97 protein-coding genes (2 of these 97 running past the window's edge) are annotated in these 115343 nt (G+C 65.3%); 40 read left to right on the top strand and 57 right to left on the bottom strand.

The features are described from left to right. From AC1RUR_RS04865 to AC1RUR_RS04840, 6 genes are all read right to left on the bottom strand, one after another. A protein-coding gene (locus AC1RUR_RS04865; RefSeq protein WP_492841887.1) for a phosphorylase crosses the window boundary here: on the bottom strand, window positions 1–321 show its start. The gene continues 429 nt to the left of window position 1, outside the view; the window shows 321 of its 750 coding nt (coding positions 1–321); it begins with the start codon at window positions 319–321; its stop codon lies off the left edge, out of view. Further along, the gene (gene shc, locus AC1RUR_RS04860; RefSeq protein ID WP_492841885.1) at window positions 318–2285 is read right to left on the bottom strand and encodes a squalene--hopene cyclase; all 1968 of its coding nucleotides are present in this window, start codon (window positions 2283–2285) and stop codon (window positions 318–320) included. Before shc ends, AC1RUR_RS04865 begins: the two co-directional genes overlap by 4 nt. 51 nt (window positions 2286–2336) lie before the next feature. Then, window positions 2337–3605 (bottom strand): hydroxysqualene dehydroxylase HpnE, encoded by a 1269-nt coding sequence (gene hpnE, locus AC1RUR_RS04855; RefSeq protein ID WP_492841883.1) that lies wholly within the window; start codon window positions 3603–3605, stop codon window positions 2337–2339. Beyond that, complete coding sequence (hpnD, locus tag AC1RUR_RS04850; protein WP_492841881.1) at window positions 3605–4444, bottom strand: presqualene diphosphate synthase HpnD; 840 nt, start codon at window positions 4442–4444, stop codon at window positions 3605–3607. The genes hpnE and hpnD overlap by 1 nt, the downstream gene beginning before the upstream one ends. After that, window positions 4434–5318: a squalene synthase HpnC gene (hpnC, locus tag AC1RUR_RS04845; RefSeq protein ID WP_492841879.1), complete on the bottom strand. Its 885-nt coding sequence runs from the start codon at window positions 5316–5318 to the stop codon at window positions 4434–4436. The genes hpnD and hpnC overlap by 11 nt, the downstream gene beginning before the upstream one ends. A 192-nt stretch (window positions 5319–5510) precedes the next feature. Then, on the bottom strand, window positions 5511–5744 hold the full coding sequence (locus tag AC1RUR_RS04840) for a hypothetical protein (RefSeq protein ID WP_492841877.1): 234 nt from the start codon (window positions 5742–5744) through the stop codon (window positions 5511–5513). 458 nt (window positions 5745–6202) lie between these two features. Between AC1RUR_RS04840 and AC1RUR_RS04835 the strand changes: the two genes are divergently transcribed. Both AC1RUR_RS04835 and AC1RUR_RS04830 read left to right on the top strand, forming a co-directional pair. Beyond that, window positions 6203–6700 (top strand): hypothetical protein, encoded by a 498-nt coding sequence (locus AC1RUR_RS04835; protein ID WP_492841875.1) that lies wholly within the window; start codon window positions 6203–6205, stop codon window positions 6698–6700. A 140-nt stretch (window positions 6701–6840) separates the two neighbouring features. Further along, window positions 6841–7170, top strand: a complete 330-nt coding sequence (locus AC1RUR_RS04830) for a hypothetical protein (RefSeq protein ID WP_492841873.1) — start codon at window positions 6841–6843, stop codon at window positions 7168–7170. A gap of 28 nt (window positions 7171–7198) precedes the next feature. On the opposite strand, the gene AC1RUR_RS04825 is transcribed toward AC1RUR_RS04830, so the two are convergent. The 4 genes from AC1RUR_RS04825 to AC1RUR_RS04810 form a co-directional block, all read right to left on the bottom strand. After that, window positions 7199–9562: an efflux RND transporter permease subunit gene (locus tag AC1RUR_RS04825; protein ID WP_492841871.1), complete on the bottom strand. Its 2364-nt coding sequence runs from the start codon at window positions 9560–9562 to the stop codon at window positions 7199–7201. A 205-nt stretch (window positions 9563–9767) separates the two neighbouring features. After that, window positions 9768–10553, bottom strand: coding sequence for an ethanolamine ammonia-lyase subunit EutC (gene eutC / locus AC1RUR_RS04820; RefSeq protein ID WP_492841869.1), 786 nt, complete (start codon window positions 10551–10553; stop codon window positions 9768–9770). 6 nt (window positions 10554–10559) lie between these two features. Beyond that, complete coding sequence (locus AC1RUR_RS04815) at window positions 10560–12146, bottom strand: B12-binding domain-containing radical SAM protein (RefSeq protein ID WP_492841867.1); 1587 nt, start codon at window positions 12144–12146, stop codon at window positions 10560–10562. A 152-nt stretch (window positions 12147–12298) separates the two neighbouring features. Next, the gene (locus AC1RUR_RS04810) at window positions 12299–13681 is read right to left on the bottom strand and encodes an ethanolamine ammonia-lyase subunit EutB (RefSeq protein ID WP_492841865.1); all 1383 of its coding nucleotides are present in this window, start codon (window positions 13679–13681) and stop codon (window positions 12299–12301) included. 326 nt (window positions 13682–14007) lie between these two features. Between AC1RUR_RS04810 and AC1RUR_RS04805 the strand changes: the two genes are divergently transcribed. Together AC1RUR_RS04805 and AC1RUR_RS04800 are read left to right on the top strand one after the other, a co-directional pair. Continuing rightward, window positions 14008–15738: a methyl-accepting chemotaxis protein gene (locus AC1RUR_RS04805; RefSeq protein WP_492841863.1), complete on the top strand. Its 1731-nt coding sequence runs from the start codon at window positions 14008–14010 to the stop codon at window positions 15736–15738. A 309-nt stretch (window positions 15739–16047) separates the two neighbouring features. Further along, complete coding sequence (locus AC1RUR_RS04800; protein WP_492841861.1) at window positions 16048–16563, top strand: GNAT family N-acetyltransferase; 516 nt, start codon at window positions 16048–16050, stop codon at window positions 16561–16563. A gap of 35 nt (window positions 16564–16598) precedes the next feature. Here AC1RUR_RS04800 and AC1RUR_RS04795 read toward each other — a convergent pair whose 3' ends face one another. The 13 genes from AC1RUR_RS04795 to hpaR all read right to left on the bottom strand — a co-directional run bounded on the left by AC1RUR_RS04795 (window position 16599) and on the right by hpaR (window position 34281). Beyond that, window positions 16599–17813, bottom strand: a complete 1215-nt coding sequence (locus AC1RUR_RS04795) for an acyl-CoA dehydrogenase family protein (protein ID WP_492841859.1) — start codon at window positions 17811–17813, stop codon at window positions 16599–16601. Window positions 17814–18120: 307 nt separating this feature from the next. Continuing rightward, window positions 18121–19332, bottom strand: a complete 1212-nt coding sequence (locus AC1RUR_RS04790) for an ABC transporter substrate-binding protein (protein ID WP_492841858.1) — start codon at window positions 19330–19332, stop codon at window positions 18121–18123. Window positions 19333–19447: 115 nt separating this feature from the next. Further along, complete coding sequence (locus AC1RUR_RS04785; RefSeq protein ID WP_492842394.1) at window positions 19448–19975, bottom strand: GNAT family N-acetyltransferase; 528 nt, start codon at window positions 19973–19975, stop codon at window positions 19448–19450. A 40-nt stretch (window positions 19976–20015) separates the two neighbouring features. Next, window positions 20016–20906 (bottom strand): alpha/beta fold hydrolase, encoded by an 891-nt coding sequence (locus AC1RUR_RS04780; RefSeq protein ID WP_492841856.1) that lies wholly within the window; start codon window positions 20904–20906, stop codon window positions 20016–20018. A 115-nt stretch (window positions 20907–21021) separates the two neighbouring features. Next, a complete protein-coding gene (locus tag AC1RUR_RS04775; protein WP_492841855.1) occupies window positions 21022–21849 on the bottom strand; it encodes a metal-dependent phosphohydrolase in 828 nt (275 codons plus the stop codon). A gap of 320 nt (window positions 21850–22169) precedes the next feature. Continuing rightward, window positions 22170–23048: a transglutaminase family protein gene (locus AC1RUR_RS04770; protein WP_492841853.1), complete on the bottom strand. Its 879-nt coding sequence runs from the start codon at window positions 23046–23048 to the stop codon at window positions 22170–22172. Further along, complete coding sequence (locus AC1RUR_RS04765) at window positions 23045–25570, bottom strand: circularly permuted type 2 ATP-grasp protein (RefSeq protein ID WP_492841851.1); 2526 nt, start codon at window positions 25568–25570, stop codon at window positions 23045–23047. The genes AC1RUR_RS04770 and AC1RUR_RS04765 overlap by 4 nt, the downstream gene beginning before the upstream one ends. A 27-nt stretch (window positions 25571–25597) precedes the next feature. Beyond that, window positions 25598–28867 carry a transglutaminase family protein gene (locus tag AC1RUR_RS04760; RefSeq protein ID WP_492841849.1) on the bottom strand — a complete coding sequence of 1090 codons (3270 nt, stop codon included), beginning with the start codon at window positions 28865–28867 and terminating at the stop codon, window positions 25598–25600. Window positions 28868–29125: 258 nt separating this feature from the next. Beyond that, entirely contained in the window at window positions 29126–30430 is a 1305-nt protein-coding gene (locus AC1RUR_RS04755) for a methyl-accepting chemotaxis protein (RefSeq protein WP_492841847.1), read from the bottom strand. Beyond that, a complete protein-coding gene (locus tag AC1RUR_RS04750; RefSeq protein ID WP_492841845.1) occupies window positions 30408–30929 on the bottom strand; it encodes a PAS domain-containing protein in 522 nt (173 codons plus the stop codon). The genes AC1RUR_RS04755 and AC1RUR_RS04750 overlap by 23 nt, the downstream gene beginning before the upstream one ends. Window positions 30930–31119: 190 nt before the next feature. Then, complete coding sequence (locus AC1RUR_RS04745) at window positions 31120–32643, bottom strand: UxaA family hydrolase (protein ID WP_492841843.1); 1524 nt, start codon at window positions 32641–32643, stop codon at window positions 31120–31122. A gap of 93 nt (window positions 32644–32736) precedes the next feature. Continuing rightward, on the bottom strand, window positions 32737–33513 hold the full coding sequence (locus AC1RUR_RS04740; protein WP_492841841.1) for an HpcH/HpaI aldolase family protein: 777 nt from the start codon (window positions 33511–33513) through the stop codon (window positions 32737–32739). A 237-nt stretch (window positions 33514–33750) separates the two neighbouring features. Beyond that, window positions 33751–34281, bottom strand: coding sequence for a homoprotocatechuate degradation operon regulator HpaR (gene hpaR, locus AC1RUR_RS04735; protein WP_492841839.1), 531 nt, complete (start codon window positions 34279–34281; stop codon window positions 33751–33753). Window positions 34282–34392: 111 nt separating this feature from the next. On the opposite strand from hpaR, the gene hpaH reads away from it, so the two are divergent. The 6 genes from hpaH to AC1RUR_RS04705 are packed head-to-tail and all read left to right on the top strand — an operon-like array spanning window position 34393 to window position 40722. After that, on the top strand, window positions 34393–35199 hold the full coding sequence (hpaH, locus tag AC1RUR_RS04730; RefSeq protein WP_492841837.1) for a 2-oxo-hept-4-ene-1,7-dioate hydratase: 807 nt from the start codon (window positions 34393–34395) through the stop codon (window positions 35197–35199). A gap of 29 nt (window positions 35200–35228) precedes the next feature. Beyond that, a complete protein-coding gene (locus tag AC1RUR_RS04725) occupies window positions 35229–35627 on the top strand; it encodes a 5-carboxymethyl-2-hydroxymuconate Delta-isomerase (RefSeq protein ID WP_492841835.1) in 399 nt (132 codons plus the stop codon). Beyond that, on the top strand, window positions 35620–37158 hold the full coding sequence (gene hpaE, locus AC1RUR_RS04720; RefSeq protein WP_492841833.1) for a 5-carboxymethyl-2-hydroxymuconate semialdehyde dehydrogenase: 1539 nt from the start codon (window positions 35620–35622) through the stop codon (window positions 37156–37158). The genes AC1RUR_RS04725 and hpaE overlap by 8 nt, the downstream gene beginning before the upstream one ends. Before the next feature lie 27 nt (window positions 37159–37185). Continuing rightward, window positions 37186–38169, top strand: coding sequence for a 3,4-dihydroxyphenylacetate 2,3-dioxygenase (gene hpaD, locus AC1RUR_RS04715; protein WP_492841831.1), 984 nt, complete (start codon window positions 37186–37188; stop codon window positions 38167–38169). A 33-nt stretch (window positions 38170–38202) separates the two neighbouring features. Next, entirely contained in the window at window positions 38203–39072 is an 870-nt protein-coding gene (locus AC1RUR_RS04710; RefSeq protein WP_492841829.1) for a fumarylacetoacetate hydrolase family protein, read from the top strand. A 24-nt stretch (window positions 39073–39096) separates the two neighbouring features. After that, on the top strand, window positions 39097–40722 hold the full coding sequence (locus tag AC1RUR_RS04705) for a thiamine pyrophosphate-dependent enzyme (protein ID WP_492841827.1): 1626 nt from the start codon (window positions 39097–39099) through the stop codon (window positions 40720–40722). Here the strand turns inward: AC1RUR_RS04705 and AC1RUR_RS04700 are convergent. The 5 genes from AC1RUR_RS04700 to AC1RUR_RS04680 form a co-directional block, all read right to left on the bottom strand. Next, the gene (locus AC1RUR_RS04700) at window positions 40700–41944 is read right to left on the bottom strand and encodes an MFS transporter (protein WP_492841825.1); all 1245 of its coding nucleotides are present in this window, start codon (window positions 41942–41944) and stop codon (window positions 40700–40702) included. The two genes, AC1RUR_RS04705 and AC1RUR_RS04700, sit on opposite strands and share 23 nt — an antisense overlap. 55 nt (window positions 41945–41999) lie before the next feature. Then, the gene (gene alkB / locus AC1RUR_RS04695) at window positions 42000–42653 is read right to left on the bottom strand and encodes a DNA oxidative demethylase AlkB (protein ID WP_492841823.1); all 654 of its coding nucleotides are present in this window, start codon (window positions 42651–42653) and stop codon (window positions 42000–42002) included. 9 nt (window positions 42654–42662) lie between these two features. Beyond that, window positions 42663–43409 carry a 2OG-Fe(II) oxygenase gene (locus tag AC1RUR_RS04690; protein WP_492841821.1) on the bottom strand — a complete coding sequence of 249 codons (747 nt, stop codon included), beginning with the start codon at window positions 43407–43409 and terminating at the stop codon, window positions 42663–42665. Between the two features lie 309 nt (window positions 43410–43718). Further along, complete coding sequence (locus AC1RUR_RS04685) at window positions 43719–44405, bottom strand: DUF2848 domain-containing protein (protein ID WP_492841819.1); 687 nt, start codon at window positions 44403–44405, stop codon at window positions 43719–43721. After that, complete coding sequence (locus AC1RUR_RS04680; protein ID WP_492841817.1) at window positions 44398–45747, bottom strand: amidase; 1350 nt, start codon at window positions 45745–45747, stop codon at window positions 44398–44400. The genes AC1RUR_RS04685 and AC1RUR_RS04680 overlap by 8 nt, the downstream gene beginning before the upstream one ends. Window positions 45748–45926: 179 nt before the next feature. Here AC1RUR_RS04680 and AC1RUR_RS04675 point away from each other — a divergent pair, with 179 nt between their 5' ends. From AC1RUR_RS04675 to AC1RUR_RS04660, 4 genes are all read left to right on the top strand, one after another. Further along, a complete protein-coding gene (locus tag AC1RUR_RS04675; RefSeq protein WP_128917044.1) occupies window positions 45927–46340 on the top strand; it encodes a Zn-ribbon domain-containing OB-fold protein in 414 nt (137 codons plus the stop codon). A 3-nt stretch (window positions 46341–46343) separates the two neighbouring features. Continuing rightward, a complete protein-coding gene (locus tag AC1RUR_RS04670; RefSeq protein WP_492841816.1) occupies window positions 46344–47483 on the top strand; it encodes a thiolase C-terminal domain-containing protein in 1140 nt (379 codons plus the stop codon). A gap of 137 nt (window positions 47484–47620) precedes the next feature. Further along, a complete protein-coding gene (locus AC1RUR_RS04665) occupies window positions 47621–48535 on the top strand; it encodes an SDR family oxidoreductase (RefSeq protein WP_492841815.1) in 915 nt (304 codons plus the stop codon). 129 nt (window positions 48536–48664) lie between these two features. After that, window positions 48665–49783: an SMP-30/gluconolactonase/LRE family protein gene (locus AC1RUR_RS04660; RefSeq protein ID WP_492841814.1), complete on the top strand. Its 1119-nt coding sequence runs from the start codon at window positions 48665–48667 to the stop codon at window positions 49781–49783. 67 nt (window positions 49784–49850) lie between these two features. On the opposite strand, the gene ppc is transcribed toward AC1RUR_RS04660, so the two are convergent. Continuing rightward, window positions 49851–52649, bottom strand: coding sequence for a phosphoenolpyruvate carboxylase (gene ppc / locus AC1RUR_RS04655; protein WP_492841813.1), 2799 nt, complete (start codon window positions 52647–52649; stop codon window positions 49851–49853). A gap of 1147 nt (window positions 52650–53796) precedes the next feature. Here ppc and AC1RUR_RS04650 point away from each other — a divergent pair. Further along, a complete protein-coding gene (locus AC1RUR_RS04650; protein ID WP_492841811.1) occupies window positions 53797–54066 on the top strand; it encodes a hypothetical protein in 270 nt (89 codons plus the stop codon). 85 nt (window positions 54067–54151) lie between these two features. Here AC1RUR_RS04650 and AC1RUR_RS04645 read toward each other — a convergent pair whose 3' ends face one another. After that, window positions 54152–54556, bottom strand: a complete 405-nt coding sequence (locus AC1RUR_RS04645) for a YccF domain-containing protein (protein WP_492841809.1) — start codon at window positions 54554–54556, stop codon at window positions 54152–54154. 216 nt (window positions 54557–54772) lie between these two features. Between AC1RUR_RS04645 and glgX the strand changes: the two genes are divergently transcribed. After that, entirely contained in the window at window positions 54773–56893 is a 2121-nt protein-coding gene (gene glgX, locus AC1RUR_RS04640) for a glycogen debranching protein GlgX (protein ID WP_492841806.1), read from the top strand. 118 nt (window positions 56894–57011) lie between these two features. Here glgX and AC1RUR_RS04635 read toward each other — a convergent pair whose 3' ends face one another. The 3 genes from AC1RUR_RS04635 to AC1RUR_RS04625 form a co-directional block, all read right to left on the bottom strand. After that, window positions 57012–57848, bottom strand: coding sequence for an enoyl-CoA hydratase/isomerase family protein (locus AC1RUR_RS04635; protein WP_492842393.1), 837 nt, complete (start codon window positions 57846–57848; stop codon window positions 57012–57014). A 75-nt stretch (window positions 57849–57923) separates the two neighbouring features. Beyond that, on the bottom strand, window positions 57924–59468 hold the full coding sequence (locus AC1RUR_RS04630) for an acyl-CoA synthetase (protein ID WP_492841804.1): 1545 nt from the start codon (window positions 59466–59468) through the stop codon (window positions 57924–57926). A 168-nt stretch (window positions 59469–59636) separates the two neighbouring features. Continuing rightward, on the bottom strand, window positions 59637–60446 hold the full coding sequence (locus AC1RUR_RS04625; RefSeq protein WP_492841802.1) for a crotonase/enoyl-CoA hydratase family protein: 810 nt from the start codon (window positions 60444–60446) through the stop codon (window positions 59637–59639). A gap of 116 nt (window positions 60447–60562) precedes the next feature. Here AC1RUR_RS04625 and AC1RUR_RS04620 point away from each other — a divergent pair, with 116 nt between their 5' ends. Continuing rightward, the gene (locus AC1RUR_RS04620; RefSeq protein ID WP_492841800.1) at window positions 60563–61435 is read left to right on the top strand and encodes an SDR family oxidoreductase; all 873 of its coding nucleotides are present in this window, start codon (window positions 60563–60565) and stop codon (window positions 61433–61435) included. Window positions 61436–61691: 256 nt separating this feature from the next. Beyond that, window positions 61692–63269, top strand: a complete 1578-nt coding sequence (locus AC1RUR_RS04615; RefSeq protein ID WP_492841798.1) for a fatty acid--CoA ligase — start codon at window positions 61692–61694, stop codon at window positions 63267–63269. Window positions 63270–63439: 170 nt separating this feature from the next. On the opposite strand, the gene AC1RUR_RS04610 is transcribed toward AC1RUR_RS04615, so the two are convergent. After that, complete coding sequence (locus AC1RUR_RS04610; protein ID WP_492841796.1) at window positions 63440–64714, bottom strand: acyl-CoA dehydrogenase family protein; 1275 nt, start codon at window positions 64712–64714, stop codon at window positions 63440–63442. A 209-nt stretch (window positions 64715–64923) separates the two neighbouring features. Here AC1RUR_RS04610 and AC1RUR_RS04605 point away from each other — a divergent pair, with 209 nt between their 5' ends. Then, window positions 64924–65703 carry an enoyl-CoA hydratase-related protein gene (locus tag AC1RUR_RS04605; protein WP_492841794.1) on the top strand — a complete coding sequence of 260 codons (780 nt, stop codon included), beginning with the start codon at window positions 64924–64926 and terminating at the stop codon, window positions 65701–65703. A gap of 197 nt (window positions 65704–65900) precedes the next feature. Here the strand turns inward: AC1RUR_RS04605 and AC1RUR_RS04600 are convergent, their stop codons facing one another. Genes AC1RUR_RS04600 through AC1RUR_RS04590 form a run of 3 tightly spaced genes read right to left on the bottom strand, consistent with a single transcriptional unit; the run spans window position 65901 to window position 68053 of the window. Next, the gene (locus AC1RUR_RS04600) at window positions 65901–66278 is read right to left on the bottom strand and encodes a DUF6285 domain-containing protein (protein ID WP_492841792.1); all 378 of its coding nucleotides are present in this window, start codon (window positions 66276–66278) and stop codon (window positions 65901–65903) included. A gap of 3 nt (window positions 66279–66281) precedes the next feature. Beyond that, entirely contained in the window at window positions 66282–67268 is a 987-nt protein-coding gene (locus tag AC1RUR_RS04595) for a phosphotransferase family protein (protein ID WP_492841790.1), read from the bottom strand. Continuing rightward, window positions 67265–68053 (bottom strand): enoyl-CoA hydratase/isomerase, encoded by a 789-nt coding sequence (locus tag AC1RUR_RS04590; protein ID WP_492841788.1) that lies wholly within the window; start codon window positions 68051–68053, stop codon window positions 67265–67267. The genes AC1RUR_RS04595 and AC1RUR_RS04590 overlap by 4 nt, the downstream gene beginning before the upstream one ends. Before the next feature lie 203 nt (window positions 68054–68256). Between AC1RUR_RS04590 and AC1RUR_RS04585 the strand changes: the two genes are divergently transcribed. From AC1RUR_RS04585 to AC1RUR_RS04570, 4 genes are all read left to right on the top strand, one after another. Further along, window positions 68257–69036, top strand: a complete 780-nt coding sequence (locus AC1RUR_RS04585) for an SDR family NAD(P)-dependent oxidoreductase (RefSeq protein WP_492841786.1) — start codon at window positions 68257–68259, stop codon at window positions 69034–69036. Window positions 69037–69167: 131 nt separating this feature from the next. Beyond that, entirely contained in the window at window positions 69168–69548 is a 381-nt protein-coding gene (locus AC1RUR_RS04580) for a VOC family protein (protein ID WP_492841784.1), read from the top strand. 295 nt (window positions 69549–69843) lie between these two features. Continuing rightward, window positions 69844–71121, top strand: a complete 1278-nt coding sequence (locus tag AC1RUR_RS04575) for an acyl-CoA dehydrogenase family protein (RefSeq protein WP_492841782.1) — start codon at window positions 69844–69846, stop codon at window positions 71119–71121. Window positions 71122–71316: 195 nt separating this feature from the next. Next, window positions 71317–71934, top strand: a complete 618-nt coding sequence (locus AC1RUR_RS04570) for a flavin reductase family protein (RefSeq protein ID WP_492841780.1) — start codon at window positions 71317–71319, stop codon at window positions 71932–71934. A 102-nt stretch (window positions 71935–72036) separates the two neighbouring features. On the opposite strand, the gene yghU is transcribed toward AC1RUR_RS04570, so the two are convergent. Together yghU and AC1RUR_RS04560 are read right to left on the bottom strand one after the other, a co-directional pair. Then, window positions 72037–72912 carry a glutathione-dependent disulfide-bond oxidoreductase gene (gene yghU, locus AC1RUR_RS04565; protein ID WP_492841778.1) on the bottom strand — a complete coding sequence of 292 codons (876 nt, stop codon included), beginning with the start codon at window positions 72910–72912 and terminating at the stop codon, window positions 72037–72039. A 101-nt stretch (window positions 72913–73013) separates the two neighbouring features. Beyond that, window positions 73014–74690: a methyl-accepting chemotaxis protein gene (locus AC1RUR_RS04560; RefSeq protein ID WP_492841776.1), complete on the bottom strand. Its 1677-nt coding sequence runs from the start codon at window positions 74688–74690 to the stop codon at window positions 73014–73016. Between AC1RUR_RS04560 and AC1RUR_RS04555 the strand changes: the two genes are divergently transcribed. From AC1RUR_RS04555 to AC1RUR_RS04545, 3 genes are all read left to right on the top strand, one after another. Beyond that, the gene (locus AC1RUR_RS04555; RefSeq protein ID WP_492841774.1) at window positions 74677–75063 is read left to right on the top strand and encodes a hypothetical protein; all 387 of its coding nucleotides are present in this window, start codon (window positions 74677–74679) and stop codon (window positions 75061–75063) included. The genes AC1RUR_RS04560 and AC1RUR_RS04555 overlap by 14 nt on opposite strands. Further along, entirely contained in the window at window positions 75060–76193 is a 1134-nt protein-coding gene (locus AC1RUR_RS04550; RefSeq protein WP_492841772.1) for a nitronate monooxygenase, read from the top strand. The genes AC1RUR_RS04555 and AC1RUR_RS04550 overlap by 4 nt, the downstream gene beginning before the upstream one ends. Before the next feature lie 186 nt (window positions 76194–76379). Then, complete coding sequence (locus tag AC1RUR_RS04545) at window positions 76380–77894, top strand: acetyl-CoA acetyltransferase (RefSeq protein WP_492841770.1); 1515 nt, start codon at window positions 76380–76382, stop codon at window positions 77892–77894. Window positions 77895–78018: 124 nt separating this feature from the next. Here the strand turns inward: AC1RUR_RS04545 and AC1RUR_RS04540 are convergent, their stop codons facing one another. The 8 genes from AC1RUR_RS04540 to ltnD form a co-directional block, all read right to left on the bottom strand. After that, window positions 78019–79215 (bottom strand): efflux RND transporter periplasmic adaptor subunit, encoded by a 1197-nt coding sequence (locus AC1RUR_RS04540; protein ID WP_492841768.1) that lies wholly within the window; start codon window positions 79213–79215, stop codon window positions 78019–78021. Further along, window positions 79202–82381 carry an efflux RND transporter permease subunit gene (locus AC1RUR_RS04535; RefSeq protein ID WP_492841766.1) on the bottom strand — a complete coding sequence of 1060 codons (3180 nt, stop codon included), beginning with the start codon at window positions 82379–82381 and terminating at the stop codon, window positions 79202–79204. Before AC1RUR_RS04535 ends, AC1RUR_RS04540 begins: the two co-directional genes overlap by 14 nt. 170 nt (window positions 82382–82551) lie before the next feature. Next, the gene (locus tag AC1RUR_RS04530; RefSeq protein ID WP_492841764.1) at window positions 82552–84246 is read right to left on the bottom strand and encodes a methyl-accepting chemotaxis protein; all 1695 of its coding nucleotides are present in this window, start codon (window positions 84244–84246) and stop codon (window positions 82552–82554) included. 225 nt (window positions 84247–84471) lie between these two features. Then, a complete protein-coding gene (locus AC1RUR_RS04525; protein ID WP_492841762.1) occupies window positions 84472–86664 on the bottom strand; it encodes a methyl-accepting chemotaxis protein in 2193 nt (730 codons plus the stop codon). A gap of 197 nt (window positions 86665–86861) precedes the next feature. Continuing rightward, entirely contained in the window at window positions 86862–88553 is a 1692-nt protein-coding gene (locus tag AC1RUR_RS04520; RefSeq protein WP_492841760.1) for a methyl-accepting chemotaxis protein, read from the bottom strand. 171 nt (window positions 88554–88724) lie between these two features. Then, window positions 88725–89999, bottom strand: coding sequence for a 3-oxo-tetronate kinase (gene otnK, locus AC1RUR_RS04515; RefSeq protein WP_492841758.1), 1275 nt, complete (start codon window positions 89997–89999; stop codon window positions 88725–88727). Continuing rightward, a complete protein-coding gene (otnI, locus tag AC1RUR_RS04510) occupies window positions 89996–90778 on the bottom strand; it encodes a 2-oxo-tetronate isomerase (protein WP_492841756.1) in 783 nt (260 codons plus the stop codon). The genes otnK and otnI overlap by 4 nt, the downstream gene beginning before the upstream one ends. A 17-nt stretch (window positions 90779–90795) precedes the next feature. After that, window positions 90796–91713, bottom strand: a complete 918-nt coding sequence (gene ltnD / locus AC1RUR_RS04505; protein ID WP_492841754.1) for an L-threonate dehydrogenase — start codon at window positions 91711–91713, stop codon at window positions 90796–90798. A 104-nt stretch (window positions 91714–91817) separates the two neighbouring features. Here ltnD and otnC point away from each other — a divergent pair, with 104 nt between their 5' ends. Next, entirely contained in the window at window positions 91818–92504 is a 687-nt protein-coding gene (gene otnC, locus AC1RUR_RS04500) for a 3-oxo-tetronate 4-phosphate decarboxylase (RefSeq protein ID WP_492841752.1), read from the top strand. Window positions 92505–92688: 184 nt separating this feature from the next. On the opposite strand, the gene AC1RUR_RS04495 is transcribed toward otnC, so the two are convergent. From AC1RUR_RS04495 to AC1RUR_RS04470, 6 genes are all read right to left on the bottom strand, one after another. Next, the gene (locus AC1RUR_RS04495) at window positions 92689–93393 is read right to left on the bottom strand and encodes an ABC transporter ATP-binding protein (protein ID WP_492841750.1); all 705 of its coding nucleotides are present in this window, start codon (window positions 93391–93393) and stop codon (window positions 92689–92691) included. Further along, window positions 93377–94108 (bottom strand): ABC transporter ATP-binding protein, encoded by a 732-nt coding sequence (locus AC1RUR_RS04490; protein WP_492841748.1) that lies wholly within the window; start codon window positions 94106–94108, stop codon window positions 93377–93379. The genes AC1RUR_RS04495 and AC1RUR_RS04490 overlap by 17 nt, the downstream gene beginning before the upstream one ends. Further along, a complete protein-coding gene (locus AC1RUR_RS04485) occupies window positions 94105–95082 on the bottom strand; it encodes a branched-chain amino acid ABC transporter permease (protein ID WP_492820270.1) in 978 nt (325 codons plus the stop codon). Before AC1RUR_RS04485 ends, AC1RUR_RS04490 begins: the two co-directional genes overlap by 4 nt. 1 nt (window position 95083) lies before the next feature. After that, the gene (locus AC1RUR_RS04480) at window positions 95084–95962 is read right to left on the bottom strand and encodes a branched-chain amino acid ABC transporter permease (RefSeq protein WP_035965171.1); all 879 of its coding nucleotides are present in this window, start codon (window positions 95960–95962) and stop codon (window positions 95084–95086) included. A 32-nt stretch (window positions 95963–95994) separates the two neighbouring features. Beyond that, the gene (locus AC1RUR_RS04475) at window positions 95995–97239 is read right to left on the bottom strand and encodes an ABC transporter substrate-binding protein (protein ID WP_492841746.1); all 1245 of its coding nucleotides are present in this window, start codon (window positions 97237–97239) and stop codon (window positions 95995–95997) included. A gap of 89 nt (window positions 97240–97328) precedes the next feature. Next, entirely contained in the window at window positions 97329–98144 is an 816-nt protein-coding gene (locus tag AC1RUR_RS04470) for a putative hydro-lyase (RefSeq protein WP_492841744.1), read from the bottom strand. A 120-nt stretch (window positions 98145–98264) separates the two neighbouring features. On the opposite strand from AC1RUR_RS04470, the gene AC1RUR_RS04465 reads away from it, so the two are divergent. The 5 genes from AC1RUR_RS04465 (at window position 98265) to AC1RUR_RS04445 (ending at window position 103289) form a co-directional block, all read left to right on the top strand. Further along, window positions 98265–99182 (top strand): LysR family transcriptional regulator, encoded by a 918-nt coding sequence (locus AC1RUR_RS04465; protein WP_492841742.1) that lies wholly within the window; start codon window positions 98265–98267, stop codon window positions 99180–99182. 32 nt (window positions 99183–99214) lie between these two features. Beyond that, a complete protein-coding gene (locus AC1RUR_RS04460) occupies window positions 99215–100465 on the top strand; it encodes a Zn-dependent hydrolase (protein WP_492841740.1) in 1251 nt (416 codons plus the stop codon). 12 nt (window positions 100466–100477) lie between these two features. Further along, window positions 100478–101389: an NAD(P)-dependent oxidoreductase gene (locus AC1RUR_RS04455; RefSeq protein WP_492841738.1), complete on the top strand. Its 912-nt coding sequence runs from the start codon at window positions 100478–100480 to the stop codon at window positions 101387–101389. An 11-nt stretch (window positions 101390–101400) separates the two neighbouring features. Beyond that, on the top strand, window positions 101401–102474 hold the full coding sequence (locus AC1RUR_RS04450; protein ID WP_492841736.1) for a malate/lactate/ureidoglycolate dehydrogenase: 1074 nt from the start codon (window positions 101401–101403) through the stop codon (window positions 102472–102474). A gap of 197 nt (window positions 102475–102671) precedes the next feature. Then, complete coding sequence (locus AC1RUR_RS04445) at window positions 102672–103289, top strand: suppressor of fused domain protein (protein WP_492841734.1); 618 nt, start codon at window positions 102672–102674, stop codon at window positions 103287–103289. 131 nt (window positions 103290–103420) lie between these two features. On the opposite strand, the gene AC1RUR_RS04440 is transcribed toward AC1RUR_RS04445, so the two are convergent. Next, on the bottom strand, window positions 103421–104494 hold the full coding sequence (locus AC1RUR_RS04440; protein WP_492841732.1) for a tartrate dehydrogenase: 1074 nt from the start codon (window positions 104492–104494) through the stop codon (window positions 103421–103423). Window positions 104495–104650: 156 nt separating this feature from the next. Here AC1RUR_RS04440 and AC1RUR_RS04435 point away from each other — a divergent pair, with 156 nt between their 5' ends. Then, window positions 104651–105427 carry an SDR family oxidoreductase gene (locus AC1RUR_RS04435; protein ID WP_492841730.1) on the top strand — a complete coding sequence of 259 codons (777 nt, stop codon included), beginning with the start codon at window positions 104651–104653 and terminating at the stop codon, window positions 105425–105427. Window positions 105428–105563: 136 nt separating this feature from the next. Beyond that, window positions 105564–106982 carry an amidase gene (locus tag AC1RUR_RS04430; RefSeq protein ID WP_492841728.1) on the top strand — a complete coding sequence of 473 codons (1419 nt, stop codon included), beginning with the start codon at window positions 105564–105566 and terminating at the stop codon, window positions 106980–106982. A 182-nt stretch (window positions 106983–107164) separates the two neighbouring features. Here AC1RUR_RS04430 and AC1RUR_RS04425 read toward each other — a convergent pair whose 3' ends face one another. Together AC1RUR_RS04425 and AC1RUR_RS04420 are read right to left on the bottom strand one after the other, a co-directional pair. Beyond that, on the bottom strand, window positions 107165–108271 hold the full coding sequence (locus AC1RUR_RS04425; protein WP_492841726.1) for an amino acid ABC transporter permease: 1107 nt from the start codon (window positions 108269–108271) through the stop codon (window positions 107165–107167). Window positions 108272–108273: 2 nt separating this feature from the next. After that, window positions 108274–109461: an amino acid ABC transporter permease gene (locus AC1RUR_RS04420; RefSeq protein WP_492841724.1), complete on the bottom strand. Its 1188-nt coding sequence runs from the start codon at window positions 109459–109461 to the stop codon at window positions 108274–108276. A gap of 87 nt (window positions 109462–109548) precedes the next feature. On the opposite strand from AC1RUR_RS04420, the gene AC1RUR_RS04415 reads away from it, so the two are divergent. The 4 genes from AC1RUR_RS04415 (at window position 109549) to AC1RUR_RS04400 (ending at window position 113623) form a co-directional block, all read left to right on the top strand. Continuing rightward, complete coding sequence (locus AC1RUR_RS04415; protein ID WP_492841722.1) at window positions 109549–110421, top strand: MurR/RpiR family transcriptional regulator; 873 nt, start codon at window positions 109549–109551, stop codon at window positions 110419–110421. Between the two features lie 3 nt (window positions 110422–110424). Then, complete coding sequence (locus AC1RUR_RS04410; protein WP_492841720.1) at window positions 110425–111774, top strand: aspartate aminotransferase family protein; 1350 nt, start codon at window positions 110425–110427, stop codon at window positions 111772–111774. A gap of 12 nt (window positions 111775–111786) precedes the next feature. Beyond that, entirely contained in the window at window positions 111787–112800 is a 1014-nt protein-coding gene (locus AC1RUR_RS04405; RefSeq protein WP_492841718.1) for an amino acid ABC transporter substrate-binding protein, read from the top strand. 172 nt (window positions 112801–112972) lie between these two features. Next, the gene (locus AC1RUR_RS04400) at window positions 112973–113623 is read left to right on the top strand and encodes an aspartate/glutamate racemase family protein (protein WP_492841716.1); all 651 of its coding nucleotides are present in this window, start codon (window positions 112973–112975) and stop codon (window positions 113621–113623) included. Here the strand turns inward: AC1RUR_RS04400 and AC1RUR_RS04395 are convergent. Then, window positions 113620–114267: a TetR/AcrR family transcriptional regulator gene (locus AC1RUR_RS04395; RefSeq protein WP_492841714.1), complete on the bottom strand. Its 648-nt coding sequence runs from the start codon at window positions 114265–114267 to the stop codon at window positions 113620–113622. The genes AC1RUR_RS04400 and AC1RUR_RS04395 overlap by 4 nt on opposite strands. 158 nt (window positions 114268–114425) lie before the next feature. Between AC1RUR_RS04395 and AC1RUR_RS04390 the strand changes: the two genes are divergently transcribed. Further along, a complete protein-coding gene (locus tag AC1RUR_RS04390) occupies window positions 114426–114635 on the top strand; it encodes a ferredoxin (protein ID WP_492841712.1) in 210 nt (69 codons plus the stop codon). 73 nt (window positions 114636–114708) lie between these two features. Beyond that, on the top strand, window positions 114709–115343 hold the 5' portion of the coding sequence (locus AC1RUR_RS04385) for a cytochrome P450 (RefSeq protein ID WP_492841710.1). Its footprint extends 586 nt past the window's final position; 635 of the gene's 1221 nt are visible here — the first part of the coding sequence; it begins with the start codon at window positions 114709–114711; the stop codon falls past the right edge of the window.

Here is a 115343-nt window from a genome sequence, read left to right as displayed (position 1 = left end):
GATCAGGTCGTCGCCGAGCGACAGGCCGGCGGCCCAGCGGGTGTCGCCGGCGAGCACCTCGGTCGCCAGCACGACGTCGCCGGAGCGCAGCGTCGGGTCGAGCCCGCCGGCCACGCCGAACGAGATCACGCCGCGAATCGTTTCGGGGTCCACCACGGTCAGGAGCGCCCGCAACTGGGTCGGGCTGCTGGACGAGCAGATGACGGCCATTCCGGGCCCGGCCGCGATGCGGGCCTCCTGAACCAGACCGGTCACAATGAGTATTGGTCGCGGATCAATCGCATTGCCCGCGGTCAGATAGTCCCCCGTCCCCAAAGTCACATTCCGACCCCTACCACCCTGCTGTTGGTGTTCCGCAAGTTCCGGTACCGCGCCAACGCCCACAGCGGGAAGAACTTCGGGTAACCATGATACCGGAGATAGAATACACGAGGAAAGCCTGTGGCGGTGTACCGCTGCTCGTCCCACAGTCCTTTTTCGTTCTGTGTTGCAATCAGGTACTCCACCCCGCGGGCGACGGCCGGGTGATCAACCTCGCCTGCGGCCATCAGGGCAAGCAAGGCCCATGCCGTTTGCGAGGCGGTCGAGGGGGCGGCCTCCCATCCCCGGTAGTCCAGCCGGTAGCTGACGGCGTCCTCGCCCCAGCCGCCGTCCTTGTTCTGGATCGAGGCCAGCCAAGCGGCGGCTTTGCTGATCATGGGGTCGTCGTGGCGGACACCGGCCATGTTCAGGGCGCAGAGCACCGACCAGGTTCCATAGATGAAGTTCATGCCCCAGCGGCCGTACCAGGAGCCCTCGGGGTGCTGGGTCTTGCGGAGATAGGCGACCCCGTCGGCCACGGGCTTGCTGCTCGTCGCGGTCTCGCCGAGCTGGGCCAGCATCGAGATGCAGCGCGCGGTGACGTCCTCGGTCGGCGGATCGAGCAGCGCGGCGTGGTCGGAGAACGGGATGTTGTTGAGGTAATATTCGAGGTTGTTGACGTCGAAGGCCGCCCAGCCGCCGTCATCGCTCTGCATGCCCTCGATCCACTCCCGGGCGCGGTCGATCGCCGCGTCATAACCGGCAACGCCGTGCTCGCGGCGCATGCGGTCCATCGACATCACCACCACGGCGGTGTCGTCGAGATCGGGGTAATGGGCATTGTTGTACTGGAAAGCCCAGCCGCCCGGGCGCACGTCGGGGCGCTTCACCGCCCAGTCGCCCTTCACGCTAAGCTCCTGCTTCGGGATCAGCCAGTCGAGGCCCTGCTTGGCCGCAGGTACCGCCTTGTCGCCGCCGGCTTCCAGCAGCGCGTGGGCGGTCAGCGTCGTATCCCACACCGGCGAAACACAGGGCTGGCAATAGGCCTCCTCGCCGTTGATCACGAGCAGCTTGTCGATGCCCCGGCGCGTGATCGCGCGCGGCGGGAAGTTCTCGTCCCTGCCGAGCGCGTCGTACATCATGACGATGTTGGCCATCGGCGGGTAGATCGCGCCCATGCCGTCCTCGCCGTTGAGCCGCTCCTCCGTGAAAGCGAGCGCAGCGTCGATGGCGCGCTGGCGCAGACGCTTCGGAAACATCGGCTCGACCACGCGCAGGACGCTGTCGAGCGCGCGGAAGAACATGAACCAGGCCTTGCTCTGGTGTGGCGCCCTCGCCGTCATGCCGATCGAGCGGGGATCCTGGAGGAACAGCTCGTCGATGCCGATGCCCAGCGGATTCTTCGCGCGCGGCTTCAGCGCAGCGATCACCATCAAGGGCACCATGGTGGTGCGCGCCCAGTACGAGATCTTGTTGATGTGGAACGGGAACCAGAACGGCAGCAGCATGATCTCGATCGGCAGCACCGGCGTCGCACGCCAGGTCACGACGCCGAACGTCGCCAGCAGAAAACGGGTGAAGACGTTGCTGTTGATCGCACCACCACGCGAATGAATCGCCTCGCGCGCCCGTACCATGTGCGGGGCGTCGACGGAATCGCCGATCATCTTGAGCGCGAAGTAGGCCTTCACGCTGGCGCTCATGTCGAACGCGCCGTCATGCACCAGCGGCCAGCCGCCATGGGCGCCCTGGATGCGACGCAGATAGTTGCCGATCCTGGCCTCGAGCACCGTGTCGACGGGCTCGGCGAGATAATGGCGCAGCAGGATGTATTCGGCGGGAATGGTGGCGTCGGCCTCGAGCTCGAACACCCAATGGCCGTCGGATTGCTGGAAGCCGAGCACGCCTTGCGTCGCCGACGCAATGCTCGCTTCCAATGCTTTCGATTCCAAAGCTTCGCGGCTGGTCGCGTTCACGGAATCCATGGCGCTCGATTGCTCCGAGTGTCGATTGAAATGGGACGGGACATTTGCCCGTCAGGGCCGCTTTGCGGCCAAAACCAGATCGGCGGCGCGATCACCGGACCGGACCGATCCCTCGATCGTTGCAGGCAATCCCGTAGCAGTCCAGTCGCCGGCGAGGAACAGGTTTTTCAGCGCGGTGACCGGCCCCGGACGCAGGGCATTCTGTGCCGGCGTGGCCGCAAAGGTGGCGCGGCGTTCGCGCACGATCTGCCAAGGAGGCAATGGAGGCGAGAGCTCGCCGGACACGCCGCCTGCCTTGCAGACGTCGTTCCAGATCGCCTGCGCGAGTTCCTCGCGCGGCATGTCGACGAGACGGTCGCCGTTGCTGATGGTCACCGAGAGCCGGTTCGGGAAGGCGAACAGCCATTCCACGACGCCGCCGATCACGCCGAGGATCGGCGGCGAACCCGGCGGCGGCTCAAAACGGAAATGCGCATTCACGATGGCGCGGAATTCGGTCGGCGTCTTCAGGCCCGGCAGCAGGCTGGCGGCGGCACGCGGCGGCACCGCCATCACGACGACGTCGCCGTCGGCAAGCTGGATCACATCCTCGCCGCCGAAATTCAGCGCACCGGCTTTGCCGTCCCTGGTGGTGAAGGAACGCAGCTCGTGGCCAAGCTGAACTGTGTGGCCACGCTCGCTCAGGAATTTTACGGCGGGCTCGATCAGCACGGCGCTGAGACCGTCGCGCGCGATCAGGGGACGGCAGGCCTGCCCGCCGGCCAGCAGCGTCTCGCGCACGATCGCGCCGGCAAGCCCGGCCGAGCCCTCGGGCGGATCGACGTTGAGGGCTGCGAGCAACAGCGGCTGCACCAGGCGCTGATAGAGCACGCCTTCGCAAGGAATGGACTTGCCGACCAGCGTCGCCTCCGACGCCCAGATCAGCGGCGCCAGCTTGAGATAGTCGGTGAGGCCCGTGTCGGGAACGCGGCGGCCCTCGTCGAGCACCCAGGTCGGCAGCCGGCCGGCGCCGAGATCGATCTGCCAGCGCTGCCCGGTCTTGATATCGACGAAGGGAAACTGCGCGCTCTCAGGGCCGACCAGGCCCGCCTCGGTTCCGATCGCGCGCGCATAGGCGCGCGCGTGGCTGTTGCCCGACAGCAGCAGATGATTGCCGTTGTCGATGGTGAGATTGGTGGCGCCGTCGAAATAGGAACGGCAGCGGCCGCCGGCCTGGTGCGTCGCCTCGTGCACGGCGACCTTGAAGCCGGCATTGGCGAGCCGCACGGCGGCGGAGAGGCCGGAAATTCCAGCACCGATGATGTGAGCTGTGTTTTGCATCAGAGAAAAGCGTAACGGAGCAGGATCAGGATGCGTGTGACCTTCGACACACGCACCGGCTCGCGCGGCGCGTTGAAGCCGCGCGCGATCAGCAGGTCCAGAATGGAATGGTAGTATTTCGACATGATCCGCGGCGCGCGCACGGCGCGGCGCTTGTTGCGGTTCATGATCTCGTCCGACTTCTCGAAATACGCCTTCGCGCGCTGCGCCAGCGGCAGGCAGACCTTCGGCAGCGCGCGCTCGGCGATGACGCGGTTCGGATCGTTGGAGGTGATGCCGGCATGCAGCAGCGCTTCGCGCGGCAGATAGAGCCGGCCGAGGCCGGCATCCTCGTCGATGTCGCGCAGGATGTTGGTGAGCTGGAGCGCGCGGCCGAGATGATGGGCAAGCAGGATGCCGTCCTCTTCCGGCAGGCCGAACACCCGCACCGACAGCCGTCCCACCGCGCTGGCCACCCGATCGCAATAGAGATCGAGCGTCGCCATGTCGGGCGCGCGAATGTCCTGCGGCACGTCCATCTCCATGCCGTCGACGATGGCCAGGAAATCCTCGCGCTTGAGGCCGAAGGTCTTCACCGAGGCGACGTAGTCCTTCAGCCGCGGCGGCGGATTGCCCTGGTAGAGCGCGTCGATGTCGTTGCGCCACTCCTGCAGCGCGGCGAGCCGCTCCTCGCGCGGGCCGTCGGAATCGGCGATGTCGTCGACCTGCCGGCAGAAGCTGTAGATCTGGAACATCGCTTCGCGCTGGTCATGCGGCAGGATGCGCATCGCGGCATAGAACGAGCTGCCGGATGCGGTCGAGCCATAACTGGCGCCGGGCGAGGTCGCCTCAAGCGTCATGTGCAGTCCCCGGTCTGGAAATGGCCTTGCGTCCGATCGCGCGGCGGCCGACTTCGCCGATCATTCCGGCGAGGCTGAAGATGAGGAGCTCGAACTTGTTGAGATGCACACGCTCGCGCAGCGGATCGCGCACCTTCAGGAGCCGCACGATGCGGTCGGCATAGGCCTGGATCACCGCAACGTCGACGCCGAGGCGGACATCCCGGATCTCCGCAGCCAGCGACCTGCCCTCGTCGAGCAACGCCTCGTTGCGCACGGCGAGCGCCTGCAGGCAGGCCAGCATCGCCGGCGGCGATTGCGCCAGCCCGAGTTGCTCGACGGATGCGCCGCTTGCGGCCAGCGCATCGCGCGGCAGGTAGACGCGGTTGAGCTCGCGAAAATCCTTGCCGCAATCCTGGAGGTGGTTGTTGATCTGCAGGCCTGCGCAGAGCGCGTCCGACGCCGCCCAGGTCGAGGTGCTCTCGCCGTGGACGTCGAGCATGAAGCGGCCGACCGGCATCGCCGAGTAGCGGCAATAGTGGATCACCTCGTCCCAGGTCTCGTAGCGCAGCTTGGTGACGTCCATGCGGAACGCGACGAGCACGTCGAGCGCGTGGCGCGGCGCCATGCCGCGCTCGGCCAGCGCGCGCCGCAAGGCGACGGCCTCGGCCTGGGTGTCGCCCTTGCCGAGCAGTTCCGTCTCGAGCAGGTCGAGATAGCCAAGCTTCTGGTCGCCTGGCAGCGTCGCGTGGTCGGCGATGTCGTCGGCGGTACGGACGAAATTGTAATAGGCCAGGATCAGCGCGCGATGACGCGGATGAATGATCCAGGACGCGACGGGAAAATTCTCGTCGCGGTCACCCTTGCCGGATCGCAATTCGCTCGCAGAGGTCATCGAGGGCTGGTTTACTATCGTTTGGACAGGAAGGGCTTTTTCGCTCGCGCGGGCTCATGCCGGCGATGCCGCCGCGGCCCCCATATAGGGGAATACGGCAGCAAAACCAATCCTGTCTGTCGATGGCTGCCCTGTGCGGATCGGCCCCGAAAAGGCGGCCCCGGGGCCGCCCTTGTGGGCCAGTGGCCGAGCTTACTGGTTGTGGTTCTTCAGGACCTGGTCGCAGGCCTGCGAGATCTTGGCCCGGTTCTCCTTCAGGCAGGCCAGGATCGTGAAATCGCCCTGATCGATGACCGGACGGCAGAACTTCTGCACGTCGCGCGTGCAGGCCTTCTGCTCGGCGTCCGTGCCGCGCCCTGACTGGGCAAATGCCGCGGTCGAAAGGGATGCCGACAGCAGGGTGAGAGCGACGAGAAGCTTACGCATTGTATTCCTTCATTCTGACGGCAGAATCGCACCGGTCCCGGGCAGCACAGGGTGGACGACCGGAACGGATTGTTCTGATGGCAAGTCGCCGCGGAACGCGCGGCCTCGGAGAAGGCACAAGCACTGGCAAATGCGGCCAAATTGGCGCCACGCCCACCAAATCAGGTCTTCCCTGTGCCCTCATTGGCAGATGTAAGAGGTTGATACTACGTCATAATTCAGGCACCTCGCATTTTACTGCATGGCTGTTGCAGAGCTGCATCTCTCCGCCCCGCCATTTCCGCCGGAAACATGCTGAAACACAGGAAATCGCCAGCTCCAGGCCTGGCGCGGGCGCCTCGTGAACCGCCATCCCTGGCGATCAGGTGTTGAACCTGACACAGGCTCGCAACACTAAACCTTCGATGTGGCGAGACGTTCTTCCTCAGCGAACGTCGTTCGAAAACGGGATATTCAAAATGCAATTCTTTGGGCGATCTGGACAGGCGATCAAGGCGGCCGGTATTGGGGCCGCGCTGCTCTTCTCGGTTTCGGCAAGCCACGCTCAGTCGTCCGGACCGTTTGCTGGCTTCGACGGCGCGTGGACCGGCACCGGCACGGTGTCGCTGTCCGACGGTTCCACCGAGCGCATCCGCTGCAAGGCGGACTACAAGGTCGCCGGCAGCGGCCTCAACCTCAAGCAGGCGCTGCACTGCGCCTCCGACAGCTACAAGTTCGATCTCACCAGCGATGTGACGAGCCAGGGCGACCGCATCTCCGGCAACTGGAGCGAGGCGAGCCGCAACATCTTCGGCAATCTCCAGGGCACCGCCGGCGGCGGCCAGATCGACGTGTTCGTCGAGGCCAACGGCTTTGCCGCCAATCTGTCGCTGCGCACCAACGGCACCAAGCAGACGGTGCAGATCTCTTCCAAGGGCGAGATCCGCGGCGTCAACATCACGATGACGAAGGGCTGAGGCCCTTCCCAACGGATGAGGAACACGCCTCCGGTTCTCGCGAGCCGGGGGCTTTTTGCTGACATTGTTGCGGACATGGGCCCAATTCGCAGACATCTGCTCAAGGCCCGAAGGCGTGGTCCGCGGCAAACGAGGCCGCCGTGATCAACCGCAAATCGGTGCTCTGCGTGCGGAGCCCGCCGATAGAGCAGCAGAAAGCGCCCGCCTGTTCGGCCGCCGCCTTGTTGATCGTGGACGAGATGTTCGACGCGGGCGCCATCGCCGCGAAAGGCGAAAGCGCCGGCATTGCCCACAGCGTGGCGCGGTGGCGCAGTCTCGCCGATCAGGCGCGCAAGGGCTCAATGACCAGCCAGGGCCTGAGGATGCCCCCCGCCGTCACCAGAGCGTGTCGTTTTGCGTTCGCCAAGCGCCCGCTCGCCGGCGATCGCTATTACGAAACGGTCGGCCATCACCTCATCGGCCTGCCGTAAGCGCAGGGCAGCATCCGCCCCCCCACGCTCAGATCGCCGGCTTGTCGCCCTGAAGCCTGGCGTGCAGATTGATCAGCCACATCGCCGTCGGCCGCAGGATGAAGAGGTCGGCGACGAGGGCCATCACCATCGAGAAGGCGCTGAGCCAGCCGAACAACCGCAGCGACGGCAGGTCGGAGAACACGGTGACGACGAGGCCGCAGGCCAGCACCACCGTGGTCAGGATCAGTGCAGGGCCAACCAGCACGGTCGCCCGCTCCACCGCGAGCGCCGAGCCGACGCCCGGCCTGCTCTCCAGCCTGAGGCGATTGAGGAAGTGGATGGTGGCGCTGAGGCCGAGGCCGAACGAGACGGTGAGCGCGACGACGCTGGCGAATTGCAGCCCCTCGCCCATCGCCCACAGCACCGTTCCCGACATCACCACCGGGAAGATGCCCGGCAGGATGCAGGCAAACATCACCACCCAGGAGCGGAAGGCCAGGCCGATGAAGATCGCGACCAGCGCGAATTCGACGGTGAGTCCGCGATTCAGCTTCTCGATCATGCTGGCCGAGTTGCGCGCGGCGATCGCAGCGAGCCCGGTCACCGCCACCTCGTAGCCGGGATGCTTCTTGCGGACGGCGTCGAGCTCGGAATCCAGCTTGTCGACGATCGGCAGGAGCTGGCTGGAATCCTTGTCCGGCACGCGTCCGGCGACCACGACCGCATCCTGCTCGGCGTCGATGAAGCGCCGCACCAGATGCTCGGGAATGACGCTCACATATTCCTTCAGCGTCGCGACGTCGGCGCTGCCGGCCTTTTCCGCGAGCCAGCGGCGCAGGGTCTCGAGCGACCAGACGTTGCCGACGCCGGCCGCCTTCTCCACGGTCGCGTGCACGTCGGCGATCGTCTGCAGCGTCTCCGGCGAATAGAGCGTTTCACCCTTGGGGAACTGGATCAGCACGTTGACTGGGTTGGCGCCGGTGAGCTTGGCGTCGAGCCGGTCGCTGGCGGCAACGGCCTGACGCTTGTCCGGCACCTGGTCGGCGAGCCGGTAGCGCGGCTCCAGATTGGCGTAGATGACGCCGAGGCAGCCGACGAACAGCACCGCGATCAGGCTGAACAGGCCGGGCCGGCCCACCATGCGCACCGCGATCCAGTAGCAGAAATTGCGCAGCGCCTGGACGCCGGCATCGGCGCCCTGGAACTTGACCGCGAAGACCTTCTCGTTGCGCACGAACAGCACGCCGAACACCGGCACCAGCGACAGCACCGCGACCAGCGCGATGATGGTGGCGGCAAGGCCCGCCTCGCCGAACTTGCGGATCAGGTCGGAGTCGGAGAACTGGAGGGCGATGAAGGAAATGCCGGCGGTGCCGTGCGTCAGCACGCAGGCCGGCCCCACCACCAGCACCGCGTTCTTGAACGCGGTGAACTTGTCCTGGCCTGCGATCAGCCGGTCGCGCGCGGCGAAGGTCAGCTGCATCGAGTCCGAGAAGCTGATGACCATGATGAGCGGCGTCATCACGTTCAGAAACATGTTGAGATTGAAGTTCGCCCAGCCGAGCGCGCCGAGCGCCAGCAGGATCGCGATCATCGGCGGAAACGCCGCCGCGATCATGAACGATATCTTGCGGAAGAAGATGATGGCGATCACACAGCCGGCGAGAATGCCGAGGATGTTGTAGGTGAGCCCGTCGCGCTCGACCGCGTTGCGGATCTCGAGCTGCATCACCGGCACGCCGGAAAGCTGCACGTTGAGCCCGGTGTCGCCGAGATCCTCCTTCATCAGCGCGCGGATGTCGGCGACGGTCTTGGTCAGCTTGCTGGAGGCGACCACCTCCGGATCGAGCGACAGCACGATCAGCGCCAGCGTGCCGTCCTCCGACAACAGCTTGCCGCGGATGATCTCGTTGTTCTTGACGGTCTCGATGAACTTGTCATAGGCCGCGCCCTCGGGCAGCTCACCCGGGAACAACGCCGCCGGCAGCTTGCCCGGCGCAGGCGCCTGGCGCGCCGAGAACAGCGAGACCAGGCCGCGGGTGCCGTCGACCAGCTGCAAGTCGGTGACGAAGTCGCGCAGCTTCTCGAGGTTATTCCGCGCCAGCAAGGTCTTGCCCTCGACCACGACGAGGACGTCGAACTCCTCGGCCGGGAACTTCTTCGTCACCTCTTCATACTGGCGGAATTCGCGGGTGTCGGAGCGGAAGAGCTGCGACAGCGAATCGTCGATCTTGATCCGGTGAATGCCGAACACGGCAGCGACGATCAGCACGACCAGGACGATGCAGGAGACGATCGGCGCCCGGACGGCGATCAGCCCGAGACGCTCCAGCCCGAAGGCGATGGAGGACGCGGGTCCCTGCTCCACCTTCTCGACATGAACCTCACTCTCGCTGTGCTTTTCGAGCATGCCTTGTCCAGTTCCTAAATCGGCTCGGTCTGTGAGCTTATCGCGCCCAGTGAACGGCTTGAAAATGCCATACCAATGGGAGGCTTGCCCTTTGAAAATGCGCGGAAAATCGCCGCGAGGGGTTTAGCAGGTCAACAACCCTTTTCGCAAGCAGGCGAAGGGCGGCCAAACCGATCAAGATGCGGCGATTTTGCCGGAATGGCCATCATTCGGGCAAAGCCGTGCCAATTCGACGCGGCGCCCGATCCGCGCTCTCGTCTTTCAGCGCGATGCCGGTGACCTGCCTTGCCAGTCCCTCGCGGAGGAGCCAGGCGATCTTGAAGGCGGCCTCGTCATAGCTCAACCCGGCGTGGTGGATGTTCGACACGCAGTTGCGCTCGGCATCGGTGCGCCCCGGCTTCGGCGCGAAGGTCAGATAGGCTCCGAGACTGTCGGGCGCGGACAGGCCCGGCCGCTCGCCGATCAGCGTCACCACCATGCGCGCGCCGAGAATGGCGCCGATCTCGTCGCCCAGCGCGACGCGCGCGCCTGAGGCGACGACGACATGGCCAAGCGCGACAGCATCGCCTTCCGCGAGCAAAGGCAGCAGGCGCGTCACCAGCGCCACCGCATGGGCATGAACCGCCGCCGCCGACAGGCCGTCGCCGATCACCACCGCAAGCTGGCATGTCCCGGTGGCGCCTCGCGCGAGAGCTTCGGTGGACCCTGCATCGAGCTGTCGTCCGAGATCCGGCCGGCGCAGATAGTCCCTGCGGTCGAGCGCCCGGCTCCTCGCCTCTGTCACGACGAGGCCGAGCGCGCCGAGATCCGCGACCAGTCGCGGCGCATCGAACAGCGCATGCACGGCATCGCGGGCGCGGGCATGGTCCAGCGTGAAGTCGAGCAGCGCTTTCGTCGGCACGCTTGCACCGCTGCGGCCGAGCGCAACGCGCGCGGGCGTGAACGACCGCAGATCGAGGATCGGGCGGCGCGGGACGGCCGGATCAGACATGTCGCGTCATTCGGCCGGAACGGCGGCCTCGCGCAGGCGGATCGAGTAGTTCGAGGCGTTCTGCTTGCCGCTGGAGGCCGCGCGCGCAAAGGTGATCAGATGGTGCGCGATCAGGGTGCAGCCGATCAGGCCCTCGACGTCGCCGCGCTTGATGCGTCCCAGCGCGAATTTCCAGAACACGCGCTTGTAGTCGCCGAGCACACCGACCTTCCAGAAGATGTTGCGCAGCATGACGAGACCGCGCCTGATGTTGGGCCAGGTCTTCATCTCGTCCGGCACCGGCATCTTGAGACGGTGAGGATAAACGTGATCGCATTGATACTGGAAGCGCGCGAACACCTTCTCCGGCTCGTAGGCGACGCCCATGGCGTGCTTCCAGGACGCGACGACGTCGTCATAGGGCAGCAGGAAGTCGACGTTGGAATCGCGCCCCTCGTCCTCGATCAGGCGTCCTTCCCGCTCCAGCCGGTCCCACAACGGCGTCTTCGGCAGCGCCTGGAGCAGGTTGATGGTCAATAGCGGTATGCGCGATTCCTCGACGAAGGCAAGCAGCGCCTCGGCGGTGTTCGGCTGGTCGGTGTCGAGCCCCATGATGATGCCGGAGACCACCTCCATGCCGTAGGAATTGATGGTGTGAACGCCCTCCAGGATCGGGACCATCATGTTGTGGTCCTTCTGCATCGCCTTCAGCGCGTCGGGATCGGGCGTCTCGATGCCGCAGAAGATGGTGATGAAATAGGCCTCGCGCATCTTCTCCAGGATCTCGGGGCGCTTGGCGATGTTGAGCGTCGCCTCGCAGGCGAGCCGCACCACGTAGCCGGTCCGCTTCTGCCATTCGATCAGATGCGGCAACAGGTCCAGCGCCGCCTTGCGGTTGCCGATGAAATTGTCGTCGACGAAGTAGACCGTGTCGGTCATGCCGCATTCGCGCAGGCGGTCGAGCTCGGCGATGATCTGCTGCGGCGACTTGATGCGCGGATTACGGCCGTAGAGGCCGGGGATGTCGCAGAACTCGCACTGATAGGGACAGCCGCTGGAATACTGGATGCTGCCGAGGAAGTATCTCTTCACGTCGGCAAGCTCGTAGGCCGGGATCGGGAATTCCGTCATCGGCACGCGGTCCTTGGTGGTGAGGACCACCTGCTCGTCGGGACGCGAGGTGTCGCGCGACAGAATCTCGATCAGCTGGTTGGTGGCGTCGCCGAGCTCGCCGACGTGGAGATAGTCGAACGACGGATAGTAGTCCGGGCAGGCGCTGACGGAGGGACCGCCGAGCGCGACCGGCAGATCGAATTCATGGGCGCGGCGGCAGATGTCGTTCATCTGCTGGCGCTGGATGTGCATGCCGCTGACGAACACCGCCTCCGCCCACTCGAACTCGTCCTTCGTCGTGCGGCGCAGGTTCTCGTCGACGAATTTGACCTGCCACTCCGCGGGCAGATAGGCCGCGAGCAGCAAGAGCCCCTGCGGCGGCATGAAGGCGCGAACGCCGTCGGTCAGCGGATAGGAATGCTCGAACGTACCGAACGACGATGTGTAACGCGGAAACACGCAAAGAATCCGCCGCGACGTACCGTTGCTTTCAGCTCGCATCAAAGTTCCCCCGCCACGCTCGACCTGGTTGCGGAAATTGCCAGCCAGACACATAGCGTAATGCTGTCGCCGGAATTTCTCAATATTGCGGCGTGAGCATAATTCCGAGAGCGGCCAATGGTTTCCTGGGGTAGGTCGGCGCCCCCCTCACCTCACGCGATCAGCCGGGAGGCAAAATCGGGCAGCAGGCCTGCATCGCCGGCAAGGCGGAAATCGGCGCCCACGATACCGGATTGCGTCAGCCAGTCGTCGAATTCCGGCGCACGGCGCAAGCCGAAGACGTCACGGACATAGAGCGCGTCGTGAAAAGACGTCGACTGGTAGTTCAGCATGACGTCGTCGGCGCCCGGCACCCCCATGATGAAGGTGACGCCGGCCGCAGCCAGCAGCGTCAGGAGATTATCCATGTCGTCCTGGTCCGCCTCGGCGTGGTTGGTATAGCAGATGTCGATCCCGAGCGGCAGGCCGAGCAACTTGCCGCAAAAGTGATCTTCCAGCCCCGCCCGGATGATTTCCTTGCCGTCGTAGAGATATTCCGGGCCGATGAAGCCGACCACGCTGTTGACCAGGAGCGGGGCATAGGCACGCGCGACCGCATAGGCGCGGGCCTCGCAGGTCTGCTGGTCGACGCCGTGATGGGCATTGGCCGACAGCGCCGAGCCCTGCCCGGTCTCGAAATACATCACGTTCTGGCCAACCGTGCCGCGCCGCTGCGCCAGCCCGGCCTCCTGCGCTTCCCGGAGCAAGGCGAGGTCGATGCCGAAGCTGCGATTGGCCGCCTCGGTGCCGGCGACCGACTGGAAGACGAGGTCGACCGGCACGCCCTGCCCGATCAGCGACAGCGTCGTCGTGACATGGGTGAGCACGCAGCCTTGCGTCGGGATCTGCAGCCGCGCGATGATCTCGTCGAGCAGCCGCAGCAATTGGGCGATCACGGCCGGATCGTCGCTCGCCGGGTTGATGCCGATGCAGGCATCGCCGGCGCCGAGCAGGATGCCGTCGAGGATCGAGGCGGTAATGCCCCTGGCATCGTCAAACGGATGGTTGGGCTGAAGCCGCGTGCTCATCCGCCCCTTCAGCCCGATCGTGTTGCGGAAGGCGGTAGTCACCTCGCATTTCCGCGCCGCCAGGATCAAGTCCTGGTTGCGCATCAGTTTCGAGACCGCGGCCGCCATTTCCGGCGTGATGCCGGGGGCGAGCTTGCGCAGGATCTCGGGCGTCGCGGCGTCCGACAGCAGCCAGTCGCGGAAGGCGCCAACCGTCAGCGAAGCCACCGGGGCAAACGCCTTGGCGTCGTGGCTGTCGATGACGAGACGGGTGACCTCGTCGGTCTCGTAGGGGATGACGGCTTCCTGCAGGAACTGTCCGAGCGGGACATCCGCCAGCGCCATCCGCGCCGCGATCATCTGCTCGGCGCTGCCTGCGGCAAGTCCGGCCAACCGGTCGCCGGAGCGCGGCGGCGTCGCCTTGGCGAGCAGGTCGCGCAGATCCGGGAAGGCATAGGTCGTGGTGTCGATGGTGTGGCGGTAGACCAAGGTCCCCTCCGGGGTTCGTCGGCCAAAGGCCGACTCCAGATCGATCTGGAAGGCGGCCCTGGCATCAGGGCATATGCGCCTGGCGGCTCATGTGCACGCCGATGTTTCGGGCAAGCCGCGCGGGTCCCCCCCCCCCGGGGCGATCTGCCGGAAACCGATAGGGCCATTCCAAATCACTGAGAAATCTCACATTTCCTTCGGGCCGGAGCAAGCGCCGCGGCGCGGCGTGTTAACGCCACATCCATCTTCGTTCCGCATAGTTTTGCATAGATTCCATATGACCGCGCTCACCGGCCGCTTCAGGCCATTCCGGGCCCCTGAACACCATGACATCAGACCAATCTGGGAATGCCGCCGGCCTGACCGGCCGCTTCACGCTTGCCGCCAAGCTCTATGCGATCTTCGCGCTGTTCGCATTGCTCACGGCTGCGATCGCGATGCTGTCCGACTACAACAGCCGCCGCAGCGCCGACCTGACCAGCGCGATCGAGACGGCCAATGCCGCCGCGCTGAACGTCGAGCGCGTCAACTCGCTGGTCTATGCGGTGGTGATGGAATCGCGCGGCGTCTACATGTCGACGGAGCCTGCCGTCGTGAAGAAGTACGGCGAGGGCCTGCTCAAGTTCAACGCACAGATCCTGGGGGTCGTGAAAGGCTGGGAGGCCATCGTCAGGGCCGACGACGCCGAGCAGTTCGCAACCTTCAAGAAGCGCATCGAGCAGTTCGTCGACTTCCGCAAGGAGCTGGTCCGCCGCGGTATCGAGATCAATGCGGCCGCGGGCCGTGAATGGGGCGACAACGACGCCAACCGCGCCGTGCGCTCGGCGCTGAACAAGGATCTCGAGGCGCTGTCCAAGGTCTATGCCGAGCGCGCCAAGCAGATCGCGCAGCAGACCGAGACCAACCGCACCCTGTCCTTCGTCCTGACCTGCCTCGGCGGCGTGGCGCTGGCGCTCGTCGTGATCGGCATCGTCATCATCGCCCGCTCGATCGCCCGGCCGCTGGCGTCCATCACCGCGACGATCAAGCAGGTCGCCGACGGCGCCGAGAACGTCGTGGTGCCGTACAGCCACCGCGCCGACGAGATCGGCGGGCTGGCCCGCGCGATCCAGATCTTCCAGGACGCGATGGGGCGCAACCGCAACCTCGCCTCGCAGGTCTCTCAGGACTCCGCCGCGCGCGAGCAGCGCGCCCGCCATATCGAGCAATCGGTCGAGGAGTTCCGCGACGCGATCGGCGCGATCATGCGCGGCCTCAGCGACAACGCCTCGGTCATGCGGGAGACCGCGCAGACCATCACGCGCGTCACCGCGGACGCGAGCAATCGCGCCGGCATGGCGGCAAACGCCAGCGAGCAGGCCTCGCACAACGTCACGGCGGTCGCGGGCGCGGCCGAGGAGCTGTCGGCCTCCGTCGAGGAGATCGGCCGGCAGGTGCGGCAGAGCGCCGGCGCGGTCGAGCAGACCGGGCAGCGCACCGAGAAATCGATCTCCGAGATCGAGAGCCTCGCGGCGGCCACCCAGCGCATCGACGGCGTGCTCAACCTGATCCAGGCGATCGCCGAACAGACCAACCTGCTCGCGCTCAACGCCACCATCGAGGCCGCGCGCGCCGGCGATGCCGGCCGCGGCTTCGCCGTCGTCGCGCATGAAGTGAAGGCGCTCGCCGGCCAGACCGCCAAGGCGACCGCCGAGATCGGCGAGAACGTCTCCATGATCCAGGTCTCCACCCGCAACGCGGTCGACGCCGTGCGCGAGATCGGCGGCGCGGTACGCGAGATCAACGAGGTCACCTCGGCGATTGCCGGCGCCGTCGGCCAGCAGGACCAGGCCACGCGCGAGATCTCCTCCAACGCGCAATCGGCGGCCCAGGGCAACGAGACGCTGGTCGCCAACATCACCTCGCTGCGCGACGCCATCGGCGAGACCGATACGGCGGCATCCTCCGTGCTGACGGCCGCGAGCAGCCTGACCGCGACGGCGGAGACGCTGTCGCGCGAGGTGGAGAAGTTCTTCCAGAACCTGCGGTCGGATGCCCGCACGGCCAGGGCGGGATAGCCGCACGTTCGCCGCCGTGAAGCCGGCGGCGGGCAGCGCTCCAACCAGGAACGCGAAAACAACCCCATGCACAGTAGGCGGGGGCAGTGTTTTCAATGGCTTGGCCGGCAGCCACGGAAAATTACGGATTTTACGAATCCAATTTGACCTGTCGGGCAAAACACTGGCATGATGCCACCATGGCGATGGCGCGCCGCTCGGGACCTGCTCTCGCGGGCTGCCACGCGACGACATTGCCAGGCGGCCGCGATCTATTTATTTTCGAAGTGCTATTCATGAAGCCGGCCCGCCAATCACAGGGGCTGCCCAGTGGCCATCACCGTTCGACCGATGACTCTGCAGGAAACTGCACTGATCATCGAGTATTTCCACACAGCGACGCCAGAGCACTTGGAAATGCTCGGGGTCGATCCAACACGACTGCCACCGGCACCACAATGGCAGCGACTCTACGAGCAAATGTTCGACCGGCCTGTCGAGCAGAGAAACGGCTTTTTGGTAAGCTGGCTCTCCGACGATAAGTTCCTGGGGTTCTCGACCGCCGACAAGATCCGCATTGGCCAGCAGGCAAACATGCATTTGCACATCACGGATCCCTCGCAGCGCAAGCAGGGGATTGGCGTAGAGTGTGTCCGGAAAACCGTCGAGCTCTATTTCCAGGTTCTGGCGTTGAAGCAACTCTTCTGTGAGCCCAATGCGTTCAATGTGGCTCCGAACCGCACGCTTCAAAAGGCGGGCTTCACCTACGTCAAGACGCACATGACCGTTCCGGGCCCTCTCAACTTCCACCAGGCGGTCAACCGTTGGATGATCGATCGAAGTTGATGGATGTTGCACGAGCCGCAACGCGGACGACAGCCCTACCCCATCACCCCGCCCCGCTTGATCAGCTCTTTCCCCACCGCAGCGAGGTGCACCTGGTCCGGGCCGTCGCCGATGCGGATGAAGCGGGCGTAGACATAGGCGCGGGCGAGGAAGGTGTCCTGCGAGACGCCGGCGGCGCCGTGGATCTGGATGGCGCGGTCGATGACGCGGGCAGCCATGCTGGGCACGACGATCTTGGCCGCCGCGATCAAATCGCGCGCGGCCTTGTTGCCTTCGCGGTCCATCCTGTCGGCGGCCTGCAAGGTCAAGAGCCGCGCCTGCGCGATCTCGCAGAAGGAATGCGCAATGTCCTCGCGCACCGAGCCCTGCTCGGCGAGCGGCTTGCCGAAGGCTGTGCGCGAGACCGCGCGCTGGCACATCAATTCCAGCGCGCGCTGGGCGCAGCCGATTAGTCGCATGCAATGATGGATGCGGCCGGGGCCGAGCCGGCCTTGCGCGATCTCGAAGCCGCGGCCCTCGCCGAGCAGGATGTTCTCGGCGGGCACGCGGACGTTCTCGTAGACGATCTCGGGGTGGCCGACCGGGGCGTCGTCATAGCCGTAGGTGAGCATGTCGCGGACGATGCGCACGCCGGGCGTCTTCTTCGGCACCAGGATCATGGATTGCTGGCGATGACGGTCGGGATGGTCGGGCGCGGTCTTGCCCATCACGATCAGGATCTCGCAATCCTCGTTCATCGCGCCGGAGGTGAACCATTTGCGGCCGTTGACGACGTAGCTGTCGCCGTCGCGCTTGATCTCGCACTGGATGTTGGTGGCATCGCTCGAGGCAACCTGCGGCTCGGTCATCGAGAAGCCGGAACGGATGCGTCCCTCCAGCAGCGGCGTCAGCCAGCGCTCCTGCTGCGCCTTCGTGCCGTAATTCGCCAGCACCTCCATATTGCCGACATCGGGCGCCGAGCAGTTGAAGACTTCCGGCGCCCAGAGGATGCGGCCCATGATCTCCTTCACGGGCGCGTAGTCGAGGTTGGTCAGGCCCGGACCGTGCGCGCCTGATAGAAACAGGTTCCAGAGCCCCTGCTCGCGCGCCAGCCGCTTCAAATCCTGAAGCATCGGCGGCGTCCTGTAGCGTGAAGCTTCCGGCTTCACCTGCTCGTAATAGAGCTCCTCGACCGGCTCGACATGCGCTCGCATGAACTGGCGGACGCGCTCCTGCAGCTCCAGCGAACGGGCGGAGTGTTGAAAATCCATGGTGTTCTCCTGTTCGCTACTTTTGAGGTCGTCATGCCCGGGCTTGTCCCGGGCATCCACGTTCTTTCTTGCCTGAGGCAAGACGTGGATGGCCGGGACAAGCCCGGCCATGACGTTGTGGAAAGACCGGTGTGTCAAGACGGATGCAGTCCCGTAGGGTGGGCAAACGACTTGTCCGCCGTAGCTCGAAGAGCGAAGGCGGAAGCGTGCCCACGCTGCTGTTTCCGCATTGACGAGGTGGTGGGCACGGCGCAAGTGCGCCTTTGCCCACCCTACGATTCCGAGTTCGCGGAGAGAGCCCCGCGCCTCACGTTCCGCGCAGCAGCTCGCTCGCCACGACCCAGTCGTTGCCGTCGAACTGGAGCATGTAGCCGTCCTTGATGGGGCGGAAATCCTGCGGGGTGGTGTTGAGCGTGATGCCGGGCATCAGCAGCGACAGCGGCACGTTCTTCAGGTTGGCCGCCTGCGCCATGATGTTCTCGCGCGTCAGATTGTCCTTGCACTGCTTCAGCAGCACCACCAGGGCCTCGGCGACGGTGTAGCCGTAGAGACCGGCGACGTTGTTGATGTCGGCGTTGGGCAGGCGCTTCTTCATGAACTCGATATAGGCCGTCATCGCCGGATCGTCCTTCGGCGCCTCGACGAACGGCTTGAGCGAGCCGAGCGACAGCACGCCCTTGCCGGCATCGAGGCCGGCCGGCACCATCACGGTCGCCTTGTTGGCGCAGCCGCTGGCGAGGAAGCGCGTCGGCTGCCAGCCGACTTCGTGCGCCTTGCGGATCGCCTGCGCGCAGGCGCGCGGCGTCACCGAATAGATCATGAAGACATCGGCCTTGGTGCTCGCCAGCGTCAGCACCTGGGAATCGACGGTGGGGTCAGCGACCTCGAAGCTCGAGGCCATCGCGATCGCCTTGTCGGCATCGGCGCCGAGCGCTTCCCTGACGCCGCGCAGATATTCCTTGCCGGCGTCGTCGTTCTGGTAGAGCACCGCAAAGCGCGCGTTCGGGTTCTTGGCGCGGGCATAGGCGACGTCGATCGCAGCCTCGCTGGTGTAGTTCGGCGCCCAGGGCAGCGCCATCGACCACGGCATGTTGGCGGGGTCGTTCCACTTCGAGGCCGAGCTGATCAGGAACAGCTGCGGCACCTTGTTGCTGTTGAGATACTTTGCGATCGCCGAGCTCGGCGCGGTGCCCATGGTCGCGAAGATGAAGGCGACGCCGTCGCCCTCGACCAGCCGCCGCGCCGCTTCCATCGTCTTCGGCGGTGAGAAGGCGTCGTCGAGCGACAACAGATCGAGCTTGCGGCCGTTGACGCCGCCCTTCTCGTTGACCTCGTCGAAATAGGCCGAAATGACCCTGCCGGTGATGCCGAGCGGCGATGCGGGCCCGCTATAGGGCATGGTGTTGCCGATCTTGATCTCGGTGTCGCTGACGCCGGGACCATAGGATTTTTGCGCAGAAGCAGGCGTGGACAGGCAGGCGGCAGCCAAGGCTGCGGCCAGGGCCAAAGCGGCTTTCATGGTTTCTCCCCGATGATTATCGCCGCGTAACGCCATCGGGCGAACGCGCGGCGCGCTGCTTTTTGTCAGCGCGTCAGATCAGCGGAGTTCCGCAAGACGGTCTTGCGTCTGGGTGCTAGCGCTGTGATGCTGAGACATTCATGGCTTCAGCGCGTAGTAACGAGAATGGGTTTCGCCGCCCGGCGCCCACGGCGCCGTCGGCCGAAAGCCCATCCGTTCGTACAGGGCGATGCGAGGCGGCCAGCGCCTTGTTGCGGGACAAGCGCACGCGATCGTATCCGGAACTGCGGGCGACGCCGATCAACCTCTCTGCGATGGCGCTCGCGATCCCGCGACCTCGCCAGACCGACGAGACGAACATGCGAACCATCTCGCACTCGTGATCATCGAAACGCCGGAGCGCGCCGGTCCCGACGACGTCCCCGTTGGCGACCGCGCACAGAAACAGGGCGCCGTCAGCGTACGCGGTTGCCGCATCATCGACATCCGAAAGCCGCGAATAGACGAAGTCGCGCACGAAGGCGTCGGGATGATCGCCAAAATGCTCGCGCCAGACCGCCTCGATGAGCTGCCGAGCCGGCAGCGCGTCACCGGACTGAAAGGGTCGGATGATCCAGTTTGGTTCGATGCGCGTGGGGTTCACCAAGAGATCTTCCAAAATTCTTTTGGGAGCAAAAATCAGCTTACATGGCAGCCTTGCGCACATCGGTCACGGCCTGCGCCCATTCGGCGGGCCGTTCCTGCGGCAGATTATGACCGGCGCCCGCGAACACGCGCAGCTCGAAAGATCCCTCGAACTTGCGCGCATGATGGGCGGTGCCGGAATTGACGCCGTCGCTGCCCCCGTCGATCGCGATCGTCGGGACGCGGATCGGCGGCTGCGCCGCAAGCTTTTCCTCGATCCCGGCATAGGCGGGATCGCCCGCGACCAGCGCATAGCGGTGGCGGTAGGAGTGGATCACGACCTCGACGAAGTCAGGGTTGTCGAACGAGGTCGCGCTCCTCTCGAACGTCGCGTCGTCGAAGGCCCATGTCGGCGACCACATCGACCAGAGCTGGCGGGCAAAGCCGCGCCGGTTCTGTTCCAGCGCGCGGCGGCCGCGCTCGTTGTGGAAGAGATATTGATACCAGAGCGCCGCCTCATGCGCCGGCAGCCCCGGCTCCATCGCACGCGCAATGTTCTGGATGTTGTAGGAATTGCCGGAGACGAGCCCGACCACGCGTTCCGGATGCAACGCCGCAACCACGCAGGCCGCGCGGCCGCCCCAGTCATAGCCGCCGACCACCGCGCGTTCGATGCGAAGCGCGTCCATGAAGGCCAGCAGATCGGCGCCTAGCGCCGCCTGCTCGCCGGAGCGCGGCGTCTGCGCCACACGAAACCGCGTCGGGCCATAGCCGCGCAGCCAGGGCACCAGCACCCGCGCGCCGGCCTGCGCGAGGATCGGCGCGGTCTCGGCATAGGCGCTCACGTCGTAGGGGAAGCCGTGGCCCATGATGCAGGGCCAGCCGTCGGGCGCGCCATATTCGAGATAGGCGATGTCGAGGACATCGGTGGTTACGGCTTTTTGTTGCATGATTTGCTTGCGGAGTTGGGACTTCGTAGCCGGATGGAGCGCAGCGTAATCCGGGAACGCCAGCATCCGCGAATCCCGGATTGCGTGACGCTCCATCCGGGCTACAAGGCGCGGCCTATTTCTGCGGCCCGGACAGCGTGATGTCGCGCTCGGCGCGGAACACGTTGCTGTAGAGGTTGGCGATCCATTGCCGGCCGATCTCGGTCTTGTTGAGGTAGCCGATCTCGGTCTGGATATGCGGCGCGACGCTGTTCCAGTAGAATTGGGGATAGCGGTTCACGATGTCGGCGGGGGAGTCGTAGCCGAGCTGGCGGTTGATGCCGACCTCCTCGAACTCGTAATAGAGCGCATTGGCCTTGCGCAGATAGTTGGGATCGCCGAGTTGGCCAATGAAATCGGCGGCGCGCAGGATCGAGGCTTCGTCGTCATATTCCTGGGCCTGCTGGGCGGGAAACCGCGTCCCCTCGATGGCGCGGGCGATACGCTCCGGATCGAGCCCCGGAATGTGCCGCAAGCGCCGCATCACGTACAATTTCGAGCGATCGACGTGATACATCATCAGGCTCGCGTCCGACGCGCCCCTTTGAAGGGAGACTTTGGTCCCGGCCTCGTCGACCACGAAACCGTCCTCGTCGTCCTCCTCGAACAGGCCGCGCACATAGCCGATGTCGTGAGCAAGGCAGGCGATCAGGACATGAACGTAGTCCTCCGCCTCCAGATGGGTGTGGAGATATCGGCCGCTGAGAATGGAATGACCCGCCAGGGTCACCAGCATCGTGTGCTCGATATTGTGATAGAGCGCATCGCTGTTGCCGATGCATTCCATCGTGGTGCGGGTGGCGCTCTCGATGATGTTTGCCGGGGATTCGCCAAACCTGCGACGCATGAACGAGCCCAGCACCTTCTCGAGGGACTCCGCCGCCAGTCTCGGTAACGTCATCATGGATGCAGCCCCGTTTGTCGGTGGTGTCCCACGCCAACTCCCGACGTCTCATTGTGTTCTCGACGCAAGGGCCAGCATAGCCCATCTTGGGGGACTGACCAAATCCCGGGACGAAAATACGCAAATATGTTGCTGTCCCGCTTCGCAACATAACGGTTGCAGTCAAAGCTCGATACATCTTGGGGCAGTCCGGGCCGGGGCCGGCCGCCGGGCACAAAGCCAGCAACAGCACTCGTTTGACCAGATTGCGCCGCGAAGGCGCGCAATGGACTGCGGTCCGGTGCAGGCGGTTGCATCGTCTTCCGGACGGCGAAGCTCGGTCACTCCACCAGCAGCACGTCGACGGCGACGCCGAGCTTCTGCTTCGGCGAGCCGACGATGATACCATCGACCGGCGAGACGTCGGAGAAGTCGCGCGCGACGGCGAGCACGATATGGTCGTTGGCAACCAGAAGGTCGTTGGTCGGATCGAAATCGACCCAGCCAAGCTCCGCCCCGCACCACAGCGAGACCCAGGCGTGGGTGGCGTCGGCGCCTTGCAGGCGCGGCTGGCCCGCCGGCGGAATGGTGCGCAGGTATCCGCTGACATAGGCGGCGGGCAGGCCGAGCCCGCGCAGGCCTGCGATCATCACATGGGCAAAATCCTGGCAGACGCCGTGCCGCTTGTCGAAGACCTCGTTGAGCGGCGTCGAGATCACGGTGGCCTTGGGATCGTAGCGGAATTCAGTGCGGATGCGATGCATGAGATCGACCGCACCGGCGAGGATGCCCGCGCCGGGCGGAAAGCTCGCAGCCGCATAGGCGCTGACCGGACGCAGCACCGGCACCAGCGGGCTCGCAAAGACATAGCCGACCGGCGAGGACGGCCCGAGGCTGGTCGACTCGAACGCGATGTCGCGAATGCTCTCCCAGGCCGGGCTCGGCACATCGCGCGCCGGCGGCTGCCGCGACACCGAGACGCGCGAGCGCGAGTCGATGCGCAGAGTGCGATGCGCGGCCTCGATCACGACGCTCTCGGTGAGCGTGCCGAAAAAATCGTGGCGAACGTTGCGCTCGGCGGGGCGCGGTCGAATCTCGACATGGTGCGAGATCAGTTCCTGACCACCGCCGCTCTTCGGCTCGAGCCGCAGCGTGCAGCGGGCGAAGCTGACCGGGCTCTCGTAGTCGTAGGTGGTGACGTGACGGATGTCGTAGATCACGCCAGCCCCGTCAGCTTTTCCGGCCGGCTGGCATTGGGCCCGTGCGGGAAGTAATGCAGCCCGATCGCCTCGGCGAGACTGAGCAGATCCTGCTCCAGCGAGAACAGCGTCTTGACCTCGAGCTTCTCGGCCTCGGCCGTCGCCAGCATCGCCTGCACCGCGACCGCGAGGCGCTGCGGCTGCTCGATCAGGCCGTGCTCCTTCAGGCTCGGCAGCGCCGCGATGTGCTCGTTCAGGGTCGCGACCTGGAAGGCGACCGAACGCGGGTTGTAGCTGTCGAGCACCGCGAGGTCGCGTACCGGAGCGAGGATCGGTGCCAGCAGATAGCGCGAGCGGTAGGTGATCTGCGAATCCACCAGCGTCAGCAGGATGTCGAGATCCTCGTCGCCCGCCTCGTCATAGGCGAACTGGCGCGCAAAGCGCGCCGTGTTGATGGCGCGCTCGGTGCGGCGGCCGATGTCGAGGAAGCGCCAGCCGGCGGCGCGGTTCATGTTCTCCTGCGCAAGGCCGGCAAAGCTCGCCAGCTCCTGCAAGGTCAGCTCGGCCGCGCTCAGCACGCTGTCGTCGTCCTCGACCTCCCAGGCGAGACGCTCGGCCATCTCGGTGATGACCTGCCAGGCATCGGGCGACAGCCGCTCGCGCAAGGAGGTCGCGGTGCGCTGCGCCGCGCGCACCAGCGACAAGGCCGAGCCGAAACGCTCCGCGCTCTGCAACGCCTCGGCGGCGATGCGCCCCGGCGCCGCGCGCGAGGTCTGCGAGATCGCGCCCCAGGCCACCAGCAGACGCTGGATGCGCTCGGACGATTGCAGCGAGGCCGCGGTGCCCTTGTTGGGCCCGCTCGGCGAGCCCAGCGCACGCACCAGGCGCAGCGTCGCCTCGGCGCGTTCGAGATAGCGGCCGAGCCAGAACAGATTGTCGGCGGCGCGGCTCGGCAGCACGCCGGCGATGCGGCGGATGCGCACCTTGTCGGTCGCCGGCAGCAACGTCGCGGTCGCGACCTGCTTGCCCGAGACGACCCAGACGTCGGCGGCGCGCGCGCCGTCGCCCATCGACACCGCGCGCGCATCGGCCTGCTCGGCGATCCGGCAGAAGCCGCCGGGCATGATGGCCCAGCCGTCGGGGGTTGCGGCGGCGAACACGCGCAGCACGAAGGGGCGCGGGGTGATCTGCCCCTGCTCCCACACCGGCATGGTCGAAAGCCGCACCACCTCCTGGCCGACATAGTCCATGCCGCGCGCGCTGATGGCGTCGATCAGGCGCTGGCGTCCGGCGGCGTCGAGCTCGCTCGCGAGCACCGGGCCGCTCGAGTCGAAGCCGGGAACGCCGCGCCGGTAGGCGCCCTCGATCGCGACCTCGTCGAGTCGCGACAACACCTCGTCGCGCGCGATGCGCTGGCCGCACCACCAGGTCGCGATATGCGGCATCTTCAGCTCTTCGCCAAGCAGGCGACGGCTCAGCGCCGGCAGGAAGCCGAGCAGCGCGCGCGCCTCCAAGACGCCCGAGCCCGGCATGTTGGCGACGACGACGCCGTCCTTGCGCAGCACGTCGATCAGGCCCGCCACGCCCAGCCGCGAGGACGCATCGAGCTCGAGCGGATCGAGCGAGTTGGAATCGACGCGGCGGAGCAGCACGTCGAGCCGCTTCAGGCCGGCGACGGTGCGGATATGGATGCGGTTGTCGCTGACGGCGAGATCGTCGCCCTCGACCAGGAGGAAGCCGAGATAGCGCGCCAGCGTCGCGTGCTCGAAATAGGTCTCGCTGAAGCTGCCGGGCGTGAGCACGCCGATCCGCGGCTCGTCGCGATCGGCGCGTGCGCGAAGACTGTCGCGAAACGCCTCGAAGAACGGCGCGACGCGCGGCACGTTCATCGACTTGTAGAGATCGGAGAAGGCGCGCGAGAGCACGAGGCGGTTCTCCAGCGCGTAGCCCGCGCCCGATGGCGCCTGCGTGCGGTCGCCGAGCACCCACCAGCGGCCGTCGGGTCCGCGGCCGACATCGGCGGCATAGAGCGAGAGATAGCGTCCGCCCGGCGGCGGCACGCCGCAGACGGGACGGAGATATTCCGGGCTGCCGGCAATCGCTGCCGCCGGCAGCGCCCCTTCCGCGACCAGCCGGCCCTCGCCATAGATGTCGCGCAGCACCAGCTCGAGCAGCTCGGCGCGCTGGGTGATGCCGGCGCAAAGCTGCTTCCAGTCGGCCTCGTCGATCAGCAGCGGCAGATGGCTGAGCGACCACGGCCGGTCGGCGCTGTCGCCGGGCGCGCGGTAGGTGACGCCGGCCTCGCGGAGGTGGCGGTCGGCCATGCCGAAGCGCCGCTCGATCTCGTCGGGCGCGAGCGCGCCGAAGGCGTCGAAGAAGCGGCTCCAGACCGCGCGCGGGGCGCCGTCGGGCCCGAGGAACTCGTCGGGGATGCCGGGCAGGCGGCGATAGTCGCGGACCCATTGCGCGAGGCGGCGCTGGCCTTCGCGCTGACCTTGCGCCTTACCCGCCTTGTCGTCCTCTTCGACTGCGCCCTCGCCCATGCGCCTCTCCCTGCCCCACCATCATACTCATTGCAGGAGCGGGGTTCGCAAGTCGAGGGTCAGCGGAAACTCATTTGTGCGTTCCTCGGGCGGCGGCTGCATCGGGCCCGGCGTATGGCCGTGGTCCTGGAAGCGCGCCAGCCGGCGCGCCTCGGCCTCATAGGTGTTGACGGGCTTGGTGTCGTAGCTGCGCCCGCCGGGATGGGCGACGTGGTAGACGAAGCCGCCGACCGAGCGGCCGTTCCAGGTGTCGATCAGGTCGAAGGTCAGGGGCGCGTGGACCGGAATGGTCGGGTGCAGGCCGGAAGCCGGCTGCCAGGCCTTGAAGCGCACGCCGGCCACGGCCTCGCCCGAACGTCCGGTCGAGGTCATCGGCAGGCGGCGGCCGTTGCAGGTGATGATGTGGCGACCCTCGACGAACCCCTCCGCCTTGACCTGGAGCCGTTCGACGGAACTGTCGACATAGCGCACGGTGCCGCCGGCCGAGCCCTCCTCGCCGAGCACGTGCCAGGGCTCCAGCGCCTGGCGCAATTCCATCGTGACGCCGCCATGATGGACACGGCCGAAGGCGGGGAAGCGGAATTCGAGCTGGGCCAGATACCATTCCGCCTCGAACGGATAGCCGGACTGCTTCAGCTCGGAGAGCACGTCCAGGAAGTCTTCCCAGATGAAATGCGGCAGCATGTAACGGTCATGCAGCGCGGTGCCCCAGCGCACGAACTTGCCGGCTTGCGGCTCGCGCCAGAACTTTGCGATCAGCGCGCGGATCAGCAGCTGCTGTGCCAGCGACATGCGCGGATCGGGCGGCATTTCGAGCGCGCGGAACTCGACGAGCCCGAGCCGTCCCGTGGGCCCGTCAGGCGAATAGAGCTTGTCGATGCAGATCTCGGCGCGGTGGGTGTTGCCGGTGATGTCGACGAGGAGATGCCGGAACAGCCGGTCCACCAGCCACAGCGGCGTCTGATAGCCCGGCGGCGGCACGTGCGAGAGCGCGATCTCGAGCTCGTAGATGCTGTCGTGGCGGGCCTCATCGATGCGCGGCGCCTGGCTGGTCGGGCCGATGAAGAGGCCCGAGAAGAAGTAGGACAGCGACGGATGCCGCTGCCAGTACAGCACCAGGCTCTTGAGCAGATCGGGCCGGCGCAGGAACGGCGAATCCTGCGGACTGGAGCCGCCGATCACGACATGATTGCCGCCGCCGGTGCCGGTGTGGCGACCGTCGACCAGAAAACGGTTGGCGCCGAGGCGCACCTTGCCCGCATCCTCATAGAGGCCGGAGGTGATCTCGACCGCATCGCGCCAGCTCTTCGCCGGCTGGATGTTGACCTCGATCACGCCGGGATCCGGCGTCACCTTGATGACCTCGATGCGCGGATCGAACGGCGGCGGATAGCCCTCGACATGGACCTGGAGCTGCATCTCCTCGGCGGTCGCCTCCAGCGCTGCGATCAGTTCGAGATAATCCTCGATCTGCTCGACCGGCGGCATGAAGGCGCAGAGCACGCCGTCGCGGACTTCGACCGACATCGCGGTCCGGACCGGGATGGATGTATTGAGCTGTTCGGGCTCGACCCGCTCCGGCGATTCCGGACGCGCCGGAAGGCTGAACACCGGCAGCTTGCCGCGGGCCTCCATCGGGTCCCGCTCGACGATGTAGGGATATTGGTTGGGCGGCACGTAGCCGAGCGAGTCGAGCGGCAGGCGCAGACCGAGCGGCGAATCGCCCGGCATCAGGAACAGATGATTGCGCCGGAGCTGCCAGCGCTCGCTGCGCCAGCGTGGCGGCGCATTCCAGCGCTGCACCGGCAGCACATATCCGCGAGGATTGTTGAGGCCCTGCTCGAACACCCGCGCGATCCGCGCACGCGCCTCCGGATCGGACAATTTGGAGTCGGAGGGATCGACGTTGTGGGGAAGCTCGGCTTCCTTCCGAAGCCACAGCGCGGTGTCTTCATAGGCCGGCATGATGTAGCCGGGATCGAGCCCGAGGCGCAGCGCCGCGCCCTCCATGAAGGCCTCGGCGTCCTTCGTCGCGGCGGGCCGCGGGTTTTCGATCTTGGCGATGAGATCGGCATTCTTCCAGATCGGCACGCCGTCCTTGCGCCAGTACAGGCCAAAGGCCCAGCGCGGCAGGCTCTCGCCCGGATACCATTTGCCCTGGCCGTAATGCAGCAGGCCGCCGGGCGCAAAGCGCGTGCGCAGGCGGCGGATCAGATCGTCGCCGAGTGCGCGCTTGGTCGGGCCGACGGCTTCCGTATTCCACTCCGCCGCTTCGAGATCGTCGACCGAGACGAAGGTCGGCTCGCCGCCCATGGTGAGCCGCACATCCTCGGCGGCGAGATCGCCGTCGACCTGCTCGCCGAGGTCGTTGAGCCGCGTCCAGGATTCGTCCGAAAACGGCTTTGTGATGCGCGGCGCCTCGCGGATGCGCTTGACGCTCATGTCGAAGGCGAACTCGACCTCGGCGAAGCCGGCGCCGCCGGAGATCGGCGCGGCCGAGCGATAATGCGGCGTGGCGGCGACCGGGATGTGCCCCTCGCCCGCGAGCATGCCGGAGGTGGCGTCAAAGCCGATCCAGCCCGCGCCCGGCAGATAGACCTCGGCCCAAGCGTGCAGATCGGTAAAGTCGTTCTCGACTTCGGGCGGGCCCTCGATCGGATCGATGTCGGGACGGATCTGGATCAAATAGCCGGAGACGAAGCGAGCGGCGAGCCCGAGATGGCGCAGCGTCTGGATCAGGAGCCAGGCGGAGTCGCGGCACGAGCCCGCGCCAGAGGAGAGCGTCTCCTCCGGCGTCTGCACGCCGGGCTCCATGCGGATGATGTAGCGGACGTGCTTCTGCAGCTCGCGATTGAGATCGACCAGGAAGTTGACGGTGTTCGGGGCCTCGTGCGGGATCGTGTCGAGAAATTTCGCGAACAGGCGATCGGCTTTGATGGTCTCGAGATACGGCGCAAGCTCCGTCTTCAGGTCTTTGGTGTATTCGAACGGGAAGCTGTCGGCATAGGGCTCGACGAAGAAATCGAACGGGTTGACCACGGTCATCTGCGCCGTGAAATCGACCTCGAATTTCAGCTCGGTGGTCTTCTCCGGGAAGACATAGCGCGCCAGCCAGTTGCCCTGCGGATCCTGCTGCCAGTTCACGAAATGGTTGGCCGGGGTGACCTTGAGCGAATAGCTCAGGATCGGCGTGCGCGTGTGCGGCGCCGGCCGCAGACGGATGGTCTGCGGACCGAGATCGATCGGGCGGTCGTACTTGTAGTGCGTGACGTGGTGTAATGCGACGTAGATCGACACGGGGTACGGTGCTCCAGCAGCTTTTTTGAGCAGAACACCTGACGTCAATGCGATCAAGCACTAACAACGGGCAAAGGGTGCCTAGGAAGTACCCCGATTGTTCTCTGGGCAAGCGCACGAGACGTGAAAGTTTGGCGCTCTGAAGCTTCCCCAGCGTCATGCCCGGGCTTGTCCCGGCCATCCACGACCTTCTCTTGCGGTCCCAAGAACGTGGATGCCCGGGACAAGCCCGGGCATGACGACCTCTGGTGGGTGCGGCTACGCCGCCGACGTCAGCCGCTGCAGGAACTGCGTCACCTCGCGCCGGAGCGCCTCGACCTCGCCATGGACGCGTTCGGAGGCGCTGTTGACGCGGGACGCGACGCGGCCGGTGTCGGCGGCGGCTTCGCTGATGCCGGTGACATTGGAGGACATCTGCGAGGTGCCGGCCGAGGCCTCCTGGACATTGCGGGCGATCTCGCGGGTCGCATGGCCCTGCTGCTCGATCGAACTCGCGATCGAGGCGGTGATCCCGTTGATCTCGGCGATGGTCTGCGCGATCGCCTCGACGGCCGCGACCGAGTTGGTGGTCGATTGCTGCATCTCGCCGACCTTGGCGCTGATCTCCTCGGTCGCCTTCGCGGTCTGGTTGGCGAGGTTCTTGACCTCGGAGGCCACCACCGCGAAGCCGCGACCGGCCTCTCCTGCCCGCGCCGCCTCGATGGTGGCATTGAGTGCCAGAAGGTTGGTCTGCGAGGCGATCTCGCTGATCAGCTTGACGACGTCGCCGATCTGCATCGCGGCGTCCGCAAGTGTGCGGATCTCGCTGCCGGCACGATTGGCTTCGTTCACGGCGCGCCCCGTGCTCGTGGTCGAGCCGGCCACCTGGCGGCTGATCTCGGCGATCGAGGACGCAAGCTGTTCCGCGGCGCTGGCGACGGTGGCGACGTTGCGCGAGGCCTGGTCGGAGGCGCTGCGCACGCCGGAGGTCTGCCGGCTGGTCTTCTCGGCTGCCGTCGCCATCTGGCCCGCGTCGGATTCAAGATCGGTCGCGGCGCCCATCAATGTGCCCGCAACCTGGTCGAGATGCGTGCCGAACTGTTTCGCGAGATCTCCGATCTCGACCACACGGCGGCCGAGGCTGTCGGTGCCGGAATTGATGACGGTGGCCGAACGGCGGAACGAGCCGGGCAGACCGCGCGCGAGGATCTTGCGGAAATACTTGCCGCAGCCGGCGTATTCCATCGACGCCGAAGCTTCACGCAAATAGGCATCGGTGATGTCGAGCATGTCGTTGACCGACTTCTGGAGCGCCCCGATCCGTCCGGCCTGACGATTGCTCAGGATGCGCGCTTCGAGATCGCCCTGCGAAGCCTTGCGGCAGACCTCGGCGACCTCATCGACGGCGACCGCCGCGCAGCGCTGCCACCAGACGGCGTAACCGAGCAGCGCAACCGTCGCGCCAAGCAACAGCGCTCCGGAGATTCCGGTCACGCCGAGAAGCGAGAGGATAAACGCAACGACGACCAGAACACACGCGAGCGCGGTCGCTCCCTGCGCCTTAGAGAGAGAGCACAAATTCATCGTAACCGACACCCTGTTGCTTCAGCAGTCCGACCATCGCCTCGAAGCTCGCATGCATGCCGTCCTTGGAATTGGCATGCCGCGCCTCTTCCGCGCACAGCGTCTTGTAGATCGGCTTGATGCGCTCGATCTGCGCAGGCTCCGGCTTGCGGCGGCTCGAGTGATAGCCGACGATGTTGCCACGCTCGTCGAATGTCGGCGTGACGTGGGCGAACACCCAGTAATGGCTGCCGTCCTTGGCCAGATTGACGACGTAGGCGAAGATTTCCTGCCTGGACTGAAGTGTGTCCCAGAGCAGCTTGAAGACGCTGCGCGGCATGTCGGGGTGACGGATCAGGCTATGGGGCGCGCCCATCAGCTCGGCGTAGCTGTATTTCGCCATGCGGATGAAGACGTCGTTGGCGTAGGTGATGCGGCCCTTGAGATCGGTCTTCGACACGATCAGCTCCTCCTCGCCGAGGAGATTTTCCACGCCGGTCGGCCGTATCGCGCGCGTCATCGTCGTCCAATCCTTGCGAAGGGCAACGCCTCGAAGGAGTGGAGCCCGCATCACCCTCTTACCTACGGCAACAGGGTTAATTGGGCGTGAGCAAGGGAAACCGCGCGGTCAAATGGCACCTCCGTAAGATTACCGAGGGTGCGCCTTCCGGTCCTGCATATTTCCGCAAAGAGGTGCGCGTTGCGCGCGATCACATCGTCGCGCCGAGCACCCAGGGCGCGAACTCGGCACCGCCGAAGTCGAAGCTTTCGCTCTTGGTCGGCTGTCCCGAGGCCGTCTTGAGGATCAGCTCGAAGATGCGCTGGCCGCACTCCTGGACGCTCTCCTCGCCTTCGAGGATGGTGCCGCAATTGACGTCCATGTCCTCTTCCATGCGCTTGTACATGGGCGTGTTGGTGGCGAGCTTGATCGAGGGCGCCGGCTTGCAGCCGAACACGCTGCCGCGGCCGGTGGTGAAGCAGACGAGATTGGCGCCGCCGGCGACCTGCCCGGTCGCAGCCACGGGATCGTAGCCGGGCGTATCCATGAACACGAAACCCTTCTTGGTGATGGGCTCGGCGTAGCGCAAGACGTCGACGAGATTGGTGGTGCCGGCCTTGGCCATCGCACCGAGCGACTTTTCCAGGATGGTGGTGAGGCCGCCGGCCTTGTTGCCGGGGCTCGGATTGGCGTTCATCTCGGCGCCTTCGCGCATCGTGTATTCGTCCCACCAGCGCATGAGATCGACGAGCTTCTCGCCGACCTCGCGGCTGACCGCGCGGCGGGTGAGCAGATGCTCGGCGCCATAGGTCTCCGGCGTCTCCGACAGGATCACGGTGCCGCCGTGGCGGACGATGAGATCGCTGGCCGCGCCAAGCGCGGGATTGGCTGATACGCCCGAATAGCCGTCGGAGCCGCCGCATTGCAGGGCCACGGTGAGCTCGCTCACCGGTACCGACTCACGCTTGACCTTGTTGGAATCCGCGAGCGCCTCGCGCACGAAGGCGATGCCCGCTTCCACCGTCTTGCGGGTGCCGCCGACTTCCTGGATGTCCATCGCGCGCAGGCGGCCGGCGAGCTTCTGCTCTTCCATGAGCCCACCGATCTGGTTCACCTCGCAGCCCAGCCCAAGCACGATGACGTGGGAGAAATTGACGTGCCGCGCATAGCCGCCGAGGGTGCGGCGGAGCAGCGCTAAGGGCTCGTTCTGCGTCATGCCGCAGCCGGTCTTGTGGGTCAGTGCGACGACGCCGTCCACGTTGGGGAAATCGGCCAGCGGGTTGTCGCCGGTGAAGGGATTCTTCTTGAAGACGTCGGCGACGAGGCCTGCGACATGGGCGCTGCAATTCACCGAGGTGAGGATGCCGATATAGTTGCGCGTGGCGACACGGCCGTCCGGACGGCGGATGCCCTCGAAGCTCGCGGGCAGGTCGAAATTCGGCGTCGGCTTGACGTCGGCGCAGTAGGCATAGTCCTTGGCGAAGTCGCCCATGCCGCAATTCTGCACGTGCACGTGCTGGCCCGGCGCGATCGGTATCGTCGCAAAGCCGATGATCTGGCCGTAGCGGATGACAGGCTCGCCCAATGCGATCGGCTTGATCGCGACCTTGTGGCCGGAGGGAATGCGCTCGACCGTGGTGACGCCGTCGGCCACGACCGTGCCCGGCGGCAGGCTCGCGCGCGCGATCAGCACGCCATCATCGGGATGCAGGCGGATGACGGGGCTGATGGTCATGGGTGTCTCCATAGGCGAGTAGCGAATAGTGAGTGGCGAATGGCGGACGGGAGCAGCACCACTCGCCACTCCCTATTCGCCATTCGCGAGATCTTAAGCCTTACCGCCGGAATCCTTGCGGGTCGCGTTGACCTGCATCTTGGCGTAGGTGGTCATCAGGCCGACCTCGTTCGAGAGCGTCACCAGCTTGAAGCCCATGTTGATGGCGCGCGCAGCACCCTCGGCGCCGCTGCAATGGATGCCGGGGTTGAGGCCGCGCTTGCCGCATTCCTTGATGATCTTGTCGTAGATCGCGAGGATTTCCGGCTCGCTGCGGTCGAGCTTCGGCTCGAGGCCGTAGGAGAAGCCGAGATCGGACGGGCCGATATAGACGCCGTCGATGCCCTCGACGTCGAGGATCGCTTCCATGTTCTCGACCGCGGTCTTGGTCTCCATCATCGGCAGCAGAATGGTGTCGGCATTCGCCGTCTTCTGGTAGGAGCCCGCGGTGCCGTACATGCCGGCGCGGATCGGGCCGTTGGAGCGGACGCCCTGCGGCGGATATTTGGAATAGGAGACGAGGTTCCTGGCTTCCTGCGGCGTGTTGACCATCGGGCAGATCACGCCATAGGCGCCGCCGTCGAGCACCTTGCCGATGATGCCGGGCTCGTTCCAGGGCACGCGGACCATCGGGGTCACCGGATGCTTGTCCATGGCCTGGAAGCACTGCACCATCGACAGATAATCCTGCACGCCGTGCTGCATGTCGACGGTGACGCTGTCGAAGCCGCATTGCGCGATCATCTCGGCCGAGAAGCCCGAGGGTATCGCGAGCCACGCGTTGACCACGGCCTTGCCCGACTTCCAGATTTCCTTGACCTTGTTCGCCACGTTGCCTTCCTTCTTTGTTGTTGGGACCGTCGTCACCATGACGAGCGCCGCGACAGCACACCCCCGCTGTTACCGCGAACCGGGCCGCCGCGCTATGCTCGCAATGACGCAACGCCTATGCGGCCGCCTTCAGGCGCCGGGAATCGGCGCCTGATCGACCGTCGGCCTGGGCCACAATTTGCGCGAAAATGCGCATGCATGTCCATGGCTCGCGGCGCCCGGACGCGCATATCTGCTTCACTCCCCGGCACTTGCCTCCTCGCCGGCGCCCAGCTCTGCAAGACTCAGTTCGAGCTCGCCGAGCATCTCCTGCAACTCGGCAAGCTTGCGCGCGCCAAAGCGTCGCGTGATCTCGGCATAGATCGCTTCCGAGGACGGCGCGACCGAGGCCATCAGCTTCACCCCCTCCTTCGAGATCGAGACCATGCTGCGGCGCTGGTCGGCCTTCGCGGTCTTGCGTTCGATCAGATTGCGCGCCTCGAGATCGCGCAGGATGCGCGACAGGCTCGGCCCGAGCAGGAACGCGGTGCGCGCGAGTTCCGTGACCTCGGCGGCCTCGATGGCGGCCAGCGCACGGAGGATGCGCCATTGCTGCTCGGTCAGGCCGTGCTCGCGCAGCGAGGGGCGAAATTGCCGCATCACCGCCTCGCGCGCGCGCAAAAGCGACATCGGCAGCGAGCGCGAGAAGTCGCGCATCGGCACCTGCCTTGCGGTAGGTCCTGCGGCAGGCGCGCTTGCGTTGGCGGGATCAGCCGGTCTCTTGGTCATGGCGCCCTTTCAAGCCGCAAAACGTTTGCAGTGCAGCATGGCCAGATTCTGTTTGACGCATTCACTTAACATGTTAAGCATCTCCGGGCACCACGATTTCCAAGATCACAAATGGCGCTTTCCAACGACGATATCCAAGCTTGTGCGAGGCGTCTGCACCAGGCGGAGAAGACCCGCACGCAGATCCGGCAGCTCTCGCAGGATTTCCCCGACATCACCATCGCCGATGCCTACGCGATTCAGAAGGCCTGGGTCGACGTCAAGCTCGCCGAGGGGCGCATCGTGAGGGGGCACAAGATCGGCCTGACCTCGAAGGCGATGCAGAGCGCGCTTGACATCAACGAGCCGGATTCCGGCGTGCTGCTCGACGACATGTTCTTTGCCGATGGCGGGATCATTCCGACCGAGCGCTTCATTGCGACACGGGTCGAGGCCGAGCTCGCCTTCGTCATGAGCAAGCGGCTTGCTGGCCCCGACTGCACGATGTTCGACGTGCTCAACGCCACCGACTTCGTGGTGCCGGCGCTGGAGATTCTGGATACGCGGATCGAGCGCGTCGATCCCAGGACGAAAGCCACGCGAAAAATCTTCGACACCATCGCCGACAACGCGGCGAATGCCGGCATCGTGCTCGGGGGACGGCCGATCCGTCCGCTCGAGGCCGATTTGCGCTGGATCGGCGCGCTGTGCTTCAGGAACGGCCAGCTCGAAGAGACCGGCCTTGCCGCCGGCGTGCTCAATCATCCCGCGACCGCGGTCGCCTGGCTCGCCAACAAGATCGCGCCGCTCGGGCTCGCGCTGGAGCCCGGCCAAATCGTGCTCGCCGGCTCCTTCATCCGTCCGATCGAGACCCGCAAGGGCGACACAATTCAAGCCGATTATGGCGCCTACGGCTCGGTGAGCTGCTACTTCGCCTGACGAATAAGAATACAGGGAGTGAAACCGCGATGCCGCATTTCACGATTGAATATTCGGCCAATCTCGACAGCCGCCTCGACATCGGCGCCGTCTGTGAAGTCGTGCGCAAGGCGGCAGTCGAGACCGGCATCTTCCCGCTCGGCGGCATCCGCGTCCGCGCCGTCAGGTGCGAGCATTATGCAATCGCCGATAACAGGCAGGACTACGGCTTCCTCGACATGGTGCTGCGCATCGGCGAGGGCCGCGACCTTCCCACGCGTCAGAAAGCCGGCGAGCACGTGTTCCAGGCGCTTTCAAGACATCTCGATCCCGTCTTCGCCGCCAGCAAGTTCGCCCTCTCGTTCGACATGCAGATCAACGACAAGGACACCAGCTGGAAACGCAACAACATCCACGACGCCCTGAAAGCGGAGGCCGCCCATGGATAAGCCCACCCCGAAAGCCGATGTGTTCCAGGCCAACCGCGATCGCGTTACCCCGCTGCTGAAGACGCTGCGCGCCGACGGCATCGGCCACATGATCGACGGCAAGATCGTCCCGTCGATCTCGGGCGAGACCTTCGAGACGAAGTCGCCGGTCGATGGCACCACGCTCGCGAGTGTCGCGCGCGGCAATGCCGAGGATATCGATCGCGCGGCCACCGCCGCTGCGCTGGCCTTCAAATCCTGGCGCGACATGGGCCCCGCGATGCGCAAGAAGCTGCTGCATCGCGTCGCCGACACCATCGAGGACAATGCCGAAGACATCGCTGTGCTCGAATGCATCGACACCGGACAGGCCTATCGCTTCATGGCCAAGGCTGCGATCCGCGCCGCCGAAAACTTCCGCTTCTTCGCCGACAAATGCGCGGAAGCGCGCGACGGCCAGAACACGCCGAGCGACGAACACTGGAATATCTCGACGCGCGTGCCGATCGGCCCGGTCGGCGTGATCACGCCGTGGAATACGCCGTTCATGCTGTCGACCTGGAAGATCGCCCCTGCCCTCGCAGCCGGCTGCACCGTGGTGCACAAGCCGGCCGAATGGTCGCCGGTGACGGCCGCCATTCTGGCAAGGCTCGTCAAGGAAGCCGGCGTGCCCGACGGCGTGCTCAACACCGTGCACGGCTTTGGCGAAGAGGCCGGCAAGGCGCTGACCGAGCATCCCGCGATCAAGGCGATCGGCTTCGTCGGCGAGAGTGCGACCGGCTCTGCGATCATGACGCAGGGTGCGCCAACCCTAAAGCGCGTGCATTTCGAGCTCGGCGGCAAGAACCCGGTCATCGTGTTCGACGACGCCGATCTCGACCGTGCGCTCGATGCCGTCGTGTTCATGATCTACTCGCTCAATGGCGAGCGCTGCACCTCGTCGAGCCGCCTGCTGATCCAGGCCAGCATTGCCGAAAAATTCGTGGAGAAGCTGACCGCGCGGGTGAAGGCGCTGAAGGTCGGCCATCCCCTCGATCCCGCGACCGAGATCGGGCCGCTGATCCACGAGCGGCACCTGGCAAAGGTCTGCTCCTATTTCGACGTCGCGCGCCAGGATGGCGCGACCATCGCCGTCGGCGGCAAGGCCTATGACGGCCCCGGCGGCGGACATTATGTCGAGCCGACGCTGGTGACCGGTGCGCATGGCAAGATGCGCGTGGCGCAGGAGGAGGTGTTCGGCCCCTTCCTCACCGTGCTGCCGTTCCGGGATGAAAAGGACGCGATCGAGATCGCCAACGACATCCGCTATGGCCTCACCGGTTACGTCTGGACCAACGATGTCGGCCGGAGCCTGCGCGTCGCCGACGCGCTGGAGGCCGGCATGATCTGGCTGAACTCGGAAAACGTCCGCCATCTGCCGACACCGTTCGGCGGCATGAAGGCCTCAGGCATCGGCCGCGACGGCGGCGATTATTCGTTCGACTTCTACATGGAAACCAAGCACGTCTCGCTGGCGCGGGGCACGCACAAGATTCAGAAACTGGGAATGTAGGACTCGTCATTCCGAGGGAAAACGCCAATGCCGGTACCGCAACATATCTTCGAGCCGCCCTTCAACATCATCCGTTCGAGCCATGTCGTGCTCGACGTGACCGACCTGAAGCTGAGCCGCGAATTCTATGAGACCACCGTCGGCCTGCATGTCGAGGATGCCGACGACAAGGTGGTTTACCTGCGCGCCGCCGAGGAGCATCAGCATCACTCGCTGGTGCTGCGCAAGGCGGCCGTGCCCGCCTGTAACAGGCTCGGCTTCAAGGTCGGCAACGACAGGGATCTCGACAAGGCCGCGGCCTTCCTCTCCGAGAACGGCCTCGGCTACGCCTTCGCCGACCAGCCGTTCCAGGGCCGCACGCTGCAATTCACCGATCCCTTCGGCTTCCAGATCGAGCTCTACGCGGCGATGGACAAGCGTCCGCATCTGCTGCGCCGCTACGACCTCTACCGGGGATGCCATCCGCAGCGGCTCGACCATTTCAACGTCTTCGCCGCCGAGGTGCAGGACACCGTCGACTTCTACGCACGGCTCGGCTTCCGCCTCACCGAATATGCCGAGGAGGATGGACCGAACGGGCGTATCGCTGCTGCCTGGATGCATCGCAAGGGCAATGTCCACGATTTTGCGATCACCAATGGCAAGGGTCCGCGGCTGCACCACTTCGCCTACTGGACGCCGACGGCGATGAACATCATCCATCTCTGCGACGTCATGGCCTCCCAGGGTTTTGTGAAGAACATCGAGCGCGGCCCCGGACGCCACGGCATCTCGAATGCGTTCTTCCTCTACGTGCGCGATCCCGATGGACACCGCCTCGAACTCTACACCAGCGACTACTTTACGGGCGATCACGACCACGAGCCGCTGCGCTGGTCGCTGCGCGATCCGCGCCGCCAGACGCTATGGGGTGCACCTGCCCCGCGCTCCTGGTTCGAACAGGGTTCGCTGTTCACAGGCCAGGCCGTGCGGGAGCCAAAGTTCGTGGCCGATGTGCTGGTGGCGGATTGATGTTCTTCGCCGGGACGACAAGAGAGATTGACAATGAAACTCCCTCGCCTCGCCACTTATTCCGTCCAGGGTGAAACGCGTTACGGCGCCGTCCTGGAAGGAGGCATCGTCGATCTCTCCCCGCGCCACGCCAAGGACTATCCGACGCTGCGCGAGGTGATTGCGGCCGGAAAGCTCGTGAACCTTGCCGAGGAAGCCGCCGGCCGCTCGCCGGATCACGCACTCGGCGAGATCACCTGGCTGCCGCCGGTGCCCGCTCCGGAAAAGATCATCTGCATCGGCGTCAACTACCCCGACCGTAACGCCGAGTACAAGGACGGTCAGGAGGCGCCGAAATATCCGAGCATGTTCATGCGCTCGCCGCGGTCCTTCGTCGGCCACGATACGCCGCTGGTGCGCCCGCGGGCGTCCGCGCAGCTCGACTATGAGGGCGAGATCGTGCTGGTGATCGGCAAGCCCGGACGACACATTGCCGAAAGTGCCGCGCTCGACCACATCGCCGCGCTGACGCTTTGCAACGAAGGCTCGGTGCGCGACTGGCTGCGCCATGCCAAGTTCAACGTCACGCAGGGCAAGAACTTTGATTCCAGCGGCAGCCTCGGCCCGTGGCTGGTGCCCTACATCAGGGAATCGCAGATCGCCGACGTCAGGCTCACCACGCACGTCAACGGCGAGCTCCGGCAGGACGACCGTACCAGCCGGCTGATGTTTCCGTTCCGCTACCTCATCAGCTACATCTCGACCTTCGCAACGCTCGTTCCCGGCGATATCATCGTCACGGGCACGCCGACCGGCGCCGGCGCGCGGTTCGATCCGCCGCGCTATCTGAAGCCGGGCGACGTGATCGAGATCGAGGCCGAGGGTATCGGACGCTTGCGTAACGGTGTCGTCGACGAAGCCTGAAAACGAAACGAATGGAATGATGCAATGACCACCCTCACCGGCGGCGAAGCGATCGTCAGCGGCCTCGTCGCCCACGGCGTCGACACCGTGTTCGGCCTGCCGGGCGCGCAGGTCTACGGCCTGTTCGACGCCTTTCACCAGGCCCAACTGAAAGTGATCGGCGCACGGCACGAGCAGGCCTGCGGCTACATGGCGTTCGGCTACGCGCGCTCCAGCGGCAGGCCCGGCGTGTTCAGCGTGGTGCCCGGCCCCGGCGTGCTCAACGCCAGCGCAGCGCTGCTCACGGCTTTCGGCTGCAACGAGCCGGTGCTGTGCGTGACGGGCCAGGTGCCGACGCAGTTCCTCGGCAAGGGCCGCGGCCATCTGCACGAGATGCCCGACCAGCTCGCCACCTTGCGCACCTATGTGAAATGGGCGGATCGGATCGAAACGCCCGGCAACGCGCCGACCACCGTGGCGCGTGCGTTCCAGGAGATGACGTCGGGCCGGCGCGGTCCCGCTTCGGTCGAGATGCCCTGGGATATTTTTACTCAGCGCGCCGATACCGCGGCAGCACAGGTGCTGGAGCCGCTGCCCGCGCCCCTGCCCGATCCTGATCTGATCAAGCAGGCGGCCGCGCTGATCAAGACCAGCAAGGCGCCGATGATCTTCGTCGGCAGCGGCGCGATCGAGGCGGGCGAGGAGATCCTCGAGCTCGCCGAGATGATCGATGCGCCCGTGGTGGCCTTCCGCAGCGGCCGCGGCATCGTCTCCAACGCGCATGAGCTCGGGCTGACCATGGCCGCCGCCTACAAGCTGTGGCCGAACACCGACCTGATGATCGGCATCGGCTCGCGGCTGGAGCTGCCGACCATGTCGCGCTGGCCGTATCGGCCCGACGGCTTGAAGAGCATCCGCATCGACATCGATCCCGTCGAGATGCGGCGCTTCATCTCGGACACCGCGATCGTCGCCGATGCCAAGGCCGCAACCGCCGATCTCGCTGCGGCCGTCAGCAAGGCCGGCTACAGCAAGACCGCCAGCCGTCGGGCGGCAATCCGCGAGGCGACGGCGACCGCGCTGGCAGAGATCCAGCGCATCCAGCCGCAGATGGCGTATCTCAACATTTTGCGCGAGGTGCTGCCGGCGAACGCGATCGTGACCGATGAATTGTCGCAGTTCGGCTTCGCCTCCTGGTACGGCTTTCCGATCTACCAGCCGCGGACCTTCATCACGTCAGGCTATCAGGGCACGCTCGGCTCGGGCTTCCCGACCGCGTTAGGGGCCAAGGTCGCCAATCCTGATAAGCCGGTGGTGGCAATCACGGGCGACGGCGGCTTCATGTTCGGCGTGCAGGAGCTTGCCACCGCCGTGCAGTTCAACATCGGCGTGGTGACGCTGGTGTTCAACAACAACGCCTACGGCAATGTCCGCCGCGACCAGCGCGAGCGCTTCGACGGCCGCGTGGTGGCGTCCGATCTGGTCAATCCGGATTTCGTCAAGCTCGCGGAATCCTTCGGCGTCGCATCTGCGCGCGTCACCGCACCGGACCAGTTCAAGGCGGCAATGGAGAAGGCGCTTAGCCACAGCGGGCCGTACCTGATCTCGGTCGAGGTGACACGGGACTCCGAAGTCAGCCCCTGGGCGTTCATCCACCCGCCGAAGCCTTGAGGTGAGCACCTCCCTGTAACCGCGCCGCTGCGATCACCAGCAAGCCCGCGCCTGCCACCGACCAGCAGGCAACCGGCGCCCAGTGCAGCAGCGGCGCGTATTCGGGCATCTTCTGCAGGCCGCCGGCGACCGCCGCCATCCGCGCGAAGGTGCCGAGCGCCAGCGCCGAGAACACGAGACCGGTGACCTTTCCCTCCGCGCCGGTCGAGCCGATGGCGAGCGCGGCCGAGATCGCGCTCATCAGCATGCAGCCCCACGCCGCTCCGGCGAGAAACTGCGCGGCGATCAGCGTGTTGAGGCTGCCGGCGAATTCGGCCGCAGCGATCGCGACCGCGCCAAGCAATCCGGCCGCGCCCATCACGATCAGGCCGCCGCGGTGCTTGACGACGAGGCTCGCCGGAAACATCGCGATGTTGAAGCCGATCCAGAACACCGGCATCAGCCATTGCAGCTCGTCGGGCCTTGCAAAGCGCAGATAGAACGGCGCGCTGTTCATGGCGAAGTGCAGCTGATAGCCGAGCGCGAGCGCCACCATCGCGACGATGAAGGCGAGCGGCACGAGGCCCAGCGGCTTGGCCGCCTCGGCCGGCGTCGGCGGGATGGTGTCGCGCGCCGCATCGTATTCGATCCGCGACAGTCCGAGCGCCGTGAGCAACAGCACCGCGCCGGAGATCACGAAGGGCAGCCGCGCATCGTGCTCGCGCAGCACCACGCCCAGATAGGGCGAGACGGCGCCGGCGAGGCCATAGCCCAGCATGGCCAGCGCCGCGAGGAACGGCACTTGCGGCCTTGCGCGATACTTGCCGAGCAAGGTCAGCGGCGGCGCACGCAGGGCCGATGACGTGATCGACCAGACCACGATCAGCGCGATCAACCAGACCTGCGCCCCCGCGCCGATCCCCGCCACGAAGGGCAGCGCGACGAAGGCCGCGCAGGAGATCGCCGCCAGCACACCGACGAACAGGCCGAGCCGCCCGACGAAAGGCGCGATCTTGTCGGCCGCAATCCCCATCGCGGTGTCGGCGATGGTGAAGATCGCCTGGTCCAGCATCAGGATGAGGATGACGGCGGACGGCGCGATGCCGACCTCGGCCGCGAGCTTTGGCAGATAGATGACGTAGGTGGTCCAGCCCAGCGTGAACACCAGTTGCAGCGCGGCGAGATAGACTCCCGTCCGAGCCGCGTTTGCGCTCGCGCCAGTCGAGACCTGTGCAGTGGTCATGTCGCCGCCTCCCCCTCGCCGAAGCTTAGTCGACGGCAACGCCAGAGGAAACGCCTCAGAGCACCTTTCGGAACGTCAGATTGATCCGTTTCCGCCCGAGCAGCGCATGCTCGCCCTCGGCGAGCGGCGCGACGCCGTGATAGGCGAGCCTGCTGGCCCCGCCCCAGACCACGACGTCGCCATGGACGAGGCGGAAGCGGCGCGGCTTGTCGGCGCGCGCCAGGCCGCCGAACAGGAAGGTCGCGGGCAGGCCGAGCGAGACGGAGACGATCGGCGCCGCATAGTCCAGTTCGTCCTTGTCCTGATGCAGCGACAGCCGCGTGCCGGGCTCATAGCGATTGACGAGGCAGGCATCCGGCGCAAAGCCGGCAAAGCCGCCCTGCTCCGCCGCGCGGCGCGCGAGATCGCGGAACGCCGGCGGCATCGCCGGCCATGGCGCACCGGTCCGCGGATCGATCGGGTCGTAGCGATAGCCGGTGTGGTCGGTGATCCAGCCGCGCTCGCCGCAATTGGTCATGGCCACCGACATCAGATGACCGCCGGGCGTGGTCATCCGCCGGAACGGCGATTGCGCCACGATGGCGCGCACGGCGGCGATCAGCTCGCTCTCGATCGGTTTGACGAATCCGCGCAGCAGCACCGCGCCGTCGGCGATCTCCTCGCGCGACGGCTGCGCCTCGGCAACGCTATCGAACAAATCGGCCGTCAATCGCAGCGCTCATTTGGCATCATGGAAGATCACACCCAGCGTGTGGCGTTGTCCCGAACGAATCCGGCTGACGCCATGGCGCAGATTAACGCGGTAGGTGCCGCGTGTCCCCTGCACCGGGCGGTGATGCACGGCGAAAACGACGGCGTCGCCCTGCGCGAGCGGCACCACCTCGGCACGGGACTGCATGCGCGGGCGCTGCTCGGTCAGCACGAACTCGCCGCCGGTGAAATCGCGGCCGGGCTCGGAGAGCAGAATCGCGACCTGCAGCGGGAACACGTGCTCGCCATAGAGGTCCTGGTGCAGGCAATTGAAGTCGCCCGCCTCGTATTGCAGCAGCAGCGGCGTTGGCCGCGCCTGCCCGGCGTCGTGGCAGCGCTTCAGGAACGCCGCATGCGCGGCGGGGTAGCGGATATCGATCCCCATCGCCTCGTTCCAGCGATTGGCGACGGCTTGAAGGTGCGCGTAGAGCGCCGGGCGGAGCTGCGCTATCAGGTCAGGGAGCGGATAGGAGAAGTACTTGTATTCACCGCGGCCAAAGCCGTGACGGCCCATGACGATGCGGCTACGGAAGTGCGCCTCGTCGGGGTAGAGCACAGCGATGGTGCGGCATTGCTCCGGCGTGAGCAGGCCCTTCAGGATGGCACAGCCCTGGGTGTCGAGCTCGGCTGTGATTTCGGGCCAGTCGAGGGCATCGACGTGGGCGGCGAGGTCGACGGAGGGCGGAGAAGGTGATTTGCGTGCGGTCATTGTCATAACAATCACCTTTGCAGCTCGGCGTTCACCCCGCCACCCGATTTCCGATGACTATCTCCCCGTCATTGCGAGCGCAGCGAAGCAATCCAGAGTGCACCGTGGAACCAGTCTGGATTGCTTCGTCGCAAGGGCTCCTCGCAATGACGTGGAGAGAGTTGCGCCCGCAACGCAGTCTCGTAGGGTAGGCAAACAAAGGCGCTCTTGCGCCGTGCCCACGTCTTCGCAAGACGTGGGCACGCTTCGCTTTGCCCACCCTACGCGACCGTCGCTTGTGGCGCGACTATCCCCCACCATTTGGTGTGGAGCGAGTTAGCCCCTCACCGGCAGCGTCGTTACGTCATACCCGTGCTTGATGATCCGCTTCAACACGGGATCTTCCAGCTCGAACTCGAAGCGGTCGGCCGGGCGGATGCCGCCCTTAGCTGCGAAGGTGCCGCCGAACATGGCGCAGCCGTCGGGGAATTTTCCACCCTCAAAACCGCGTGCGATGAGGTCGGCAACCGGCAGCATCGCATCCAGCGTGCCCTCCTGGTAGAGCACGCGCTCGCCCTTGATCGTGGCGTAGGAACGCAGGATCATCTTGTCCCAATGGCCGATGACGTCTTCGAGCTCCCACAGCGTCGAGGCGATCGGCTTGTCGCACATCTGCTTGGAGACGGTGACGTTGTAGGCCTCGACCTTGCGATCGGTGTGGTCGGAGCCGCAGCCGACGAAGATGCGCCCCTGCCAGCCGATCAGCACGAACTCGACCTCACCGGAGGAATCGCCGCCGCAGCATTCGATGCTGCCTTGCTGGGTCAGCCGCCGCGCCGAGGCGCGGTAGTAGATCGGCGTCGAGGCCGGCGGGGCGATGCCCATCTCCTGCAGCTCCTTGATGTGCTTGTCGCGCGCGACGGGATCGCGGCCGGTCCAGCCGGCGATGACCATCTGGTCGATCGCCAGCGTCAGCGGCGTGGTGGTGTCCTGGGCATCGACGGTGAAAGTCAGGTCAAACACGAATTACGGCCTCCATGCCGGCAGCAAGTTCAAAGATACGACGGTCCAATCCGCCCGCACCCGCCAGCATCAGGCCGACGGGAATGTCGCCCTCGCGATGCGCGGGCAGCGAGATGGCGCAGCCGTCGATCATGTTGATCAGCGTGCAATTGCGCAGCGCGCGCAAGTTCTGGGTGGTGAACGCCTTGTCGTCGGCGAGATCGGCGATCTTCGGCGGGGTGTTGGCGGTGGTCGGCAGCACCAGCGCGTCATAGGGCGCGAGGCGCGCATCGACGCGGGCGATCAGCGAGCGGCGCTCGTTGAGGAGATCGATGTAGTCGGCCGCGCTCTGCGCCTCGCCGCGCAGGATGCGCACGGACACGCGGGGGTCGTAGACGTCGCCCTTGGAGGTGATGAGATAGCGATGCCAGGCGTAACTTTCGGAGGCGGCAAAGCCGCCCTTGGCGTTCATCGGGCCGATGTCGTGGAATTCGGCCATCTCGATCCGTTCGATGATGGCGCCATGATCGGCAAGCGACTTCAGCGCGCGCTCGAACGTCTCGGCCACTTCCGCATCGAGATCGTCAAGCGCGATCGTGGTCGGCACCGCCAGCCGCATGCCCTTCACCGGGCGAGGCCTCAGCGCAACGACCGGCTCATTTGCCAGCACCGCATCGAGAATGGCACAGCAGCTGACCGATCGCGCCAGGGGGCCGATACTGTCGAGCGAGAACGACAGCGGCACCGCGCCGTCGAGCGGCACGCGCCGCTGCGTCGGCTTGTAGCCGACGATGCCGTTGTAGGCGGCCGGAATCCGGCAGGAGCCGCCGGTGTCGGTGCCGAGCGCGCCATGCGCCATGCCGTCGAGCACGGAGACCGCGGCGCCCGAGGACGAGCCGCCGGGCACGTGGCCCTCGGCCCGGTTCCAGGCGCCCTTCGGCGTGCCGTAATGCGGATTGATGCCGATGCCGGAATAGGCGAACTCGGTCATGTTGGTGCGGCCGATCAGGACGAAGCCGGCCTTGCGCAGCCGCGCGACCGTCGCGGCGTCGTGCTCGGCCGCCGGGGAATCGTCGAGCGCGCGGGAGCCCGCCCGCGTCACCTGGCCCTTGATGTCGAACAGATCCTTGATCGAGATCGGGATGCCGGCATAGCGCGACGGGGCGGCCTTGACCTTGCGCAAGGCGTCCATCGCATCCGCGGTTGCGAGCGCGGCGTCCTTGTCGATGTGGATGAAGACGCGCTGGCCCTCACCGGCGGGGTCGGCGATCCTGGCAATGCAGGCCTCGACCAGCTTACGGGAGGTGGTGCGGCCGCTTTCGAGGTCGTCGGCGAGCTTCGCCAGTGTCGGAAAATCGGGCATGTCTGTCTCACGGAATATTTGCGCGCGCAATCTATAGCGCTGCCTTAGTTCGACACAAGCATTGTGCGCATGATGGCATGCATGCACATTGCTGGACCGTTGACGCGCCATGGTCGATTGTCGCATCAAGATCGAAACGGGCGGGGCGTGAAGCCTGTCCCCTGGGAGGGTTTTCCGACATGGCCGAACCGCAGCGCGCGCGACCGAAACCGACGCCGGAGACCCAGCATTTCTGGGACGGCACGAAAGCCGGCGAGCTGCGCCTGCAGCGCTGCGACGCCTGCGCGCATGTCTACTTCCCGCCGCGCCCGTTCTGCCCCTCCTGCGCCTCGCGCAAGGTCTCGGTCTTCAAGGCGAGCGGCAAGGGTTTCCTCTACAGCTACGTGATCAACCACCGTCCCGCCGCGCCCGGCTTCACGCCGCCTTATGCGATCGCCGTGGTGGAGCTTGCCGAGGGACCGCGGATGATGAGCAACATCATCGACTGCCCGCAGACGCCGGAAGCGCTCGAGCTCGACATGAAGCTCGAGGTCGCCTTCCAGGCACTCGACGACAAGATCACCCTCCCCGTCTTCCGTCCGGCGAAGGGATAGGCCATGCGCAGCAACCAGGTTGCCGTCGTCGGCGCGGCCGAGACCACCGAGCTCGGAATCATCCCCAACGCCTCGCAGCTCCAGCTTCACGCGGATGCGGCGCTCAATGCCATCGCCGACGCCGGGCTGAAGCTGTCCGACATCGACGGCTTTGCCACAGCAGTCGAAACGCCGCAGCAGGTCTGCCACTATCTCGGCATCAAGCCGACCTGGGTGGACGGCACCTCGGTCGGCGGCTGCTCGTTCATGCTGCATGTTCGTCATGCCGCCGCGGCGATCGAGGCCGGCCTGTGCAAGACGGTGCTGATCACCCATGCCGAGAGCGGCAAGTCGATGATCGGCAAGGCGCCGCGCTCGATCCCCGCCGACAGCCTGCAAGGCCAGTTCGAGGCGCCGTTCGGCGTCTACGGCCCGCCCAGCATGTTCCCGATCCCCGTGCTGCGCTTCATGAAGACCTACGGCATCACGCATGAGCAGCTCGCCTCGGTCGCCGTCGTGCAGCGCGAGTGGGCGGCGAAGAATCCGCGGGCGATGATGAAGGACCCGATCACGGTCGCCGACGTTCTCAACTCGCGCATGATCGCCTACCCGTTTCGCCTGCTGCAGTGCTGCCTCGTCACCGACGGCGGCGGTGCGCTGATCCTGACCTCGGCCGACCGCGCCAAGAACTTTCCGCGCAAGCCGGTCTACATCATGGGCACCGGCGAGAGCGTGGAAACGCCGATGGTCAGCCAGATGGAGACCTTCAATTCCTCGCGCGCCTTCAAAACGGCCGGCCCCCTCGCCTTCAAGGAGGCGGGCATCGCGCACAAGGACGTCGATCACCTCATGATCTATGATGCGTTCGCGCATCTGCCGCTGTTCGGCCTCGGCGACCTCGGCTTCATGCCGCATGAGGAGACTGGGAAATTCATCGCCGACGGCAACACGCGTCCCGGCGGCAAGCTGCCGCTCAACACCAATGGCGGCGGCCTGTCCTACATGCACTCGGGCATGTACGGCATGTACGCGCTCCAGGAGAGCGTGCGGCAGATGCGCGGCATCGCGTCGGCGCAGGTGCCGAACGCGACAATTTCGGTGTGCCATGGTGTCGGCGGCATGTTCGCGGCATCGGGCACGATCGTGTTTACGAACGAGAGGTAGTGGCTGTCATTCCGGGGCGGCGCGAAGCGACGAGCCCGGAATCCATACTCCCGATCGTGGTTATGGATTCCGGGCCTGCGCCTTTCGGCGCATCCCGGAATGACGGCGGAAATTGGAACGGCTAGCGGAGAACCCACATGAGCAAATCACTGCAAGACAAGGTCATCATCGTCACCGGCGCGGGCCGCGGCATCGGGCGCGAGATCGCGCTGCTGTGCGCTGCCGAAGGCGCCAAGGTCGTCGTCAACGATCCCGGTGTCGCCGCTGACGGCGCGGGATCGAGCGCTTCCCCCGCCGAGGAGGTGGTCGAGGAAATCAAGAAGCGCGGCGGCATCGCGGTCCCCAACTTCGAGTCGGTGGCGGAAGCCGTCCCTGCCAGCAAGATCGTGAAGACCGCGACCGATCATTTCGGCCGGCTCGACGGCGTCGTCAACAATGCCGGCATCTTGCGCGACATGATATTCCACAAGATGAGCGTCGAAGCGTTCGAGGCGGTCATCAAGGTCCATTTGATGGGCTCGTTCTACGTCAGCCATGCCGCGGCGCGGATTTTCCGCGAGCAGGAGTCCGGCTCCTTCGTGCACTTCACCTCGACCTCGGGCCTGATCGGCAATTTCGGCCAGGCCAACTACGCCGCAGCCAAGCTCGGCATCATCGGGCTCTCCAAATCCATTGCGCTCGACATGGGCCGCTTCAACGTCCGCTCCAACTGCGTCTCGCCGTTCGCCTGGACCCGCATGATCGGCACCATCCCGACCGAGACCGAGGCCGAGAAGGCGCGCGTCGAGAAGATCAAGCAGATGGGACCGGAGAAGATCGCGCCGATCTGCGCCTATCTGCTCTCCGATGCCGCCAAGGAGGTCTCCGGCCAGATCTTCGGCGCACGCATGAACGAGCTGTTCCTGTTCAGCCAGAACCGCCCGCTGCGCTCGGTGCATCGGGGCGAAGGCTGGACGCCGCAATCGATCGCGGAACACGGCATGCCGGCGCTGAAGGGCTCGTTCTACAAGCTCGACCGCTCCGCCGACATCTTCCCCTGGGATCCGGTGTAACGATCCGTCCAGCCGCATTTCCGGCATCCCTGCCCTGCGATCTCTGGTTGCCTCGATCAGAGATCGCTCCCGCATTACGCCTGATTGCAGGCGGATGGTGGCCTCCCAACAAAACTTTGGGAGGAAACCATGACAAGAATACTGACCAACTCCGACGACACGACTGCAATCGAGCGTGGCGGTCTCGGCCGCCGCACGCTGCTCAAGGGCGCCGCGACCGTGGCCGCATCCGCCCTGCTCGCCTCGAACGCTGACGCCCGCGACTTCGGTGCCAATGCCGAGCCGCAGCGTTACCCCGACCCCGACATCATCGCCATCGACCCCAAGCGCTTCAAGGCCAAGGTCGGCAACACCGCGATCAAGCGGCTCTATACCGGCTGCCTGTGGGCGGAGGGACCGGCGTGGAATACGCAAGGACAATATCTGGTCTGGAGCGACATCCCGGCCAACCGGCAGCTGCGCTATCTCGACGACGACGGCCACATCTCCGAGCAGTTCCACAAGCCGTCGAACGAGGCCAACGGCAACTCGTTCGACACCGAGGGCCGCCAGATCAGCGCCGAGCGCACCCGCCTCGTCCGCTACGAGCATAACGGTTCGTTGACGACGCTGGCCGAGCAGGCCAATGGCAAGCCGCTCAACGGCCCCAACGACATGGTCGTGCATCCCAACGACAAGGCGATCTGGTTCACCGATCCCGGCTATGGCGCGATCAGCATCTACGAGGGCAAGCTGGCCAATACCGGCTCGCTCCAGCCGTATCAGAAGGAAGCGGTCTATCGCCTGGACACACAGACCGGACAGGTTGCGAAGGTCGCCGACGAGCCGTTCAAGCCGAACGGCATCGCCTTCAGCCACGACTACAAGAAGCTCTATGTCTGCGACACCGGCATCACGCATTATCCGCAAGCCGAGAACGTGGTGTGGTCCTACGACATCGACGGGCCGAAGCTATCGAACCCGAAGCGGCTGATCGACATGAAGCTCGACGGCAAGTCGGGCTTCCCGGACGGCCTGCGCGTCGACACCGAGGGCAATATCTGGGTCGGCGCCGGCTGGGTCGGGCCGGGCTATGACGGCGTGCAGGTGTTCGCACCAAACGACGGCGCGCGCATCGGGCAGATCCTGTTGCCCGAGACCTGCGCCAATGTCTGTTTCGGCGGCAAGAAGCGCAACCGCCTGTTCATGACCGCGAGCCAGTCGCTCTATGCGGTCTATGTGGAGACGCAAGGCGCGCATTTCTGCTGAGGTAAGCGAATGGTGAGTAGTGAATGGCGAATAGACTCCATTCGCTACTCCCTATTCGCCATTCGCCCTACCCCGTATTCCGCAACCCCGCCGATATCCCGTTGATGGTCAGCTGAATCCCGCGCAGCACCTGCTCGTCCGGGTTCTGCGCGCGGTGCTCCTTCAGGAGCTCGACCTGCACGTGGTTGAGCGGATCGAGGTAGGGGAAGCGGTGGCGCACCGAGCGTTCGAGCAGCGGATTGCCCTGCAGCAGCCGGTCCTGGCCCATGATGTCCAGCAGGGTCTCGATGCAGGAATGCCATTCGCGGCGGATGCGGCCGAAGATCTTTTCGCGCAAGGCTTCGTCCGGCACGAGCTCGGCATAGCGCGAGGCGATCGCGATCGAGCTTTTCGCGAGCACCATGTCCATGTTCGACAAGAGCATGCGGAAGAACGGCCATTCCTTGTAGAGCTCCTTCAGGAACGGCATGCCCTGTTGCGGATGCTCGGCGATCCACTGCTCGACCGCGCTGCCGAAGCCGTACCAGCCCGGCAGCATCAGGCGGCATTGCGCCCAGGAGAACACCCAGGGAATCGCGCGAAGGTCCTCGATCGCGCGGGTCTTCTTGCGCGAGGCCGGGCGGCTGCCGATGTTGAGCGTCGCGATCTCGTTGATGACGGTCGAGGCCCAGAAATAATCGACGAAGCCGTCGGTCTCGTAGACGAGGCCGCGATAGGCCTTGAAGGCGAGACTCGAGAGCTCGTCCATCGCGGTCAGATATTCGCGGCGCGGCGCGCTCTGGCGCGGATGCAGCAGGCTCGCCTCCAGCGTCGCGGCGGCCAGGATCTCCAGATTGTTGCGCCCGACTTCGGCGTTGGAATATTTCGACGAGATGATCTCGCCCTGTTCGGTGATGCGGATCTGGCCGTTCACGGCGCCGCCGGGCTGCGCGATGATGGCATCATAGCTCGGACCGCCGCCGCGGCCGACCGAGCCGCCGCGGCCATGGAACAGGCGCAGGCGCACGCCGTGGCGCTCGAACACATCGACGAGGTTGATCTCGGCCTTGTACAGCTCCCAGCCCGAGGTGACGAAACCGCCATCCTTGTTCGAGTCGGAATAGCCGAGCATGACCTCCTGCACGCTGCCGCGGCTGTCGACGAGGCGGCGGTAATCGTGCAGCGACAGCATGCGGTCCATGATGCCGCTTGACGCCTGCAGATCCTCGATGGTCTCGAACAGCGGAACGATGTTGATGGCGCTGCGGCCGGAGGGATGGACCAGCCCCACCTCCTTGAGCAGCACCGCGACCTCGAGCATGTCGGACATGCTCTTGCACATCGAGATGATGCATTGGGGGATGGCATCCGAGCCGAACTTCGCATGCGCTTCCGCTGCGGCATGGAAGACGTTGAGCTCGCCCATGGTCTCGTCGCTGTATTTGACGAATGGCGAGACCAGCGAGCGCGTCGAGCGCAGCTCGTTGGTCAGCAGTGAAATGCGCGCGTCCTCGCCGAGCGCCAGATAGGACATGCCGGGATTGGCGGCATCCATCAGTTCGGCGACGGTGCGTTCGTGCACCGCCGAATTCTGGCGGATGTCGAGCCGCGCCAGATGGAAGCCGAAGCAGTCCACCGCGCGCCGCAGCAGCCGCAGCCGGCCGCGGGCGATGACACGGGCGTTGTTGGAGATCAGCGAGCGGTGCAGCACGTCGAGATCGGCTTGCAGCTCCCTGACGCTCTCGTAAGGCCTGCCCTTGCCGACCGGCCGGCGGGTGATCTCGACCTCCAGCGCTTCGGCCGTGGCGGTCAGCCGCGCATAGATCCCGGAGACCGCCAGACGATAAGGCTCGCCGCTCCGGTGCGGCGAGGTGTCCGGCGAGCGCTCCGCCAGCGTGCGCAGCTCCTCGGAGACGTCGGCGAGATGGGCCGCGATCGACAGCTCGGAGCCGAGCACGTGCAGCTCGTTCAGATAGAACTGCATCACGCGGCTCGACTGCAGCCGCAGCGTGCCGCGCATCACGTCGGCGGTGACGAAGGGATTGCCGTCGCGGTCGCCGCCGATCCAGCTGCCCATGCGCAGGAACGAGGCGAGCTCGCCCGCCGCCTGCTCGCCGCCCTCCTCCAGCCGGTCTTCCAGCACGTTCATCAGCCGCGGCACTTCGCGCAGGAAGGTGTAGTCGTAGAAGGACAGGCCGTTGGCGACCTCGTCGAGCACGGTGAGCTTGGTTCGGCGCAGCAGATTGGTCTGCCACAGCGTCAGCACCTCGCGGCGAAGCTGCTCGTCGCTGGCGGCGGCTTCGTCTTCGGTCAGCGCGACCCGCTCGCGGCGGTCGAGCAGGCTTGCGACCTCCATCTCGCGGTCCATGGTGCTCTTGCGGCGGACCTCGGTCGGGTGCGCGGTCAGCACCGGGCTGACCAGCGCGGTCTTGAAGAAATTGCGCAAGGCCTCGGGGCCGATGCCCGCCGCCTTGGCATGGGCCAGCGTGTCCGCCAGCACGCCGGAGCCGCCGTTCTTGGCCGCGGTACGGGCGCGCATCTGGCGGATGTTGTTCTGGTCCTCGGCGATGTTGGCGAGGTGTGAGAAATAGCTGAAGGCGCGCACGATCCGCAGCGTGTCCGGGATCGACATGCCGTCGAGGATCTGCTCGAGCTCGCGGCGGGCGAGCCGGTCCTCGTCGCGGTGGAACCGGATCGAGGTCTGCCGGATGCGCTCGACCAGGTCGAACACGTCCGCGCCCTCCTGGTCGCGCACGGTGTCGCCAAGGATGCGCCCGAGCAGGCGAATGTCGTCGCGCAGCCGCACATCGGCTTCGAGCGCCTGGACGTCCTCAGGGCGATTGGGGCGATGCTCAGTGGCGTCGGCTGGTAAGGTCTGGAGGGACATGGCTCGCTCCCTGGTTCGAGCTCGCTTGGCTGCCCGGCTCAACCGAGTGTGCGATATTTTTCTACCGCAGCGCAAGATGAAGTTGGGAGCGGCGCACACTGCCTTCGCCGTTCGTGTCCCGGACGCTCTGCAACGCCCCAAGCGTTGCGGCGCAGAGCCAGGCCCCATGAAACCACCGCACCTTGCCGCAGTCTGGGCCCCGGCTCAGCAGCGCACCACGCCGCGAAGACGCGGCGCGCTGCGCTGCGTCCGGGGCACGAGAATAGAGGTCCTATCGATAAACATGCCTTTGCCGTCTCGCGGCGCAGGCGCCCGAAGCTTTGCTGTCCGTTTCGCCCTCATCGAGAACAAAGGGCGCAGGGAAGGCCGGGCGCCGGCTGGCACCCAGGGTCCGCACGCAGGAAACGCACGCGGGGTGACCACAGGTGTTGCCGGGACATCCCGGCCTTCCCTGCGCAATGGTTTTACGGCTTATGGCGCGCTCTCCCCGGGGAGCGATGCACTATTGCCCCCGTCGCCTTGCAGATAACTGATGCGCGCACCCGGTCGGGCCGCTTCACCACCGCAAGCCTTGACGCACAGACCCCGGGCGTCAGGACCACACGCTTTTGCCGTCCGCGGACGTCCCTCCCCGGACATCCGGAAGCTCGCGCGTGCTCGCCCCCGAAGCCGAAAAGAAACGCCGTGACCGCGCCGTGTCGATTGCGCGGATCGCGATGGTTCACGGGGGTTGCCCGCCCTGCCATCCCGTCACGCGCCGGCGCTGCCGCGTCCATCGCATCCCGGCCTGCGTATCGTGACGATCGCGAAACGCCCCTTTGGCGGGCCGGGATGGAATGCGGTTTAGCCGAAACAGAGATTTCGGTCAATCAGAATATTTTCGGACCCGTGCCTTGACCTGCATGTGGGGTGTTTTGCCCGTCGGGCAACGCGAGGAATTGTGGACGAAAGCCGGGTGAGCGCGCCAGAACCGTAGGATGGGTAGAGCGAAGCGAAACCCATCAACTCTTGTCGACGGGGAAGCATGATCGGTTTCGCTGGCGCTCTACCCATCCTACGAGCTGGCGTGGCTTCAATCCTCTGCTTCGCTTTCCATTTCTTGACCGTGGTCGTACCTTCGGCTGCGATCTGGGCGAGAAGGACATCAATGTTTGCGGCGGTCATGATTGGCGTTCTTCTAATTGTTCTCTTGGCCCCTTCGTGGGGTGTTCTTCTCTTGAAGCGGATGACCTTTGGACAAGCTGTAGAAGCTGCGTGGCGCGTCTGGGTTACGCAAGTGATTGCATCTGTCGCACTTATTTTTCTTGCCGATCATCTGGGTTTGCTAAATCCAGCCGGCTATACACTCGGAATATGCCTCTTTGTTGGAATAGCAGGCGCTCTTTCTCTCCGACTAAGCACCCGCAAGATGGGTTGAGCCCTCGCGAAACCCATCCTGCTTCGTCATCGGCGGACGGCCTGATGGGTTTCGCTGGCGCTCACCCCATCCTGCGCGTTCGCCCTCACGCCGGCACGATCACCTTGCCGATCGGCCAGAGCGCGATGCCGGCGAGCTTGAGATGCGCCCATGCGAAGGGAATGCCGATGATGGTGATCGCGAGGACCAGCGCGGTCACGAGGTGGCCGAGCGCCAGCCACCAGCCGGCCAGCACGAACCAGATGATGTTGCCGATCACCCCGAGCGGCCCGGTGCCGATGTCCTCGACACCGGTCACCTCATAGCGATTGACCGCTCGCGAGCCGAACGGCAGCAGCGTGTAGACGGCGATGTTGAACGCCGCCCGCGCCCAGGGCAGGCCGACGATGGTGATCGCCATGATGACAGCGGCGACCAGCCAGCCGGCCGCCATCCAGGCGCCGCCGATGAGGATCCAGAGCAGGTTGAGAAGGATGGAAACAGGGGTCATGGTTTTATCCGCAGTCAATGACCCCACTTATATAGGTGTGAAGATGGTCGCTGCGAAGATGGCCATCGGCTCCCGCCGCATTTGGTTGCCTCAAATGGCGTCACCCGCCCTCACTTCATCGAATTGACGCACGCTGCGCCCAGAATGGCACGGCGTTTGAAACATTCAGGGCGCCGTGGCGTTGCCGAGGCGGCCACTGGGGCCTGGGGGATTTTCATGTCCGATTTCATCATCGAGGAAGGCCTGCCCTATCCGCTGGGTGCCCATTGGAGCGGCAAGGGCACGAACTTCGCCGTGTTTTCATCGAACGCTACCAAGGTGGAGGTCTGCCTGTTCGAGGGGGACCGCGAGACCCACCGCTTCGAGCTGCCGGAATATACCAACGAGGTCTTCCACGGCTACATCTCCGGCGTCGGACCCGGCACCTTCTACGGGTACCGTGTCTACGGCCCCTACAACCCCGACGCAGGTCATCGCTTCAATCCCAACAAGCTCCTGCTGGATCCCTATGCCCGTGCCCACGCAGGCAGCCTGACATGGAATCCGGCCGTGTTCGGCTACCAGATGGAGACCGGCGACGACCTCACCTTCGACGACCGCGACAGCGCGCCTTTCGTGCCCAAATGCGTCGTCGTCGACCCCGATTTCGACTGGCATGAAGAGGTCGCACGGGACGATGTTCATTGGGACGAGACCATCGTCTACGAAACCCATGTGAAGGGGTTTACCAAGAAGCACCCCGACGTGCCGGAGAACCTGCGCGGCACCTATGCCGGCTTCGCCACGCCTGAGCTGATCGACTATCTGGCATCGCTCGGCGTGACCTCGATCGAGCTGCTGCCGGTCCACTCGTTCATCAACGACGACAATCTTCTCCGAAAGAGCCTCGTCAACTACTGGGGCTACAACACCATCGGCTTCTTCGCGCCCGACCCGCGCTACGCGTCCGACGTGCCGAACAGCCTGCGCGAGTTCAAGGAGATGGTGTCGAAGCTGCACGGCGCCGGCCTCGAGGTGATCCTCGATGTCGTCTACAATCACACTGCCGAAGGCAACCATCTCGGACCGACGCTGTCCTTCAAGGGCATCGACAATGCCAGCTACTATCGCCTGCTGCCGGACCGGCGGCGCTATTACATCAACGACACCGGCACCGGTAACACGGTGAACCTGTCCCATCCGCGCGTGATCCAGATGGTGATGGATTCCTTGCGCTATTGGGCCGGCGACATGCGCATCGACGGCTTCCGCTTCGATCTCGGCACCATCCTTGCCCGCGAGGTCTACGGCTTCGACGAGCAGAGCGGATTTTTGAAGGCGATGGACCAGGATCCGCTGCTGTCAACCATCAAGCTGATCGCCGAACCCTGGGACTGCGGCCCCGGCGGCTACCAGGTCGGCGGCTTCCCGCCCGGCTGGGCGGAGTGGAATGACAAATATCGCGACACCGTGCGTGACTATTGGCGCGGCGAGGCGCCGCCGTCCGCGCTCGCAACGCGGCTGCTTGGCTCGGCCGACATCTTCAATCGCTCGGACGACGGCCGGCGTTCATGGGCCAGCGTCAACTTCGTGACCGCCCATGACGGCTTCACGCTGAACGACTGGGCAAGCTACAACGACAAGCACAACGAGGCCAACGGCGAGAGCAACCACGACGGCAATTCCAACAACCGCTCCTGGAATTGCGGCGTCGAGGGCCCGACCGACGACAAGGATATCCTCGGCTTGCGCGAGCGGCAGAAGCGCAACATGCTGGCGACCCTGCTGCTCTCGCAGGGCACGCCGATGCTGCTCGGCGGCGACGAGTTCGGCCGCACCCAGCAGGGCAACAACAACGCCTATTGCCAGGACAGCGACATCTCCTGGTTCGACTGGAGCCTGGGCGAGGACGCGCAAAAGCTGCTCGCCTTCACCAGGCGCGTGATCAAGCTCCGGCGCGACTATCCGATCCTGCGCCGCAGCCGCTTCCTCACCGGCGCGCATGACACCCAGCTCGACATCCGCGACGTGGTCTGGGTCAACGCCAATGGCAACGAGATGTCGAGCGCCGACTGGGAGAGCGGCTGGCAAAAATGCTTCGGCGTCGTGCTCGACGGCCGCGCCCGCAAGACCGCGATTCCGCGCCACGGCGAGGACGACAGCGTGCTGATCATCCTCAACAGCTACGAGGGCGAGGTCGACTTCAAGCTGCCGCATACCTCGGCTGGCCCGTGCTGGTCGCTGCTGCTCGACACCAACGCCGACGATGGCGCATCCAACGACCGGTTCGAGTTCGATGCAATCTACAAGGTACCGGGACGATCGTTCCTGTTGTTCGTTGGCGGGGAGCTGGCGTAGGGGTGCAGTCCCGCTTCGTTCTGGTAGCCCGGATGGAGCGCAGCGAAATCCGGGATTCTTGTTCGCCGCAAAGGACCCCGGATTGCGCTGCGCTCCATCCGGGCTACAAGGCGACGGACTACTTCCCCTCGAACTTCGGCTCGCGCTTCTCCATGAAGGCCTTCATGCCTTCGGCCATGTCCTGCGTCTTGAACAGAGGCAGCAGCTGGAGATAAACGTGATGGACATGGTCGTGGAAGTTTTCGTTCAGGCCCATCCGCATCATGCGCTTGGAAGCCTGCACCGCGAGCGGTGCGTTGGCGGCGATCTCGCGAGCGATCGCGGTTGCGCGGTTCATCAGCTCGGCGTCCGGCACCACCTCGTTGGCGAGGCCCCATTCCAGGCATTCGCGCGCGCTGAGCGTCCGGCCGGTGAAGATCAGTTCGGCGGCCTTGGCCCAGCCGAGCATGCGCGGCAGCAGCCAGGTACCGCCGGACTCCGGCACGACGCCGCGCTTGACGAAGGCAGCCGCGAGCTTTGAGGACTCCGCCATGATGCGGATGTCGCATCCGAGCGCGGTGTCCATGCCATAGCCGGCCGCGCCGCCATTGACGGCGCAGATGGTCGGCTTGTCCATCGCCTGCAGGACGGTGGGCGGGGTGTTGCGGAGATTGATCGTGGTCGGCGAGGACGCGGCGCTGAGCCCGTTGCCGTCGCGCTCCTTGCGCAAGTCGAGCCCGGCGCAGAACGCCCTGCCCTTGCCGGTGAGGATCACGACGCGGACGTTCTTGTCCTCGTTGGCCTCGGTCAGCAGGCGGGCGAGATCGTTCAGCATCGGACCGGAGATGGTGTTCATGCGCACCGGTGCGTTCAGCGTGATGGTCGCGACGTGGTCAGCGACTTCGTAAAGGACTTCCTTTGTGACGTCCCATCTGTCGTATCGCTCATGAAAGCCCCTCGGTCTCGTAGCCCGAATGAGCGCAGCGACATCCGGGACAGTGGTTACTTGCCGTCCCGGGTATCGCTGCGCTCACCCGGGCTACCAGACGTTTCAGATCTTCCGTCCCGCCTGCTCCCAATAAGGATCGCGCAGGCGGCGCTTGAAGATTTTTCCGGAGTCTTCGCGCGGCAGGCTGGTGCGGATCTCGATGTGCTTGGGCACCTTGTAATCGGCGAGATGCGCCTTCAGGCTCGCGCGGACGTCGGCGGCCTCGAGCACGGTGCCCGCTTGAGGCTCGACCACGGCCATCAGCGCTTCGCCGAACTCGGCATCGGGAATGCCGAACACCGCGCAATCATGCACGCCGGGCACCGCGTGCAGCACGGATTCGATCTCGGCCGGATAGATGTTGACGCCGCCCGAGATCACCATGTCGCGCTTGCGATCGCAGATGAAGACGTAGCCATCCTCGTCGATATAGCCGACGTCGCCCGAGGTAATGAAACCGTCGCGGTCGATCTCGGCGCGCTTCTCCGGCTTGTTGTGGTAGGTGAAATCAGCCATCCCGGGCATGCGGGAATAGATCTCGCCGATCTCGCCGACGCCGAGCACGCGGCCGTCCTCACCGAGAAAGCGCAGCTCGGCACCGGGTGAGATCTTGCCGACCGTGCCGGGCTTCTTCAGCGCGTCCTCGGAGGTCGCGAAGGTGACGGCGCCGGATTCGGTCGAGCCGTAGAATTCGTAGATCACAGGCCCCCACCATTCGATCATGTCGCGCTTGACGTCCGCGGGACACGGCGCTGCGGCGTGGATGACATGGCGCAGCGAGGAGACGTCGTACCTCTTGCGCACCGCCTCCGGCAGCTTCATCAGGCGGATGAACATGGTGGGCACCATGAAGATGGTATCGATCTTGTAGCGTTCGATCAGCTGCAGGAACTCTTCGGCCTCGAAGCGCGGCATCAGCAACAGCGCGCCGCCGAGCTTGCCAGCGCGGATGCCGAACGAGTTCGGCGCCGAGTGATAAAGCGGGCCGGGCAGGATCGCGCGTGCGCCGGGCTTGAGCCCGTAGATCATCGCGCGCATGCGCTCGCCGGCGGCCGCCTGCTCCGGCGTCGGCGCATTGCGGCGCACGCCTTTGGGATGACCTGTTGTCCCTGACGTGTAGATCATGTTCATCGGCTGCGGCACGACCGGGCCGTCATAAGGCTGGTGCTGCGCGAGCCAGGACTCGAATTCGATCGCGAAAGCCGGCGTCGCCAGATGATCCGGATCGATCTTGTAGTTGGACAGGATCTCCGGCGGCGTCGGCACGCTGAGCACGGTGACGCCCGATGGAATCGCATCGCGCAAGGCGTGCAGCATGTCGGCATGTCCGATCAGCACGGAGGTGCCGGTATCCGTCAGGATGTAATTGATCTCTTCCGGCTTGAAGTGCCAGTTGATCGGCACGCCATAGGCACCCAGCCGCATGGCGGCATAGGCGGCCTCCAGGAAGGCGATGTCGTTGCGCATCAGCATGCAGACGCAATCGCCCTGCTTGACGCCGATCTCAGCGAGACCGGAGGCGATGCGGTCGGCGCGGTCGGCGACCTCGGGGTGGGTGCGGCGGCGCTCGCCGGAGACGATGCCGAGGAATGGGGACGTTTCGCTCATTTGTTTCTTCTTTTTGTTGTCAGCGGCGGCGCTAATTAGTCGTCCTCACCGGGCTTGTCCCGGTGATCCACGTTCTTGCTTTGCCGCTTCGAACCAAGAACGCGGATGGCCGGGACATCTCGTGCGAAGACGCGCTTCGCGCTTTTGCCAGGCCATGACGGAACATCATCAATCCGCATACTTCGCCGCGCGCTTCTCCAGATTGGCGCGCACCGCTTCGGTCTGGTTCGCACTGCCGATCAGCTTCTGCTGCTCGACGGACTCGGCGAGCAGCGCCGGGCCCGGATCGACCGAGAGATTGTTGAGCAGGCGCTTGGCGGCACGGATCGCATCGGGACTCTTGCCGGCGATCTCGCGTGCGACGTCGAGCGCGGCGGCGCGCGGATCGTCGCAGATGCGGGTGGCGAGGCCGTAAGCCATCGCCTCCTGCGCCGAGAAGATGCGGCCGGTGTAGGTGAGATCGCGCAAAATGTCGTCGCGCACGAGCGACGCCAGGATCGGCGTGCCCGCCATGTCGGGCACCAAGCCCCATTTGATTTCCATCACCGACATCCGCGCGTCGGCGCCAAGGAACCGCATGTCGGCGCCGAGCGAGAGCTGGAAGCCGCCGCCGAAGGCGACGCCGTGCACGGCCGCGATCACCGGCACCGGCAGCTGGCGCCAGCCCCACACCGCTTGTTGCGGAAAATTCGCCTGGCCATGCGTCCGCTTGGTGAGATCGCGATTTTCGCCACCCGGAATTCCGTTGCCGCCCTTCTCCTTCATGGCGGCAAAACGCCCCATGTCGAGACCGGCGCAGAAGGCGCGGCCCTCGCCTGACAGCACGACGACGCGCACGCCTTTTTCCTTCGAAAGCCGTTCCGTTGCCGCAACAAGGGCCTCGAACATCGCCTGATCCAGCGCGTTCATCTTGTCCGCGCGCACCAGGCGCACGTCGGCGACACCTTCCGAGATCGAGATCGAGACGCGCTCTTCCATGGATGAATTCTCCCCTGGTTCTTGCCTGTTCTTGTTCAGTGCCGCTTTACAGGAAGCCGGCGGCCGGATTTAGTCAATCGACCAATTAACTGACAATCCGTACGGGAGAAACAGCCATGTTCAAGGAAAATCTTCTGGCCGGCAGGAACATCCTTGTCACCGGCGGCGGGACCGGGCTCGGCAAGTCGATGGCGGCGCGCTTTCTCCAGCTCGGCGCCGAGGTGCATATCTGCGGCCGGCGCAAGATCGTCTGCGACGAGACAGCGACCGAACTGATGGCCGAACATGGCGGCCGCGTCACCAGCCACGGCGTCGACATCCGCAATGCGCTCGCGGTCGAGGAGATGATCGAGACCATCTTCCGCGACGGCCCCCTCACCGATCTCATCAACAACGCCGCCGGCAATTTCATCTCGCGCACCGAAGAGCTGTCGCCGCGCGGCTTCGACGCGGTCGCCAACATCGTCATGCACGGTACGTTCTACGTGACCCACGCGGTCGGCAAGCGCTGGATCGCCCTGAAGCAGCCAGGGAACGTCGTCTCGATCACCACGACCTGGGTACGCAACGGCTCGCCTTACGTTGTGCCGTCGGCGATGAGCAAATCGGCGATCCACGCCATGACGATGTCGCTTGCGACCGAATGGGGCCGCCACGGCATCCGCCTCAACACCATCGCGCCCGGCGAAATCCCGACCGAGGGCATGAGCAAGCGCATCAAGCCGGGCGACGAAGCCGGCGCGCGCACCAAGGCGATGAACCCGATGGGCCGTGTCGGCACCATGGAGGAATTGCAGAACGTCGCCGTGTTCCTGATCTCCGGCGGCTGCGACTGGATCTCCGGCGAGACCATCGCCATGGACGGCGCCCAGGCGCTCGCCATGGGCGGCAATTTCTACCAGCTCCGCGACTGGAGCGACGACGACTGGAAGACCGCGCGCGAGAGCATCATGGCCCAGAACGAGAAGGACCGGGCGAAGCGGGGGTAGTGTCGTAAGGAGAGGCGAAGAGCTCGCTCCAAACTTCGTCGTCGTCCCGGCGAAGGCCGGGACCCATAGCCACCGAATTTGGTTTGGCGAAGATGGGTCATGACCGGTCTTCGCCAAATTGCGTTCGGTGGTTATGGGTCCCGGCCTTCGCCGGGACGACGCGTTGAGAGAGCTGCGCCTCACTCCCCCGTCTTGTCTTCACCCGCGGATGACGCCACACTCCCAAGCATAAGAACAAGACGTCACGGGAGAAAACATGTCCACACAGCCATTGGCTGACCTCGCCGACATGGTGCGCGAGCGCGCGGCGAGCCGCGGCAACGCCATCGCCTTTGAGTTCGAGGGCCGCGTCACCAGCTTTGCCGAGTTCGACGTCAAGACCAACAAGGTCGCCAACGCCTTGATCGCGATGGGCGTGAAGAAGGGCGAGCGCATCGCCTATCTCGGCAAGAACAGCGACCTCTATTTCGAACTGCTGTTGGGCGCGATGAAGGCCGGCGTGGTGATGGCGCCGGTGAACTGGCGGCTCGCCGGACCCGAGGTCGCCTTCATCGTCTCCGACTGCAAGGCGCCGGTGCTGTTCGCAGGGCCGGAGTTCATCACACTGGTCTCGCAGATCAGGGATCGGCTGCCTGACGTCCGCACCATCATCACCACCGAAGGCGGCGCGCCCGAATGGCAGGATTTTACGGCCTGGCGGGATGCGCAGAGCGGCGATGATCCGGGGGTGCCCATCGACACCAAAGACATCGCGATACAACTTTATACATCCGGCACGACCGGCAAGCCGAAGGGCGCGATGCTGAGTCACGCGAACTTCCTCAACCTCGTGCAAACAGGCAATGCCGCGGACAAGCCGGAGTGGAACCGGTGGTCGACCGATGACGTCTCGCTGGTGGCGATGCCGATCTTCCACATCGGCGGCTCCGGCTGGGGCGTGATGGGGCTCTATCATGGCGCCCGTGGCGTGATCGCACGCGAGTTCGATCCGACCAAGGTGCTGGATTTCTTCGAGCAGTCCGGCATCACAAAGCTGTTCATGGTGCCGGCGGCGATGCAGTTCGTAGTGCGGCAGCCGCGCGCCAAGACGGTCGATTTCTCCAGGTTGAAATACATGCTGTATGGCGCCTCGCCGATTCCGGCAGCGCTGCTGAAGGAGTGCATCGAGGTCTTCAAATGCGGCTTCGTGCAGATGTACGGCATGACCGAGACGACCGGCACCATCGTCGCGCTGCCGCCGGAGGACCACGTCGAAGGCCTCGAGCGGATGCGCTCGGCCGGCAAGGCGCTGCCGGGCGTCGAGATCGCGATTTTGGATATCGACGGCAAGCCGCTGCCGCCGCGCGAGGTCGGCGAGATCGCCACGCGCTCGGGCTCCAACATGGCCGGCTACTGGAACCTGCCGGAAGCGACCGCGTCGACGCTGCGCAACGACGGCTGGCTGCGCACCGGGGACGCCGGCTACATGGACGAGGACGGCTATCTCTACATCCACGACCGCATCAAGGACATGATCATCTCCGGCGGCGAGAATATCTATCCCGCCGAAGTCGAGAGCGCGCTGTGCGATCACCCCGATGTCGCGGAAGCCGCCGTGATCGGCGTGCCCGACGACAAATGGGGTGAAGCGGTGAAGGCGGTGGTGGTGATGAAGCCCGGCAAGCAAGCGACCGCCACGGACATCATCAACTTCACCCGCGAACGCATCGCCGGCTTCAAGACGCCGAAGAGCGTGGAGTTTCTGCCGGCGCTGCCGCGGAATCCGTCAGGCAAGATCCTGCGGCGGCAATTGCGCGAGCCGTATTGGGCGGGGAAGGATAGACGGGTGAATTAAGGCACCGCCATATCCACATCGTCGTCCCGGCGAAGGCCGGGACCCATACTCACAGGATTGGATTTGGCGAAGACTCGGAGTTGCCATCCCGCGCGACAATCTCTCCCTGGGGTTATGGGTCCCGGCCTTCGCCGGGACGACATTGGGGAGAGATAACGCGTAGCGACTCACTAATGCTTCCCCGGCCCCATATAGCCGAACAAGAATCCCGCGACCTTGCGCATCTGGATCTCCTCGCTGCCCTCGGTGATGCGGTAGCGGCGGTGATGGCGATAGATGTGCTCGAACGGCTTGTGGCGCGAGTAGCCCATGCCGCCATGGACCTGCATGGCGCGGTCGGCGGATTCGCAGGCGAGGCGGTTTGCCCAGTAGTTGCACATCGAGACGCGGTCGGAGAGCGTGCGCTCGATCTGCTCCTCGGTGAGCTGGTCCATCTCCCAGGCGGTCTTGCGGATCAGCAGGCGCAGCATCTCGGCTTGTGTCGCAAGCTCCACCAGCGGGAACTGGATCGCCTGGTTCTCCGCGAGCGCCTTGCCGAACGGCTTTCGCTCCCGCGCATATTTCACGCTCTCGTTGATGCAGTAGACGGCGGCGCCGAGCGAGCTCGCCGCCTGGCGGATGCGATTCTGGTGCACAAAACATTGCGCCAGCGACAGGCCCCGGCCGACTTCACCGAACAGCGCATCCTCAGGCACGAACACGTCGGTAAAGCTGACGCGGGGATGGTCGGTCGGCATGTTGAAGGTCCACATGTACTCCTCGACCTTCACGCCGTGGCTCTTGGCCGGAACGAGAAAACAGGTGATGCCGCGGGCATCGCCGTCGTTGCCGCTGGTGCGCGCGAACAGCGCGCAATGCGTGGCGACATGCATGCCGGTGGTCCACATCTTCTCGCCGTTGATGATCCAGCCTTTCACGTTGTCACGGGTCGCGGGCACCGCGCGCGTCTCCATGTGGGTGGCATCCGAGCCGTGATGCGGCTCGGTGAGGCCGAAGGTGATGCGGTACTTGCCCTTGATCGAGCCGTCGATCATCGCCTTCTGGTCGTCGCGGCCATAGCGGTCGAGCATGGTGACGACGGGGAAATTGCCGACGATGGAGTGCTCGTTCTGGAGATCGTTGTGCAGGCCGAGACCTTTCGCGGCAAAATGCTCGCGGATCACGGCCATCCAGAGGTTGGAGCCGTCCTTGCCGCCATATTGCTTCGGCACCGGAAAGCGCAGATGGCCGGCGGCATCGGCGAGATCCTTGGCCTTGCGCAGCAAGGCTTCCCATTCATGGCGCGGCAGGCCGCCATTCTCGAAATCGGTGCGCGCCCATTCGCGGCGATGATCGAAGAAGCGGATGTTGTCGTCGGCTTGTTCGAGCGGCTTGATCTCGCGTTCGATGAAACGGTCGAGCTCTCCGAGATAGGCGACGAGATCTGTTGGCAATGAGAAATCCACGGCTCTCTCCCGGATGATTTTCGTTTTGCGTTAAGGCGCTAACTGCACTTCTTGCTTCGCGCGATTAAGGTGAGAAGAGCGCGGCCGAGTCAAGCAAGCCGAGGCGTGCCGGAGGCGCAAGGCGCATTGCGCAATTCGATGGTGCTCCGGCGCCGACGCGCGGTAGTATGACGCCAATATTCCTTCACGAGAAAATGCGGGAGCGCGCGATGGAGCTGAAATTTTCCAAGGTGGAACGCAAGGGACCGATCACGATCGTCACGCTGTCGCGGCCCGAGGTCTACAACGCGCTGCACACCGATGCGCATTTCGAGCTACAAAAGGTGTTCGACGATTTCTCGGCTGATGCCGAGCAATGGGTCGCGATCGTCACCGGTAGCGGCGACAAGGCGTTCTGCGCCGGCAACGATCTGAAGTGGCAGGCCGCGGGCGGCAAGCGCGGCTGGGACAAGGGCGGCTTTGCCGGCCTCACTGCGCGGTTCGACTGCGACAAGCCGATCATCGCGGCAGTGAACGGCGTCGCCATGGGCGGCGGCTTCGAGATTGCGCTCGCCTGCGACCTGATCATTGCCGCGGAGAATGCGACCTTCGCCCTGCCTGAGCCGCGCGTGGGTCTCGCCGCGCTCGCTGGCGGCCTGCACCGCCTACCGCGCCAGATCGGGCTGAAGCGCGCCATGGGCATGATCCTCACCGCGCGCCATGTCAGCGCCAAGGAAGGCCAGGAGCTCGGCTTCGTCAACGAGGTGGTGCCGCAGGGCGAGGCGCTGACGGCCGCGCTGCGCTGGGCGGAGATGATCACCAAGAACTCGCCGATGTCGATCCGGGCCTCAAAGCAGGCCATCCAGAAGGGGCTTGGCGTCTCGCTGGAGCAGGCGATCGAGGAGCAGCGCGAGTACCCGGCGGTGAAGGCGATGGCGGCGTCGCAGGACTACATCGAGGGCCCGAAGGCGTTTTCCGAGAAGCGGCCGCCGAAATGGGTGGGGAAGTAGAGCTTCCCCGGAGCGGCCGCGGCGTGAGGTGCGCAGCAGCTCACTCCGCGAGTCGTCCCGGCGAAGGCCGGGACCCATAACCACAGGGAGCTGTTTGGCGAAGATAGGTCGTTCGGAACTACGACTTAGCACCATCGATAAATCGCGCGGTATGGGTCCCGGCCTGCGCCGGGACGACTATGGTGATGTGTCCCCGCCTACCCGCCTCGCCCCAGCTCGCGCTTGTACGACGCATAGTTCGGCTGGTCGACCGCAAGCTTGTCCATCGTGGTCTGCCAGAGATGCTCGGCGAGGCCCGGCGTTGCAAGATCGACCTCGCCCTTGGCGATGCGCTCGGCGAGTACGCGGTTGAGATCGGTCACCGAGCCGTCGATGCCGAGCAGTGCACGCAGCCGCTCCACCTCTTTCGCATCGCTCCCCTCCTCCCGCGTCAGCTGCCGCGTCACGAGGTCGAGGATGTTGATGGCGACGCGCAGCTTGAAGGCCTGATGACCGGAGATCAGCGGCGTGATGTCGCTGCGGAGGAAATCGGCGACCGATTTGGTCAGCTCGACCGGTGCGGGTTCGTCCTGCATGCGTCAGCTCCCACGCGGCGCCAAGAGCCGCAACAGATCGATCTCGGTCTCGGAGGCGCGGCGGCCGATCATGGCGCGCTCCATGGAATGATCAGGCCCCTCGCGAAACCGCTGCATCATGCCGCCGCACATGATGCCCCAGCGCAGCGTACCCATCACTTCCCAGAACTTGACGCGCGACGGGTCGACCTTGCGGCCAGCCGCCTCGTAGCCCGCGAACAGCTCCTCGCGCGAGCCGAAGCCGCCGACCGGCTTGTCGATCTCGCCGAACCGCCAGGAGTTGACGCAGACCCAGCCCAGATCCTCCATGGGATCGCCGAGATGGGCGAGCTCCCAGTCGAGCACGGCGCGGATGCCGTCGGCGCCGATGATGAGGTTGCCGTTGCGGAAATCGCCGTGCACCAGCGTCGTCTCGGCAGAGGGACCGGGATCGTGGTCACGCAGCCAGCGCAGCGCCAGCTCGAACACGGGCTTGGGCCAGTTCAGGCTGCGATAGTCACGCTCGAACTCGCTGATCTCCTGGGTCGCGGACCGGCTGCGCAGCTCGGGCAATTTGTCCTGCGGCAGCCTGTGCAGGCCTGCAAGCACGCCGCCGATCTGCCGCGCGAGCTGCGGCCGCGCCGCGGCGAATTCGTCATCGCGAAGGATCTTGCGTGCGATGGTCTCGCCCTCGACCCGCTGCATGATGAAGCCGATACCGAGATCGTCCTCCGGCACGAGCACATGCATCACGCGCGGCGACGGCACGCCGGCCTCATAGGCGAGCTGCATCAGTTGCGCTTCGGCACCGAGGCCCGCCGCGCGGGTTGGAGCTGCGCCATAACCCTTCGGCGAGCGGCGCAGGATCGCGCCGATCACACCGTCGGGATGCACGATGTCGAAACGCCAGGTTTCCTGGCTGGCGCCGCCGGACAGTTTTGCCGCGCCGGTGACGCCGGTTGCCCCTTCGCACCAGCGTGCAACGCTGCGGGAGAGCTGCGCCTCGATCATTTGCCCTTGAACTGCGCGGGGCGCTTCTCAAGAAACGCGCCGACGCCCTCGCGAAAATCCTGGGTATCACCGGCGCGAAGCTGGCACTGAAATTCGAGGTTGAGCTGATCCTCGAAGGAATTTTCGGGGCTGTCCCAATAGAGCTTGCGGATCAGCGACAGCGCCACCGTCGGGCCGCTGGCGAGATCGCGCGCGAGCTTCATCGCTTCCTCCATCAGCACGCCGTCGTCATGGACGCGGTTGACGAGGCCCCATTCCAGCGCCTTCTCGGCGGGCAGCCGTTCGCCCATCAGCGACAATTCGATCGAGCGTGCCCGGCCGACGAGGCGCGGCAACAGCCAGGTGGAGCCGCAATCCGGCACGAGGCCGATGCGCCGGAAGGCCTGAAGAAAGTAGGAGGACCGCGCGCACAAAATCATGTCGCCGAGCAGCGCGAAGCTCATGCCGGCACCCGCCGCCGGCCCATTGACCGCGGTGATGATGGGACAGTGCAGATTGCGGATGCGGCGCAGGAAGGGATGAAAGCCCGTCTCCAGCGTCAGGCCGGCCTTGGTCTTCTTCGACTGGTTGTTGCGGCCCTGAAGATTGGCGCCGGTGCAGAACGCCCGCCCCGCGCCGGTCAGCACGACGCAGCGCACCTCGTCCTTGTTCTCCTCGATCGTATCGAGCGCCTCGGCAAGGCCGCCCAGCATGTCCATGGAGACCGCGTTCATCACCTCCTGATGGTCGAGCTTGAGGATCGCGACCGAACCATCGAAATCGAGCGTGACGTGTTTGAACTGCATGGTTTCCTCGTCAGTTGCGGCCGCAATGTTTCGCAGACCGGAATTCATTTTGCCGGAGCGCATATTTGATTTTTGGCGCGGTCTTGTCCATGGTGATCAGAGCATGGCAAGCAATCTTGCGCGCAGCGGCTGATGCGCGTCATGCCGGGAAGTCTTGCCGGGAAGTCTTGCCAAGACATCTTGCCAAAAACGGGAAACGCGCCATGAACCTTTTCGACCTCACCGGCCGCGTCGCCGTGATCACCGGCGGCAATGGCGGCATCGGGCTCGGCATCGCGCAGGCACTGGCCGGCCAGGGTTGCAACGTCTCGATCTGGGGCCGCAACGCCGACAAGAACAAGGCCGCTGCCGCGAGCCTGGCGGGGCTATCAGGCAAGGTCGATACCCGCGTCTGCGACGTCACCGATCCGGCCTCGGTCAATGCCGCGATGAAGGGCACGCTCGACATTTTCGGCCGGGTCGACGGCTGCTTTGCCAATGCCGGCATCGGCGGCGGCGGAAGGCGTTCCTTCATCGAGCGCACCGAAGAGGAATGGAGCTCGATGTTCGCGACCAATCTCGACGGCGTGTTCCACGCGTTCCAGGCGGCCGCCAGACACATGACCGACCGCGCCAATGCGGGCGATCCCTTCGGCCGGCTGGTCGCGACCTCAAGCCTCGCCTCGATCTTCGGCACCGCGCGCAACGAACATTACGCGGCAACCAAGGCCGCCATCAACGCGCTGGTGCGCGCGCTCGGCGTCGAGCTGGCGCGCCACGGCGTCACCGCAAACGCGATCCTGCCGGGCTGGATCAAGAGCGACATGACCGCGGGCCTCATGGGCAACGACAAATTCGTCGCCAACGTGATGCCGCGGATTCCACAGCGCCGCTTCGGCGAACCATCCGATTTCGGCGGCATCGCCGTGTATCTGATGAGCAAGGCCTCATCGTATCACACCGCGGATACGTTCGTGATCGACGGCGGCTACACGGCGTTTTGATATCTCGTAGGGTGGGCAAAGGCGCACTTGCGTCGTGCCCACCAATAGCATTTCGAATGTTGTGGTGGGCACGCTGCGCTTTGCCCACCCTACGGTGTCTGATTTCGTAAGCGCAAAAAGGGACAGGGCAAATGTTTTCCCACATCATGATCGGCACCAACGACCTCGACAAGGCCAAGGTCTTTTACGACAATTTGCTGAGCACGCTCGAGGTGCGCCCGGCCAAGGTCGACGGCCATCGCATCTTCTACTTCACCAAGACCGGCGTGTTCTCGGTGACCAAGCCGATCAACGGCGAGCCGGCAACCTGCGCGAACGGCGGCACCATCGGCTTTGCCGCCAACTCGCCTGAGCAGGTCGACAGATGGCACGCCGCCGGCATCGCCGCAGGCGGAACGCCGATCGAGAACCCGCCCGGCATCCGCGAGGGCGCAGGGAACAAGCTCTATCTCGCCTATTTGCGTGATCTCGACGGCAACAAGATCTGCGCGATGCACCGGATGCCGAACTAGGCTAGCCACAGCCACCCCCTGTCATTCCCCGCGAAAGCGGGGAAGCCAGTACGCCGCGGCTTCTCCGTGAATCATTGGCGTCACGGAGTACTGGATCGCCCGGTCAAGCCGGGCGATGACAACGGTGAGTGCGGCCCGCGCCTGCCTTCTCGCGCCCCATTCAAACAACGTTTCAAACGCGCTTGCGATATTCCATCACATGGCATGGGTCGCCTGAAAAAATGCGCGCTCGCGCTTTGCGCGCGCTGCGACTATTCTCCGGCCCAACGCGATCTCAGTGACCCCGGGAGGAACAATGACAAAGCACGCCTATATTCCCCGTACCACCAACTACACCCTCAATCCCGGCGACGAGCTCAACGACCTCCGCATGTCGGACCAGGTCCGGCCGCTCTACGATCACGTCAGGAAGTTCATCCGCGAGACCGTCGAGCCGATGGCGATCGAGTTCGCCAGGGCCGGCGAAGGCAAGGAGGATCGCTGGAGCTTCACGCCGAAGCAGCTCGAAGTGCTCGAGGTCGCCAAGAACAAGGCCAAGCAGGAAGGTCTCTGGAACTTCTTCCTGCCCGATGACGAGACCGGCCAGGGCCTGAAGAATCTCGATTATGCCTATATCGCCTCCGAGCTCGGCAAGAGCCCGCTCGCCTCCGAGACCATGAACTGCTCGGCGCCCGACACCGGCAACATGGAGGTGCTGGAGCGCGTCGGCACCAAGGCGCAGAAGGAGAAGTGGCTGAAGCCGCTGCTCAACGGCGAGATCCGTTCGGCCTACGTCATGACCGAACCGAACGTCGCCTCCTCCGATGCCAAGAACATCTCGACCACGGCCAAGCTCGTCGGCGACGAATGGGTGATCAACGGCGAGAAGTATTACATCTCCGGCGTCGGCGATCCCCGCTGCAAGATCCTCATCGTGATGGTGAAGACCAATCCGGATGCGGCGCCGAGCAAGCAGCAGTCGCAGATCCTGGTGCCGCGCGACACGCCCGGCGTCGAGGTGCTCGGCCCCATGTACGTGTTCGGCCAGGACCACGCGCCGCGCGGCCACATGCACATGCGCTTCAACAACGTGCGGGTGCCAAAGGAGAACATGCTGCTCGGCGAAGGCCGCGGCTTCGAGATCTCGCAGCTTCGCCTTGGCCCCGGCCGCATCCATCACTGCATGCGCACCATCGGCAAGGCCGAGAAGGCGCTGGATTTGATGGTGCAGCGTGGCCTCACCCGCGAAGCCTTCGGCAAGAAGATCGCCCATCTCGGCGGCAACATGCAGATCATCGCGCAGGCGCGCTGCGAGATCGAGGCGATGCGGCTGATGGTGCTGAAGGCGGCAAAGGCCATGGACGTGCTCGGCAACAAGGAAGCCCGCGTCTGGGTCTCCATGGTCAAGGCCATGGTGCCCGAGCGCGCCTGCAAGATCATCGACCAGTCGATCCAGATGCACGGCGCCACCGGCATCTCGCATTGGACCCCGCTTGCGGAAATGTACCAGGACGTGCGTCACCTGCGCTTTGCGGATGGTCCGGACGAGGTGCACTGGATGGTGGTGGGACGGCACGAGCTGAGCATGGCGTGAAGGCCTCTCCTCTCCCTCTCCCCGTTCTTACGGGGGCGCGACGAGCTTCGCTCGCGCTGAGAGGGTTGGGGTGAGGGGCTTCTCTCGACACGGGAGATCATCGAGGGACCTGTACCCCCTCACCCGAATTCGATCTACGATCGAATTCGACCTCTCCCCGCAAGCTGGGCGAGGTGAAGAAAACACGGAGCCACCATGGACTACGCCGCCAGCGACCTGACGCCACGCGAGCGCTACAAGGTGCTGACGTCCTTCATCCTGCCGCGGCCGATCGCATGGGTGACCTCGGTCGGTCCATCAGGCGTGGTCAACGCTGCGCCGTTCAGCTTTTTCAACGCTTTCTGCGAGGATCCGCCGCTCTGCATGTTCGCGGCGAACCGCAAGCCGAACGGACAGGACAAGGACACCTTCCTCAACATCCAGCGCACCGGCGAGTTCGTGGTCAACCTCGCCGACGAGCCGCTGGCGAGGGCGATGCACGAGAGCAGCGGCGACTTTCCGCCTGAGATCGGCGAGCCCGACTATCTCGGACTGAAGCTCGCGCCCTCGACCAAGATCGCCGTGCCCCGGCTTGCCGACACGCCCTGGGCGATGGAGTGCAAGCTCTGGAAGCTGATCGACGTCAACGACGATCGCCGGCTGATCATGGGTGAAGGCATCCACTTCCACATCCGCGACGAATTGTGGGACGACAAGGCGATGCGGGTGCACATGGACCGCTATCACCCGATCGGCCGCATGTTCGCCGATCGTTATTGCCGCACGGATGACCGCGTGGTGTTTCCGGCGGCCGAGGGTGCGAAGGGGAAGTAGGGCGGATTAGCGCAGCGTAATCCGCCGAATGCACGGACGGATGGTGGATTACGCAAACGGACCGCGCTTCGCGCAGTCCGCTCGCGAATCCACCCTACGTACTTACGTCGCCGGTGCGACCTTGTCCTGGGTCTTCGTCTCGAAATCACTCGCGTCGTGCCGCTCGTGAAGCTGGCTGGCGGGATCGCCGGAGACACGATTGACCATGCGGCCACGCTTCACGGCAGGACGCTGTGCGATCTGGTCGGTCCAGCGCTGCACGTTCTTGTAGTCCTGCACGGAGAGGAATTCGCCGGCGCCATAGACCAGCCCCTTGGCGAGCGCGCCATACCAGGGCCACACCGCGATGTCCGCGATGGTGTACTCCCTGCCGGCGAGATATTCGTTGTCGGCGAGGCGCCGGTCGAGCACGTCGAGCTGGCGCTTGGTCTCCATCGCGAAACGGTCGATGGCATATTCGATCCTGGTCGGCGCGTAGGCGTAGAAATGGCCGAAGCCGCCGCCGAGATACGGCGCGCTGCCCATCTGCCAGAACAGCCAGGACATCGCTTCGGTGCGGGTCTTGATGTCCTTCGGCAGGAAGGCGCCGAATTTCTCGGCGAGGTAGAACAGGATCGAGCCGGATTCGAACACCCTGACAGGCTCAGGGCCGGAGCGGTCCATCAGCGCCGGGATTTTCGAGTTGGGATTGATGTCGACAAAACCGCTGCCGAACTGGTCGCCATTGCCGATCCTGATCAGCCAGGCGTCGTATTCGGCGCCCTTGTGGCCGAGCGCCAGCAGCTCCTCCAGCATCACCGTGACCTTCACCCCGTTCGGCGTCGCCAGCGAATAGAGCTGGAGCGGATGCTTGCCGACCGGCAGCTTCTTGTCGTGGGTGGGGCCGGCGATCGGGCGGTTGATGCTGGCGAACTGCCCGCCATTCTCCTTGTTCCAGGTCCAGACTTTGGGCGGCACGTAGGCGGGGGCGTCGGTCATGCGGGGGCTCCGGCGGAAAGATGCGCCTGCATTAATTAGCCCGCGAATGGCCGATGACAAGCCCTGCCGGCCCTGCGTCCGGCGCGGGCCTCAAGGCCGCGTCATGCAGCCTTGACCTTGCCGAGGAAGTCCTGGACCAGGGAGCGCATCTGGTCGGCCTCATGTGACAGCGAGGTGGCCGCCGACAGCATCTCCTGCGCGGCGCCACCGCCGGATCGCGCCGACTGGCTCACCCCCTCGATGTTCTGGGTCACCGTGCCGGTGCCGGCAGAGGCCTGCTCGGCGCTGCGGGCGATCGCCTGCGTTGCCGCGCCCTGCTCTTCCACGGCCGAGGCGACCGTGGTGGAGATCTGGCTGATCTCCTGGATGGTGCTGCCGATCGCGGTGATCGCGTCGACCGCCTGCGCGGTCGCCTGCTGCACCGAAGCGATCTGCTGGCCGATCTCGTCGGTCGCCCGCGAGGTCTGCGCCGCGAGGCTCTTCACCTCGTTGGCGACGACGGCAAAGCCCCGGCCGGCATCGCCGGCCCGGGCGGCCTCGATGGTCGCATTCAGCGCGAGCAGATTGGTCTGGCTGGCGATCTGGTTGATCAGGTCGATGACCTCGCCGATGCGGCGCGCCGCCTGCTGAAGGCCGCCGACGATGTCGTTGGTGCGGTTGGCTTGGTCCACGGCCTTGTGGCTGACCTGCGAGGCGAGCGCGACCTGCCGGGAAATCTCGTGGATCGAGGAGGTCAGCTCCTCGGCGGCGGAGGCCACGGTCTGCACGTTCGCCGAGGCCTGCTGCGCGGCCGCGGCCACCGTCATGGCCTGCTCGCCGGTCTGGCCGACGGTGGACGACAGGCCGCCCGCGGTCGCCTGCATGCGGCTCGCCGCATCGGCGACGCCGCCGATGGCGGAGCTTGCCGCCGTGTCGAACGCCTGCGCCAGCCCCATGATGTAGGCGGCATGCCGCTCCTTGGCCTGCCGTTCCTCTTCCTGGCGCGCGCGCATCTGATCGGCGGCAATCATGCCTTCCTTGAAGACGAGCACCGCGCGGGCCATGGCGCCGACCTCGTCGCGCCGCGCCGTCGCCGGCACCTCGGTCGTGGTGTCGTTCTGGGCGAGCCGGCCCATCGCCTCGTCGAGCGCCAGCAGCGGCTTGCCGATGGCTGAACGCAGCACGAAGCCGGCCGCGGCCGCGAGTGCCATCGTGACCAGCAGCACGACCACGATGACGGTGCGGGCGTTGTCGTAGGTCCATTCCGCGGTGGCGACCGAACGGCCGGCGCCGTCGGTGTTGACCTTCACGAGCTTGTCGGCGTCCTCGAGCAGCTCGCGAAACTGGTTTCTGCCGGCGAAGAAGCTTTCGCGGGCGCCTTCGGGGTTGTTGGCCAGCATGTCCAGCGCCTTGTCCGATTCCAGGAAGGTGGCGTAGTGCCCGCTGAGGCGCTTGAGCGCCGCCTGCTCCTCCGGCGAGGTCACGAATGCCTCGTAGGATTTGAGGCTGTCGGTCACGGTCTGCTCGATCTTGCGCAGGGTCTGGCGAATCTCCTCGCGATCGCCGTCCTTGGCCATCAGCACCGAGAGCTGGTTGGTCCGGATGCGGGCGATCTGGTATTGCAGCCCGCGAGCCTTGTCGACGCTCGGGAGCCAGTTGCCGGACAGCTCACGCGCCGCACCGTTCAGGTCGGACAGCGATTTCAGGGCGAAGCCGCCGAGCACGACCACCAGCAGCACGACTGCCGAAAATGTGAGCAGCAGCTTGCGCCCAACAGACATGTTGTTGAACCAAGCCATCGCACTCTCCATTCCAGATAGTCATTCCGCGCCTGCGCGCCTTCGTTGTAATGGAGGGGACTTACCGAATAATTACGTTTCGCTGGACGGCCGCGCTGAAATGTTGGGCGCGCGGCGGCAGCACCTCGGCTTCCAGTACGAAGCCCTCGCACCCCTTCGCCGCGAACCCCCGCTTCTCGCGCTCGTCGAAGGCGGCGCGCCCAACGCGGGTGTCGAACAGGACGGCGCGACGCAGATCGAAACGGTGGCGTCTGCACGCAAGATGCGCGGCCGAATCCGGAATGGCATCGCGGGCGACGATGAGCTAGCGTCGAGGAGCCTTCGCCGGGACAACAACAACAGCAACGCGACGGCCGCCGGGAGAGAGCCATGAAATCGCCGATCTGCGACATGCTGGGCATCGAGTTTCCGCTGCTCGCCTTCAGCCATTGCCGCGACGTCGTCGCCGCCGTCAGCCGCGCCGGCGGCTTCGGCGTGTTAGGTGCCACCGCGCACACGCCGGAGACTCTCGAACGCGAGCTGAAATGGATCGACGACCACGTCGATGGCAAGCCCTACGGCATCGACGTGCTGATCCCCGAGAACATCTCGACCGCGGGCGAAAGGGACGTGACCTGGAAGAGCCTGGAAGCGCGCGTGCCGCAAGAGCACCGCAACTACACCCGCGACCTCCTGAAGAAGTACGACATCGAGCTGACGACCACTGAAGTGGCCGACAACCGGCCGCAACCATTCGACGCGAAGACGGCGCTTGCGCTGCTCGAGGTCTCCTTCAATCATCCGATCCGGCTGATCGCCAACGCGCTGGGCGTGCCGCCGAAAGCGATGATCGAGATGGGCAAGACGCGCGGCGTGCCGGTCGCGGCGCTCGTCGGCGCCAAGGAGCACGCACTGCGCCAGGTCGCGGCCGGCGTCGACATCCTCGTGGTCCAGGGCACCGAGGCCGGCGGCCATTGCGGCGAAGTGTCGACCATGGTGCTGGTGCCGGAGGTGATCAAGGCGATCAAGAATATCCGCGACGTGCCGGTGCTGGCGGCCGGCGGCATCATGACGGGACGGCAGATGGCCGCCTGCATGGCGATGGGCGCGGCCGGCGCCTGGACCGGTTCGGTGTGGCTCGCCACCGTCGAGGCCGAGACCACGGAGATTTTTCGCGAGAAGATGATCGCCGCCTCTTCCCGCGACGCGATCCGCTCGAAGGGCCGCACCGGCAAGCCGGCGCGGCAGCTCCGCTCGGTCTGGACCGACGCCTGGGACCGCGCGCCGGACAGCCCGGGCGCGCTGCCTATGCCGCTGCAAAGCATTATCAGCCGTGACGCCTTCAACTCGATCGACCGTGCGGCCGCGAGCGGAAATGCCAAGGCGCGCGATCTCGTCAGCTATTTCGTCGGCCAGGGCGTCGGGCTGATCGACAGCGTGAAATCGGCGGGCACCGTGGTGCAGGAGTTCAAGGAAGAGTTCGCCGAAGCCGTCGAGCACATGAATGCGCTGGTGGCGGAGTGATTTCATGTGTGGCCCATCCTTCGAGGCTCGGCCAGCGGCGCAGGCGCGCCGCCGACCTCACACCTCAGGATGACGCGGTATCCGTAGCCGTCACCCTGAGGTGCGAGCCGCGCGGTACGTAGCGCCGCGCAGCGAGCCTCGAAGGGCGACGGCCTGCTGAGCACCTAGAGAGCGTAGCAAGAAGAAATGACCAACCTCAATATCCCCGAAGACCGCATCCCCGTCATCGTCGGCATCGGCGAGATCGTTGACCGCCCGAAGGAAATCACGGACGGCCTTGAGCCACTCGATCTGCTGGAACAGGCATTGCGGCGCGCCGAAGCGGATGCCGGTGCAAAGCTGCTCGGCGAGGTGCAGTCGCTCGACGTCGTCAACTTCCTGAGCTGGCGCTACCGCGATCCAGAGAAGCTGCTGGCGGAGCGGCTCGGGATCACGCCTGCGCATTGCTATTACGGCCCGGTCGGCGGCGAGAGCCCGATCCGCTACATCCACGAGGCGGCAAAGCGCATCGCGCGTGGGGACTGCAGCGTCGCCGCTGTCTGCGGGGCGGAAGCGCAGTCGACCGCAACCAAGGCGGAGCGCGCCGGCGCCAAGCTGCCATGGACGCCGTTCGCGCACGACGTCGAGGAGCCCAAGCGCGGCGCGGCGTTCCAGAAGCCGCTTGCCGTGAAGCTCGGCGTGTTCCGGCCCGTCACGGTCTATCCGTTCTACGAGGCCGCCTCCTCTGCGCACTGGGGCCAGACGCCGCGCGAGGCGATGGCGGAGTCGGGGACGCTGTGGTCACGCTATTCGGAAGCCGCCGCGCAAAATCCACATGCCTGGCTGAAGCGGCGCTATGCGCCCGACGAGATCACCACGCCGACCGCGGACAACCGGCTCATCGCCTGGCCCTACAACAAGCTCATGGTGGCCAACCCCAACGTCAACATGGGCGGTGCGCTGCTGCTCACCAGCCTTGCCAAGGCGCGCGCTCTCGGCATCGCTGAGAACAGGCTGGTCTATCCGCTCGGCGGCGCCGCGGCGGAAGAGCCGCGCGATTATCTCTTGCGCGACCAGTTCTACGAGAGCCATCCGCAGAATGCGGTGCTGAAGGCCGCAATGGATCTTGCGGGCGGCGACGGCAAGACATTCGACGCGATCGAGCTCTACAGCTGCTTCCCCTGCGTGCCCAAGATGGCGCGGCGGACGCTGGGCCTGTCCGCCGACGTGCAGCCGACCGTGACCGGCGGCCTCACCTTCTTCGGCGCGCCGCTCAACACTTACATGACGCATGCGGCCTGCGCGATGGTGCGGCGCCTGCGTGACGGTGCCAGGCTCGGCCTGCTCTACGGCCAGGGTGGCTTCGTCACCAAGCATCACGCGCTGGTGGTGTCGAAGATGCCGCCGCGTGAGGCGCTGGCGCAGGAGACGAGTGTGCAGGCCGAAGCCGACCGCAACAAGCGCGCGGTACCGGAGTTCGTCACGGACGCCTCAGGCAAGGGCAAGGTCGAGAGCTTTACGGTGCTCTACGGCCGCGGCGGCGAGGTCGAGCACGGTGTGGTGATGCTGCGCACGCAGGATGATCGGCGCACGCTGGCGCGGATTCCGGCGAGCGATGCGGCGACGCTGACACATCTGCTCAACATGGATCGCACGCCGGTGGGATCGCTCGGCGAGATCGCGATGGCCGCCGATGGCGTGCCGGAGTGGCGGGTGGCGTGATCTCATAGGGTGGGTAAAGCGAAGCGTGCCCACCATCTGCATGTAATCCGGAAAGATTGGTGGGCACGGCGCAAGAGCGCCTTTGCCCACCCTACGAGACCTACGCCCGGCGCACGAGACCGCGCTAACCCTTCGGCGCCTGCTTCTCCGACGCGGTCGCCGGCTTGCCCTTGCCGCCGACGACACGGACCGCATCGCCATCGGACAGGCCGTCCGGCGGGGCGGTGATGACGCGGTCGTCGGCTGCGATCCCCGAGGCGAGTTCGATCTCGCGGCCGAGATCGCGGGCGATGGTCACCGGCTTGAACAGCACCTTGTCGTCCGCACCGACGGTCGCAACCCGCAGGCCGCTGCCGTTGAAGATCAGCGCGCTGGCGGGGATGCTGAGCGGCGCAGAATCGCGCTGCAAATGGAGCTTCACGCTGGCATAGCCGCCGGGCATCAGCTCGCCATTCGAATTGTCGAGCCCAAGCTGCATGCGCGTGGTGCCCGAGGCAACGTCGACGGCCTGCGAGGAGGCTTCCACCGTCGCCTGGAAAGTCCGGTTCGGATACTCCGGCAGCGCGATGGTGGCCTTGGCGCCGATCTTGATCGCCGGGACGTAGTTCTGCGGCACGTTGACGTAGACGCGCAGCTTGGTGATGTCGGAGACCACGAACATCGCCGGGCCCGAGCCGCCGCCGGCATTGATCAGTGCACCGACGTCGGTGTCGCGCGCGGTGACCACACCGTCGAACGGCACCGTGATCTTCTTGTAGCCGGCCAGCGCTTCCAGCCGCTCGACATTGGCCTGCCCGGAATGGACCGCCGCGTTCTTGTTGGAGAGATCGGCGGTGCGCTCGTCGATCTCCTGCGCGGAGACGAAGTTGGAGGCGACCAGCGTCTTGCGGCGGTTCAGCGTTGCCTCCGACAGCCTGGCGCTGGCCTGCTGGCTGGCGAGGTCGGCGCGGGCTTGCAACAGCTGCTGGTCGAGGTCGGGCGCCTCGATCTCGGCAATCACCTGCCCGGCCTTGACGCGGGCGCCGATGTCGGCGCTCCAGCTCTTCAGATAACCCGAGACGCGGGCAAAGATCGGCGCGCGGGAATAGGCCTCCAGCCGGCCCGGCAGATCGAGGGTTGAGTTGAGCGCCCTGGCGTTGGGCAGGGTCACCGCGACGCTCGGAACCGCCTGGTCATCGGTCCATTCCTTCAGCTTGGAGCCCTGCTCCTCACGGGCGCGGATGCCGGTGCCCACGACGAGGCCTGCCGCAATCAGCGCCACCACGCCGAAAATGCCCAGTTTCCGGTGCGACACCGGGGAGCGGGATTCAGTGGGCGACATGCGCGGTCTCCAAAGGGGCGGCGGCTTTGGCGCCTTGTTTCTTGTGTACCATACTGAACACCACGGGAACAAACATCAGCGTGGCGAAGGTTGCAAAGATCAGGCCGCCGATCACTGCGCGGCCGAGCGGCGCGTTCTGCTCGCCGCCCTCGCCCAGCCCCAGGGCCATCGGCGCCATGCCGATGATCATGGCGAGCGCCGTCATCAGCACCGGGCGGAACCGGACGAAGCCGGCTTCCAGCGCCGCCGCGATGGGATCGCCGAGCTCCTCGTAGCGCTCGCGGGCAAAGGAGATCACGAGCACGCTGTTGGCGGTGGCAACGCCCATGCACATGATGGCGCCGGTCAGCGCCGGCACCGACAGCGTGGTCTGGGTCGTGAACAGCATCCAGACGATGCCGGCAAGCGCGGCCGGCAACGCCGTGATGATCACGAACGGATCGGACCAGGACTGGAAGTTCACGACGATCAGGAAGTAGATCAGCACGACGGCCCCGAGCAGGCCGAACAGCAGGCCCGTGAAGGCGCTGTTCATGGTCTGCACCTGGCCGAGCAGCACGACGGAAGAGCCCTTCGGCACCTCCTTGGCGGTATCGGCGATCACCTGGCGGATATCGGCGGCAACCGCGCCGAGATCGCGGCCCGAGGTCGTGGCAAAGATCTGCACCATCGACTGGATGTCGTATTGCGACACCACCGCGCTCGAGACCGAGCGCTTGATGTCGGCGATGCCGCCAAGGATCGGCGACTGCGAATTGCCGGTCGCGGTGATCGGCAGCGTCTGGAGCGCGCTGAGCGAGTCGATCTGGTATTGCGGCGTCTGCATCACGATCGAGTAGGACACGCCGTTGTCCGGATTGAGATAGTAGGTTGGCGCCACCTGCGAGGAGCCGGCGAGGTTCACCACGAGGCTGTTGGTGACGTCGCGCTCGGTCAGGCCGACATATTGCGCACGGGTGCGATCGACATCGATGTTGAAGGTCGGATTGCTCGGCGATTGCTGGATGCGCGCGTCCGCAACGCCCGGAATGCGGCGGACCTTTGCCAGCAAATTGTTGGCGTAAGCGAAATTGGCGCTGATATTGGCGCCGCGGATCTGAAGATCGATCGGCGCGGGTGCACCGAAATTCAGGATCTGGCTGACGATGTCGGCCGGCAGGAACGCGAAGCTGACGCCCGGGAACAGCCGCGGCAGCTGCTCACGCAGCACCTTCACATGCTCCTCGGTCGGCTTGTGGCCCTCCTTCAGCTTGATCTGGATGTCGCCGTCCTGCGGACCGATCACGCCGGTGTTGTTGTAGGTCATGTTGATGCCGGAGATCGGCATGCCGATGTTGTCGGTCAGGGTCTCGATCTCGCCCGGGATCAGCTTGCGGATCGCCTTCTGCACGTCGGCGAGCTGGTTGGCGGTCTCCTCGACGCGGGTGCCGACCTGGGTGCGGACGTGCATCAGGATGTTGCCGGCGTCGACCGCGGGGAAGAAGTTGCGACCCAGGAACGGCACCAGGGCGAAGGACGCCCCGACCACGCAGAGGAAACCGACCACGAACACCGGGCGGTGCGCGAGCGCAAGCCCGAGGAAATTATGATAGCCGCCGCGAATGCGCTCGAACCGCGCCTCGAAGCCGCGCTGGAACCAGACCAGTGGATTGCGCGACTTCGGCGGTTCGCCCTCATGATGGACGTGCGGATGCAGCAGGTAGTTCGCCATGGTCGGCACCAGCGTGCGCGACAGGATGAACGACCACATCATCGCGAACATCACCGCTTCCGCCATCGGCACGAACAGGAAGCGCGCAACGCCGGTGAGGAAGAACATCGGCACGAACACGATGCAGATGCAGAGCAGCGAGACGAAGGCCGGCGTGACGATCTGATTGGCGCCGTCGAGGATCGACTGCTCGACCGGCTTGCCCTGCTCGAGGTGGTAGTTGATGTTCTCGATGGTGACGGTGGCGTCGTCGACGAGGATGCCGACCGCGAGCGCGAGCCCGCCGAGCGTCATGATGTTCAGCGTCTCGCCGATCGCCGACAGCATGATGATCGCCCCTAACACGGAGAGCGGGATCGAGACCGCGATGATGATGGTGGAGCGCCAGCTGCCGAGGAACAGCAGGATCATGACGCTGGTGAGCAGCGCCGCGATCACGCCCTCGAAGGCGACACCCTGGATCGCGCCGCGGACGAACACCGACTGGTCGCCGATGAAGCCGATCTTCAACGCGTCGGGGAGTTGGTCCTTGACGTCGATCACCTTCTGCTTGATGCCGGCGATGATGTCGAGCGTCGAGGTCGCGCCCGCCTTCAGCACCATCATCAGGACCGAACGGTTGCCGTCGACATGGACGATGTTGGTCTGCGGCGGATTGCCGTCTCTGACGGTTGCGACATCGCGCACATAGACCATCGCGCCGTTGACGGTCTTGATCGGCAGATTGCCGAGCTCGTCGATCCTGAGCGGCGAGTTGTTGAGCTGGATGTTGTACTCGAAGGTGCCGATCTTCTGGGTGCCGACCGGCGTGATCAGGTTCTGCGCGGCCAGCGCATTGGCGACATCCTGGCCGGACAGGCCGCGGGCCTGGAGCGCGGTCGGATCGAGGTCGATCTGGACCTGGCGCTGCTTGCCGCCGAACGGATACGGGATCGCAGCGCCGGGCACGGTGACCAGCGGGGTACGCAGATTATTGATGCCGATGTCGGCGAGGTTCTGCTCGGTCAGCCCGTCGCCCGACAGCGCCACCTGGATGATCGGCACGGTCGAGGCGGAATAGTTCAGGATCAAGGGCGGCGTCGCACCGGGCGGCAGCTGCTTGAGCAGCGTCTGTGAGATCGCGGTGACCTGTGCGTTGGCGGTGCGAATGTCGACGGTCGGCTGGAAGAAGATCTTGACGATACCGAAGCCGTTATAGGAGTTGGCGACGATATGCTCGATGTCGTTGACCGTCGTCGTCAGCGAGCGCTGGAACGGCGTGGTGATGCGGCCGGACATCTGGTCCGGCGGCAGGCCGGTGTACTGCCAGACCACGCCGATCACGGGGATGCGGATTTCCGGGAAGATGTCGGTCGGCGTCCGCAGCGCTGCCAGCGGTCCGATGATCAGGAGCAGGAGCGCGAGCACGACAAATGTGTAGGGCCGGCTCAGGGCAATACGGACCAGAGCAATCATTCGCCAGGCAATTCCAGGTCAAGCAGGGATACGGAATCCGCCCCCACGGGGATCCTCTTTCCCCCTTTACCTGAGCACCGGCGGAAACGCTAACCTCCGGCGGCTCGCCTGCATTCACTTCCCTGCTACCGCACTGCGAAATAGACATCGCAGCCATGCAACCAAACGCCTCACGCGGCGCGGACGGAGTTCAGGAACTTGCCGACCTCGAGCTTGAGGCGGTTGGAGTCGCGCGACAGCATCTGCGCCGCGGACAATACCTGCGAGGACGCCGATCCAGTTTCGGATGCGCCGCGCTGGACGTCGCCGACATTGGAGGAAACCCGCTGGGTGCCGTTGGCCGCCTGCTGGACGTTGCGGGCGATCTCCTGCGTCGCCGCGCCCTGCTGCTCCACGGCTGCGGCGATTGCCGCGGATATTTCGGAGAGGCGCCCGATGGTGCCGGAGATTTCGCTGATGGCGCCGACCGATTCCTGCGTTGCCGCCTGGATGCCGCCGACCTGCTGGCCGATCTCGCCGGTCGCCTTCGCCGTCTGCTCGGCGAGCGCCTTGACCTCGGAAGCCACGACCGCGAAGCCGCGGCCGGCCTCGCCAGCACGTGCCGCCTCGATCGTGGCGTTCAACGCCAGGAGGTTGGTCTGGCCCGCAATGGCATTGATGAGCTCGACGACGTCGCCGATCCGGGAGGCCGCCCGCGACAGTTCGCTGACGCGTTCGGTGGTGGCGTGCGCCTGACTGACGGCCTCACCGGCGATCCGGGTGGAATCCTGTACCTGGCGACCGATCTCGCGGACCGACGACGACATCTCCTCGGCGGCAGATGCCACCGAATGGACGTTGGTGGAAGCTTCTTCCGAGCCGGCTGCGACCGCCATCGCCAGGTCCTGCGCCCGCCCCGCGGTCGAAGACAGCGTCGAGGCCGAAGCCTCGAGCTCGGTCGCGGCCGACGACACGGTCTCGACGATCTCGCCGATCGCAGCCTCGAAGCCGTCGGCAAGCTTCGTCATGTCGGCCTTGCGCTGTCCCTCGGCGCGGCGCTGAACCGCCTGCACCTCGTCGCGGCTGAAGCGGATGATGGTCTGCACGGTCTGGAGATTACGCAGCGCCTCGCCGATCTCGTCGTCGCGCTGGATGACGATGCGGTTGTCGAGCTTGTCCTGCACGAGGTTGAGCATGGTCTCGTTGAGATGCCGCATCGGGCCCTGGATCGCGCGCATGGTCGCAAGGCCGGCGAAGCCGACGATGGCGGCGCCGACCAAGGCCAGCAGCGTCAGAACCAGGCTGGTCGAACCGCCGGTGGAGAGCGCGCCGCCGATGCCGAGCGCCAGCATGAACAGCGCCTGGAGCACCATCGTCGTGACGAGGCGCGCCTTCAGCGTCCTGGTGAAGACGCTGAATCGGTCAAGCAACGATCGGCGACGGATGATGCCGGCATCGACGCGATAGCCATGCGGCTTCTTCTCGCGGATCGCGGCGTAAACCTCTTCGGCAAGCTTGCGCTGGTCGGCCGGCAGCCTGGTGCGGATCGAGGTAAAGCCCGTGACGTGGCCGTTCTCCCGGATCGGGGAGGCGGTCGCCAACACCCAGTAAAAGTCGCCGTTCTTGCGACGGTTCTTCACCGCGCCGAGCCACGGCTTGCCGGCCTTCAGCGTGTCCCAGAGATTGTCGAACGCCTCCGGCGGCATATCGGGATGGCGGACGATGTTGTGCGGCTGGCCCATCAGCTCAGCCGACGTGAAGCCGGCGGCCGCGAGGAAGTCCTCGTTGAAGTAGGTGAGCTTGCCCTTGAGGTCGGTCCGGGAGACGATCAGCGTCTCGTCACTGACCGGATATTCTACGTCGGTAACGGGAAGGTTCTTGCGCATCGGGCCCCCCTGGCAAATCTGCTCACGCGTCTTTCGACGCCGGCGGCCAACCGGGGCGCCTTCGCGGCCAATTCTTGTAGGACGAATTTAACCATCCGTGAAATCGCGGACCCGTACGATTACGGGCGCACTACATGAAATGCCACCTGCAGGCGACGTGGCGGTAGCCCGCAAGCGAAAAGAGCGGCGCCGATAGCGCCGCTCTTGCGTAGCTGTATCGCCGGCTTACGCCGCGCGGACGTTGGTCAGGAACTTGCTGACCTCGCTCTTCAGCCGGCCCGAGTCGTTTGACAACATCTGTGCCGCCGACAGCACCTGCGAGGAGGCCGAGCCGGTCTCGGTCGCGCCATGCTGCACGTCGGTGATGTTGGAGGAGACCTGCTGGGTGCCTTGCGCCGCCTGCTGCACGTTGCGGGCGATCTCCTGGGTTGCCGCACCCTGCTCTTCCACCGCCGCCGCGATCGCGGAGGAGATTTCGGACAGCCGCTCGATGGTCGAGGAGATCTCCTTGATCGCGCCGACCGAGTCATTGGTCGCAACCTGGATGCCGGAGATCTGCTGGCCGATCTCGCCCGTGGCCTTCGCCGTCTGCTCGGCGAGCGCCTTGACCTCGGAGGCCACCACGGCGAAGCCGCGGCCGGCTTCGCCCGCACGCGCCGCCTCGATGGTCGCGTTCAGCGCCAGCAGGTTGGTCTGGCCGGCGATGGTGTTGATCAGCTCGACGACGTCGCCGATGCGGGCCGCCGCTCTGGACAGCTCGCTGACGCGCTCAGTGGTGGCACGGGCCTGGCCGACGGCGTCGCTCGCCATCCGCGCCGATTCCTGCACCTGACGGCTGATCTCGCCGACCGAGGAGGCCATCTCCTCCGTCGCCGAGGCCACCGACTGCACGTTGCCGGATGCCTGGTCGGACGCGGCAGCGACGACCCTGGTGAGCTGTTGCGCCCGTTCGGCGGTCGAACTGAGCGTTCCGGCCGAGGATTCCAGCGCACCGGACGCCGCCGACACCGTCTCCACGATGCCGCCGACCGAGGCTTCGAAGCTGTCGGCCAGCTCGTTCATCGCGCGCCGGCGCTCGCGGTCGGCCGTCGCCTGATCCTGGGCGCGCTGCTCGATGCCGCGCTTGATGTCGCCCTGCATCGACCTGAGCGACGTCGCCAGCGTGCCGACCTCGTCGGCCTGCTCGATCTCGAGCTGCTGATTGAAATCGCCCTTGGCGATGCCGTCGGCGAAATTCGCGCAATCCTGGATCGGCCGTGCGATCTTGCGTGCGGCGAACGAGATCAGGAAGATCGCCGCCAGCACGATGACCAGGCCGACGCCGAGCTGCCAGAACGTGTTGGAAGTCGCACGCGCACTGAGCGAAGCATCGAGTTGCCGTGCCGACGCCAGCACCACGTCGCGGGGGATCGAGATCACGACCGACCAGGCGTTCTCCGTGTGCCCGAACCGGATCGGCGCATAGATGTCGATGTTGGCGAACTTCGGATCGTCCTGCACCATGCGCTTGCCGGCCTTGACGATGGCCAGGCTCTCGCTCCAGCGCGGATCGGCCTCCGACGCGTTCTTGCCGATCACCTCCTGGTTCGCACTGTTGGCGACGATCAGCCCGGTGTCGTTGAGGATCGCGACCTTGCCCTTGCCCTCGAACAGCGAGCCGTTGATCTTCACGGCAAGCTTCTGCACGAAGTCGAGATTGTAGTCGGCGCCGGCGACACCGCGGAATTTGCCGTCGATCATGACCGGTACCGACATGGTCGCGAGGAACACCGCCTTGCCCTGAACGATGTAGGGCAGCGGGCCCAGGATGTTTTCCTTACCCGTGGTGTTCGGGTTGATATACCAGGCGCCCTTCACAAGACCGTTGGGATGCCGCTCTGCGCTGTCGTACTCGACGAGCGGCTGAACGGCGATGGCACCGCTGGCGTTGCGCGTCCAATAAGGCAGGAAGCGACCGGTGTTGTCCGACCCCACCTCCTTGCGGCCCTTGAACGACGCGTCATCGCCGTCCAGCGCACCCGGCTCCCAGGCCGAATAAGTGCCGTTGAAGGCGGGGTTGAGCTCGAGCACATGCCGCAGGACCGCGTTGAACTGGGTCCGCCGCGCCGCGATGGGCGTGCCGGTCTTCTCATCGGCCAGCGTCGCGAAAGCATGCGCGGTGGTGCGCGCCGCGTCAAATCCCACCTCCAGCTCGGCCTTGATGGCGTTGGCTTCGGTGGAGGCCCGGTTCATCAGGCTCTCCTTGGTCTGTTGATCGACCAGCTGCATGACCTCGTGGGTCACGTACTGGTTCATGCTCTGCGTGGAGAAGAGGCCGTAGCCGATCAGCACGATGCATGTCACCGCCAGGCAGAGGCCGGCGATCAGGGCGATCTTCAACTGGATGGAGCGAATGGCAGAAAATGAAAACAGCTTCACGATTGAATCTCCGGAACACTGCGACGAGTTAAGGTTCGGAGAGTTCGGAACTCGTAAAGAAATGGAACCGTAGGACCCACGTGAAAAATATGTCAGCGGGCGCCGAGCCATGTCCCGAAAGCAAAGAGCGGCGCCGATGGCGCCGCTCTTGCGTAGTCGGATACCTGCGCTGACGGCCTTGGGCCGCGCGGACGTTGTTACGCCGCGCGCACGTTGGTCAGGAACTTGCCGACCTCGGTCTTGAGCCGGTTCGAGTCGTTGGACAGCATCTGCGCCGCCGACAGCACTTGCGAGGAGGCCGTGCCGGTCTCGGTCGCACCGCGCTGCACGTCGGTGATGTTGGAGGAGACCTGCTGGGTGCCCTGCGCCGCCTGCTGCACGTTGCGGGCGATCTCCTGCGTGGCGGCGCCCTGCTCTTCCACCGCCGCTGCGATCGCCGACGAGATTTCGGAGAGCCGCTCGATGGTCGAGGAGATCTCCTTGATGGCGCCGACCGAGTCGTTGGTCGCGGCCTGGATGCCGGAAATCTGCTGGCCGATCTCGCCCGTGGCCTTCGCGGTCTGCTCGGCGAGGGCCTTCACCTCCGAGGCCACCACCGCGAAGCCGCGGCCGGCTTCGCCGGCACGCGCCGCCTCGATGGTCGCGTTCAGCGCCAGCAGGTTGGTCTGGCCGGCGATGGTGTTGATCAGCTCGACGACGTCGCCGATGCGGGAAGCCGCCTTCGAGAGCTCGCTGACCCGCTCAGTGGTGGCACGCGCCTGGCCGACGGCGTCGCCGGCCATCCGCGCCGATTCCTGCACCTGACGGCTGATCTCGCCGACCGAGGATGCCATTTCCTCCGTCGCCGAGGCCACTGACTGCACGTTGGTCGAGGCTTCCTCCGAAGCGCCGGCAACCGTGGTCGCCAGCCGCTGGGAGCGGTCGGCGGTCGAGGTCAGCGTCGAGGCGGAGGCCTCCAGCTGGGTCGAGGCCGACGACACGGTCTGGACGATCTCGCCGATCATCGTTTCGAATTCGCGGGTGATGTTGTCGACGCGGCGGCCGCGCTCGATCTTGGCTTCGGCGTCGGCCGCGGCGGCCTCGTCGGCGGTCTTCTTGGCGATCAGCGCCTCCTTGAAGACCTGGAGCACATCGGCCATAGACCCGATCTCGGTTTTCTCACCGCGATGCGGCACTTCGGCGGAGAGGTCGCCCTTGCCCAACGCCTGCATCGGCTCGACGATCGAGGCAATGCCGCTGGAGACGTCGTGGACGAGGTAGAAGCCGACGCCAATGCCGGTTACCACGGACGCGCCGAGAATGATCGCGACCAGCATGAACGCATAGAAATAGCTGTCGGCGGCATCCTGCGCGGCCTGGTCGCCGCCCTTGGTATTGAGCTCGATGTCCTTGCGCAAAATCTCGTCGGCCTGAAGCCCGATCTTGTTGACGGTCTTGGTGTTCAGCTCGTGCGCCTCGTGCGGGACCTTGCCGGCCTCCTTGCGCGACAGCGCCATGACCTCCTGGGTGCCCTTCTTGTACTCCTCCCAGACCTTCGACCATTCAACGTAGAGTGCCCGTTCCTCCGGCGACGTGATCATCGGCTCGTAGGTTCGACGGAATTTGGTGTTCGTCTCCACCACTGTCGCGAGGGTCTTCTCTGCCGCGAGCTTCTCTTCCAGCGTCTCTGCGAGCATGTGCTCGCGGATGACGTTGCGATAGGTTATCACGCCAGTGCGCAGGTCGCCCAGCACCCGCACGCTGGGCATCCAGCTGGTCGTGATGTCGGTGGTGTTGGCATTCATCGACCGCATCTTCATGACGGCGAGCAGGCCCATGCCGGTCATGGCGACCAGCAGGAACGCCACGACACTGATGATCTTGGCGCGGATGGAGATCTTGGCGAACATAGTCGGGTCTCTTTAATGCTGGCGCAGGCGCGCGTCCGGGAGGTCTTAAGAATCAACCAAAAGGAGCGCCGCCGACATCAGACAACAGAGCGACCAGGCAGCTGCGAACGACGACTCCGTACCAGTACGGAGCCTGAAAGAAATAAACAGGCAGCTAAGAATGCTCTGCGCTCAGCGCATGAGCCTAAGCGCATCCGAGAAAAACTCCGGGCCACCGAAATTGCCGGACTTCAGCGCGAGCAGCATGTCGCTTCCGGCGCCGACCGCGCGCAGCACCGGGACCCCCGCGGCGATCTCGACCCCGACGAGAAATCCGGGAATTCCCAGCCGATCGACGACCGCGCCGGAGGTCTCGCCGCCGGCTACGACCAATCGCCGCACGCCTGATTTTACAAGGTTTTCCGCGATGTCGGCCATCGTCTGCTCGATGGCGTGCCCGGCCGCGTCGCGGCCGTGACGTGCCTGGAGCGCGGCCACCTGATCCGGTGTCGAGCTCGACGCGATCAGCACCGGACCGTCGGCCAGTCGCGGCCTTGCCCAGTCCAGCGCACGCCGTGCTTCATCGGCCCCCGTAAGAATACGGTCCGGGTCGAGATGAAGCACCGGCATGACCCGTTCAGCGCTGGCAATCTGCTTGAGGGTCGCCTGCGAGCAGCTACCGGCAAGGCATGCCGCCGGTCCGCCGACCGCAACGCCGGTCTCGCCGCTCGTCGCGGCCGATTTGACCTTGCCGGTCGACACCAGCGCCCGGGCCAGCCCGAGGCCGATGCCGGAGGCGCCGACCGACAGCCGATGGTCGGCAGCGACGAGACCGATGGTCTCGAGGTCGCGGTCGAACACGGCGTCGATGATCGCAGCGCCACTGCCCTTGCCCGCGAGTTCGGCCAGCCGCGTCCGCACGGCATCTGCACCGCGCGTGACGGTGGCGAGATCGACGAGGCCGATCTGTGTCTTGCTCTGCCGCGCCAGCACGCGCACCAGATTGGAATCGTGCATCGGGTTGAGCGGATGGTCTTTCAGCGGGCTCTCGTTCAGCGGCACCGCGCCGACGAACAGATTGCCCTGATAGACGGTGCGGCCGGTCTCCGGGAAGGCCGGCGTCACGAGAACGTTTGCCTCGCCGCAATCGGCGCGCAGCGCATCCATCACCGGACCGATATTGCCGGCGTCGGTGGAATCGAAGGTCGAGCAGACCTTGAACAGCACATGGCTCGCGCCGCGACCGCGCAGCCATGCCTCCGCTGCGCGCGAGCGCGATACGGCAAGGCCTGCGTCGATCGAGCGGCTCTTCAAGGACACCACGACGGCGTCGACCTCGGGCAGAGCCAGATCATCGGCGGGTATGCCGATGGTCTGCACCGTGCGCAGGCCCGCGCGCGTCAGCGTGTTGGCGAGATCGGAGGCACCGGTGTAGTCGTCGGCGATGCAGCCCAATGCGAGGGTCACGGCTTCACTCCCGCATAAGGCTTGAACCAGGCAAGGCCATCGGTGGTCTTGCCGCGCGGATTGTATTCGCAGCCGACGAAGCCGGCATAGCCGAGCCTGTCGAGCTCGGCGAACAGGAACGGATAGTTCAGCTCCTCGCCATCGGGCTCGTTGCGCGAGGGGATGCTGGCGATCTGGATGTGGCCGATGATCGGCATCATCTCGCGCAGCCGCATGGTGACGTCGCCATGGATGATCTGGCAGTGATAGATGTCGAACTGGAGTTTCAGGTTCGGAAGCCGCAATTCCTGGATCAGGTCGCGCGCGAAGCCGAAATCGTTGAGGAAATAGCCGGGCACGTTGCGGGCGTTGATCGGCTCGAGCACGATGTCGATGCCATGCGGCGCAAAGAACTCCGCCGCCCACGCTACCGACTTGTAGAAGGCCTCGATCGCGACGCGCTCGCCGCGATTGGCGATGCCGGCCATCAGGTGCAGCCGCTTGACGCCGGTGGCCTTGGCATAAGGCAGCGCGGTCTCAAGGCTCGCCTTGAGATCGGCGAACCGCGCCGGGAGCGCGGCAAAACCCTTCTCACCGGCATTCCAGTCGCCCGGCGGCAGGTTGAACAGCGCCTGGGTCAGGCCGTTGCGCTTGAGCCGCTCGCCGACCGCCTCGGCCGGATGCTCGTAGGGAAAGAGGAACTCGACGGCGGTGAAGCCGGCTTGCGCAGCGGCATCGAAGCGGTCGAGGAACGGCACCTCGGTGAACATCATCGAGAGATTGGCGGCGAAACGGGGCATTGGGAATCCTCTTGGCTCTACTTGTCGCCGGGAAGCTTCACGCCGGTGACCTGCGCATACATCCGCGCGACCGAGGCGTCGTCATCGCGGCCCATGCCGGCAGCTGATGTCATCAGGAACATCTGGAGCGCTGCGGCGGAGACCGGCACCGGGAACCTGGCGGTGCGCGCCATGTCCTGGATGATGCCGAGATCCTTGACGAAGATCTCGACAGCGCTGCGCGGCGTGTAATCGCCGTCGAGCACGTGCGGCATGCGGTTCTCGAACATCCAGGAATTGCCCGCAGAGGCCGTGATCACCTCATAGACCTTGCGGATGTCGAGGCCCTGCTTGGCCGCGAACGCGATCGCTTCCGAGGCGGCGGCGATGTGCACGCCGGCCAGCAACTGGTTGATCATCTTGAAGGCGGCGCCCTGCCCGGCAGCATCGCCGAGCTCGTAGAGCTTGGCGGCCATGGCATCGAGCGCGGGCCGCGCCTTGGCAAAAGCGGCCGGGCTGCCGGAGGCGAGGATCGTCAGTTCGCCCTGCGCGGCGCGCTGCGCCCCACCGGAGATCGGCGCATCCAGATAATGCCGGCCGGTTGCTTCAAGCTGTTTTGCAAGACGACGCGCCACGTCCGGGTCCATGGTGGCGGAAGATATGAAGACGCTGTCCTTCGGCATGGTCTCGGCCACACCATCCTTGCCGAACAGGATCGCCTCGGTCTGCGCGGCATTGACGACGACGCTGACGACGATGTCGGCGTCCTTGGCCGCCGCCGCCGGCGTGCTGGCACCGGCACCGCCGTCCTTCACGAAGCGCGCCACGGCATCGGCTGAAACGTCGCAGCCGGTGACGGCATGGCCGGCGCGCTTCAGCGAGGTCGCCATGCCAAACCCCATCGAGCCGAGCCCGATGACGGCGATACGCTGAATTTGTGACGTGGAGGCGGACATGCAGCTGACCCTTGCGAACGTTTCCCGGACGGCCGGCCCTTGCGGCGGCTCGGCGAACCGATAACACGGCTTGGCCGCGCTGCCAAAGCGTGAGACAAGCAGGCATGACGGCCATGAAAACTGAAACCAGCAACGAGACATTGCTGCGTGAGGATATCTGCCGCTTCGGGCGTTCCCTGTTCGAGCGCGGGCTGACGCCGGGCTCCTCCGGCAATATCAGCGTCAAGCTGGATGACGGCGGCTGGCTGGTGACGCCGACCAACGCCTCGCTCGGCTTCCTCGATCCGGCAAAACTGTCGCGGCTGGACGATCAAGGCCGGCTGGTTTCAGGCGACGCGCCGACCAAGGAAGTTCCGCTGCACAATGCGCTCTACGACACGCGCGGCAGTGCACGCGCGATCGTGCACCTGCACTCCACCCATTCGGTCGCGCTCTCGATGCTGCCCGAGATCGACCCGCGCGCCGCGCTGCCGCCGATGACGGCCTATTATCTGATGAAATGCGGCGCCACCGCGCTCGTGCCCTATTACCGCCCCGGCGATCCCGCCGTCGCGGATGCAATCAAGGGACTGGCGGGGAAATATTCATCCGTGCTGCTCGCCAATCACGGCCCGGTCGTCGCCGGCGACACGCTGGAGGCTGCGGTGTTCGCGACCGAAGAGCTGGAGGAAACGGCGAAGCTGTACCTGCTGCTGCGCGGGCTGAACCCGCGCTATCTGTCGCCGGAGCAGGTGACGGATCTGGTGAAGGTGTTCGGGGTGACGCTGCCGGAGCATGGGCACGAGCACTGAGCCTCGTGCAGCGATGGGCGGACTGACACCGCCCTACTCACCGCTGTCATTCCCCGCGAAGGCGGGGAATCCAGTACGCCGCAGCTTCTCGGCTTAATCACAACGGCCTCTGAAATACTAGATCGCCCGCCTTCGCGGGCGATGACGCCGAGTGTGTTGCGCGCGTGCGCCCAACACTTCGCGGCTAAAGCCCCAGATACGCCTTCCTCACATCCGGATTGCCCCTGATCTCCGCCGAGGCACCCTGCATCAGCACGCGGCCGGTTTGCAGGATGTAGGCGCGGTCGGCGATCTCCAGACACTCGGCCATGCGCTGCTCGACGATCAGCACGGTCATGCCGGCATCGCGGATGCGCTTCACCGCCTGGAAGATCTCATCCACCAGCTTCGGCATGATGCCCTGCGAGGGCTCGTCCAGCATCAACAGACGCGGACGCGTCATCAGGGCGCGGCCGATCGCGAGCATCTGCTGCTCGCCGCCGGAGAGCGTCTCGGCGCGCTGCTCGAGGCGCTCGGACAGGCGCGGAAACAGGGTGAAGACGAGATCGAGCGGCTCCTCGCGGTTCGCTTCGCTGCGATACAGATAGCTGCCGAGGCGTAGATTGTCGCGCACCGAGAGGCGCGGGAACAGGCGGCGGTTTTCCGGCACATAGGCGATGCCGGTGGCGGTGATGTGGTGCTGCGCCATGCCGTCGAGGCGCTTGCCGTCGAACGTCACGGTGCCCGAGCGCGGACGTTCGGCGCCGGCGATGGATTTGAGCAGCGTCGACTTGCCCGCGCCGTTGGCGCCGGCCACGCAGACGATCTCGCCCTTCTCGACCTCGATCGAGACCGCGGAGATCGCGACCAGGCCCTGATAGGCGGTCGTGACTTCATGCACTGACAGCATGACGATCTCCCAGATATGCGCTGATCACCTTGGGATCGCGGACGACGTCGGACGGCTTGCCCTCGACCAGCACCTTGCCGAGGTCGAGCACGATGGCGCGGTCGACCAGCGGCATCACGATCTCCATGACGTGCTCGACCATCAGCACGGTGATGCCGGCGTCGCGCACCTTGCGCACCAGCGCCACGCCGGTCTGCGCCTCGGTCGGCGTGAGACCGGTGAGAACTTCATCGAGCAGCAGCAGTTTCGGTTCGGTCGCAAGCGCACGCGCGACTTCGAGACGGCGCTTTTCGGCCGGAACGAGGTCGCTTGCGAGCACGTCGGCGCGTGCGGCAAGGCCGGTGAACTCCAGCACCTCATGCGCCTTGCGGCGGGCCTCGCGCATCACGGTGTTGCGCACGAGCGCACCGACGATGACGTTGTCGATGACCGTCATGGTCTCGAAGCTCTTGACGACCTGGAAGGTGCGCCCGACGCCGCGCTGGCAACGTTCCGCCGCCGGCAGGTTGGTCACATCCTCCCCGTCGAAGACGATCGAGCCCTGCGTCGGCGGCAGCACGCCGGCGATGAGGTTGAACAGTGTCGACTTGCCGGCGCCGTTCGGACCGATCAGGCCGACGATCTCGCCGCGGCCGACCGAGATCGAGACGTCGCTGTTGGCGACGAGGCCGCCGAAACGCTGCCAGACGCCGCGGGTTTCGAGGAGCGCGGTCATCGTGCAGCCTCCTTGCGGCGCGAGAACAGCCCGATCAGACCTTCCGGCCGTGCCAGCGCGATCACGACGATCAGCGTGCCATAGACGATGAGATCGACGCCGCGGCCGGAGCCGCCGATATAGGAGCGCGTCAACTCGGTGAGCGGAATCAGGATGACGGCGCCGAGCAGCGGCCCCCACAGCGTGCCGATGCCACCCAGGACCGCCGGCAACGCCATCAGCAGCGAGAACTGGAAGCCCATGACGCTTCCGGGGTCGATATAGGAAACATACATGGCATAGAAGCTACCGCCGATCGCGACCAGGAAGGCGGAGACAGCCGCAGCTCCCATCTTGGAATCGAACACGACCACGCCGAGGCTCTGGGCTGCGTCGGGATTGTCCTTCACCGCGCGCCACCAATAGCCCCATTTGGAATCTTCCAGCCACCAGGTGACGAACCAGGCGATGCAGGCGAGCGCCAGCGCGAAATAGAAGTACGGCAGCTTGCTGCGGGCGAATTGGAATTTCAGCCAGCTGTCGCCGCGCACGGGCATTTCGATGCCGAGGGCCGCACCCGCCCACTCCCAGTTCTGGATCAGCAACAAGCCGATCTCGGCGATCACGATGGTGGCGATCGCAAAGTAGTGGCCACCAAGACGGAAGCAGGGATAGCCGAGCGCCATCGCGATCAGGGCGGAGATGGCGCCGCCGGCGAGCATGCCGAACCAGGGCGGCACGCCGAACTTCGTGAACAGGAGTGTGGTGGTATAGGCGCCCAAACCGAAATAGAGGGCATGCCCGAGCGATATCTGCCCGCAATAGCCCGACAGGATGTTCCAGCTCTGCGACAGCGCCCCGAACATCAGCGTCAAGATCATGATGTTCTGGACGTTTGGATTCTTGACGAACAGCGGCACAAGCGCCGCGGCGACCGCAAGGCAAGCCGCAACGAGGAGTTCGCGGCGACGCCGCTCTGTGAAGCTCTTGTCCATCTCACATCGATCCGAACAGGCCACGTGGCCGGACGAAGACCACGAGGAGATAGACGGCATAGATGCCGACCGACTTCAATGATGGCGGCAGCACGAGCGCGGTGGTGGCCTCGACGAGACCGACGATGATGCCGCCGGCGAAGGCGCCGAACACGCTGCCGAAGCCGCCAAGCGCCACCGTGACATAGGCGATCAGTGCAAAGGATGCGCCGACGTCGGGATAGATGTAGAAGAAGCTCGCCATGATGGCGCCGGCGAGCCCCACCAGGGCAGCGCCGAGGCCCCAGCCGAGCGCGAACACGCGGTTCTTGTCGATGCCGACGAGGGCCACCGCACCGGGATCCTCACGGGTCGCCTCCAGGGCGCGGCCGAAATCGGTGCGGTTGATGAAGAGGTAGAGCCCGCCGAACGCCGCGATCGCGACCAGCGCGCCGAAGAGCTGCGGCTGGGGCAGGAAGATCCCGGCGACCGATACCGTCTTGCCGCCGAGCCATGAGTTGGGGACGCTGCGATAGTCGGCCGTGAAGAACAGCTGAGCCAGGCCGCGCATCACGATCGCGAGGCCAAAGGTCGCGAAGATCTGCACCATGCCGACATTGGCCTTGGCGCGCATCGCAAACCGAACGATCACGAGATAGACCACCGCCCCCAGAACAAACAGGGCGGCGGCGGCCAGTGGCGCCGACAGCAGTGGATCGATCGCGAAGAACGTGAACAGAAAGAACGTCACGTACATCGCGAGCATCAGGAACTCGCCATGGGCGAAGTTGACGACGTCCATCAGGCCGAAGATCAACGCCAGGCCAACGGCGATCAGTCCGTAGAGCAGCCCCATCAGGAGGCCGCTCGCCAGGCTTTGGATAATGGTCTCGGCTGTCACGTTGCTTCGTCCCCCGCCCGCAACCTGGTCGCTTACTTCATCGGCCAGATCGCATCGGCAACCGCCGCCTGCGACGGGAAGATGGTGACGAACTTGCCGCCGACATATTGCAGCAGCACCGGATCGGCATCGTTGTTCTGGCCCATGTCGTCGAATTTGACGCGCTTCCAGGGCATGATGGTCTGCTCGCCCGGAATTTCGGTTGCGGCCATCGCGTCGCGGATCTTCTCACCGTCGGTCGACTTGGCGCGGTTGATGGCGTCTGCAATCAAGATCATCGCCATGAACTGCCGCGAGGTGTTGTCGTTGAGGTCCTTGCCCGACTTCGCCTTGAACAGGTCGTTGATCTTGCCGACCATCGGCCGCTTGGCGGCGAGATCGAGCGAGAAGCTGCCGCGGGTGATCGCGCCTTCGAGCTTGTCGCCGACGGCATCGTAAAGAGCCTTTTCGGAGAAGCCGGCGGCCTGCGCCACGATCGCGTTCGGCTTGTAGCCGAGCTCGGCCATGGTCTTGACCAGCAGGATGCCGTCGGTGGTGTAGCTCGAGGGCAGCAGCACGTCGGCATTGGCCGCCTTGAGCTGCTGCACCTCGGCCGAAAGCGACGGCGAGTTGGCGCGGTACTTGATGTCGGCGACGATCTTGTAGCCGCGCTCGGTCGCGAGCTTGGTCTGGGCGTTGGCGGAGTCGGTACCGAAAATCGTGTCTTCGTGGAACAACGCCAGCGTGTCGGCCTTGGCGCCCTTCTTCTTCATCGCATCGAGGAAGTCGAACATCCCGGCCGAGAACATCTCGTCATGCGGCGAGGCGCGGAAATAATACTTCAGCCCGCGGCGATGCAGGCTCGGCGAGGAGTTGTCCGCCGACAGGAACGGAGTCTGGTAACGTTCGCAGATCTGGCTGATCGTGACTGCGACCGCGCTTTGATAGGAACCGAGGATGGCGCAGACCTTTTCCTGCGTGATCAGGCGCTCGGCTTCGGCGCGCCCCTTTTGCGGGTCGCCCTGCGTGTCAGCGTAGACGATACGGATCTTGGCACCGCCGAGGCCGGGTAAGCCCAGGCCCTTTGCAAGCGGAAGGTCGAAGTCCTGATCGTTGTTGATGATATCGATCGCGGTCTCGAACGCGCGCTGCGCATCGACACCCACCTGGGCACCGGAGCCCGACAACGGATAGGTGGCGCCGATCACCACTTCGCTGGTTTGCGCGCGCGCGGCTAGCGGCATCAACGCGGCGGTGGCGGTGGCTCCGAGCAGAACGTCGCGGCGAGTGATCGTCATGGGCAAAGTCCCCTGTTACTGAATTGCGCGTATCGAATGAAGCGATTGGCAGATAGCGTAAAGCCTGAAGAAGCAGCAAACGCTGCCTACTAAATCACGGCCATGGTCCTGTTTTTCAGATCGGTCACCAGCATCAGGCCGGGCGAATGCGTGATTGCGAACGGCACCTTGGCGGCGTTGATCACCGATTGCGGTGTGACGCCGCAGGCCCAGAACACCGGAATCTCGTCGTCGGCGACCGGCACAGGATCACCATAGTCGGGCTTGGCGATGTCCTTGATGCCGATCAGGTGCGGATGACCGAGATGCACGGGCGCGCCGTGCACGGCGGGATAGCGCGAGGTGATCTGCACCGCGCGGATCGCATCGGCCGGCTTGAACGGACGCATCGACACCACCATGGGGCCGGCGAACGGACCGGCCTCGCCGCAGGCGATGTTGGTGCGGTACATCGGCACGCGCACGTTCTGCTCGATGTGGCGGATCGGCATGCCCTCGTCGAGCAGCGCCTCTTCGAACGAGAAGGAGCAGCCGAGCACGAAGGTCACGAGATCGTCGCGCCAATACTTGGTGACGTCGGTCGGCTCGTCCACGACTTCGCCGTCGCGCCAGACGCGGTAGCGCGGCACATCGGTGCGGATGTCGAGATCGGCGCCGAGCGCGGGGATGTGCGGGCTGCCGACGTCGGACATGCCGATGATCGGGCACGGCTTCGGGTTGAGCTGGCAGAAGCGGTGAAAGGCACCGGCGTACTCGGCGGGGAGGATCGCCAGATTGCCCTGGACGAAGCCGGGGGCGACCCCGGCGGTGGAACCCACCTCACCGCCACGATAGGCGAGCCGCGCCTGGCGGCTCGATAGGGTATCGGATGTTTCAGTTTGCTGCGCTGCCACCAAAACAGTCATGTGATCGACCTGCCTATAAACTCGACAAAGACAAGCCAACACCAAGCGTGCTATAAAGTCTAATCTTCGTTTCTAATCAATCTCGATAAATACAATTTATCGATCGGGAAAATCGTTGCAATGCTGGACTTCAGGTCGATCGAGACATTCCTCTGGGTTGTGAAGCTCGGCAGCTTTCGCGGTGCCGCACAAAGGCTCAACACGACCCAGCCCGCGATCTCCCAGCGCATCGCCCAGCTCGAGCGCGAGATGGGCGTGAAGCTCCTCAACCGCGACCACCGCGTGGCGTCGCCGACGCCGAGCGGCCGGCAGATGATGGTCTATGCGGAGAAGCTGATCGGCCTGCGCGCCCAGATGATGGCCGAGGTCGGCGACCGCTCGGCGATGCGCGGTGTGATGCGGCTCGGCGTGGCCGAGACCATCGTGCACACCTGGCTGCCGCGCCTCGTGAAGAGCGTGAACGAGATCTATCCGAACCTGTCGCTGGAGATCGAGGTCGACATCACGCCGAACCTCACTGCGCGCCTGCTCGCGCAGGAGATCGAGCTTGCCTTCGTGGTCGGGCCATTGTCGGCCTCCGGCGTGCACAATCGCGTGCTCGCCGATTATCCGATCGGCTTTCTCGCCAGCCCCTCGCTCGGCCTCGGCAAGGGACCCGTGACGCCGGCGGAGCTCGCGCGCTTTCCGATCATCACTTTCCCGCGCAAGACCAAGCCTTACGAGGTCGTGCGCGAGGTGTTCGACCGGCCCGAGCTGCCGCCGATCCGGCTGCACGCCTCCGCCTCGCTTGCGACCGTCATTCACATGGCGGTTGAAGGCCTCGGCATCGCGGTGATCCCCGACGCCATCGTCGAGAACGAGCTTGCCGACGGGCGACTGCAACTGCTCGACACCGAACTTGCGATCGCGCCGCTGACGTTCACCGCAAGCTGGCTCGCCTCGCCCGACGTGGTGGCGGTAGAGCGCGTCGCCGAGCTTGCCTGTCAGATTGCGCAGAGCAGCGTTACTGTTGACGCGCCCGCGCTGGCGCGTCATTGAAACAGGCGCCGGACAATCGAGAGACCGACCGCATGAGCCGAGCCGCCACGAACCTGCAAATCGATTCCGCCCGCCTCTGGGGCTCCATTCACGAGACCGCGCAATTCGGCGGGACGGCCAAGGGCGGCGTGCGGCGGCTGACGCTGAGCAGCGAAGACAAGCAGGTGCGCGACTGGTTCCGCAAGGCCTGCGAGGACGCCGGCCTCGAGATACACACAGACGCACTCGGCTCGCAGTTCGGTCTGCGCAAGGGCCGCGACATGTCGAAGCTGCCCGTCGGCATCGGCTCGCATCTCGACACCCAGCCGACCGGCGGCAAGTATGACGGCATTCTGGGGACGCTCGGCGCGCTGGAAGTGATCCGCACCCTGAACGACGCCGGCATCGAGACCGAAGCACCGATCTGCATCGTCAACTGGACCAACGAGGAAGGCTCGCGCTTCGCACCGGCGATGATGGCGTCCGCGGCTTACGTTGGCGATTTCACCACCGACGATATCCTGTCGCGCAAGGATGTCGAGGGCACGACCGTTGGCCAGGCGCTCGACAGCATCGGTTATCGCGGCGACAAGCCGGTCGGCTTCCAGAAGCTCGGCTGCTTCGTCGAGCTGCACATCGAGCAGGGTCCGATTTTGGAAGCCGAGGGCAAGACCATCGGTGTCGTCGATTCCGGCCAGGGCGTGCTGTGGTACGATGGCAAGATTTCAGGCTTCGAGAGCCATGCGGGCTCGACCCCGATGCCGCTGCGGCGCGATGCGCTGGCCACGCTCTCCGAGATCGTGCTGGCGATGGAGGCCATTGCGAAGAAGCACGGACCGAAGGCGGTCGGCACCATCGGCGAGGCCGTGATCGCAAATCCCTCGCGCAACGTCATTCCCGGCGAGATCGCCTTCACGATGGATTGCCGCAGCGCCGACGGCGCAATCATGGACGCGCTCGATCGCGATCTGCGCGCCGCGATTTCCGAGATCGCCGCGCGCCGCAAGGTCGAGGTCAAGATTGACCTGGTCTGGCGCAAGCCGCCGACGCATTTCGATCCCAAGCTGATCGCGGCGGTCGAGAACGCGGCGAAGACGCTCGGCTACTCCTCTCGCCGCATCACCTCCGGCGCCGGCCATGACGCCTGCAACCTCAATACCGTCATGCCGGCGGCAATGGTGTTCGTGCCCTGCAAGGACGGCATCAGCCACAACGAGCTGGAAGACGCCACGCAGCCCGACTGCGCCGCGGGCACCAACGTGCTGATGCACACCGTGCTGGCGATCGCCGGCGTCGCATCCTGATCGGGGAGAGCCATGCGCGGAGTTTTCGTCGACGCCAACGAAGCCCTCGCCGTGATCATGGAGCGGCTGGAGCTATCAGGCGATCCCAAGGTGCGGATCAACAGGAATCCGGACATCAAGCCCGAGCAATACCCGGAAATCCTCGACGGCGCCGAGATCGCGATCGTCGACCACACCGCACTGCCGACCGAAGTCGCGAAGAAATGCGTGGGGCTGAAGCACGTCGTGTTCCTCGGCACCGGCGCACGCAGCTACATGAACCCGGAAGAACTCGCCGAGCTCGGCATTTCCGTGCACCTGATCAAGGGCTATGGCGACACCGCCGTGGCCGAATCCGCGATCGCGCTGATGTGGGCGTCGGCCCGCGTCATCGCGATGATGGATCGCGAGATGCGCGTCGGCAACTGGCTGCGCGAGGACGGCATGCAGCTCACCGGCAAGACTCTCGGCCTGATCGGCTTCGGCGGCATCGCCGCGGAGGTCGCGCGCATCGCCACAGGCAGCGGCATGAAGGTGATCGCCTGGAACCGCTCGCCGAAGAGTTTTCCGGGCGTCGAGTTCGCCGATCTCGACACGGTGCTGGCGAAAAGTGACGTCGTGTCGCTGCATCTTCTGCTCAACGACGAAACGCGCGGCATGATCACCCGCGAGAAGATCTTTGCGATGAAGCGTGGTGTCATCCTCGTCAACACCGCGCGCGCCGCGGTGGTCGACGAGACCGCCATGATCGACGCCCTGAAGTCGGGCCACATCCGTCACGCCGGCCTCGACGTTTTCAACATCGAGCCGCTGCCCGGCGATCATCCGCTGACGAAACTGCCGAACGTGACGCTATCGGCGCATTCGGCGTTCCGCACGCCGGAAGCGAGCGAGAACCTGATCGAAGCGGCCCTGGTCCACTGCCGCCGGATCGTGAAAGGATAAGAGCAACAACCATGGCCGACTATCGCACCATCAAGGCAGAGCCCCTCACCAACGCCATCCGCGCCATCGTCAAGGCCGGTGGCTCCACGGATCGCGAGGCCGAGCTCGTATCCACCAACCTCGTCGAGGCAAATCTCAGGGGACACGACTCGCACGGCGTCGGCATGATCCCGCGCTATGTCCAGAGCGTCACCAATGGCGGCCTCGCCGTGAACCAGCACGTCAAGATCGTGCTCGATACCGGCCCGCTTCTCACGCTCGACGGCCTCACCGGCTACGGCCAGGTGATCGGCCATGAAGCGATGGAGCTCGCCGCCGAGCGCGCCAAGCGCAACGGCGTGTGCCTGGTCGGCCTCTCCAACGCACACCACATCGGCCGCATCGGCCACTGGGCCGAGCAGTGCATCGACCACGGGCTGGTCTCGATCCACTTCGTCAACGTGATCTCGCGCCCGATCGTGGCGCCCTGGGGCGGCAGCGATGCCCGCCACGGCACCAACCCGTTCTGCGTCGGCATCCCGCGCAGGGGCAAGGACCCGATCGTGCTCGACTTCGCCACCAGCAGGATCGCGCAGGGCAAGACCCGCGTCGCCCACAACAAGGGCGTCGAGCTGGAGCCCGGCACCATCATCGACAATGAAGGCGGGGCCACGGTCAATCCCCGCTACACCGTGATCCCGCCGTACGGCGCCATCCTGCCGTTCGGCGAGCACAAGGGTTCGGGGCTCGCGCTCGTGTGCGAAATTCTCGGCGGCGCGCTCTCCGGCGGGCAGGTGGTCAAGGGCCCGTCCGACGGCAAGTACAACGTCCTCAACAGCATGCTCTCGATCATCATCGACCCGGGCAAGCTCGGCACCGGCGAAAACCTCGCACGCGAAGTCGAAAGCTTCGTCGCCTGGCACACCGGCTCACCGCCCGGCCCCGGCGTCGAAAAGGTGCTGATCGCCGGCGATCCCGAGCGCGAGACCAAGAAAAAGCGCCTCGCCGAAGGCATCCCGGTCGATCCGACCACCTGGCGGGAGATTCTGGAGGCCGGGAAGAAGTTCGGTCTGGATCAGGCGGCGATCGAGAGGATCGCGGGCTGATCTGGATAGAAGCGCGGCTCCCTCTCCTGTCGTTCTCCGACCTCATGGACACACGCGCCGGGGAAGCTGGACAGCGGCGAAGAGTCGCCGAGTCTTTGGAGCGGATTTGAACCGGCCCGCGCTGCCTTGCGACAACGCGGATATCCCGGCCCACATCCGCCCCCAAGGTTCACATGCTCTCCCGTCTCGCAAAGCTCATGTCTGGTTCAAGCAGGCCGTCACACGCAGCCGATCTCTACCAGCAACGGCTCGCCATCTACGCAAGCGAGCTTGGCGAGCCCGAATACAGCTTCGCGGACAGCGCGGAGCGCCGCATCGATATCCATGCCTTTGGCCGCGATTTCGTGCCGGTGTGCCAGGAGGGATCTGACGAAGGCTACGTGCTTCTGACCAACGGCATGAGCGAGCAACGGATGCCGGGGGTGCTTGGGGACGCAAAGCCGCGTGCCGAGCTGATGTGGTATGTCCGCGAACCGACCGAGGAGGTTCGCGCCAATCTGCGCTGGCTCGCCAATCTGCCGTTCATCGACACGACCTGGTTCGGCTTCGGCCATCGCGTCGCGCTTCCGTGGCCGCCGGTTGCCGGAACGGACTTCCAGACGTTCCTGTTTCTCACGCCGATCATCGGCCCCGACAAGCAGATCGCCGAGGCGCTGGAGATCGCGGGCGATCCGGTGGAGATCCTGACCGTGAACTTGATCTCGCATCAGGAGCTCGGGCTCATCAAATCGAGAGGACTGGATCCGTTCCTCGATCTTCTCGACGACAACGATTACCCACCGATCTTCGATCCGGCGCGGAAATCGTACGTGTAGTCGTAGGCTGGGTTAGCGAAGCGTAACCCACCACTGTTCGTCTCCGAGGAGACAGAAGAGGTGGGTTATGCCCAGCGGACCACGCTTCGCGTGACCGCAAGGCTAACCCACCTTACGCGGTCCGCCTTGCCTCAGTCCACCATATCGGCGACCGCCTTGCCGCAGGCCGTGGTGTCGGCGTTGCCGCCGAGATCCTTGGTCCGCAGCGTGCGCTCGGCGAGCGTCCGCTCGATCGCCTCGACGATCGAACGGCCGGCTTCCTTCTCGCCAAGATGCTCGAACATCATCGCGCCCGACCAGATCGCACCGATCGGGTTGGCGATGCCCTGCCCCGCGATGTCGGGCGCCGAGCCGTGCACCGGCTCGAACACCGAGGGGAAATCGCCTTCGGGGTTGATGTTGCCTGACGGCGCGATGCCGATGGTGCCGGTGCAGGCCGGGCCGAGGTCGGAGAGGATGTCGCCGAACAGGTTCGAGCCGACCACGACGTCGAACCAGTCAGGATGCAGCACGAAGTTCGCGGTCAGGATGTCGATGTGGTACTTGTCCCACTTCACACCCGGGAACTTCTTGGCCATCGCCTCCACGCGCTCGTCCCAATAGGGCATCGTGATGGAGATGCCGTTGGACTTGGTCGCCGAGGTCAGGTGCTTCTTCGGCCGCGACTGCGCGAGCTCGAAGGCGAATTTCAGGATGCGGTCAACGCCGATGCGGGTCATCACCGTCTGCTGGGTGACGAATTCGCGGTCGGTGTCCGGGAACATGCGGCCGCCGACGGAGGAATATTCGCCTTCCGTGTTCTCGCGCACCACCCAGAAATCGATATCGCCGGGCTTGCGGTTCGCCAGCGGCGACGGCACGCCGGGCATCAGCCGCACCGGGCGCAGGTTCACGTACTGGTCGAACTCCCTGCGGAATTTGATCAGCGAGCCCCACAGCGAGACGTGATCCGGGATTTTGGCCGGCCAGCCGACCGCGCCGAAATAGATCGCGTCGTGCTTGCCAATCTTTTCCTTCCAATCGTCCGGCATCATCTGGCCGTGCTTCTCGTAATAGTCCCAGGACGAGAAGTCGAAATGATCGAAATGCACGGAAACGCCGTGCTTCTTGGCCGCCGCCTCCAGCACGCGCAGGCCCTCCGGCATCACTTCCTTGCCGATCCCGTCGCCGGGAATGACCGCGATCCGGTATTGCTTCTTGCTCATCGAGAACGTCCTTGGTTGGTCCGGCAGCCGCCGTCTTTTTGACCGCACTGCAATGGACCAAAGTCGCGGGCAGTGCAACGCTGCACTGCAATGTTGACCGTGGCGCGGCCGACCGCCTACTGATTTCATCCTGCTCCTGTCCTGCGAGTACCCCCCATGGATCTGCATCTGCGTGGCAAGCGCGTCCTGATCACCGGTGCGTCCAAAGGCATTGGCGCCGCAGCCGCCGAGGCGTTCGCCGAGGAAGGCGCGCATCTGCTGCTCGCCGCCCGTAACGGCGAACAGCTCAAGGCACTGGCCGAGCGTCTGCGCTCTGCGCATCAGATCGATGCCGCGACAAGCATCGTGGATTTGCGCAACGCCGAGGATTTGGCGCGGCTCGCCAAGGAGGCCGCCGACATCGACATCCTCGTGAACAATGCCGGCGACATCCCCGGCGGCTCGATCGACAAGATCGACGAGGCGACCTGGCGCCACGCCTGGGAATTGAAAGTGTTCGGCTACATCAACCTGACCCGCATGATCTATGCGCAGATGAAGTCGAAGGGCCGCGGCGTCATCGTCAACGACATCGGCGCGGCCGGCGAAAAGTTCGACGCGAATTACATCTGCGGCAGCGCCGGCAACGCCGCGCTGATGGCCTTCACCCGTGCGCTCGGCGGCAAGAGCCTCGCCGACAACATCCGCGTGGTCGGCATCAATCCCGGGCCGGTCGGCACTGATCGCCACGTCACCCTGCTCAAGACGCGCGCGAAGCATCAGTTCGGCGACGAGAGCCGCTACGGGGAATTCCAGAAGAGCCTGCCGCTCGGCCGCCCCGCGCATGCGCGCGAGATCGGCGACCTCATGGCTTTTCTGGCATCAGACCGTTCAGGCTACACGTCAGGGGTGATCTATACGGTGGATGGCGGCATCAGCGCGGGTTGGGGTTAGTCGTCTCGTGTCGTTGCCTGCTCTACATTCCGTCATTGCGAGCGCAGCGAAGCAATCCAGACCGTCTCCGCAGAGGCATTCTGGATTGCTTCGCTGCGCTCGCAATGGCGACAAGATAAGCACAGGAGTACAATAGTTGTCTCAAGACCTGATCCGCGAAACCGCCTGCACCGTCGTCGACAAGCTGCGGTCCGGCGACGTCTCGCCGCTCGAACTGCTGGACGTGCTGGAAAAGCGCATCAGTGAGGTCGACGGCAAGGTCAACGCGCTGCCGACGCTGTGCTTCGATCGCGCACGGGCCAATGCCAAAGCCCTGATGCAGAAGCCGGCCGGCGCGCGCGGGCTGCTCGCGGGCCTGCCGGTGCCGATCAAGGACCTGACCGACGTCGCCGGCGTGCTGAACACGCAGGGCTCGCCGATCTTCAAGGATAACATCCCGACGAAGTCCGACCTGATGGTCGAGAACCTCGAGGCCAATGGCGCGGTGGTCTACGCCAAATCGAACACGCCGGAATTCGGTGCCGGCGCCAATACCTTCAACGAAGTGTTCGGCGCCACGCTCAATCCCTGGGATACGTCCAAATCGGCAGCCGGCTCCTCCGGCGGCGCCGCGGTGGCGCTCGCGACCGGCATGGCCTGGCTCGCCCAGGGCTCGGACATGGGCGGCTCGTTGCGCAGCCCCGCGGCCTTCTGCGGCGTCGTCGGCATGCGGCCGAGCATCGGCCGCGTCGCGCATACCCCCAAATCGGGTATCGATCGCAATCTCGGCGTCGTCGGGCCGATGGCGCGCAACGTCGAGGATCTTGCACTGCTGCTGGACGCCATGAGCGGCGACTATGCGGACGATCCGCTGTCGCTGCCGGCGCCTGTGACCTCTTTCCTGTCGGCAGCACAATCGGGCAGGAAGCCAAAGCGCATCGCCTACTCGCCCGATCTCGGCATCACGCCTGTCGATCCCGAGGTCAAGGCAATCACCCGCAAGGCCGCCGAACGCTTCGCGGAGGCCGGCGCCGTCGTCGAGGAGGCGCATCCGGACTGGCGCGAGGCACATGAATGCTTCCACGTGCTGCGCGCCTTCGATTTCGCGATCACCAAGGCCAACCTGCTGCGCACCAAGCGCGACCTGCTCAAGCCCGAGGTGATCTGGAACATCGAAGAGGGCCTCAAGCTGACGGTCGAGCAACTCGCGCGTGCCGAGGCGCAGCGCGTGGGCATGACCGCGCGCGCAATCGAGTTCTTCAAGAGCTACGACCTGCTGCTGGTGCCGACCACGATCGTGCCGCCGTTCCCGATCGAAAACCGCTATGTCGCCGAATGCGCCGGCAAGAGGTTCGACAATTACGTCGAGTGGCTCGGCATCGTCTACGCGATCACGCTCGCCTGCTGCCCCTCGCTCTCGCTGCCTTGCGGCTTCACGGCGTCAGGCCTGCCGGTCGGCGTGCAGGTCGTCGGCGCCCCGCGCGCGGACGCGCAGGTGATCGCCGGGGCGAAGGTGCTGGAGGATATTCTGGGCGTGCGCGGGACCACGCCGATCGATCCCAAGGTGAAGAAGTAAGGCGATCTACGACACCCGCGGTAGTTTCCCTCTCCCCCTGTGGGAGAGGGTGGCTCGCCGCATAGCGGCGAGACGGGTGAGGGGTATCTCTCCGCGAATGAATCTCTCGCAGGGAATATGAGGATAGAACCCCTCATCCGGCGCTTCGCGCCACCTTCTCCCACAAGGGGAGAAGGAAGCCATCACCTTCCGCTCGTCGCCTCCAGGCCGCGGCTGTAGCGCGACATCGCAAAACAAAAGACAAAATAGATCGCGGCGACGAAGATGTAGACCTCGACCGAGAACTGCTGCCAGGCGGGATCGATGATCGCCGTCTTGGCGGTGGTAAGCAGATCGAAAATGCCGATGATCAAGACGAGGCTGGTGTCCTTGAAGAAGGCGATGAAGGTGTTGACCAGCGGCGGGATGACGTGGCGGATCGCCTGCGGCAGCACGATCAGCCGGTTCTTGCGCCAATAGGACAACCCCAGCGCCTCGGCAGCCTCGTATTGTCCGCGCGGCACGGCCTGGAGGCCGCCGCGAATGACTTCGGCAAGGTAAGCGCCCGCGAACAGGATGATCGCGATCTGCGCGCGGAGCAGCTTGTCGATGTTGAAGCCGCTGGGCATGAACAGCGGAAACATCACGCTCGCCATGAACAGCAGGCTCACCAGCGGCACACCGCGGATCAGTTCGACATAGAGCACGCTGAGCGAGCGGATCGCCGGCAGCTTCGAGCGGCGGCCGAGCGCGACGAGAATGCCAAGCGGGAAGCCGAAGGCGAGACCGAAGGTCGCGAGGATCAGCGTCACCGGCAGTCCGCCCCAGCGGTCCTGCGATACGAAGGAGAGGCCGAACACGCCGCCCCACATCAGCGCGCTGATCAGCGCAAGTACGCCGATCCAGAGATAGATCAGCTCGCGCCGCCAGAAGGTTCGTCGGCTGGAGAAATAGAACAGCGCGATGAACAGCACCACCGACAGCGCCGGCCGCCACTGCTCGTCGAACGGATAGGTCCCGAACAGGATGAAGCGATATTTCTCGGGGATGATCGCCCAGCAGGCACCGAAGCCGCGGACGGCACGGCACGCGCTGGAATCGTTCGCCGGCGTCAGCCAGACCGCATTGGCGATACCCCATTGCGCGAAGCTGAAGATAGCCTTGGCGAGGATCGCCAGCAGCACGACCGACAGAATGCCGTTGGGAATCGACGAGAACAGATTGGTGCGCAGCCAGCGCAGCACCGGGTTGCCCATCTGCGGACGGCGGGCGGCGCGTGGCGCTTCCGGACTGTCCGTGATCGCCGTCATGCTCAGCGCTCCACCAGCGCGATGCGCGCATTGTACCAGTTCATGAAGAAGCTGATACCGAGGCTGATGGTCAAAAACACCGCCATGATCAGCGCGATCGCCTCGATCGCCTGCCCGGTCTGGTTCAGCGTGGTGTTGGCGACCGAGACCACGTCCTGGTAGCCGATCGCGACCGCGAGCGAAGAGTTCTTGGTCAGATTGAGATATTGGCTCGTCATCGGCGGCACGATCACGCGCAGCGCCTGCGGCAGGATGATCTGCCGCAGCACGAAGCTGCGGCGCAGGCCGAGCGCGTTGGCGGCATCCCACTGGCCGCGCGGAACGGACTGGATGCCACTGCGCACGATCTCGGCGATGAAGGCCGAGGTGTAGGTGACGAGCGCGATCAGCAGCGCAAAATATTCCGGTGCCAGCGTCAGCCCGCCGACGAAATTGAAGCCGCGTAGCGCGGGCCACTCGATCGTCCAGGGCACGCCGAGCAACATGGACACCAGCGCCGGCAGCACGACGATGAGGCCGAGCGCGAAGGGCCAGGCCGATCGCGGCTTGCCGTCCCGCATCTGCTCCGCGATCTGCCATCGTCTGACAAGATAGAACACGGCGCAGCCCAGCGCGGCCGTGCCGAGCACCCAGAGCTGCGGCGCTCCGATCGGGATCGCCGGCAGGATCAGGCCGCGATTGGAGAGGAACACTCCCTCGATCGGCCGGAACGCCGCACGCGCAGCCGGCAGCGCCTGCATCAGCACGTACCAGAACAGGAGCTGAAGCAGCAGCGGAATGTCGCGGAGCGTCTCGACATAGACGGCGGCGAACCGCGACAACAGCCAGTTGGCTGAGAGCCTGGAGATGCCGACCAGCGTGCCCAGGATCGTCGCAAGCGCGATGCCGATCACCGCGACACGCAGCGTGTTGGCGACGCCGACGACGAAGGCCCAGAGGTAGCTGTCTCGCGGATTGTAGGCGAGCAGGCTGTCGGCAATCGGCATGCCCGCTTCGCGGCCGAGGAAGGCAAAGCCGGTCGTGATGCGACGGGCCGACAGGTTGGTGACGGTGTTGGACCAGAGGAAGGCGATCACGCCCACCGCGATCCCGACCACGAGGGCCTGCCAGAACAGGCCTTTCAGCTCCCGCCGCCCGAAGGCGCCGAAAAAGCTACGTCGCGGCGGCGGTCTCGGACCATCTGATGTCACGGCGCAAAAATCCTTCTCGAAACCAGCGATTTCCGGCGGCGCACGTCAACTGTTGCACCAAACTATAATTCATGCAACAAATGTTTCATGGTCGAGCCCGCGAAATCCTCGCCGCTGAGCGAACTGCGCATTGCATTGCCATCGCTCCCGATGCGCTTGCAGGAGGTCGGGCGCTTCGTCGCAGCCAACGACTACGACGCCACCACCCGTTCGATGCGCGATCTCGCCGCGGAAGCCGGTGCCGATCCCGCCGCGTTTACGCGGCTTGCCAAGGCGATCGGCTATTCCGGCTGGGACGAATTGCGTGCGGCGCTGACGGAAGCACGGCGACCGTTGCAGATTTCGCCCTTCTCCGGTCGCGCCAAAAGTCGCCGCCATGGCCCGCACGCCGATGTCGCGCTGGTCACCGACAAGCTCGCGGCCGAGGCCGCCGGCCTTCCGCGCATTCCGGCCCAACCGATTACGGAGGCGGCCCGCGCGCTGCACGACGCCAAGCGGATCTGGATCGCCGGCTATCGCAGCTGCCGCAGCGTCGCGGAACTCTTGAACTACGAACTGCGGCTGTTCCGCCCCGAACAGGTGCAGCTCGTCGGCGCGTCCGGTCCCGACGATCTCGACCTCGGCGCCTTCCGCCCTGGCGAAGCCGTCATCGTCATCGGCTTCCTGCCGTATACGCACGCGAGTGTCCGCGTCGCGCAGGCCGCCTATCGCGCCGGCGCAACGCTGATTGCGATCGCCGACAGCGTCTCGGCCCCGATGGCCGAGGGCGCCGACCATGTGCTGTTGTTCGAAGCCGCCTCCTCCCCCGGCTTTTTCCCGAGCCTCACCGGCGCGATCGCGATTGCACAGTCGCTTGCCGCGGTGACGTTCTCGCTCGGCGGACTGGCCGCGAAGAAACGCCTGGAGAATACCGAGGCCCGGCTCGCCGCGGCCTCCACCTACGTTTCAGAGAAAGGTTGATCCATGGCCGCTCGCACCAGCCGCGTGCTGCACCGCTCGTTGCGTGAAACGCCGCCCAAGGCGATTGGCGGCGAAGGCGTCTATCTTTTCGCCGAGGACGGGCGGCGCATCATCGACGCCTCCGGCGGCGCCGCGGTTTCCTGCCTCGGCCACCAGCATCCCCGCGTGATCGCGGCGATGGCCAAGCAGGCCTCGACGCTGGCCTATGCGCACACCGCCTTCTTCTCCTCCGAGCCAGCGGAAGCGCTCGCGGAGACGCTGGTCGGGCACGAGCCCGGCGGTCTCGCCTATGCCTATTTCGTCAGTGGCGGATCGGAGGCGATCGAGGCCAGCATCAAGCTCGCGCGGCAATATTTCATCGAGCGCGGCGAGCCGCAGCGGCAGCATTTCATCGCGCGGCGGCAGAGTTATCACGGCAACACGCTCGGTGCGCTCGCCGCCGGCGGCAATGCCTGGCGCCGTGCGCCCTATGCGCCGTTGCTGTCGGCCGCCTTCAGCCATGTGACTCCCGCCTTTGCCTATCATGAGAAGCGCGAGCGCGAGTCGGATGTGCAATTCGTGGCACGCCTCGCAGCCGAGCTCGAAGCCGAGTTCCAGCGGCTCGGCCCGCACACGGTCGCAGCGTTCCTCGCCGAGCCCGTCGTCGGTGCCACCGCCGGCGCGGTGACCGCGCCGGACGGTTACTTCAGGGCGGTGCGCGAGATCTGCGACCGGCACGGCGCGCTGCTCATTCTCGACGAAGTCATGTGCGGCATGGGCCGGACCGGCACCACGCACGCCTGGGAACAGGAAGGTGTCGCTCCCGATATCCAGGCCATCGCGAAGGGGCTCGGCGGCGGCTACCAGCCGATCGGCGCGATGCTCGCGAGCGGCAGGATCATCGAAACCATCCGCACAGGCTCGGGTGCCTTCCAGCATGGCCATACTTATCTCGCGCATCCGCTCGCTTGCGCGGCCGCGCTCGCAGTGCAGGAGGTGATCCGCGAGGATGGCCTGCTCGATCGCGTCAAGGAGCGCGGCCGGCAGCTCGAGCAACGCCTGACCGAGCGCTTCGGCAATCACCGCCATGTCGGCGATATCAGGGGACGCGGGTTGTTCTGGGCGATCGAGCTCGTCGCCGACCGCGCCAGCCGCACCTCGTTCGATCCGGCGCTCAAGCTCAACCAGAAGATCAAGGCGGAAGCCTTCGCCAACGGGCTCGGCTGCTATCCCGGCGGCGGCACCGTGGACGGCATCCGCGGCGACCACGTGCTGCTGGCGCCGCCCTACATCGCGTCAGCCGACGAGATCGACCTGATCGTCGACAAGCTCGGCACCGCCGTCGACAACGTGTTGCGTAGTGTCAATCATTGAGGGGAGAGTAGCATGATGAGGAACATGGTTATCGCGGCGGGCGCGCTCGCGGCATCGGCGGCGGTCGCGCAGGCAGCGACGCTCGACACGGTGAAGAGCCGCGGCACACTGGTGTGCGGCGTCAGCGCCGGCTTTGCCGGGTTCTCGGCGCCGGACTCGCAAGGCAATTACAAGGGCCTCGACGTCGACTATTGCCGCGCGCTGGCAGCCGGCGTGCTCGGCGATGCCAGCAAGGTGCGTTACGTCTCGCTGACTGCGCAGAACCGCTTCACCGCGCTTCAATCCGGCGAGATCGACGTGCTCTACCGTAACTCGACGCAGACCTATTTGCGCGGCGTGACGCTGGGCCTGCGCCAGGGCCCTATCAACTTCTACGACGGCCAGGGCTTCGTCGTGAAGAAGGACCTCGGCGTGAAGGAGATCAAGGACCTCAAGGGCGCCACCGTCTGCGTCGCGCAGGGCACCACCCACGAGGTCACGCTCGGCGATTACGGCCGCGCCAACGGCATCGACTGGAAGCCGCTGGTGTTCGACCGCGTCGACACCATGTACCAGACCTTCTTCGGCGGCCGCTGCGATGCGATGACCCAGGACGCTTCCGCGCTTGCCGGCGCCGTGACGACCGCAGCGCCCAACCCGGCGGACTACGTCGTGCTGCCGCAGACCATCAGCAAGGAGCCGCTCGGGCCCTTCACCCGCAACGGTGACGAGGTCTGGAGCGACATCATCACCTGGCTGCATTATGGCCTGATCGAGGCCGAGGAGCTCGGCGTGACCCAGGCCAATGTCGATGAGATGGCGAAGTCGCAGACGCCGGCGATCCAGCGGCTGCTCGGGGCCTCCGGCGATCTCGGCTCGCGGCTTGGGCTCGACAACAAATGGCTGGTGACAGTGATCAAGGCCGGCGGCAATTACGGCGAGATCTACGAGCGCAATGTCGGTAAAGCAAGCCCGCTCAAGCTCGACCGCGGCCTCAACGGCCTCTGGAGCAAGGGCGGCTTGATGTATGCCGTGCCGTTCAAGTAATTACGCGTGTCCCGGACGCGCAGCAGCGTGCAACGCTGCTGCGCAGAGCCGGGACCCAGGAGGCCACGGCTTCTGGCTCTCTAAAAGAATGGGCCCCGGCTCAGCAGCGCATCACTTCGTGCTGCGCTGCGTCCGGGGCACGAGACCGACCAGGTAGTCATAGTTACTCTCGATGACCACACCCACGCGCATCGCCCTGATCCACGCCCTCAGGCATTCCATCGCGCCGATCGAGGCGGCGTTCGCAGAGGCGTGGCCGGAGGCGCGGCTGATGAACCTGCTGGACGACAGCCTGTCGGCGGATTTGGCGCGCGATGGCGCACTCAACGACGCCATGACCGAACGTTTCCTGGCGCTCGGCGACTACGCTGTGGCCACGGACGCGGATGCGATCCTGTTCACCTGCTCGGCCTTCGGCCCCTGCATCGAGGCGGTCGCGCATGCGCATGCACCGATGCCAGTGCTCAAGCCGAACGAGGCCATGATCGAACGCGCGGTGACGATGGGCAAGCGGATCGGCCTGCTCTCGACCTTCGCGCCGACGCTGATCTCGATGCCGCCGGAGTTTCCGGCGTCCGTCCAGATCGTGCCGAAACTCGCTGAAGGCGCACTCGCGGCGCTCGACCGCGGCGACCGCACCACACATGACCGGTTGATCGCCGAAGCCTCGCGCGACCTGCGCGATTGCGACGTCATTGCGCTCGCACAGTTCAGCATCGCGGCAACGGCACCGCTGGTCGCGGAGGCCACCGGTCGCCCGGTCGTGACGACGCCGGACAGCGCGGTCGACAAGCTGATGAAGCTGCTGGCAGCGAAGATTTAGGCGCGGGTCTTCTTCCGACGCTGTGCATCCTTGATCGCAGCGGCAAGCGCGGCCTTGGTTTCGTTCACAAAGTCCTCCACCAACTCCTCGCGCGTGGCGTGCGCGGCCTCGCCGGTGAACAGGCCCTGCTCGGCCAGCATCACCACGCCATGCAACGCCGCCCAGATCTTGAGCGCTTGCCGTTCGCGCAAGAAACCGACAGCGGGCGCCTCCAGCGCTTCGATCACGAGCGCGAAAGTCTCGCGCGTGGCCTCATGCAGTTCGCTACCCTTGGCCGCGCACGACACGGTCCGGGAGGCGAACATCAGGCGATAGATGCCGTTGCGGCGCAGGCCGAAATCGAGCGTCGCCTGCGCCAGCCGCGACAGTTTCGATTGCTTCGAGGGCTTCGCCATCGCCTCGCGCAGAAGTGCACTGAGCTGCCGGAACGCCTCCGCCGTCACTGCCGCCAACAGCGCCTCGCGGTCGGCGAAATGCCGGTAGGGCGCCGGCTGCGAGACGCCGAGTTGCTTTGCCAGCGCCTTGATGCTGATTGCCTCGGCGCCACCCTGCTCCGCCTCGCGCAACGCCGCCTTGATCAGGGCATCGCGGAGATCGCCATGGTGGTAGGTGTTCCCGGGCTTGCGGGCGAGTTGTGAACGCATGTTGCGCCAAGCCTATAAGTTTGCGCTTGACAGGGGAAGCCTGCCGCGAATGTAATAGGATATAACTTAAAGCTGGCGGCAAATGCCGTCGATAATGTTTGCCATGAGGAACGCGCAGCCCCTTCGGGCGCCGCGCGCACACGACCAAGGAAGCCGCCATGACAGAGCGACTGAGGGTTCACGTCGATCCCGACAAATGCCAGGGCCACGCGCGCTGCAAGGCGCTGGCGCCGGAGCTGTTCGAGCTCGACGAATACGGCAACGCCCATGAAGCCGGCGACGGAATTGTTCCCGAGGGCCTTGAAGACAAAGCCTGGCTTGCCAAATCCAATTGTCCGGAAATCGCGATCGATGTGATCGAGGAGTAGTGCGGCCTCTGCCGCCCCCGCGTGCCTGCAGCGAACACAAGCCCCAAGAAAGATTCGAAGGGATTCCCCGGCCATGTCCGACGTCAGCCAGCCTGTCGCCCATCCGCCCGTCACCGACTGGGTCAACGATTTCGATCACACCGATCCGCAATGGACGGAGGATCCATTCTCGATCTGGGAGGAGCTGCGCGCCGCAAGCCCGGTGGTGCACACAAAGCGCTTCCTCGGCTGTTACATGCCGACGACCTATGACGCCGTGCGCGAGATCGCCAACGACAGCGAGCATTTCTCATCACGCCGCATCATCGTCCGCGATGTGCGGCCGGAGATCGCGAGGAATGCCGCCCCGCCGATCACCTCCGATCCTCCCGTGCACAAGCCGGCCAAGCAGTTGCTGCTGCCGCCCTTCACGCCGGACGCGATGAAGAAGCTCGAGCCGCGGGTCCGCGCCATCTGCAACGAGCTGATCGACGGGTTCATCGCCGACGGCAAGGTCGACGCAGCCGCACGCTACGGCAAATACATCCCGGTGCGGGCCATCGCCCATATGCTCGGCATTCCCGAGAGCGACAGCGACCTCTTCGTCAACTGGATCCACATGATCCTCGAGCTCGGCATCAAGGACGAGACCAAGCTGCTCCAGGCCGTGCACGAGATGAGCGCCTATTTCAGCGCCCATATCGAGGAACGCAAAAAGAAGCCGACCGA

The sequence above is a fragment of the Bradyrhizobium sp. GW821-FHT12B03 genome (assembly GCF_058807535.1).
This window is presented reverse-complemented; position numbering and strand designations above follow the sequence as displayed.

What these genes read in the sequence shown, in the direction of transcription:
- shc (WP_492841885.1), bottom strand. Translation starts at nt 2,285, where the DNA reads ATGGATTCCGTGAACGCGACCAGCCGCGAAGCTTTGGAATCGAAAGCA.
- hpnE (WP_492841883.1), bottom strand. Translation starts at nt 3,605, where the DNA reads ATGCAAAACACAGCTCACATCATCGGTGCTGGAATTTCCGGCCTCTCC.
- hpnD (WP_492841881.1), bottom strand. Translation starts at nt 4,444, where the DNA reads ATGACGCTTGAGGCGACCTCGCCCGGCGCCAGTTATGGCTCGACCGCA.
- hpnC (WP_492841879.1), bottom strand. Translation starts at nt 5,318, where the DNA reads ATGACCTCTGCGAGCGAATTGCGATCCGGCAAGGGTGACCGCGACGAG.
- AC1RUR_RS04840 (WP_492841877.1), bottom strand. Translation starts at nt 5,744, where the DNA reads ATGCGTAAGCTTCTCGTCGCTCTCACCCTGCTGTCGGCATCCCTTTCG.
- AC1RUR_RS04835 (WP_492841875.1), top strand. Translation starts at nt 6,203, where the DNA reads ATGCAATTCTTTGGGCGATCTGGACAGGCGATCAAGGCGGCCGGTATT.
- AC1RUR_RS04825 (WP_492841871.1), bottom strand. Translation starts at nt 9,562, where the DNA reads ATGCTCGAAAAGCACAGCGAGAGTGAGGTTCATGTCGAGAAGGTGGAG.
- eutC (WP_492841869.1), bottom strand. Translation starts at nt 10,553, where the DNA reads ATGTCTGATCCGGCCGTCCCGCGCCGCCCGATCCTCGATCTGCGGTCG.
- AC1RUR_RS04815 (WP_492841867.1), bottom strand. Translation starts at nt 12,146, where the DNA reads ATGCGAGCTGAAAGCAACGGTACGTCGCGGCGGATTCTTTGCGTGTTT.
- AC1RUR_RS04805 (WP_492841863.1), top strand. Translation starts at nt 14,008, where the DNA reads ATGACATCAGACCAATCTGGGAATGCCGCCGGCCTGACCGGCCGCTTC.
- AC1RUR_RS04795 (WP_492841859.1), bottom strand. Translation starts at nt 17,813, where the DNA reads ATGGATTTTCAACACTCCGCCCGTTCGCTGGAGCTGCAGGAGCGCGTC.
- AC1RUR_RS04790 (WP_492841858.1), bottom strand. Translation starts at nt 19,332, where the DNA reads ATGAAAGCCGCTTTGGCCCTGGCCGCAGCCTTGGCTGCCGCCTGCCTG.
- AC1RUR_RS04780 (WP_492841856.1), bottom strand. Translation starts at nt 20,906, where the DNA reads ATGCAACAAAAAGCCGTAACCACCGATGTCCTCGACATCGCCTATCTC.
- AC1RUR_RS04775 (WP_492841855.1), bottom strand. Translation starts at nt 21,849, where the DNA reads ATGATGACGTTACCGAGACTGGCGGCGGAGTCCCTCGAGAAGGTGCTG.
- AC1RUR_RS04765 (WP_492841851.1), bottom strand. Translation starts at nt 25,570, where the DNA reads ATGGGCGAGGGCGCAGTCGAAGAGGACGACAAGGCGGGTAAGGCGCAA.
- AC1RUR_RS04755 (WP_492841847.1), bottom strand. Translation starts at nt 30,430, where the DNA reads ATGAATTTGTGCTCTCTCTCTAAGGCGCAGGGAGCGACCGCGCTCGCG.
- AC1RUR_RS04750 (WP_492841845.1), bottom strand. Translation starts at nt 30,929, where the DNA reads ATGACGCGCGCGATACGGCCGACCGGCGTGGAAAATCTCCTCGGCGAG.
- AC1RUR_RS04745 (WP_492841843.1), bottom strand. Translation starts at nt 32,643, where the DNA reads ATGACCATCAGCCCCGTCATCCGCCTGCATCCCGATGATGGCGTGCTG.
- hpaR (WP_492841839.1), bottom strand. Translation starts at nt 34,281, where the DNA reads ATGACCAAGAGACCGGCTGATCCCGCCAACGCAAGCGCGCCTGCCGCA.
- hpaH (WP_492841837.1), top strand. Translation starts at nt 34,393, where the DNA reads ATGGCGCTTTCCAACGACGATATCCAAGCTTGTGCGAGGCGTCTGCAC.
- AC1RUR_RS04725 (WP_492841835.1), top strand. Translation starts at nt 35,229, where the DNA reads ATGCCGCATTTCACGATTGAATATTCGGCCAATCTCGACAGCCGCCTC.
- hpaE (WP_492841833.1), top strand. Translation starts at nt 35,620, where the DNA reads ATGGATAAGCCCACCCCGAAAGCCGATGTGTTCCAGGCCAACCGCGAT.
- hpaD (WP_492841831.1), top strand. Translation starts at nt 37,186, where the DNA reads ATGCCGGTACCGCAACATATCTTCGAGCCGCCCTTCAACATCATCCGT.
- AC1RUR_RS04710 (WP_492841829.1), top strand. Translation starts at nt 38,203, where the DNA reads ATGAAACTCCCTCGCCTCGCCACTTATTCCGTCCAGGGTGAAACGCGT.
- AC1RUR_RS04705 (WP_492841827.1), top strand. Translation starts at nt 39,097, where the DNA reads ATGACCACCCTCACCGGCGGCGAAGCGATCGTCAGCGGCCTCGTCGCC.
- AC1RUR_RS04700 (WP_492841825.1), bottom strand. Translation starts at nt 41,944, where the DNA reads ATGACCACTGCACAGGTCTCGACTGGCGCGAGCGCAAACGCGGCTCGG.
- AC1RUR_RS04690 (WP_492841821.1), bottom strand. Translation starts at nt 43,409, where the DNA reads ATGACAATGACCGCACGCAAATCACCTTCTCCGCCCTCCGTCGACCTC.
- AC1RUR_RS04680 (WP_492841817.1), bottom strand. Translation starts at nt 45,747, where the DNA reads ATGCCCGATTTTCCGACACTGGCGAAGCTCGCCGACGACCTCGAAAGC.
- AC1RUR_RS04675 (WP_128917044.1), top strand. Translation starts at nt 45,927, where the DNA reads ATGGCCGAACCGCAGCGCGCGCGACCGAAACCGACGCCGGAGACCCAG.
- AC1RUR_RS04670 (WP_492841816.1), top strand. Translation starts at nt 46,344, where the DNA reads ATGCGCAGCAACCAGGTTGCCGTCGTCGGCGCGGCCGAGACCACCGAG.
- AC1RUR_RS04665 (WP_492841815.1), top strand. Translation starts at nt 47,621, where the DNA reads ATGAGCAAATCACTGCAAGACAAGGTCATCATCGTCACCGGCGCGGGC.
- AC1RUR_RS04660 (WP_492841814.1), top strand. Translation starts at nt 48,665, where the DNA reads ATGACAAGAATACTGACCAACTCCGACGACACGACTGCAATCGAGCGT.
- ppc (WP_492841813.1), bottom strand. Translation starts at nt 52,649, where the DNA reads ATGTCCCTCCAGACCTTACCAGCCGACGCCACTGAGCATCGCCCCAAT.
- AC1RUR_RS04650 (WP_492841811.1), top strand. Translation starts at nt 53,797, where the DNA reads ATGTTTGCGGCGGTCATGATTGGCGTTCTTCTAATTGTTCTCTTGGCC.
- AC1RUR_RS04645 (WP_492841809.1), bottom strand. Translation starts at nt 54,556, where the DNA reads ATGACCCCTGTTTCCATCCTTCTCAACCTGCTCTGGATCCTCATCGGC.
- glgX (WP_492841806.1), top strand. Translation starts at nt 54,773, where the DNA reads ATGTCCGATTTCATCATCGAGGAAGGCCTGCCCTATCCGCTGGGTGCC.
- AC1RUR_RS04630 (WP_492841804.1), bottom strand. Translation starts at nt 59,468, where the DNA reads ATGAGCGAAACGTCCCCATTCCTCGGCATCGTCTCCGGCGAGCGCCGC.
- AC1RUR_RS04625 (WP_492841802.1), bottom strand. Translation starts at nt 60,446, where the DNA reads ATGGAAGAGCGCGTCTCGATCTCGATCTCGGAAGGTGTCGCCGACGTG.
- AC1RUR_RS04620 (WP_492841800.1), top strand. Translation starts at nt 60,563, where the DNA reads ATGTTCAAGGAAAATCTTCTGGCCGGCAGGAACATCCTTGTCACCGGC.
- AC1RUR_RS04615 (WP_492841798.1), top strand. Translation starts at nt 61,692, where the DNA reads ATGTCCACACAGCCATTGGCTGACCTCGCCGACATGGTGCGCGAGCGC.
- AC1RUR_RS04605 (WP_492841794.1), top strand. Translation starts at nt 64,924, where the DNA reads ATGGAGCTGAAATTTTCCAAGGTGGAACGCAAGGGACCGATCACGATC.
- AC1RUR_RS04600 (WP_492841792.1), bottom strand. Translation starts at nt 66,278, where the DNA reads ATGCAGGACGAACCCGCACCGGTCGAGCTGACCAAATCGGTCGCCGAT.
- AC1RUR_RS04595 (WP_492841790.1), bottom strand. Translation starts at nt 67,268, where the DNA reads ATGATCGAGGCGCAGCTCTCCCGCAGCGTTGCACGCTGGTGCGAAGGG.
- AC1RUR_RS04590 (WP_492841788.1), bottom strand. Translation starts at nt 68,053, where the DNA reads ATGCAGTTCAAACACGTCACGCTCGATTTCGATGGTTCGGTCGCGATC.
- AC1RUR_RS04585 (WP_492841786.1), top strand. Translation starts at nt 68,257, where the DNA reads ATGAACCTTTTCGACCTCACCGGCCGCGTCGCCGTGATCACCGGCGGC.
- AC1RUR_RS04580 (WP_492841784.1), top strand. Translation starts at nt 69,168, where the DNA reads ATGTTTTCCCACATCATGATCGGCACCAACGACCTCGACAAGGCCAAG.
- AC1RUR_RS04575 (WP_492841782.1), top strand. Translation starts at nt 69,844, where the DNA reads ATGACAAAGCACGCCTATATTCCCCGTACCACCAACTACACCCTCAAT.
- AC1RUR_RS04570 (WP_492841780.1), top strand. Translation starts at nt 71,317, where the DNA reads ATGGACTACGCCGCCAGCGACCTGACGCCACGCGAGCGCTACAAGGTG.
- yghU (WP_492841778.1), bottom strand. Translation starts at nt 72,912, where the DNA reads ATGACCGACGCCCCCGCCTACGTGCCGCCCAAAGTCTGGACCTGGAAC.
- AC1RUR_RS04560 (WP_492841776.1), bottom strand. Translation starts at nt 74,690, where the DNA reads ATGGCTTGGTTCAACAACATGTCTGTTGGGCGCAAGCTGCTGCTCACA.
- AC1RUR_RS04550 (WP_492841772.1), top strand. Translation starts at nt 75,060, where the DNA reads ATGAAATCGCCGATCTGCGACATGCTGGGCATCGAGTTTCCGCTGCTC.
- AC1RUR_RS04545 (WP_492841770.1), top strand. Translation starts at nt 76,380, where the DNA reads ATGACCAACCTCAATATCCCCGAAGACCGCATCCCCGTCATCGTCGGC.
- AC1RUR_RS04540 (WP_492841768.1), bottom strand. Translation starts at nt 79,215, where the DNA reads ATGTCGCCCACTGAATCCCGCTCCCCGGTGTCGCACCGGAAACTGGGC.
- AC1RUR_RS04535 (WP_492841766.1), bottom strand. Translation starts at nt 82,381, where the DNA reads ATGATTGCTCTGGTCCGTATTGCCCTGAGCCGGCCCTACACATTTGTC.
- AC1RUR_RS04530 (WP_492841764.1), bottom strand. Translation starts at nt 84,246, where the DNA reads ATGCGCAAGAACCTTCCCGTTACCGACGTAGAATATCCGGTCAGTGAC.
- AC1RUR_RS04520 (WP_492841760.1), bottom strand. Translation starts at nt 88,553, where the DNA reads ATGTTCGCCAAGATCTCCATCCGCGCCAAGATCATCAGTGTCGTGGCG.
- otnI (WP_492841756.1), bottom strand. Translation starts at nt 90,778, where the DNA reads ATGCCCCGTTTCGCCGCCAATCTCTCGATGATGTTCACCGAGGTGCCG.
- ltnD (WP_492841754.1), bottom strand. Translation starts at nt 91,713, where the DNA reads ATGTCCGCCTCCACGTCACAAATTCAGCGTATCGCCGTCATCGGGCTC.
- otnC (WP_492841752.1), top strand. Translation starts at nt 91,818, where the DNA reads ATGACGGCCATGAAAACTGAAACCAGCAACGAGACATTGCTGCGTGAG.
- AC1RUR_RS04495 (WP_492841750.1), bottom strand. Translation starts at nt 93,393, where the DNA reads ATGCTGTCAGTGCATGAAGTCACGACCGCCTATCAGGGCCTGGTCGCG.
- AC1RUR_RS04490 (WP_492841748.1), bottom strand. Translation starts at nt 94,108, where the DNA reads ATGACCGCGCTCCTCGAAACCCGCGGCGTCTGGCAGCGTTTCGGCGGC.
- AC1RUR_RS04485 (WP_492820270.1), bottom strand. Translation starts at nt 95,082, where the DNA reads ATGGACAAGAGCTTCACAGAGCGGCGTCGCCGCGAACTCCTCGTTGCG.
- AC1RUR_RS04475 (WP_492841746.1), bottom strand. Translation starts at nt 97,239, where the DNA reads ATGACGATCACTCGCCGCGACGTTCTGCTCGGAGCCACCGCCACCGCC.
- AC1RUR_RS04470 (WP_492841744.1), bottom strand. Translation starts at nt 98,144, where the DNA reads ATGACTGTTTTGGTGGCAGCGCAGCAAACTGAAACATCCGATACCCTA.
- AC1RUR_RS04465 (WP_492841742.1), top strand. Translation starts at nt 98,265, where the DNA reads ATGCTGGACTTCAGGTCGATCGAGACATTCCTCTGGGTTGTGAAGCTC.
- AC1RUR_RS04460 (WP_492841740.1), top strand. Translation starts at nt 99,215, where the DNA reads ATGAGCCGAGCCGCCACGAACCTGCAAATCGATTCCGCCCGCCTCTGG.
- AC1RUR_RS04455 (WP_492841738.1), top strand. Translation starts at nt 100,478, where the DNA reads ATGCGCGGAGTTTTCGTCGACGCCAACGAAGCCCTCGCCGTGATCATG.
- AC1RUR_RS04450 (WP_492841736.1), top strand. Translation starts at nt 101,401, where the DNA reads ATGGCCGACTATCGCACCATCAAGGCAGAGCCCCTCACCAACGCCATC.
- AC1RUR_RS04445 (WP_492841734.1), top strand. Translation starts at nt 102,672, where the DNA reads ATGTCTGGTTCAAGCAGGCCGTCACACGCAGCCGATCTCTACCAGCAA.
- AC1RUR_RS04440 (WP_492841732.1), bottom strand. Translation starts at nt 104,494, where the DNA reads ATGAGCAAGAAGCAATACCGGATCGCGGTCATTCCCGGCGACGGGATC.
- AC1RUR_RS04435 (WP_492841730.1), top strand. Translation starts at nt 104,651, where the DNA reads ATGGATCTGCATCTGCGTGGCAAGCGCGTCCTGATCACCGGTGCGTCC.
- AC1RUR_RS04425 (WP_492841726.1), bottom strand. Translation starts at nt 108,271, where the DNA reads ATGACGGCGATCACGGACAGTCCGGAAGCGCCACGCGCCGCCCGCCGT.
- AC1RUR_RS04415 (WP_492841722.1), top strand. Translation starts at nt 109,549, where the DNA reads ATGGTCGAGCCCGCGAAATCCTCGCCGCTGAGCGAACTGCGCATTGCA.
- AC1RUR_RS04410 (WP_492841720.1), top strand. Translation starts at nt 110,425, where the DNA reads ATGGCCGCTCGCACCAGCCGCGTGCTGCACCGCTCGTTGCGTGAAACG.
- AC1RUR_RS04405 (WP_492841718.1), top strand. Translation starts at nt 111,787, where the DNA reads ATGATGAGGAACATGGTTATCGCGGCGGGCGCGCTCGCGGCATCGGCG.
- AC1RUR_RS04400 (WP_492841716.1), top strand. Translation starts at nt 112,973, where the DNA reads ATGACCACACCCACGCGCATCGCCCTGATCCACGCCCTCAGGCATTCC.
- AC1RUR_RS04395 (WP_492841714.1), bottom strand. Translation starts at nt 114,267, where the DNA reads ATGCGTTCACAACTCGCCCGCAAGCCCGGGAACACCTACCACCATGGC.
- AC1RUR_RS04390 (WP_492841712.1), top strand. Translation starts at nt 114,426, where the DNA reads ATGACAGAGCGACTGAGGGTTCACGTCGATCCCGACAAATGCCAGGGC.